The organism is Bacillus sp. KS1 (assembly GCF_020075515.1).
In the GTDB taxonomy this organism is placed as follows: Bacteria; Bacillota; Bacilli; order Bacillales; family Bacillaceae; genus Bacillus; species Bacillus velezensis.
In genome coordinates this window covers 287,309-402,651 of record NZ_JACAWW010000019.1, presented here as the reverse complement: position 1 = coordinate 402,651, position 115,343 = coordinate 287,309, and the positions used below count along the sequence as shown (strand labels likewise).

119 protein-coding genes, 1 other RNA gene, 2 pseudogenes and 2 other annotated features (2 of these 124 running past the window's edge) are annotated in these 115,343 nt (G+C 46.1%); of the genes and pseudogenes, 23 read left to right on the top strand and 99 right to left on the bottom strand.

The window, feature by feature from the left end; translation table 11 throughout:
• Nucleotides 1–287, top strand: the 3' end of a protein-coding gene (locus HWY38_RS15700) for a Na/Pi symporter (protein ID WP_021494332.1). The gene continues 640 nt to the left of window position 1, outside the view; the window shows 287 of its 927 coding nt (coding positions 641–927); its start codon lies off the left edge, out of view; its stop codon occupies nt 285–287.
• Between the two features lie 37 nt (nt 288–324).
• Here the strand turns inward: HWY38_RS15700 and mtaB are convergent, their stop codons facing one another.
• The 12 genes from mtaB to gpr form a co-directional block, all read right to left on the bottom strand.
• Nucleotides 325–1,680 carry a tRNA (N(6)-L-threonylcarbamoyladenosine(37)-C(2))-methylthiotransferase MtaB gene (gene mtaB / locus HWY38_RS15695; protein ID WP_224182170.1) on the bottom strand — a complete coding sequence of 452 codons (1,356 nt, stop codon included), beginning with the start codon at nt 1,678–1,680 and terminating at the stop codon, nt 325–327.
• Entirely contained in the window at nt 1,680–2,450 is a 771-nt protein-coding gene (locus HWY38_RS15690) for a 16S rRNA (uracil(1498)-N(3))-methyltransferase (protein WP_088461138.1), read from the bottom strand. Before HWY38_RS15690 ends, mtaB begins: the two co-directional genes overlap by 1 nt.
• Nucleotides 2,451–2,472: 22 nt before the next feature.
• Nucleotides 2,473–3,408, bottom strand: coding sequence for a 50S ribosomal protein L11 methyltransferase (prmA, locus tag HWY38_RS15685; protein ID WP_014418413.1), 936 nt, complete (start codon nt 3,406–3,408; stop codon nt 2,473–2,475).
• Between the two features lie 23 nt (nt 3,409–3,431).
• Complete coding sequence (dnaJ, locus tag HWY38_RS15680) at nt 3,432–4,559, bottom strand: molecular chaperone DnaJ (protein ID WP_003152895.1); 1,128 nt, start codon at nt 4,557–4,559, stop codon at nt 3,432–3,434.
• 185 nt (nt 4,560–4,744) lie between these two features.
• Nucleotides 4,745–6,583 carry a molecular chaperone DnaK gene (gene dnaK / locus HWY38_RS15675; RefSeq protein WP_007408273.1) on the bottom strand — a complete coding sequence of 613 codons (1,839 nt, stop codon included), beginning with the start codon at nt 6,581–6,583 and terminating at the stop codon, nt 4,745–4,747.
• 24 nt (nt 6,584–6,607) lie between these two features.
• Complete coding sequence (grpE, locus tag HWY38_RS15670) at nt 6,608–7,183, bottom strand: nucleotide exchange factor GrpE (protein ID WP_003152892.1); 576 nt, start codon at nt 7,181–7,183, stop codon at nt 6,608–6,610.
• Nucleotides 7,184–7,242: 59 nt separating this feature from the next.
• Nucleotides 7,243–8,274 carry a heat-inducible transcriptional repressor HrcA gene (gene hrcA / locus HWY38_RS15665; protein WP_003152889.1) on the bottom strand — a complete coding sequence of 344 codons (1,032 nt, stop codon included), beginning with the start codon at nt 8,272–8,274 and terminating at the stop codon, nt 7,243–7,245.
• 80 nt (nt 8,275–8,354) lie between these two features.
• The gene (gene hemW / locus HWY38_RS15660) at nt 8,355–9,494 is read right to left on the bottom strand and encodes a radical SAM family heme chaperone HemW (protein ID WP_224182169.1); all 1,140 of its coding nucleotides are present in this window, start codon (nt 9,492–9,494) and stop codon (nt 8,355–8,357) included.
• A 59-nt stretch (nt 9,495–9,553) separates the two neighbouring features.
• The gene (gene lepA / locus HWY38_RS15655) at nt 9,554–11,389 is read right to left on the bottom strand and encodes a translation elongation factor 4 (protein WP_224182168.1); all 1,836 of its coding nucleotides are present in this window, start codon (nt 11,387–11,389) and stop codon (nt 9,554–9,556) included.
• Nucleotides 11,390–11,521: 132 nt separating this feature from the next.
• Nucleotides 11,522–11,860 carry a YqxA family protein gene (locus HWY38_RS15650; protein ID WP_007408270.1) on the bottom strand — a complete coding sequence of 113 codons (339 nt, stop codon included), beginning with the start codon at nt 11,858–11,860 and terminating at the stop codon, nt 11,522–11,524.
• Nucleotides 11,861–11,876: 16 nt separating this feature from the next.
• Nucleotides 11,877–13,070, bottom strand: coding sequence for a stage II sporulation protein P (spoIIP, locus tag HWY38_RS15645; RefSeq protein ID WP_224182167.1), 1,194 nt, complete (start codon nt 13,068–13,070; stop codon nt 11,877–11,879).
• Between the two features lie 67 nt (nt 13,071–13,137).
• Nucleotides 13,138–14,244 carry a GPR endopeptidase gene (gene gpr, locus HWY38_RS15640; RefSeq protein ID WP_007408268.1) on the bottom strand — a complete coding sequence of 369 codons (1,107 nt, stop codon included), beginning with the start codon at nt 14,242–14,244 and terminating at the stop codon, nt 13,138–13,140.
• Between the two features lie 202 nt (nt 14,245–14,446).
• On the opposite strand from gpr, the gene rpsT reads away from it, so the two are divergent.
• On the top strand, nt 14,447–14,713 hold the full coding sequence (rpsT, locus tag HWY38_RS15635) for a 30S ribosomal protein S20 (RefSeq protein ID WP_003152876.1): 267 nt from the start codon (nt 14,447–14,449) through the stop codon (nt 14,711–14,713).
• Between the two features lie 16 nt (nt 14,714–14,729).
• Here the strand turns inward: rpsT and holA are convergent.
• Together holA and HWY38_RS15625 are read right to left on the bottom strand one after the other, a co-directional pair.
• Nucleotides 14,730–15,771: pseudogene (holA, locus tag HWY38_RS15630) on the bottom strand (DNA polymerase III subunit delta).
• A gap of 39 nt (nt 15,772–15,810) precedes the next feature.
• Nucleotides 15,811–15,962, bottom strand: a pseudogene (locus HWY38_RS15625) (hypothetical protein).
• 40 nt (nt 15,963–16,002) lie between these two features.
• Between HWY38_RS15625 and HWY38_RS15620 the strand changes: the two are divergent.
• Nucleotides 16,003–16,137 carry a YqzM family protein gene (locus HWY38_RS15620; protein WP_003152870.1) on the top strand — a complete coding sequence of 45 codons (135 nt, stop codon included), beginning with the start codon at nt 16,003–16,005 and terminating at the stop codon, nt 16,135–16,137.
• An 18-nt stretch (nt 16,138–16,155) separates the two neighbouring features.
• Here the strand turns inward: HWY38_RS15620 and HWY38_RS15615 are convergent, their stop codons facing one another.
• From HWY38_RS15615 to HWY38_RS15605, 3 genes are all read right to left on the bottom strand, one after another.
• Complete coding sequence (locus HWY38_RS15615) at nt 16,156–18,507, bottom strand: DNA internalization-related competence protein ComEC/Rec2 (protein WP_224182166.1); 2,352 nt, start codon at nt 18,505–18,507, stop codon at nt 16,156–16,158.
• Nucleotides 18,508–19,077, bottom strand: coding sequence for a ComE operon protein 2 (locus HWY38_RS15610; RefSeq protein ID WP_003152868.1), 570 nt, complete (start codon nt 19,075–19,077; stop codon nt 18,508–18,510).
• Nucleotides 19,078–19,143: 66 nt separating this feature from the next.
• On the bottom strand, nt 19,144–19,758 hold the full coding sequence (locus HWY38_RS15605) for a helix-hairpin-helix domain-containing protein (protein ID WP_224182165.1): 615 nt from the start codon (nt 19,756–19,758) through the stop codon (nt 19,144–19,146).
• A gap of 58 nt (nt 19,759–19,816) precedes the next feature.
• On the opposite strand from HWY38_RS15605, the gene comER reads away from it, so the two are divergent.
• On the top strand, nt 19,817–20,638 hold the full coding sequence (comER, locus tag HWY38_RS15600; RefSeq protein ID WP_012118027.1) for a late competence protein ComER: 822 nt from the start codon (nt 19,817–19,819) through the stop codon (nt 20,636–20,638).
• 68 nt (nt 20,639–20,706) lie between these two features.
• Here the strand turns inward: comER and HWY38_RS15595 are convergent, their stop codons facing one another.
• From HWY38_RS15595 to HWY38_RS15560, 8 genes are read right to left on the bottom strand one after another with little or no spacing between them, the layout of a single operon-like run.
• Nucleotides 20,707–21,444, bottom strand: a complete 738-nt coding sequence (locus HWY38_RS15595; RefSeq protein ID WP_032873951.1) for a class I SAM-dependent DNA methyltransferase — start codon at nt 21,442–21,444, stop codon at nt 20,707–20,709.
• Nucleotides 21,441–21,797: a ribosome silencing factor gene (gene rsfS / locus HWY38_RS15590; protein WP_007408260.1), complete on the bottom strand. Its 357-nt coding sequence runs from the start codon at nt 21,795–21,797 to the stop codon at nt 21,441–21,443. The genes HWY38_RS15595 and rsfS overlap by 4 nt, the downstream gene beginning before the upstream one ends.
• A gap of 23 nt (nt 21,798–21,820) precedes the next feature.
• On the bottom strand, nt 21,821–22,375 hold the full coding sequence (gene yqeK, locus HWY38_RS15585; RefSeq protein WP_061860724.1) for a bis(5'-nucleosyl)-tetraphosphatase (symmetrical) YqeK: 555 nt from the start codon (nt 22,373–22,375) through the stop codon (nt 21,821–21,823).
• Nucleotides 22,365–22,934, bottom strand: coding sequence for a nicotinate-nucleotide adenylyltransferase (locus HWY38_RS15580; protein WP_007408258.1), 570 nt, complete (start codon nt 22,932–22,934; stop codon nt 22,365–22,367). The genes yqeK and HWY38_RS15580 overlap by 11 nt, the downstream gene beginning before the upstream one ends.
• Nucleotides 22,935–22,944: 10 nt before the next feature.
• Nucleotides 22,945–23,235, bottom strand: a complete 291-nt coding sequence (yhbY, locus tag HWY38_RS15575) for a ribosome assembly RNA-binding protein YhbY (protein WP_003152858.1) — start codon at nt 23,233–23,235, stop codon at nt 22,945–22,947.
• Nucleotides 23,229–24,071, bottom strand: a complete 843-nt coding sequence (gene aroE, locus HWY38_RS15570) for a shikimate dehydrogenase (RefSeq protein WP_224182164.1) — start codon at nt 24,069–24,071, stop codon at nt 23,229–23,231. Before aroE ends, yhbY begins: the two co-directional genes overlap by 7 nt.
• 19 nt (nt 24,072–24,090) lie before the next feature.
• Nucleotides 24,091–25,191: a ribosome biogenesis GTPase YqeH gene (yqeH, locus tag HWY38_RS15565; protein ID WP_033574151.1), complete on the bottom strand. Its 1,101-nt coding sequence runs from the start codon at nt 25,189–25,191 to the stop codon at nt 24,091–24,093.
• Nucleotides 25,192–25,193: 2 nt separating this feature from the next.
• Entirely contained in the window at nt 25,194–25,712 is a 519-nt protein-coding gene (locus tag HWY38_RS15560) for a YqeG family HAD IIIA-type phosphatase (protein WP_007408254.1), read from the bottom strand.
• 357 nt (nt 25,713–26,069) lie between these two features.
• Between HWY38_RS15560 and HWY38_RS15555 the strand changes: the two genes are divergently transcribed.
• Entirely contained in the window at nt 26,070–26,210 is a 141-nt protein-coding gene (locus HWY38_RS15555) for a sporulation histidine kinase inhibitor Sda (RefSeq protein WP_003152850.1), read from the top strand.
• Nucleotides 26,211–26,354: 144 nt separating this feature from the next.
• Here the strand turns inward: HWY38_RS15555 and HWY38_RS19170 are convergent, their stop codons facing one another.
• From HWY38_RS19170 to HWY38_RS15545, 3 genes are all read right to left on the bottom strand, one after another.
• Nucleotides 26,355–26,477 (bottom strand): hypothetical protein, encoded by a 123-nt coding sequence (locus tag HWY38_RS19170; RefSeq protein WP_263433345.1) that lies wholly within the window; start codon nt 26,475–26,477, stop codon nt 26,355–26,357.
• Nucleotides 26,478–26,552: 75 nt separating this feature from the next.
• Nucleotides 26,553–27,284, bottom strand: a complete 732-nt coding sequence (locus HWY38_RS15550) for an SGNH/GDSL hydrolase family protein (RefSeq protein ID WP_025285021.1) — start codon at nt 27,282–27,284, stop codon at nt 26,553–26,555.
• Nucleotides 27,285–27,354: 70 nt separating this feature from the next.
• On the bottom strand, nt 27,355–28,089 hold the full coding sequence (locus HWY38_RS15545; protein ID WP_224182163.1) for a polysaccharide deacetylase family protein: 735 nt from the start codon (nt 28,087–28,089) through the stop codon (nt 27,355–27,357).
• A gap of 235 nt (nt 28,090–28,324) precedes the next feature.
• On the opposite strand from HWY38_RS15545, the gene HWY38_RS15540 reads away from it, so the two are divergent.
• A complete protein-coding gene (locus HWY38_RS15540) occupies nt 28,325–28,951 on the top strand; it encodes a TVP38/TMEM64 family protein (protein ID WP_012118035.1) in 627 nt (208 codons plus the stop codon).
• Nucleotides 28,952–28,989: 38 nt separating this feature from the next.
• On the opposite strand, the gene HWY38_RS15535 is transcribed toward HWY38_RS15540, so the two are convergent.
• Both HWY38_RS15535 and HWY38_RS15530 read right to left on the bottom strand, forming a co-directional pair.
• Nucleotides 28,990–29,367, bottom strand: a complete 378-nt coding sequence (locus HWY38_RS15535; protein ID WP_101669818.1) for a GNAT family N-acetyltransferase — start codon at nt 29,365–29,367, stop codon at nt 28,990–28,992.
• The gene (locus HWY38_RS15530; protein ID WP_224182162.1) at nt 29,333–30,589 is read right to left on the bottom strand and encodes an MFS transporter; all 1,257 of its coding nucleotides are present in this window, start codon (nt 30,587–30,589) and stop codon (nt 29,333–29,335) included. Before HWY38_RS15530 ends, HWY38_RS15535 begins: the two co-directional genes overlap by 35 nt.
• A 458-nt stretch (nt 30,590–31,047) precedes the next feature.
• On the opposite strand from HWY38_RS15530, the gene sigK reads away from it, so the two are divergent.
• From sigK to HWY38_RS15510, 4 genes are all read left to right on the top strand, one after another.
• Nucleotides 31,048–31,770 carry an RNA polymerase sporulation sigma factor SigK gene (sigK, locus tag HWY38_RS15525; protein ID WP_224182161.1) on the top strand — a complete coding sequence of 241 codons (723 nt, stop codon included), beginning with the start codon at nt 31,048–31,050 and terminating at the stop codon, nt 31,768–31,770.
• Nucleotides 31,771–32,242: 472 nt separating this feature from the next.
• Nucleotides 32,243–33,085 (top strand): sialate O-acetylesterase, encoded by an 843-nt coding sequence (locus HWY38_RS15520; RefSeq protein ID WP_224182160.1) that lies wholly within the window; start codon nt 32,243–32,245, stop codon nt 33,083–33,085.
• A complete protein-coding gene (locus HWY38_RS15515) occupies nt 33,082–33,609 on the top strand; it encodes a PadR family transcriptional regulator (RefSeq protein WP_224182159.1) in 528 nt (175 codons plus the stop codon). The genes HWY38_RS15520 and HWY38_RS15515 overlap by 4 nt, the downstream gene beginning before the upstream one ends.
• 655 nt (nt 33,610–34,264) lie before the next feature.
• Nucleotides 34,265–35,137, top strand: a complete 873-nt coding sequence (locus HWY38_RS15510; protein ID WP_224182158.1) for an AraC family transcriptional regulator — start codon at nt 34,265–34,267, stop codon at nt 35,135–35,137.
• A gap of 454 nt (nt 35,138–35,591) precedes the next feature.
• Here the strand turns inward: HWY38_RS15510 and HWY38_RS15505 are convergent, their stop codons facing one another.
• The 6 genes from HWY38_RS15505 to HWY38_RS15480 all read right to left on the bottom strand — a co-directional run bounded on the left by HWY38_RS15505 (nt 35,592) and on the right by HWY38_RS15480 (nt 39,781).
• Nucleotides 35,592–36,128 carry an AAA family ATPase gene (locus HWY38_RS15505; RefSeq protein ID WP_224182157.1) on the bottom strand — a complete coding sequence of 179 codons (537 nt, stop codon included), beginning with the start codon at nt 36,126–36,128 and terminating at the stop codon, nt 35,592–35,594.
• Nucleotides 36,129–36,191: 63 nt separating this feature from the next.
• Nucleotides 36,192–36,737, bottom strand: coding sequence for a hypothetical protein (locus tag HWY38_RS19205; protein WP_317986222.1), 546 nt, complete (start codon nt 36,735–36,737; stop codon nt 36,192–36,194).
• A gap of 161 nt (nt 36,738–36,898) precedes the next feature.
• Nucleotides 36,899–37,399: a DinB family protein gene (locus HWY38_RS15495; RefSeq protein ID WP_224182156.1), complete on the bottom strand. Its 501-nt coding sequence runs from the start codon at nt 37,397–37,399 to the stop codon at nt 36,899–36,901.
• A gap of 217 nt (nt 37,400–37,616) precedes the next feature.
• Nucleotides 37,617–37,868, bottom strand: a complete 252-nt coding sequence (locus tag HWY38_RS15490; protein WP_069007158.1) for a DUF2651 family protein — start codon at nt 37,866–37,868, stop codon at nt 37,617–37,619.
• 273 nt (nt 37,869–38,141) lie between these two features.
• Nucleotides 38,142–38,936 (bottom strand): HAD-IIB family hydrolase, encoded by a 795-nt coding sequence (locus HWY38_RS15485; protein WP_224182155.1) that lies wholly within the window; start codon nt 38,934–38,936, stop codon nt 38,142–38,144.
• A gap of 32 nt (nt 38,937–38,968) precedes the next feature.
• Nucleotides 38,969–39,781, bottom strand: a complete 813-nt coding sequence (locus HWY38_RS15480; protein ID WP_224182154.1) for a Cof-type HAD-IIB family hydrolase — start codon at nt 39,779–39,781, stop codon at nt 38,969–38,971.
• 236 nt (nt 39,782–40,017) lie between these two features.
• Here HWY38_RS15480 and HWY38_RS15475 point away from each other — a divergent pair, with 236 nt between their 5' ends.
• Entirely contained in the window at nt 40,018–40,743 is a 726-nt protein-coding gene (locus HWY38_RS15475; protein ID WP_224182153.1) for a MurR/RpiR family transcriptional regulator, read from the top strand.
• A 94-nt stretch (nt 40,744–40,837) separates the two neighbouring features.
• Here the strand turns inward: HWY38_RS15475 and manA are convergent, their stop codons facing one another.
• The 6 genes from manA to HWY38_RS15445 form a co-directional block, all read right to left on the bottom strand.
• On the bottom strand, nt 40,838–41,785 hold the full coding sequence (gene manA / locus HWY38_RS15470; RefSeq protein ID WP_224182152.1) for a mannose-6-phosphate isomerase, class I: 948 nt from the start codon (nt 41,783–41,785) through the stop codon (nt 40,838–40,840).
• Nucleotides 41,786–41,799: 14 nt separating this feature from the next.
• A complete protein-coding gene (locus HWY38_RS15465) occupies nt 41,800–43,758 on the bottom strand; it encodes a fructose-specific PTS transporter subunit EIIC (RefSeq protein ID WP_224182151.1) in 1,959 nt (652 codons plus the stop codon).
• Between the two features lie 151 nt (nt 43,759–43,909).
• Nucleotides 43,910–45,862 carry a BglG family transcription antiterminator gene (locus HWY38_RS15460; protein ID WP_224182150.1) on the bottom strand — a complete coding sequence of 651 codons (1,953 nt, stop codon included), beginning with the start codon at nt 45,860–45,862 and terminating at the stop codon, nt 43,910–43,912.
• A gap of 229 nt (nt 45,863–46,091) precedes the next feature.
• On the bottom strand, nt 46,092–47,009 hold the full coding sequence (locus HWY38_RS15455) for an MBL fold metallo-hydrolase (protein ID WP_224182149.1): 918 nt from the start codon (nt 47,007–47,009) through the stop codon (nt 46,092–46,094).
• A gap of 46 nt (nt 47,010–47,055) precedes the next feature.
• Complete coding sequence (gene ybaK, locus HWY38_RS15450) at nt 47,056–47,538, bottom strand: Cys-tRNA(Pro) deacylase (RefSeq protein ID WP_224182148.1); 483 nt, start codon at nt 47,536–47,538, stop codon at nt 47,056–47,058.
• Between the two features lie 49 nt (nt 47,539–47,587).
• Nucleotides 47,588–48,472 carry a LysR family transcriptional regulator gene (locus HWY38_RS15445; RefSeq protein WP_047935979.1) on the bottom strand — a complete coding sequence of 295 codons (885 nt, stop codon included), beginning with the start codon at nt 48,470–48,472 and terminating at the stop codon, nt 47,588–47,590.
• 123 nt (nt 48,473–48,595) lie between these two features.
• Between HWY38_RS15445 and HWY38_RS15440 the strand changes: the two genes are divergently transcribed.
• Nucleotides 48,596–49,804, top strand: a complete 1,209-nt coding sequence (locus HWY38_RS15440; protein ID WP_224182147.1) for an MFS transporter — start codon at nt 48,596–48,598, stop codon at nt 49,802–49,804.
• A 149-nt stretch (nt 49,805–49,953) separates the two neighbouring features.
• Here HWY38_RS15440 and HWY38_RS15435 read toward each other — a convergent pair whose 3' ends face one another.
• From HWY38_RS15435 to HWY38_RS15405, 7 genes are all read right to left on the bottom strand, one after another.
• The gene (locus HWY38_RS15435; protein ID WP_224182146.1) at nt 49,954–53,115 is read right to left on the bottom strand and encodes a bifunctional cytochrome P450/NADPH--P450 reductase; all 3,162 of its coding nucleotides are present in this window, start codon (nt 53,113–53,115) and stop codon (nt 49,954–49,956) included.
• Between the two features lie 27 nt (nt 53,116–53,142).
• Complete coding sequence (locus HWY38_RS15430) at nt 53,143–53,709, bottom strand: TetR/AcrR family transcriptional regulator (protein WP_014418456.1); 567 nt, start codon at nt 53,707–53,709, stop codon at nt 53,143–53,145.
• A 209-nt stretch (nt 53,710–53,918) separates the two neighbouring features.
• Complete coding sequence (locus HWY38_RS15425) at nt 53,919–54,458, bottom strand: class I SAM-dependent methyltransferase (RefSeq protein ID WP_044802508.1); 540 nt, start codon at nt 54,456–54,458, stop codon at nt 53,919–53,921.
• Between the two features lie 171 nt (nt 54,459–54,629).
• Complete coding sequence (locus tag HWY38_RS15420; protein WP_007408227.1) at nt 54,630–54,785, bottom strand: hypothetical protein; 156 nt, start codon at nt 54,783–54,785, stop codon at nt 54,630–54,632.
• Between the two features lie 172 nt (nt 54,786–54,957).
• Entirely contained in the window at nt 54,958–55,098 is a 141-nt protein-coding gene (locus HWY38_RS15415; RefSeq protein WP_003152787.1) for a YrzI family small protein, read from the bottom strand.
• A gap of 389 nt (nt 55,099–55,487) precedes the next feature.
• A complete protein-coding gene (locus tag HWY38_RS15410; protein ID WP_007408225.1) occupies nt 55,488–56,288 on the bottom strand; it encodes a formate/nitrite transporter family protein in 801 nt (266 codons plus the stop codon).
• Nucleotides 56,289–56,554: 266 nt separating this feature from the next.
• Nucleotides 56,555–56,923: a DUF2294 domain-containing protein gene (locus HWY38_RS15405; protein ID WP_007408224.1), complete on the bottom strand. Its 369-nt coding sequence runs from the start codon at nt 56,921–56,923 to the stop codon at nt 56,555–56,557.
• 306 nt (nt 56,924–57,229) lie between these two features.
• Between HWY38_RS15405 and fdhF the strand changes: the two genes are divergently transcribed.
• Both fdhF and HWY38_RS15395 read left to right on the top strand, forming a co-directional pair.
• Nucleotides 57,230–60,172: a formate dehydrogenase subunit alpha gene (fdhF, locus tag HWY38_RS15400; RefSeq protein WP_087920802.1), complete on the top strand. Its 2,943-nt coding sequence runs from the start codon at nt 57,230–57,232 to the stop codon at nt 60,170–60,172.
• Nucleotides 60,173–60,189: 17 nt separating this feature from the next.
• On the top strand, nt 60,190–60,681 hold the full coding sequence (locus HWY38_RS15395) for a DUF1641 domain-containing protein (protein WP_015387962.1): 492 nt from the start codon (nt 60,190–60,192) through the stop codon (nt 60,679–60,681).
• Nucleotides 60,682–60,720: 39 nt separating this feature from the next.
• Here the strand turns inward: HWY38_RS15395 and HWY38_RS15390 are convergent, their stop codons facing one another.
• From HWY38_RS15390 to HWY38_RS15370, 5 genes are all read right to left on the bottom strand, one after another.
• A complete protein-coding gene (locus HWY38_RS15390; protein ID WP_003152779.1) occupies nt 60,721–60,951 on the bottom strand; it encodes a YrhC family protein in 231 nt (76 codons plus the stop codon).
• Nucleotides 60,952–61,034: 83 nt separating this feature from the next.
• Nucleotides 61,035–62,177 carry a bifunctional cystathionine gamma-lyase/homocysteine desulfhydrase gene (locus tag HWY38_RS15385; RefSeq protein WP_003152778.1) on the bottom strand — a complete coding sequence of 381 codons (1,143 nt, stop codon included), beginning with the start codon at nt 62,175–62,177 and terminating at the stop codon, nt 61,035–61,037.
• 1 nt (nt 62,178) lies between these two features.
• A complete protein-coding gene (locus HWY38_RS15380) occupies nt 62,179–63,102 on the bottom strand; it encodes an O-acetylserine dependent cystathionine beta-synthase (protein ID WP_015387961.1) in 924 nt (307 codons plus the stop codon).
• A gap of 47 nt (nt 63,103–63,149) precedes the next feature.
• Nucleotides 63,150–63,845, bottom strand: a complete 696-nt coding sequence (mtnN, locus tag HWY38_RS15375) for a 5'-methylthioadenosine/S-adenosylhomocysteine nucleosidase (RefSeq protein ID WP_003152774.1) — start codon at nt 63,843–63,845, stop codon at nt 63,150–63,152.
• A 20-nt stretch (nt 63,846–63,865) separates the two neighbouring features.
• The gene (locus HWY38_RS15370) at nt 63,866–64,507 is read right to left on the bottom strand and encodes a class I SAM-dependent methyltransferase (RefSeq protein WP_003152772.1); all 642 of its coding nucleotides are present in this window, start codon (nt 64,505–64,507) and stop codon (nt 63,866–63,868) included.
• 183 nt (nt 64,508–64,690) lie between these two features.
• Between HWY38_RS15370 and HWY38_RS15365 the strand changes: the two genes are divergently transcribed.
• Entirely contained in the window at nt 64,691–64,894 is a 204-nt protein-coding gene (locus tag HWY38_RS15365; RefSeq protein WP_003152771.1) for a YrzA family protein, read from the top strand.
• A gap of 39 nt (nt 64,895–64,933) precedes the next feature.
• Here the strand turns inward: HWY38_RS15365 and HWY38_RS15360 are convergent, their stop codons facing one another.
• From HWY38_RS15360 to HWY38_RS15300, 13 genes are all read right to left on the bottom strand, one after another.
• Nucleotides 64,934–65,650 carry a YrrS family protein gene (locus tag HWY38_RS15360; RefSeq protein ID WP_014305483.1) on the bottom strand — a complete coding sequence of 239 codons (717 nt, stop codon included), beginning with the start codon at nt 65,648–65,650 and terminating at the stop codon, nt 64,934–64,936.
• A gap of 63 nt (nt 65,651–65,713) precedes the next feature.
• The gene (locus HWY38_RS15355) at nt 65,714–67,468 is read right to left on the bottom strand and encodes a peptidoglycan D,D-transpeptidase FtsI family protein (RefSeq protein WP_088037426.1); all 1,755 of its coding nucleotides are present in this window, start codon (nt 67,466–67,468) and stop codon (nt 65,714–65,716) included.
• Nucleotides 67,469–67,520: 52 nt separating this feature from the next.
• Nucleotides 67,521–67,994: a transcription elongation factor GreA gene (gene greA / locus HWY38_RS15350; RefSeq protein ID WP_003152766.1), complete on the bottom strand. Its 474-nt coding sequence runs from the start codon at nt 67,992–67,994 to the stop codon at nt 67,521–67,523.
• 253 nt (nt 67,995–68,247) lie between these two features.
• Complete coding sequence (udk, locus tag HWY38_RS15345; RefSeq protein WP_003152763.1) at nt 68,248–68,883, bottom strand: uridine kinase; 636 nt, start codon at nt 68,881–68,883, stop codon at nt 68,248–68,250.
• Between the two features lie 6 nt (nt 68,884–68,889).
• Entirely contained in the window at nt 68,890–70,158 is a 1,269-nt protein-coding gene (locus HWY38_RS15340; RefSeq protein ID WP_052586372.1) for a peptidase U32 family protein, read from the bottom strand.
• 17 nt (nt 70,159–70,175) lie between these two features.
• On the bottom strand, nt 70,176–71,105 hold the full coding sequence (locus HWY38_RS15335) for a peptidase U32 family protein (protein ID WP_003152757.1): 930 nt from the start codon (nt 71,103–71,105) through the stop codon (nt 70,176–70,178).
• Nucleotides 71,106–71,111: 6 nt separating this feature from the next.
• Complete coding sequence (locus HWY38_RS15330; protein WP_046559912.1) at nt 71,112–71,765, bottom strand: O-methyltransferase; 654 nt, start codon at nt 71,763–71,765, stop codon at nt 71,112–71,114.
• A 151-nt stretch (nt 71,766–71,916) separates the two neighbouring features.
• A complete protein-coding gene (gene mltG, locus HWY38_RS15325; protein ID WP_069473520.1) occupies nt 71,917–73,008 on the bottom strand; it encodes an endolytic transglycosylase MltG in 1,092 nt (363 codons plus the stop codon).
• A 110-nt stretch (nt 73,009–73,118) separates the two neighbouring features.
• Nucleotides 73,119–73,400, bottom strand: coding sequence for a DUF1292 domain-containing protein (locus tag HWY38_RS15320; protein WP_003152751.1), 282 nt, complete (start codon nt 73,398–73,400; stop codon nt 73,119–73,121).
• A 12-nt stretch (nt 73,401–73,412) separates the two neighbouring features.
• On the bottom strand, nt 73,413–73,829 hold the full coding sequence (gene ruvX / locus HWY38_RS15315) for a Holliday junction resolvase RuvX (protein ID WP_003152750.1): 417 nt from the start codon (nt 73,827–73,829) through the stop codon (nt 73,413–73,415).
• Nucleotides 73,830–73,837: 8 nt separating this feature from the next.
• Nucleotides 73,838–74,104: an IreB family regulatory phosphoprotein gene (locus HWY38_RS15310; protein WP_003152749.1), complete on the bottom strand. Its 267-nt coding sequence runs from the start codon at nt 74,102–74,104 to the stop codon at nt 73,838–73,840.
• 84 nt (nt 74,105–74,188) lie between these two features.
• Nucleotides 74,189–76,825, bottom strand: a complete 2,637-nt coding sequence (gene alaS / locus HWY38_RS15305; RefSeq protein WP_022552894.1) for an alanine--tRNA ligase — start codon at nt 76,823–76,825, stop codon at nt 74,189–74,191.
• A gap of 80 nt (nt 76,826–76,905) precedes the next feature.
• Nucleotides 76,906–77,113 (bottom strand) — a binding site (T-box leader).
• Nucleotides 77,114–77,156: 43 nt separating this feature from the next.
• Nucleotides 77,157–78,218 (bottom strand): AI-2E family transporter, encoded by a 1,062-nt coding sequence (locus tag HWY38_RS15300; protein WP_025853051.1) that lies wholly within the window; start codon nt 78,216–78,218, stop codon nt 77,157–77,159.
• A gap of 214 nt (nt 78,219–78,432) precedes the next feature.
• On the opposite strand from HWY38_RS15300, the gene HWY38_RS15295 reads away from it, so the two are divergent.
• The 4 genes from HWY38_RS15295 to HWY38_RS15280 are packed head-to-tail and all read left to right on the top strand — an operon-like array spanning nt 78,433 to nt 81,391.
• On the top strand, nt 78,433–79,161 hold the full coding sequence (locus HWY38_RS15295) for an amino acid ABC transporter ATP-binding protein (protein ID WP_003152746.1): 729 nt from the start codon (nt 78,433–78,435) through the stop codon (nt 79,159–79,161).
• A 20-nt stretch (nt 79,162–79,181) separates the two neighbouring features.
• Complete coding sequence (locus HWY38_RS15290) at nt 79,182–80,009, top strand: transporter substrate-binding domain-containing protein (protein WP_003152745.1); 828 nt, start codon at nt 79,182–79,184, stop codon at nt 80,007–80,009.
• A 56-nt stretch (nt 80,010–80,065) separates the two neighbouring features.
• Nucleotides 80,066–80,716, top strand: a complete 651-nt coding sequence (locus tag HWY38_RS15285; protein WP_003152744.1) for an amino acid ABC transporter permease — start codon at nt 80,066–80,068, stop codon at nt 80,714–80,716.
• Nucleotides 80,717–80,734: 18 nt separating this feature from the next.
• Nucleotides 80,735–81,391, top strand: coding sequence for an amino acid ABC transporter permease (locus HWY38_RS15280; protein ID WP_015417903.1), 657 nt, complete (start codon nt 80,735–80,737; stop codon nt 81,389–81,391).
• A 35-nt stretch (nt 81,392–81,426) separates the two neighbouring features.
• Here HWY38_RS15280 and HWY38_RS15275 read toward each other — a convergent pair whose 3' ends face one another.
• From HWY38_RS15275 to cymR, 8 genes are all read right to left on the bottom strand, one after another.
• A complete protein-coding gene (locus tag HWY38_RS15275; RefSeq protein ID WP_003152741.1) occupies nt 81,427–81,558 on the bottom strand; it encodes a YrzQ family protein in 132 nt (43 codons plus the stop codon).
• A gap of 21 nt (nt 81,559–81,579) precedes the next feature.
• Nucleotides 81,580–81,771: a hypothetical protein gene (locus HWY38_RS15270; protein WP_003152738.1), complete on the bottom strand. Its 192-nt coding sequence runs from the start codon at nt 81,769–81,771 to the stop codon at nt 81,580–81,582.
• Nucleotides 81,772–81,783: 12 nt separating this feature from the next.
• Nucleotides 81,784–82,239 carry a PRC-barrel domain-containing protein gene (locus HWY38_RS15265; RefSeq protein WP_032873866.1) on the bottom strand — a complete coding sequence of 152 codons (456 nt, stop codon included), beginning with the start codon at nt 82,237–82,239 and terminating at the stop codon, nt 81,784–81,786.
• Nucleotides 82,240–82,356: 117 nt separating this feature from the next.
• Nucleotides 82,357–84,735, bottom strand: a complete 2,379-nt coding sequence (locus tag HWY38_RS15260) for an ATP-dependent RecD-like DNA helicase (RefSeq protein ID WP_017418224.1) — start codon at nt 84,733–84,735, stop codon at nt 82,357–82,359.
• Nucleotides 84,736–84,753: 18 nt separating this feature from the next.
• Nucleotides 84,754–85,374, bottom strand: a complete 621-nt coding sequence (locus HWY38_RS15255; protein ID WP_224182217.1) for a tetratricopeptide repeat protein — start codon at nt 85,372–85,374, stop codon at nt 84,754–84,756.
• 87 nt (nt 85,375–85,461) lie between these two features.
• Nucleotides 85,462–86,577, bottom strand: a complete 1,116-nt coding sequence (mnmA, locus tag HWY38_RS15250) for a tRNA 2-thiouridine(34) synthase MnmA (protein WP_088461164.1) — start codon at nt 86,575–86,577, stop codon at nt 85,462–85,464.
• Between the two features lie 36 nt (nt 86,578–86,613).
• Nucleotides 86,614–87,753, bottom strand: coding sequence for a cysteine desulfurase family protein (locus tag HWY38_RS15245; RefSeq protein ID WP_007612815.1), 1,140 nt, complete (start codon nt 87,751–87,753; stop codon nt 86,614–86,616).
• Nucleotides 87,754–87,771: 18 nt separating this feature from the next.
• Nucleotides 87,772–88,188 (bottom strand): cysteine metabolism transcriptional regulator CymR, encoded by a 417-nt coding sequence (gene cymR, locus HWY38_RS15240; protein WP_003152730.1) that lies wholly within the window; start codon nt 88,186–88,188, stop codon nt 87,772–87,774.
• 194 nt (nt 88,189–88,382) lie between these two features.
• Here cymR and HWY38_RS15235 point away from each other — a divergent pair, with 194 nt between their 5' ends.
• Nucleotides 88,383–89,651, top strand: a complete 1,269-nt coding sequence (locus HWY38_RS15235; protein WP_224182145.1) for a replication-associated recombination protein A — start codon at nt 88,383–88,385, stop codon at nt 89,649–89,651.
• Nucleotides 89,652–89,765: 114 nt separating this feature from the next.
• On the opposite strand, the gene HWY38_RS15230 is transcribed toward HWY38_RS15235, so the two are convergent.
• From HWY38_RS15230 to HWY38_RS15210, 5 genes are all read right to left on the bottom strand, one after another.
• Nucleotides 89,766–90,530: a ThiF family adenylyltransferase gene (locus tag HWY38_RS15230; protein WP_012118080.1), complete on the bottom strand. Its 765-nt coding sequence runs from the start codon at nt 90,528–90,530 to the stop codon at nt 89,766–89,768.
• Between the two features lie 71 nt (nt 90,531–90,601).
• Nucleotides 90,602–90,793, bottom strand: a non-coding RNA gene (gene ssrS, locus HWY38_RS15225) — 6S RNA.
• A gap of 62 nt (nt 90,794–90,855) precedes the next feature.
• Nucleotides 90,856–92,634: an aspartate--tRNA ligase gene (gene aspS, locus HWY38_RS15220; protein ID WP_224182144.1), complete on the bottom strand. Its 1,779-nt coding sequence runs from the start codon at nt 92,632–92,634 to the stop codon at nt 90,856–90,858.
• Between the two features lie 14 nt (nt 92,635–92,648).
• Nucleotides 92,649–93,923, bottom strand: coding sequence for a histidine--tRNA ligase (gene hisS / locus HWY38_RS15215; protein WP_224182143.1), 1,275 nt, complete (start codon nt 93,921–93,923; stop codon nt 92,649–92,651).
• 63 nt (nt 93,924–93,986) lie between these two features.
• Nucleotides 93,987–94,219: a binding site (T-box leader), on the bottom strand.
• Between the two features lie 60 nt (nt 94,220–94,279).
• On the bottom strand, nt 94,280–94,450 hold the full coding sequence (locus tag HWY38_RS15210) for a YrzK family protein (protein ID WP_003152722.1): 171 nt from the start codon (nt 94,448–94,450) through the stop codon (nt 94,280–94,282).
• 130 nt (nt 94,451–94,580) lie between these two features.
• Between HWY38_RS15210 and HWY38_RS15205 the strand changes: the two genes are divergently transcribed.
• On the top strand, nt 94,581–96,143 hold the full coding sequence (locus tag HWY38_RS15205) for an SH3 domain-containing protein (RefSeq protein ID WP_224182142.1): 1,563 nt from the start codon (nt 94,581–94,583) through the stop codon (nt 96,141–96,143).
• A gap of 26 nt (nt 96,144–96,169) precedes the next feature.
• Here the strand turns inward: HWY38_RS15205 and dtd are convergent, their stop codons facing one another.
• The 8 genes from dtd to HWY38_RS15165 form a co-directional block, all read right to left on the bottom strand.
• Nucleotides 96,170–96,613 (bottom strand): D-aminoacyl-tRNA deacylase, encoded by a 444-nt coding sequence (gene dtd / locus HWY38_RS15200; protein ID WP_007408194.1) that lies wholly within the window; start codon nt 96,611–96,613, stop codon nt 96,170–96,172.
• 12 nt (nt 96,614–96,625) lie between these two features.
• Nucleotides 96,626–98,830: a GTP diphosphokinase gene (gene relA / locus HWY38_RS15195; protein WP_003152716.1), complete on the bottom strand. Its 2,205-nt coding sequence runs from the start codon at nt 98,828–98,830 to the stop codon at nt 96,626–96,628.
• 157 nt (nt 98,831–98,987) lie between these two features.
• The gene (locus HWY38_RS15190; protein ID WP_003152714.1) at nt 98,988–99,500 is read right to left on the bottom strand and encodes an adenine phosphoribosyltransferase; all 513 of its coding nucleotides are present in this window, start codon (nt 99,498–99,500) and stop codon (nt 98,988–98,990) included.
• Between the two features lie 5 nt (nt 99,501–99,505).
• Nucleotides 99,506–101,866 (bottom strand): single-stranded-DNA-specific exonuclease RecJ, encoded by a 2,361-nt coding sequence (recJ, locus tag HWY38_RS15185; protein WP_224182141.1) that lies wholly within the window; start codon nt 101,864–101,866, stop codon nt 99,506–99,508.
• Nucleotides 101,867–101,921: 55 nt separating this feature from the next.
• A complete protein-coding gene (locus HWY38_RS15180) occupies nt 101,922–102,248 on the bottom strand; it encodes a lipopolysaccharide assembly LapA domain-containing protein (protein WP_014418528.1) in 327 nt (108 codons plus the stop codon).
• A 63-nt stretch (nt 102,249–102,311) separates the two neighbouring features.
• Nucleotides 102,312–102,809, bottom strand: coding sequence for a cation:proton antiporter regulatory subunit (locus tag HWY38_RS15175; protein WP_224182140.1), 498 nt, complete (start codon nt 102,807–102,809; stop codon nt 102,312–102,314).
• A gap of 131 nt (nt 102,810–102,940) precedes the next feature.
• Nucleotides 102,941–105,160 carry a protein translocase subunit SecDF gene (gene secDF / locus HWY38_RS15170; protein ID WP_224182139.1) on the bottom strand — a complete coding sequence of 740 codons (2,220 nt, stop codon included), beginning with the start codon at nt 105,158–105,160 and terminating at the stop codon, nt 102,941–102,943.
• A gap of 36 nt (nt 105,161–105,196) precedes the next feature.
• A complete protein-coding gene (locus HWY38_RS15165; RefSeq protein ID WP_007612839.1) occupies nt 105,197–105,493 on the bottom strand; it encodes a post-transcriptional regulator in 297 nt (98 codons plus the stop codon).
• 114 nt (nt 105,494–105,607) lie between these two features.
• Here HWY38_RS15165 and spoVB point away from each other — a divergent pair, with 114 nt between their 5' ends.
• On the top strand, nt 105,608–107,164 hold the full coding sequence (gene spoVB, locus HWY38_RS15160; RefSeq protein ID WP_007408188.1) for a stage V sporulation protein B: 1,557 nt from the start codon (nt 105,608–105,610) through the stop codon (nt 107,162–107,164).
• A gap of 7 nt (nt 107,165–107,171) precedes the next feature.
• Here the strand turns inward: spoVB and HWY38_RS15155 are convergent, their stop codons facing one another.
• On the bottom strand, nt 107,172–107,828 hold the full coding sequence (locus HWY38_RS15155) for a DUF421 domain-containing protein (RefSeq protein ID WP_224182138.1): 657 nt from the start codon (nt 107,826–107,828) through the stop codon (nt 107,172–107,174).
• 166 nt (nt 107,829–107,994) lie between these two features.
• Here HWY38_RS15155 and HWY38_RS15150 point away from each other — a divergent pair, with 166 nt between their 5' ends.
• Nucleotides 107,995–108,381: a TIGR04086 family membrane protein gene (locus HWY38_RS15150; RefSeq protein WP_003152697.1), complete on the top strand. Its 387-nt coding sequence runs from the start codon at nt 107,995–107,997 to the stop codon at nt 108,379–108,381.
• Nucleotides 108,382–108,433: 52 nt separating this feature from the next.
• Here HWY38_RS15150 and yajC read toward each other — a convergent pair whose 3' ends face one another.
• The 10 genes from yajC to safA form a co-directional block, all read right to left on the bottom strand.
• Nucleotides 108,434–108,694, bottom strand: coding sequence for a preprotein translocase subunit YajC (gene yajC / locus HWY38_RS15145; RefSeq protein ID WP_007408187.1), 261 nt, complete (start codon nt 108,692–108,694; stop codon nt 108,434–108,436).
• 30 nt (nt 108,695–108,724) lie between these two features.
• The gene (gene tgt / locus HWY38_RS15140) at nt 108,725–109,870 is read right to left on the bottom strand and encodes a tRNA guanosine(34) transglycosylase Tgt (RefSeq protein WP_014305500.1); all 1,146 of its coding nucleotides are present in this window, start codon (nt 109,868–109,870) and stop codon (nt 108,725–108,727) included.
• Between the two features lie 27 nt (nt 109,871–109,897).
• Nucleotides 109,898–110,926, bottom strand: a complete 1,029-nt coding sequence (queA, locus tag HWY38_RS15135; RefSeq protein WP_003152692.1) for a tRNA preQ1(34) S-adenosylmethionine ribosyltransferase-isomerase QueA — start codon at nt 110,924–110,926, stop codon at nt 109,898–109,900.
• 25 nt (nt 110,927–110,951) lie between these two features.
• Nucleotides 110,952–111,152 carry a DUF2905 domain-containing protein gene (locus HWY38_RS15130; RefSeq protein WP_224182137.1) on the bottom strand — a complete coding sequence of 67 codons (201 nt, stop codon included), beginning with the start codon at nt 111,150–111,152 and terminating at the stop codon, nt 110,952–110,954.
• Nucleotides 111,145–112,149 carry a Holliday junction branch migration DNA helicase RuvB gene (gene ruvB / locus HWY38_RS15125; protein ID WP_003152685.1) on the bottom strand — a complete coding sequence of 335 codons (1,005 nt, stop codon included), beginning with the start codon at nt 112,147–112,149 and terminating at the stop codon, nt 111,145–111,147. The genes HWY38_RS15130 and ruvB overlap by 8 nt, the downstream gene beginning before the upstream one ends.
• Nucleotides 112,150–112,159: 10 nt before the next feature.
• Complete coding sequence (ruvA, locus tag HWY38_RS15120; RefSeq protein ID WP_007612848.1) at nt 112,160–112,765, bottom strand: Holliday junction branch migration protein RuvA; 606 nt, start codon at nt 112,763–112,765, stop codon at nt 112,160–112,162.
• Nucleotides 112,766–112,900: 135 nt separating this feature from the next.
• Nucleotides 112,901–113,410 carry an intercompartmental signaling factor BofC gene (locus HWY38_RS15115; protein ID WP_007408184.1) on the bottom strand — a complete coding sequence of 170 codons (510 nt, stop codon included), beginning with the start codon at nt 113,408–113,410 and terminating at the stop codon, nt 112,901–112,903.
• Between the two features lie 133 nt (nt 113,411–113,543).
• Entirely contained in the window at nt 113,544–113,663 is a 120-nt protein-coding gene (locus HWY38_RS19290; protein ID WP_007612850.1) for a hypothetical protein, read from the bottom strand.
• Between the two features lie 132 nt (nt 113,664–113,795).
• Nucleotides 113,796–114,389, bottom strand: a complete 594-nt coding sequence (locus HWY38_RS15110; protein WP_014721606.1) for a YhcN/YlaJ family sporulation lipoprotein — start codon at nt 114,387–114,389, stop codon at nt 113,796–113,798.
• Between the two features lie 147 nt (nt 114,390–114,536).
• Nucleotides 114,537–115,343: the 3' portion of a SafA/ExsA family spore coat assembly protein gene (gene safA, locus HWY38_RS15105; RefSeq protein WP_060387079.1), read on the bottom strand. The gene runs 399 nt beyond the window's last position; 807 of the gene's 1,206 nt are visible here — the last part of the coding sequence; the start codon falls outside the window, past its right edge — the gene reads right to left on this strand; the stop codon is at nt 114,537–114,539.

The window sequence follows — 115,343 nt, the reverse complement described above, 5'->3', positions numbered from 1 at the left end:
GATCTAATATCGGGACATGCGTCACGGCCGTCATGGCTGCTGTTTCAGGCGGTTATGCCGCCAGACAGACCGCCGGTGCTCACGTTGTGTTTAATATTCTCGGCGTGCTGCTCGTATTTCCCTTCCTGTCCGCATCAGCAGGTTTTACGGAGCGCCTGTCTGATGATCCCGCGCAGATGATTGCGCATTTCAGCCTGTTATTTAACGTAGTCACCGCCCTATTGTTTCTGCCGTTCACACATTTGTTTTATCGGCTGATTGACAGGCTGATTCCTCCGAAACCGTAAAAAAACCGATGCGGGAAGGCACCGGTTTTTTTATCAGTTATGAAGACATGCGCATGTTTCGGGTCATTTCATCCTCAACGACACGGACGAATTGTCCTCCATTGTACGGATAGCCCGCTTTTTGAATTTTGACTTTGACAAGTTTGCCGATTAGATCTTCCGTGCCTTTGAAGACGACTTTCATGTAATTGTCCGTATAGCCGACGAACATGCCCTCCTCATCAGACTCTTTAAACGCCTCTTCCGGAATGATTTCCAGAACCTCTCCTTCATAATCGGAGGCGTATTCTTTGGCAAGCTGGTCTGACAGCGCGATCAGCTTATGCACCCGTTCGTTTTTCACGTTCTCGTCAACCTGGTCTTCCATTCTGGCCGCAGGTGTTCCGGTGCGTTTGCTGTAAGGGAATACGTGAAGCTCTGAAAACTTATGTTCTTTAATGAACCGGTATGTTTCCATAAATTCTTCTTCCGTTTCACCCGGGAAACCGACGATGACATCAGATGTGACGGCCAGACCCGGCAGCGCTTCTTTCAGCTTATTTAAACGGTCCGCGAAAAATTCCATCGTATATTTGCGTCTCATCCGTTTCAGAACGGTATTTGATCCTGACTGAATCGGGATATGAAGGTGACGGACGATTTTATCAGACGCATCCAGCACTTCAATTACTTCATCAGTGATTTGGCTTGCTTCAATAGATGAAATTCTGATCCGCTTCAATCCTTCTACACGTGTATCAAGCTCGCGGAGAAGCTTGGCGAAATTATAATCTTTCATATCTTCGCCGTAGCCGCCCGTATGAATCCCCGTCAGGACGATTTCTTTATAGCCGGCATCCACCAGCTGCTGCGCCTGTTTAATGACTTCTTCCGGATCGCGGGAACGAAGCAGGCCGCGCGCCCAAGGGATAATGCAGAACGTACAGAAGTTGTTGCAGCCCTCTTGGATTTTTAACGACGCTCTTGTGCGGTCAGTAAAAGCGGGAACATCCAGCTCTTCAAACACGCGTGCTTTCATAATATTGCCGACGCCGTTGATCGGCTGACGCTCTTCCCTGTACTGCTCAATGTAACCGAGCATTTTTTCACGATCCTGTGTGCCGACGACAATGTCAACACCCGGGATGGCCATAATTTCTGCCGGAGAGGTTTGCGCATAGCACCCTGTTACGCAGATGACGCCGTCAGGGTTTTGGCGGATCGCCCGTCTGATGACTTGACGGCTTTTTTTATCTCCCGTGTTTGTTACCGTACATGTATTAATGACATATACATCTGCTGTCTGTTCGAATTCTTTTCGTTCATAACCCGCATCTTTAAACAGCTGCCAGATTGCTTCTGTTTCATAATGGTTGACCTTGCAGCCAAGGGTATGAAAAGCAACAGTTGCCATTACTGATCACCTCTTAATAACTCTGTATGATAGGAAACTGCGCTTAACGCGTAAAGAGGCGCAGTTTCAGTCCGTAAAATTCTCGGTCCGAGGCCGCATAAGACGGCGCCTTTTTCTGAAAGCTGATGAACTTCAGACTCAGTCAGACCGCCTTCAGGGCCGAATACGATTAAAAGAGACGAACCTTGCGGAAGGCTTTTGAGCTCCGCGGCGAAAGCGCCCGTTTCTCCCTGCTTTGATGACTCCTCGTATGCAACGACACATTTATCGACATTCTCCGCCATTTCAAGCAGCTGCCGGAACGTATGAACGGTTTTCACTTCGGGAATTTCATTGCGGTACGATTGCTCCGCCGCTTCCTTCGCGATTTTCGCCCATCTCTCCCGTTTTTTCTTTGCCTTTTTGTCGTCTAGCTTAACAACGGATCTGGCGCCTTGAAAAGGGATGAACATACTTGCCCCCAGCTCGGTCCCTTTTTGGATAATCCATTCAAGCTTATCGCCTTTCGGAAGGCCGCTTGCGATCCTGATCTTCAAAGGCAGTTCACGGTTTTCACCCGTCCACTCAGCAATGCTGCATGATATATGATCTTTAGAAACCTCTTTAAGCAGGCATAACGCTTCATGGCCGTCTTTCGAACAGCAGATAATCCGGTCTCCCGCACTCATTCTCATGACGTTCGCTATATGGTGGACGTCTTCCCCCTTGATTTGAAAATCAGGAGTTTCGTCCATCTCCTGCTTCGTGAGCTCGATAAAATATCGTTGCATACGCTGTGACACCTACTAACTGTTATTTTTTCGCGATGATGCTGACCCAATCTTCCATAGACAGAATTTCTATGATAGTAAAGCCGGCTTTTTCCAACGCTTCTTTTACTTCCTGTTTTTTCTGGCCGATAATGCCTGAAGTAATAAAATGGCCTCCGTCTTTGAGCAGGTCGTACGCCTGTGATGTAAAGCGGAGAATCACTTCTGCCAAAATATTTGCGACAATGACATCATGTTCGCCCGTGATGCCGTCTAACAAATTGTTCTGCTTCACTTCGGCCGTATCACTCACTTTGTTCAATTTCACATTCAGACGCGCGCTTTCAACAGCGACCGGATCAAGGTCATACGCATGAACCGATTCGGCCTCAAGCATGGCGGCCGCAATGCTTAAAATTCCTGAACCGGTGCCGACATCAATGATACGGTCGCCTTTTTGAACGATACGCTCAAGCGCCTGAATGCACAGAACTGTTGTCGGATGCGTTCCCGTACCGAATGCCATACCCGGATCCATTTCGATAATCAGTTCATCTGTATGAACAGGTGTGTACGTTTCCCATGTGGGAACGATCGTGAACTTTTCAGAAATTTTCACAGGATGATAATACTTTTTCCAAGCTGTCGCCCATTCTTCTTCATTCACTTCAGAAATGGTGATTTTGTTTCTGCCCAAATCAATGTCGTACAAAAGCAGATTATTAATCGTCTCTTTAATGCCGTCCACCGTTTCGCCGAGGAAACTGTTGATCGGCAGATACGCTTTGACAATGACACCCTCATCGGGGTAATCATTGGGGTCGAGCTGGTAGATTTCCCCGTAAACATTCTCACGCTCTTTCATTAAATCAAGCGGATCTTCGATGACAACCCCGCTCGCACCAGCTTCATGCAAAATATTTGAGATGGGTTCGACCGCTTCATGTGTTGTGTGAATGCTGATTTCGGACCATTTCAAAACTACCAACTCCTATCCAATCATTACTCGCCTTTAAATGCGCGTTTTACTTTGTCAAAGAAACTCATTTCTTGTTCATCCGGCAGGTTTCCGCTGACTTCAGCGAACTCGCGGATGATGTCTTTTTGTTTGTCTGTCAGATTCGTCGGTGTGACGACGCGGACGACAATGTGCTGGTCGCCTTGTCCGTAGCCCCGGACGTTCTGAACGCCTTTGCCTCTTAATCTGAATTTCGTGCCTGTTTGTGTGCCGGCAGGTATTTTCAATTTCACTTTTCCGTGAAGCGTCGGCACTTCCACTTCGTCTCCGAGTGCCGCTTGGGCAAACGTTAACGGCATTTCGCAATAAATATCGTCTCCGTCGCGCTCAAAGAACTCGTGGGCGCGCACATGGAATACGACAAACAGATCTCCCGCAGGCCCTCCGTTTACGCCAGGTTCACCTTGACCCGGAACGCGCAGCTGCTGTCCGTCATCCACACCGGCAGGAATCGTGACATTGATTTTTTTCCGTTTTTTCACTTTGCCCGTGCCGCCGCAGTCAGAACATTTGTTTTTGATGATTTTTCCTGTTCCTTCACAGTGGTGGCAGACTCTTCGGTTAACCACTTTGCCAAACGGCGTGTTCTGTTCGACGTTCAGCTGGCCTGAACCTCCGCAGTGCGAGCACGTATCCGGCTTTGTTCCCGGCTTTGCGCCCGATCCTTTACATGTTTCGCAATTCTCTTCGCGCGGAATTTCAATGATCGTTTCTTTTCCGAAAGCCGCGTCTTCAAATGACAGGGTCATTGTATACTGCAGATCCGCGCCTTGCCGCGGCGCATTCGGGTCACGGCGTCTCGTGCCGCCTCCGAAGATGCTTGAGAATATGTCATCGAAACCGAAGCCGCCGAAGTCTCCGCCGCCTCCGAAACCGCCGCCGAATCCCTGGTTAGGGTCTGTATGGCCGAATTGGTCATATTGAGCGCGTTTTTGGTCGTCTGAGAGCGCTTCGTACGCTTCTTTTACCTCTTTGAATTTTTCATCTGCTCCGGATTCTTTATTGATATCAGGATGATATTTTTTTGAAAGCTTCCGATAGGCTTTTTTGATTTCATCCTTTGAAGCGCTCTTACTTACCCCAAGCACTTCATAGTAATCACGCTTACTCATCTCGCTTCACTCTCCCGAATTTCTCACATAAATTAGATTGTATCATTTTGAATTATGTTTTTTCAATTCCTTTTATCCCGGGCAAGAAAAAAAGTCAAAGCCAAGAGATGCCTGACTTTGACTTTCTGTCTGTTGAATCAGAATATGCTGTGTGTTCTTCCGCCTATAGCCATGCGGGAAAGAACTTATTTTTTCGTTTCGTCGTCTTTTACTTCTTCGTATTCCGCATCGACAACGTTGTCGTCCGCTTTTTTGCCTTCAGCGTTTGCTCCGCCTTCAGCCTGCTGCGCTTTCGCCGCTTCTTCGTAAAGCTTCATAGAAAGCTCTTGAACGATTGTTTGAAGCTCATCTTTTTTCGCTTTGATGTCTTCAATTTCGTTTTTCTCGATAGCGGCTTTCAGCGCGTCTTTCGCGTCGTTTGCTTTTTTCACTTGCTCTTCGTCCACCTTGCCTTCCAGATCTTTTAAAGTTTTTTCCGTTTGGAACACAAGCTGGTCAGCTTCGTTGCGGACTTCGATTTCTTCTTTTCTCTTCGCATCAGCGTCAGCGTTTTCTTCCGCTTCTTTTACCATGCGTTCGATCTCATCATCAGAAAGACCTGAAGAAGATTTGATTGTAATATTTTGTTCTTTTCCTGTGCCTAAGTCTTTCGCTCTTACGTTTACGATACCGTTTTTGTCAATATCGAAAGAAACTTCGATTTGCGGTACGCCGCGCGGTGCAGGCGGGATATCAGTAAGCTGGAAGCGGCCGAGCGTTTTGTTGTCGGCAGACATCGGGCGCTCACCTTGAAGCACGTGAATGTCAACAGCCGTTTGGTTGTCAGCTGCAGTTGAGAATACTTGAGACTTGCTCGTCGGAATTGTCGTGTTGCGGTCGATCAGTTTTGTGAACACGCCGCCCATTGTTTCAATACCGAGAGAAAGCGGTGTAACGTCAAGAAGAACAACGTCTTTTACGTCTCCCGTGATGACACCGCCTTGAATCGCTGCACCCAGCGCTACAACTTCATCAGGGTTTACGCCTTTATGCGCTTCTTTACCCGTTTCTTTTTTGATTGCTTCCTGTACGGCAGGAATACGTGTTGATCCGCCGACAAGGATAACTTTGTCGATTTCGCTTGCAGAAAGATCCGCATCTTGAAGAGCCTGACGGACAGGAGCCATTGTGCGCTCAACAAGGTGAGCGGAAAGCTCTTCGAATTTAGCGCGGGTCAGTGTCAGCTCAAGGTGAAGAGGACCTGCTTCTCCCGCCGTGATAAATGGTAAAGAAATTTGTGTGGATGATACGCCGGAAAGATCTTTTTTCGCTTTCTCAGCCGCATCTTTCAAACGCTGAAGCGCCATTTTGTCTTTTGAAAGATCAATGCCGTTTTCTTTTTTGAATTCTGCTACGAGATGATCGATGATGACTTGGTCAAAGTCGTCCCCGCCAAGACGGTTGTCACCGGCAGTTGAACGGACTTCAAACACGCCGTCGCCAAGTTCAAGAACAGATACGTCAAACGTACCGCCGCCAAGGTCGTAAACAAGAATTGTTTGGTCTTCGTCCGTTTTATCAAGTCCGTATGCAAGCGCTGCTGCAGTCGGCTCGTTGATAATACGCTCTACTTCAAGACCGGCGATTTTACCGGCATCTTTTGTCGCTTGGCGCTCAGCATCGTTGAAGTATGCAGGAACAGTGATAACGGCTTTTGAAACTGTTTCGCCGAGGTAGCTTTCAGCATATGCTTTCAGATGCTGAAGGATAATAGCTGACACTTCTTGAGGCGTGTAGTCTTTTCCTTCGATTTCCACTTTATAGTCAGTACCCATATGGCGTTTAACAGACATGATTGTGTTAGGATTTGTGATTGATTGGCGTTTCGCCACTTCCCCTACTTGGCGCTCGCCGTTTTTAAATGCAACGACTGACGGAGTCGTACGGTTTCCTTCAGCGTTGGCGATGACTGTAGGCTCTCCGCCTTCAAGCACTGCCACACATGAGTTTGTCGTACCCAAGTCAATTCCGATTACTTTACTCACTTTGAATTACCTCCTGCTATGTAGTTATTGATTCACTTTTACCATTGAAGGACGGATGACGCGATCCTTCAGTTTGTAGCCTTTTTGCAGTTCTTCGATAACAATATTGCTGCCGAAGTTTTCATCTTCCACCTGCATGACAGCTTGGTGAAGGTTCGGATCAAATTCCTGACCGACAGCTTCGATGGCTTCTACGCCTTCTTTTTCAAGTGCGTCCATCAGCTGGCGGCGGACCATTTCCATACCTTGCAGCAAGCTTTTTGTCTGCTCGCTTTCAGCTTCTACCTGTAACGCCCGTTCAAAATTGTCGAGAGCCGGAAGGATTTCCGTTACGACGTTTTGAGAACGGTATTTCTGAGCAGCTTCCATTTCAAGGCGGCTGCGTCGTTTATAGTTTTCAAAGTCTGCTTGAACACGCAAAAGCTTGTTTTCTTTTTCATCAAGCAAACCCTGCAATTCATCAATTTGGTGCTGAAGGGCTTCTTCCTGACCTGCCGTTTCTTCATGCTGCTCTTGTGAAGCGGCTTGTTCTGCCTGTTCTGTCACTTCTTCTTGTTCTGCTGCTTCAACCTGTTCTGCGGTTTGTTTTTCTTCTGACATTGTGTTCACCTCCCTCAAATGCTGTAAAAAGATGACTGAAAATGATTGCCAAAATTCCCTTATTCATCATACAAACTTGTGAATGCTTTTGACAAGTCCGAAGTCACGTGCTGCAGCAGGCTGACGACTCTTGAATAATTCATGCGCGTCGGCCCGATAATCGCGATTGATCCGATCTGTTTCGTATCAACTGTATAGGTGGCCGTGATTAAACTGCAGTTTTCCATTTCTTCGTAGTCGTTTTCTTTCCCGATTTTGATTGAAATCCCGGCTTTTGATGACTGAAACAGCTTCAGAACATCCTGCTCTTTTTCAATTAAAGATAAGAGCGAGCGGACCCTTTCAATATCATGGAATTCCGGCTGATTCAGCATGTTGATCTTTCCGCCGAAAAACAATTTCTCAACGTGGGCCGCCGGATGGAATGTGGAGCGGAGCGATTCAAGTATGCTGTCATAGTTGGCGATATGCTGCCTTAAATAGGTGACAACCTCTTTGAAAATGCGCTCATTCAGTTCGTCCATCGGCACGCCCGCTAATCGATCGTTTAATATATTGACCAGTTTTTCAATATCGGCCAAATCCACTTTAGCCGGGAAATTGATGGTGCGGTTTTCGACATGCCCCGTGTTCGTGACGAGGATGGCGACCGCCTTATCCGGCTGGATCGGAACGATTTGAATCTGTTTAAGATAGTTCTCGCTCAGCGTCGGCCCGAGGACAATCGATGTGTAGTTTGTCAGATCGGACAGGATTTGCGCTGATTTTTGGACTGTTTTTTCCAGCTCAAAGATTTTTTCTTTAAATATCGAGTGAATTAAATCCAGATCGGTTTTTGTCAGCTTGACGGGTGACAGCAAATGATCGACATAATACCTGTACCCTTTTTCCGACGGAATCCGTCCTGAGGATGAATGGGTTTTTTCAATAAAGCCCAATTCCTCCAAGTCAGCCATCTCGTTTCTGATCGTTGCAGAGCTGAATGTAATCTCGTCTTTTTTTGAAAGAGTTCTTGATCCTACAGGCTGCGCTGATTGTATAAAATCATTAATGATCACTTGCAGGATCAACAGCTGACGATTTGTTAACATCATCATCACCCCTGTTAGCACTCAAGGTCAGCGAGTGCTAATTCTATATCAAAAGTAACAAACCAAAAGAAAAATGTCAATTATAACTCACCCAAAAAAGCGCCAAAAACCTCATTTCCTAATAATTTGCCCTCATGCGTTAATGCAACCGATTCTTCCGCGTCACAGATCAGGCCTTTTTCGGTTAAATCTTTGAGAACATCGGGAAACAGTTCGTCGACCGAGCGTCCGAATTTATCGAGAAAAGCTTGCTTTTGTACGCCGGACATTTTTCTGAGACCGAGGAACATTTCTTCTTCAATCTGCTCCTCACGTGTCACCTCGTGCGTGTCACGGTAAGGCAGCCCCTTTTCTTCAATGAGCTGCATGTAATGTTTCACAGGCCCGGCGTTGACGGTGCGCGTCCCGCTGATATATCCGTGAGCGCCTGCGCCAAAACCGAAATACTCTTCATTGCTCCAATACGTCAGATTATGCTGGGACTCGTATCCGGGCTTTGCAAAGTTACTGATCTCGTATTGACGGATGCCCGCTTCACTCATCTGCCTCATAACCGTTTCATACATCTCGGCCTCTTGTTCTTGCGCCGGGAGATGCAGGCGGCCTTTTTGCATTAAATTATAAAACACCGTTTTCGGCTCTACGATCAGCGAGTAAACGGAATAGTGCTCCGCATCAAGAGACAAAGCCGTTTTGACGGAATTGTCAAGATCGGCCAGCGTCTGACCCGGCAGGCCGAACATCAAATCGAGACTGATGTTGTCGAAGCCGAGAGCCCTCGCACGTTCAAAGGAAGTGAATACGTCCTTTTGTTTATGCACTCTGCCGATTTTTTGTAAAAGCTCATCTTCAAAGGTTTGAACACCGAAGCTCAGCCGATTGACACCGGCATTTTTCATGATTTTTAATTTTTCCGGGGACAAATCATCCGGATTCGCTTCCGCGGCAAATTCTATGAGTCCGTCAGAAGGCTTCAGCACGCGGTGAATGGAATCCATCAATTTTTCCAGCTGGACGGGTGAGAGCGATGTCGGCGTGCCTCCCCCGATAAAAATCGTGCGGAGATCAGGGCGCCCCGTCCGTTCTATTGTATTTATCATTTCCTTTTCGAGTGAGTTTAAGTACTCATCGACAGGCTGGCTCTGAATAAAATATTTATTGAAATCGCAATAGTGGCAGATATGCTCACAAAACGGAATATGAATATAAGCTGATTTCATTTTGAAACACCTTCTTCTTTACAGAAAGAAGCCGCAGCGCGGGACTGCGGCGGCTTCCGTTATTTTTTCGGGCTGTCATCCATTTTAAGAACGGCCATAAACGCTTCCTGCGGCACTTCTACTGAGCCGACCTGCTTCATCCGGCGTTTTCCTTCTTTTTGTTTTTCAAGAAGCTTCCGTTTCCGCGAGATGTCTCCGCCGTAACATTTAGCCAATACGTTTTTACGCATCGCTTTAATGGTAGAGCGGGCCACGATTTTCTGGCCGATCGCTGCTTGAATCGGTACTTCAAAGTGCTGGCGCGGAATAAGCTCTTTCAGTTTTTCCACAATTACTTTTCCGCGTTCGTACGCGTAATCGCGATGCACGATAAATGAAAGGGCGTCGATTTTTTCTCCGTTCAGCATAATATCCATCTTGACAAGTTTAGACGGTTTGTAGCCGATCAGTTCGTAATCAAAGGACGCGTAGCCTTTTGTGCTTGATTTCAGCTGATCAAAAAACTCATAGACGATTTCCGCTAATGGCATGTCATAGACAATGCTGACACGATTTGCGTCTAAATATTGCATGTCGATAAAATTGCCGCGTTTTCCTTGGCAAAGCTCCATCACCGCACCGACGTAATCGTTCGGAACCATCATCGTCGCTTTGACATAAGGCTCCTCGATTCTTTCGATCTTTTGTGGGTCAGGCATGTTGGACGGGTTGTCAACAACAACCTTTTCGCCGTCTGTCATATACACATCATAGATAACACTCGGTGCCGTTGTGATCAGGTCGATTTTAAACTCACGCTCAATCCGCTCCTGGATGATTTCCATGTGAAGCATACCTAAAAATCCGCAGCGGAAACCGAATCCGAGCGCTTGGGATGTCTCTGCCTCATATTGAAGCGATGAGTCATTCAGTTCAAGCTTCTCAAGAGCTTCCCTTAAATCATTGTATTTGGCCGTATCGATCGGATACAAACCGCAATACACCATCGGGTTCAGCTTGCGATACCCAGGCAATGCTTCGGCAGCCTGATTGGCCGCGCTTGTTATCGTGTCACCGACGCGTGTGTCACCGACATTTTTGATCGCAGCAGTTAAAAAGCCTACATCGCCGACAGTCAGTTCATCTGTCGGAATTGCTTTCGGCGTGAACACACCGACTTCTGTCACTTCAAACTCTTTTCCGGTTGCCATCATTTTAATTTTCTGGCCCGGTTTGACCGTTCCTTCTACGACTCTGATATACGCGACGACTCCGCGGTACGCGTCATAAAGCGAGTCAAAGATGAGCGCTTTCAGCGGAGCTTCCGGATCTCCCGCGGGAGCCGGCACTTTTTCTACGATCTGTTCTAAAATGTCTTCGATGCCGATGCCCGCTTTCGCTGAAGCGAGGACGGCGTCTGAAGCGTCAAGGCCGATAACGTCCTCAACCTCTTGACGCACACGTTCTGGCTCTGCGCTCGGGAGATCGATTTTATTAATGACAGGAAGAATCTCAAGATCATTATCAAGCGCCAGATAGACGTTCGCCAATGTCTGCGCTTCTATTCCCTGAGCCGCATCAACAACGAGAATCGCGCCTTCACAGGCAGCCAGGCTTCGCGAAACTTCATATGTAAAGTCGACGTGTCCGGGCGTGTCGATGAGATGGAATATATATTCTTCTCCGTCTTTTGCTTTATATTTCAGCTGAACGGAATTTAATTTGATGGTAATTCCCCGTTCGCGTTCAAGGTCCATTGAATCAAGCAATTGTTCTTTCATTTCCCGCTGGGTGATCGCCGATGTTTTTTCTAAAATCCGATCCGCCAAGGTCGATTTGCCGTGGTCTATGTGGGCGATGATGGAGAAATTCCGGATTCTTGACTGCCTCTCTAAACGCTTTTCTTTATCTGTCACAATCTATCACTCCTACTATTAAACGCAAAATACACTAGCTTAGATTATATCAATAGGATTGTAAACATTCAATTAAAACAAGAAAGAGAAAAGCTTCCTTTAAGGAATCATCCGCTTTTCTCTTCGTCAATGCTAACGGTTCAGTTTCGAAACCCACTCATACATCGCCTGCGCCGAGTCCGTCACGGTATTTGAAAGGGTTTCCCCGGCTTTTGAAAACAAGTTGAAGGTTTCCGCCTGTTCCAGCTGTTTTTGTTTTTCTTCCAGATCTTTCGCCGTAACGGTTTGCCCCAAAATGGAAGCTTCTTTTTCCTGTCCTTCTCCTCCGCCGAGCGTGAACGCTCCTTTTAAGGAGGGATCTTTGTATCCTTTCATATCAAGCATTCCGCTGTTTGCCTGCTGCATGCCGAACAAAACGCCGAAAAACATGACAATGGCGATCAGCAGGCATTTGCCGGTAAAACGGATCATTCGAATCACCTGATTTCTATTGTTTTTTCTTCTCTCCTGATTGCGAGCTGACCTTTTCTGCATCCCAGTACAGTTCGCTGAACACATCGGCCACGGCATCTGATGCGCGCCTCAGTTCTTCAAGATTGTTATCCACGCCCCCGAATTCCAACAGAAGCGACCGGTCGTTTAAATCTTGGTTGTATACTCCATTATCTCCCGGAGAGCCTTTTGATAAAACACCGACGCTTAAGCCGGGGTATTTTTTCTCCATGAGCTTATGAAGTTCACTTGCGAGTTTATAGTTTTCTTCAAAATTAGCGCTTTTTTTGCCGACGACGATGGCGACTCTGGCATAGCTTTTTCCTTTGATGTCGGCTGTCGTATTTTTCTTGCGGCGGGAATCGCGGTGAATGTCTATGGTATATTGCAGGTTTTTATTTTTGGTGAGCGCGCTTTTTACGACCGGCCTTGATTCGTCGTAGCTTCGCGCATAATTTAAGCCGTCTTTGTTCAGGCGGGCCTGAATGTCGGTTTTATCTACGGTCGCTCCTACACCTTGCGCTTCAAGCGCTTTTCCGAACATATCTCCGACAAGCGTGACATTGGCCTTCGAATGGCGGGCGTTATCCGGATTTGTTTCCCCCTTTAACAGAGGAAGATACGATTCGGTATTATGAGTGTGGTAAATAAAAACGACTTTTTTGCTGCCTGTTGAATGTTTCGGCGGCGCCGTTTCTCCTTTTTTCGTTTTGTTTTCGATTTCTGCCAGGTTCACTTCTTTTTCTTTTTCCATCACCTTTGACGGCGGCGGAGATTCAGCCGGCATATTCGTATAATCCGTCCCCTGCCCCGCCAGAAGGATCTCCGTATCGTATTGGGCAAATCCCGGCAGCTCACGTCCCAAGAAACTCCGCGGGTCTTCCATATTAATGCTTGTCGCCAGTTTTAAGGAAAGCCGGGACAGCTGAAAAGAGTCTTTTTCAGGAAGCTCTGAGGCGAAATAATGATTTTCCATGCCGAGGAGGTGTGCAAACGCGTCACCCGGAAGTTCTCCGGCAATTCCGTGAAGAGAATCCGAAGAAAGCCTCAGTTCAGGGCGAAGCGATGTGAGCACACCCGATAATACGAAAATAACGATAAGGCTTGTCATAAACAAAAACATGCCCTTGAGCGCATTTCCACCGTTTACTGCAACGACAATTTGACGGTTTCTGCGTTTTTTTCTCATGATTTGAATCCCTCCAGCGCTTGTCTAGTAATTACTCTATGAACAAGCTAGAGGAGGTAGAACCATTTTAATGATTATAAGAACCTTTGTTATCTTGTGACACTTTTTCATGAAGGGCGGTGTTTAACCCGTTTGCAAGCACGTTCGCCATATCATCAATAAAGGTGTCAATCTCCTTCGGCGTGACCATCAGATTATGGCCGAGCGGAGAAAGCACTTCGTGAATCAGCTGGCGTTTTTCGTTTTCGTCCAGCGTGCCGACAATACCGAGAAAGGATTGGCGTTCTTTTTCTCCGGGAAGGTCTTCGTCTGTCAGCACCTTCTTTTTGCCGAAGTTCATTCCTGCGGGCACCAGAGATCTTGACGGGCTGTCATCTTTCATCTCTCTGCCGAAATGTTTTAATATATAATCCACCGTATCGCTTGCGATCGTAACCGCATCAACAACAGTCGGTACCCCGATTGCGATGACGGGAATGCCGAGCGTTTCCTTGCTTAATTCTTTTCTCTTATTGCCGACGCCTGATCCCGGGTGAATGCCCGTATCAGAAAATTGGATGGTCGTGTTCACCCTTTCAACGGCTCTTGCCGCAAGAGCGTCTACCGCGATCACAAAATCCGGCTTTGATTCTTTGATGACACCTTGAATAATATCGCTCGTTTCAATTCCCGTTAATCCCATCACACCGGGAGCAAGCGCGCTGACCGGCCTGTACCCTTCCTGCACATTTTCAGGCTGAAGCCTGAACAGATGCCTTGTCACAAGAAGGTTTTCGGTCACGAGAGGGCCGAGCGCATCCGGCGTCACATTCCAGTTGCCGAGACCGACGATCAAACAGCTTGCATCCTTTGGAATCTTTAATGCCGATAGATAGGCGGAAAATTCCTCGGCAAACACTTCCGTTACTTTTTCCTGCATGTCAGAGTCGTGTTCCCGGACCCCTTGAGCCTCGATCGTGACATAGCGTCCCTGCTTTTTCCCCGATAGCTCGGCGCCTTCTTTGGTAATATCGACGGTTCTGACTTTAATGCCGCCCTTGTCGCGTTCTTTTTCAATAAACCCGTTTATTTCTTTTTTCTGACCGGCTTGTCCGTCTTTTACTGCCTGTTTCGTTTCTACCGCTAAATCCGTCCGTATCAGAAATTGATTGACATCCAGTTCGTTGTTTTTCACAGGGAAGACCTCCTTCAATCATCGTGATACATAGTGTGGCCATTTACAAAACGAATCATGCGAATTTACCCATCAACGAAAAATACTTTACATTTATATTGCAATCTAAAGTTCTGTTTGATAGAATACAATTTGTTCTATTGTGAAGAAGATTTAACCTTAAGACACTGTGCTACAGGTTGTATCTTAGGAGGTGAAACACATGCCAAACATTAAATCAGCGATTAAACGTACAAAAACAAACAACGAACGCCGCGCTCATAACGCGACAATCAAATCTGCTATGCGTACTGCAATCAAACAAGTTGAAGCTTCTGTTGCTAACAACGAAGCGGATAAAGCGAAAACTGCTCTTTCTGAAGCAGCGAAACGCATTGATAAAGCAGTGAAAACAGGTCTTGTACACAAAAATGCCGCAGCTCGATACAAATCTAGACTTGCGAAACAAGTGAACGGACTTTCTGCATAATACAAAAACGATCCCTTTAACGGGGATCGTTTTTTTCATTCAGTCCGGAGAAGCTCAAGGAGAAAGAGCTCCAGCAAGAGCTGCTTGTCCTTTTTCCCCGTTTTCATTTCATAATCCATCACTGCGAGTCTTTCTATAATTCGCCGCAGCTCTTCTTCAGAAAAAAGCCTCGCCTGATCCATCGCCAGCTTTACCCGGAAGGGGTGCACCTTTAAATTGGAAGCGATTTGCTTTTGGCCGTATCCTTGTCCCGCAAAATACTTTGTCTGCATAATCAGACGGAATTGGTTGGCGATCAGCGCCATAATTTTGATCGGTTCTTCGTTTTGTTTTAAAAGATCATAAAATATTTGAAGACTTTCCGTCCGTTTTCGGTTCACGATTTTGTTGATCAGCTCAAAAATATTCTGCTCCAAACTTCTTGCGACGAGCTCCCGGACATCTTCAAGCGTGATCTCATGTCTGTCACCGGTGTAGGCGGAGAGTTTTTGTATTTCCTGATATATGGAAGACAGATGGCCGTTTGCAAGCAGAACCAAATGCTCGGCAGCTTCTGTATCGATCGTTTTATTTTCGGATTTCGCCAGATTAATCGTAAAATCAGTCGTCTCCTTTGCATTCAGCTCCTTAGCTTCAATCATAAGGGCTTTTTGCTTCAGCGCTTTCGTCAGCTTTTTCCGTTCGTCCAGCTTCTCATACGGAGCCACAATCACAAAGACCGTGTAAGGTGCAGGCTCCTTCAGATAAGTCTCCAGAGCGGCTGTATTATGCTCTATTTTTTCTTTCTTTTTTTCCCCTGTTAAAAAAGACGGGTTTTTTACGATGACCAGCCGCTTCTCTCCCATAAACGGAAACGTTTCCGCATCGGTTACGGCCTGGTCAAGCGGATCTTCTTCAAGATCAAAAACAGACAGGTTAAAATCCTTTGTCTCCTCATCAACGACAGCTTGTCTGATCCGGCTGACAGTCTCTTGGAGCAGATACGTTTCTTTTCCGTATAAGCAATAAACGGAGCGGACATCCCCTTTTTTCAGGGCTTTCCAAACATCAAATACCATGATCGTATGACTTCCTCTCTTTCTTGATCCCCTTCTATCCTAAATTGAGTTCGGCAAATAGTAAAGAGGAAGCTTTAAGGACAGCTTCCTCATTTATAATAAACGCCTGATTCACAAGCTCCCGGGTCTGCTTGTAAAAAGGCGATAATCACAAGAACAGAAAACGTTACCATCACTTCTAGATTTTTCAAAACAATTCCAGTATACTTAGGGAAGTCAGGAGGGATGAAATTGAATGATTTTGAAAAAAACGTTCAAAGCAAACGAAATGATGCTGTTGACTCAGCTGTCGGTTTTGTCGTGTCCTTCGGATTTTTCGCCTTTTTGTTCGTGATGGCAACAGCCATCCATCTTATCGGCTCTTAGCCGCATTCCGGGCTGCTGTCAATCAGCAGTCTTTTTTACTTCTTGCGCCCTGGTTTCTTCTATATCATATGGAGGGAAGACGGAAAACGTTCCGGCACCTTTTTTAAATCTGTATTGAATCGTTCCGCTGACATCGGTGCGAAGCACATTGACAGAGTACGCCTTCAAACGATCCAGCACTTCTTCATGCGGATGATGGTATCGATTCTCTTTTCCTGCTGAAATCAGCGCTGCTTCCGGCTGAAGCTGCTTCAAAAAGGCTTCACTCGTAGAGCTTTTGCTGCCGTGATGACCCGCCTTCAATATATCAACCTTCAGATTCGGATACGTTTTCAGCACTTCCATTTCGCCGTCCGATTCTAAATCTCCCGTCAAAAGCCAGCTCACTCCGCCTAAAACCGTCCAAAGCACCAGTGACGAATCATTTTTACTCCTTCCGTCAGACGACTCCGGAGACAGCACCTGAAACTGAAGATCACCGGCTGTAATGGTGTCGCCCCGCTTTGCTTCGGCAACGGGAATGTTGTTTTCTTTCGCCATATTTAATATGTTCTGATCTTTCAATTCTTTTACGAATCCCACGGGGACAATTAACCGTTTGACTCTATGATTTTTGATTAACACTCCGGCTTCTCCGATGTGATCTTGATCCGCATGGGTTAAAATCAGCGCATCCAGCTTTTTCACCCCTTTTCCGTTTAAAAACGGAATCAAAACCTTCTCGCCGATAGAATACGGGTGGCGTTTTTCTTTCCATGATTCTCCGGGATAAGCAATCACTCCCCCTGTATCAACCATTACGGTCCCTTTGCGGTGCGGCGCGCTTATAAACAGTGAGTCTCCCTGCCCGATATCAAGCATATCCGCTTCTCCCCATGGACTGAAATACGGACGGCATATTAAATAAGCCAAAACCGCGCAGAAAAAAAGAGCCGATTTCCTGAGTTTTAAAAAACCTCCCTTTTCCAAAGCCGCAAAAAGCGTAAAAACGGAAACCGCAAGCAGAAGAAGGGAAACAAAGTCAGGCTTTGACACAATCATAGTAAATAAATCAATGGATGCCGCATATGTAATGAAATCATGCACAGGCTTAATCACAAGGTCGAACATATCAAACAAACATTCTCCCATCTGCCTTGAAAGTAAAAGAAGAAGGAAACCGATGACAGAAACCGGAATGACAAATAACGTATAAAATGGCACCATCACCATATTCATCGGAAAACTGACAAGTGAAATCTGCTGAAAATGATAGAGAAGAAACGGAAGTGAGCTGAGCTCCGCAATGAATGAAGCCATCGCAAGCCCGGCAAGTCTGCTTTTCCCTGCTTTCTTTAAAATGGAGGATGACAGAATTAAAGAAGCGCTTACCGCAAAGGAAAGCTGGAAGCCCGCCTGCCAAAGGAAGTAAGGATTAAACAGCAGGAGCAGCAGATAAGACAGGGACAATGCAGCAGAGGAATGAATGCCGCGTTTAACAAGAGTTCCGGCGATATAAAATCCCAGCATGAGGGATGCGCGCAATACGGATGGGGCGGCACCGCTCAGCAGCGTATACACCGGCAAAAACAGCAACAGCAAAATCCCCGCTTTTTCTCTTGTCAGCCCGATTCTGATCAGAGCATAAAATAATCCCGCCGTAATAAGACCGACATGCATTCCGGAAATCGCCATTAAATGAACGACTCCCAAATTTTGATATGCACTCAGTATATCGTCCTCTATAGAAAATCTTTCACCTAAGGTCAGCGCTTCAACAATTCCGGCGGAAGATTCAGGCACGTGATTCCGAATGATCGAAATCAAATTTTTTCTGATGTTCAGCAGTTTAAACAGCGGCTGTTTGGATTTTTCACACTGCTGAATGGAAGTCACGGAAAATAACCAGTGAATCTGCTGAGAGTGAAGATATTCCTTATAATCAAAACCTCCGGGAACCGTCGCATGTGCAGGCTGTTCCAGAGAGCCTGTAAACGTGCAGCGCATCCCCGGTTCGAGCTGTTCAATGAGTCTCTTTTCCTCAAGTGACCGGATTTTGTACGAAGCCGCCCATTTTTCCTTGTCATGTGTACGGATAACGGCTGACATTTTCGCTCCGTCAACTTTCGGAATATTAGTGATGACGGCCTGTTCAGTATAACTGCCGGCCTGATACCGCGTTACATTCGCAGCGTCACAAACCGTATAAAGAAAGAAATAAACACAAAAAGAAACGAGGCAGACGATAACCGGAGCATGGTGCTTTGTTTTTACAATAATAAAGAGAAGATACAGAAGAAAAAGGAGCAGAACCCAGAAGACATGAGCGGCGGCAATTCCCGCAGTTGCAGAAACCGCCGCCAGAGGCAGAAGAAGGTATTTATATTTCATTTATACGTAACTGGTAAACAGCTCATTGGCCTGTTCATGAATTTTTTTCAGTTCATCTGCCTTAACCCCCGCATCAGATAATTGCTGAATCAGACCTGCTACAAAAGACAATTTTTCGCGGTTTTTCAGATCGATGATCATTTCATCAAGTTCGACCTGCTCCACCTTGACTCCGGCTTGGCTGAACAGCTCTTTTGCATAAGGCTGTGTTTTGTAATCTTCGGCATAATAAACCGTTTTGATGCCTGCCTGGATAATTGATTTGCAGCATTGAATACAAGGATAATGCGTCACATAAATTTCGGCGCCCTCCGTCGGAACACCGAACTTAGAACATTGCAAAATCGCATTCATCTCTGCATGTATGGTCCGCTGGCAATGATTATCTATTAAAAGGCATCCTTCATCAGCGCAATGGACGCCGCCGGCGATTGAACCGTTGTATCCGCCGGCAATCATCCGCTTATCTCTGACTACGGTTGCCCCGACTGACAGTCTCGGGCATGTGCTTCTCAGCGCCAGCAAATGGCTTTGCGCCATAAAATATTGATTCCATGAGATTCGTTCCACAAGTGTTCCCTCCAAAAAGTCTTGTTGCTTTTCTAAGTTTACATAGATTTAAGCAGAACCGTCAATTCACTTTACCGTAATGGAAGTTTTTATCCGCTCAAATGACTTTTCTCCAAAGCCTGATACATTCATCAAATCTTCAGCATTCTGAAACCGTCCTTTTTCTTCTCGGTAGGCGATAATCGCTTCCGCTTTTTTCTGCCCCACCCCGGAAATCGCCTGAAGTTCGTCCAGAGATGCCGTATTGATATTGACAGCTGCATTCTCCTTTTCACGCGCTGCTGTTTTCGGGCGATTCTCCTCTTCGCCTTCACTCGGAATATAAACAATCGTCCCGTCCTGCAGCTGCTCTGCTAAATTAACGTTCAATTCATCCGCCTTTTTCTTCAGGCCGCCGGCTTTTTCAATGGCTTGAGTCACTCTGTCTCCCGCTTTCATTTCATACACGCCGGGATTTCGGACCGCGCCTTTCACATCAATCATAATCTTGTCGTCTGCGGTGTCTTTTTTGTCCGCGACGGATGCTGAGGCTGTTTGGCCGAGCACGGACTGCTGTTTGACCGGCTCTTCCTTTTCAGAACGAAACAGCCAAATGCAGATAAAAACCGCCCCTGCTACAAGACAAGCGCCCAGAATTTTCAGGTTCCGCCGCAGCCGCTCCGTCATCATTGCTTTCGTCATATTGCATTGCCTCCCCGCATAAGGTTTAGAGGATTAAGGGAAAAAGGAGGGGAATTCATTGAAAATAGGCTTTATCGGCACCGGAAACATGGGAACGATCCTGATTGAATCGTTTATCGAATCAAACGCTGCCGATCCCTCACATATCACCATCACAAACAGAACAATCGAAAAAGCATTAAAACTAAAAGAACGTTTCAGCGGCATCCATGTCACCGAGGATCAGGAAAAGCTCGTACAGGAAAATGAAATAATATTCATTTGTGTAAAACCGCTGGATATATATCCTTTGCTGAAGAAACTCACACCGCATTTACGGAAAGATCACATCTTAATCTCCATTACCAGTCCCGTTCAGACGGATCAGATTGAACATACGGTTCCGTGTCAGACGGCCCGCGTCATTCCGAGCATTACGAACCGCGCCTTGGCCGGCGTCTCGCTTGTTACGTTCGGCAAAAGCTGCAGCGAGTCTGCAAAAGCGGATATTCAAACGCTGTTCACTCATATTTCAAAACCTGTGGAAATCAGCAGCGGCATTACAAGAGCGGCGTCAGACATTGTCAGCTGCGGGCCCGCTTTTATGAGTTATCTCGTTCAGCGCTTTATTGACGCGGCAGTGGAAGAAACGGACATCACCAAAGAAGAAGCCGTGATAATGTCGACGGAAATGCTTGTCGGTCTCGGAAAGCTTCTGGAAACAGGGCATTACACGCTTCCCGCCTTGCAGGAAAAAGTATGCGTAAAAGGCGGCGTCACCGGGGAAGGACTGAAGGCTCTCGAAAGCGGTGTTCAGGATATGTTCAACCGTGTCTTTCAGCGTACACATGACAAATACGATGAAGATATATCGTTAGTGAAGAAGCAATTTCACGTGTAACTGAGTATGCCATAAAGTGCTTTATCTCGCCAATCGCAAAAAATGCATTTTAAAAACCATCGTTCCGTTTAAACGATGGTTTTTGGTTTGCCTGCCGTGAAGAAAAGACGTTCAGACTCTGTTGAAGGAGGCCGGTCTGTAAAATCAGCCGTCACCTTCTTCAGTTCAAATCCGGTCTCTGCAAGCATTTGTTCATATTCTTCAATGTAAAATGTTTTTTGCTCATGCGTCTCGTCATAACGGTCATAAGATTGTCCGTTCCATACGAAAAAGGACATATCATGGATGACAGAAAGCTCTTCATCGCCGGCAAAGCTTTGCCAAATATAGCTGATCTGCTCATCCTGATCCGCATGGGTGCTGTCCGGAAAAAGCTCCGTCATTTTATATGGGGAATGGACGTCAAACAGAAGCAGGCCGTCCTCCTTCAAAACTTGAAAAACACTTTTGAAGGTGCTTAAGACATCATTTTTCGTTTTTAAGTAATTAAGGGAATCACAGCAGATGACTACAGCATCAAACTGTTCTTCAAAACCGGAAAGCTCTCTCATATCCTGCTGGAGAAAAAGAATCGGCTTTCCCGTTTTTTTCTGCTGGGCACAGCTCAGCATATCTTCACTCAAATCAATCCCCGTGACTTCGCAGCCTTTTTCAGCAAGCCTGATGGATATTTCTCCGGTTCCGCAGGCAAGATCAAGCACCCTTCCCTTTTCCGGAAGAGACGCTTCGATCCAGCCCGCCCATTCATCATACGGCGCATGTGACATTAACTCGTCATATACGCCGGCGAAGCCTTGGTAAATCATGAGTTCAAGCCGAGCTCAAGCTCTGCGAGCGGCGCGTCGCCCCATAGCTTTTCAAGATTGTAGTAGCTTCTTTCATCTTTATGGAAAACGTGGACAATGACGTCGCCGAGATCAACTAAAATCCAGCGGGCCTCATCAAACCCTTCCATCTTTTTGACATCAATGCCGTTTTCTTCTGCCTGATCTTTAATTTCACGCGCAATTGCCTGAACCTGCTTATCAGAATTCCCGTGGCAGATTAAAAAGTAATCCGCTATAAGTGAGATTCCTTCCATGTCCAGCGCTAAAATATCTTCTGCACGTTTATCGTCGCATGCTTTTGCCGCGATTTTTAATACGGAAGCTTGATTCATTCTTCAAATTCCTCCTGTCAATTTTAAGACACCAGCCAATTATAGGTTGCAAACGTCTCCGGAAAGACCGGCTGGTTTTTTTTCATCAGAAATATCATTGTATTTTTCATTGCTTGTATGAGCGCTTCGTTCAGATCCGTTTCCGCCAGACGGCGCACCTCTTCCACTCCGGGAAAATGGCGGCCGGGTTCAATGTAATCCGCAACGTAAATGACTTTGTCTAAAAGGGTCATTCCGGGACGTCCTGACGTGTGATAGCGGATTGCATCCAAGATCTCAGGATCAGTGATCCCCGCTTCTTTCTCAGCCAGATACGCTCCCACAGGGGCATGCCACAGCTCGGCATTGTAATCCAAGAGCTCAGCCGGCATTTTTTCCCGCACGATGATCTGCTTCATTTCTTCTTTCGGCCGGAATTTCGCATAATCATGAAAAATGGCCGCCATTTCCGCTTTTTTCGGGTCTGCTCCGAACCGGCCTGCGAGAATAACCGCCGTATCTGTCACGCCGATTGTGTGGATGTAGCGATGCTCGGTCAGCTGTTCTTTGACGCAGGCAAGTGCTTCCTCACGATTCATATAAATCATTCTCCTCTATATACTGCCTCACTTTATCCGGCATTAAGTATTGCGTCGGCTTTTTTGCTTTGAGACGTTCTCTCAGCATCGTTGACGAAACGTCAAATTCCGGAACGTCTGCAAAAAGCAGCGGGTACGGGGTCTCAATATGATACCCCGGGCGCCGCACTCCGATAAATTGAATGAGCGTGAGCAGTTCGTCCAGTTTGTACCATTTCGGCAGATATTCAATCATATCCGCCCCGATAATAAAGAAAAGCTTGTCGTTCGGGTGCCGCTCCTTCAGTAAACGGACAGTATCATAGGTATAAGAAGGGCCTTTCCGGTCCATTTCCGCAAGCTCAAGCTTAAAGCCGGAATTCGAGCTGATGGCAAGCTTCAGCATCTCCACCCGGTGCCGGCTGTCTGTAAAGTCTTCATTCTGCTTATGCGGAGGGATTTTATTGGGCATAAACCAAATCTCATCGAGCTCCGCCTGATGAAGGACTTCATTAGCCATCAGAAGATGTCCGTTATGCGGAGGGTCAAATGTGCCCCCGAATATTCCGATTTTCTTCATGTCAACCACCTTACGGAAGCTCGATTTGTTTATTTTCCTTTGATTCCTTATACAATACGATCGTATTTCCGATCGTCTGCACCAATTGTGAGCGGCTGCCTTTCACAAGGGCTTCTGCGACATCATTTTTATCGTCTTCGCAGTTTTGAAGCACGCTGACTTTAATCAGCTCTCTTGCTTCTAAAGCCTCGGCAATCTGTTTCACCATGTTTTCGTTGACTCCGCCTTTTCCCACTTGAAAAATAGGCGTTAAATGATGCGCTTTTGAACGCAAAAACCGTTTTTGTTTTCCTGTTAACATTGTGTTCCTCCTAGTTTTCCTTCAACAATTGCTCTCATTAAGCCGCTGTCAGGCTCTTGTTCCGTCCACAGCTTGAAAGACAGTGCGGCCTGTTCCACAAACATGCCGACACCGTCAAGGGTTGTTAAACCTCTTTTTTCAGCTTCTTTTAAGAACGCCGTTTGAATCGGGTTGTATACGATATCACAAACGATGGCGCCCGTTTTGGCCCGTTCCAATGAGAGCGGCACGGCATCCGTTTTCGGATACATGCCGATAGATGTTGTATGAATAATGACGTCATATTGTTCAAGCTGATTTTCAGCTTCTTTTAAAGTAAGGGCGCGTTTCTGCTGAAAAGAGGGAGCAGCCGCAATCAGACTTTCTGCTTTTTCCGGCGTGCGGTTGCAAACGTCAAATTGTTTCGGCTCTCTGCGGACGATCGTCGTAAAAATCGCTCTTGCCGCTCCTCCCGCCCCAATCATAAGGATGGAGAGCTCTGATATCGGTTTGTCCAATACTTTGACTAAGGATTTATAAAACCCATCTCCGTCAGTATTATACCCGATGAGCCTGTCTCCCTCTCTTTTGACGGTATTTACGGCCCCGAGTACTTTCGCGCTTTCATGTATTTCATCCAGATGCTCCATGATCGCGACTTTATGCGGGACTGTGACGTTCACTCCGCAGATGCCAAGCGCCTTGATTCCGTTAACGGCGTCCTTGAGATGATGAGGTTCCACCTGAAACGCAAAATACTGCCCGTTGATGTTCTTATCTTGCAAAGCCGCGTTATGAATATCGGGTGACATTGAATGCCCGATCGGATTTCCGATTACTCCGTACAATTGTTTCATGCTCCCTCTCCCCTTCTCTCTATATTAATGAACGGCGGACAAATACGTGTACGCCTTTCGGAGCGTATGCCGTTATTTTTTTATCTGCTTGCTGCACCGTGACCCAGCCGAGACCGGAAAAAACGATATCCGTCTTTCCTTCTTTAATCGAAAACGTATGGGGTGTAAGCTCCGGAAATTCATCCAAATGATCTTTTCCGGGCGGGGTAAGCAGTTCTCCCGCATGCTTTTCGTATAAGGCATCAGCATTTTCAAGCTTTGTTCTGTGAATCATCAATTCATTCGGCATATAGCAGACAAACGCTGTTTTATCGCCTGATACATAGTCAAACCGGGCAAGCCCGCCGAAATAAAGCGTTTGTTTTTCATTCAGCTGAAAAGTGCGCGGCTTCAGTTCTTTTTTCGGTGTCAGCACCTTTAAGTCACGCTTGTCCACGTAATGCGCCATCTGGTGATGGTTAATGATTCCCGGCGTATCATAAAGCGCAGATCCGTCATCGAGCGGGATTTCAATCGCATCAAGCGTCGTGCCCGGAAATTGAGAGGTAGTAATAATATTCTCTTCCCCTGAGACCTCTTTAATAATCCGGTTGATAAATGTGGATTTGCCGACATTGGTACAGCCCACCACATACACATCGCGGCCTTCGCGGTAATGTTCAATGGCGTCAATGACTTCTTTCATCCCTTGTCCGCGGGAAGCGCTGATTAAAAAGACATCAAGGGGTTTTAAGCCGTATTCTTTCGCTTCGCGTTTCATCCATTGAACGAGCCGTTCCCGTTTTACGGATTTCGGCAGGATATCGGCCTTATTACCGACAAGAATGATCGGATTACCGCCGACAAAGCGGTTCAGCCCGTTTATCCAGCTTCCGTTAAAATCAAAAATATCAACGACTTTGACAATAAGAGAGTCAGTATCGCCGATTGTATGCAAGATATTTAAAAAGTCATCATCCGTTAATGAAACATCTTGAATTTCATTGTAATTTTTCAGTCTGAAGCAGCGCTGGCAGATGACATTCTCCTTTGTGAGAGATGCCTTTGGCGCGTATCCGAGACCTTGTTTATCCTCGGTTTGGATCGTTACTCCGCAGCCGATGCAAACAACCTTTTCCATTTCTAATCCTCCCACTGAATATGGCCTTTACGTTTCAAAGAACTCAATATTCTCCGTTCAATCCGGCGGTTAAAGCGCGTCATGACTCCGTCAGAGGAAGCGACAGGCACGACGAGGATCGTATGATACCCGTTTCTGTTTCCGCCGAGAACATCAGTTAGCAGCTGATCGCCGATGACCACACAGTCTTCTTTTTTCAGATCCATGCTGCTGACGGCTCTTTTAAAGGCGCGCCCCATCGGTTTTCTTGCCTTATAAATAAACGGTATGCCAAGCGGCTCCGAGAATAATTTCACTCTTCGTTCATTATTATTGGAGACGATCGTGACTTTAATGCCGTGCTCCTTCATTTCTTCAAACCACTCGATTAATCGAGGTGTCGCACTCGGTCTGTCCCACTCCACAAGCGTGTTGTCAAGGTCTGTAATAATCCCTTTCACATTGCGTTCTTTGAGCTTTTCCGGTGTGATATGAAATATATTTTTCACAAATTCGTCAGGTAAAAAAAACTTTTTTAACAAAACCCGCACCCTTCCTTTTCTTTCTATCATCTATATGTCGAAACCTGTCAGATTTAAAAACAAAGTCGGACACAGTAAAAAAATTTCGACAAAAATTGGGTTTCTTCACCAGTTGTGGATAAAATTACACACATTATCCACTCTTATTACATCCGGATTTATCCAGATTATAAACAAGATACTAACAAGTTATCCACTTACGAGTGTGGATAACAGAACGATTGTTCTTATTTGTATTTCATGGTAGATTAAAGATAACCTCACCATGATTGAAACGCAACCTTCCATCATATGCTTGCGTCTGATGATTGATTACAATTGTAAGGAGGTGCCACTCCCATTAATTGGGTCCCCGACATGAGAAAGCTTTCTGATGAATTACTAATAGAATCTTATTTCAAAGCCAATGAAATGAATTTGAGCCGTGAATTTATCGAGTTAATTGAAAACGAAATCAAAAGAAGATCGCTCGGACACATTATTTCCGTTTCTTCTTAAACAGAAAAAAGTTCCCGGGCGAATTTCCTTTTTTTACTCAGATGACTGATATTATATCACTTCGGTTATGCGCATTACTACCACTTTCAACAAAAAACACCCCTAAAATAGAGGTGTTTAAGAGGACGGCTGCTATATATTGAACTAATACAGACCGCCCAGGACGAGAATGACGACGAGCAGCACAACAAAAAATGCGTACCAGTACCCCGCATTCACCCGAGGAGGCGGGCATACAGGATATTGCGGAGGGAAACCGCGGTTCATAGCAATCGCCTCCAAAAAGATGTTTTTTCTACAGCCTATGAAGCAGAATCAAAACGGTTTAGGCAGCTGACGGCGTCAGCGTTCCAAAACCCGCCCATTTTTTATGCCTTCAATTAAGATTCTGGCGCCTTTTGGCGTCATATGATTTCCGGAAGGATCTATCAGTCCGGATTGGATCAGCGCCCGGTCTGTATCTTTGCCGCCGTCCGCGCGTATAAAGTGTTTCCAGTTATCCACCAGCGGCACTTTCAACTCAGCTGCAACCTGCCTCGTAACGCCGTTATAGGAATTATGCCATTTTCTCGCGCCGCCTTTTTCTTTAAAGGCTGAGGCTTTATATCTCGAATAGTAATAGAGATGATGCGTTCCGTTTCCTTCTATAACCGGGATGCACGTCATTAAAATCGGCTTTATGCCGTGATTTCTGCTTTCGTTTATGAAATAAGTCAGGTTTTCTTTAAACCGTTTCTTTGATACCCGCGGCTGATCGCCCGTCAAAATGCCCGCATCATTTGTTCCGAACATGATAAATAAATATTGGGGCTTACGCTCCAGCACGTCGCTTTGAAAGCGCAGGCGCGCATCCTCAGTCGTCTGGCCGCCTATTCCCGCATTTATAACCGTAAGACGGCCGCGTTCCGCTGTTTTTAAAATGTTTACCCACTGCTGCGCCTTCGGATAATCACGATAATCCCAGTTGGAACCGCGCGTATTGCTGTCGCCGAACGCGACAACACTTTTTTCTTTGCCCGCGGCGCATCCTGATAACAGACAGATTATCGTAATAAAAAGAACAGCAAACTTCATTTTCTCTCCCCCCCAAACCTTACCTCCTATGGTACACATCTCTTTGTCGGCTTTCAACGCGGCGCTCTCTTTACTGGATATGAAAAGGACCGGAATCCTGTCCGATCAAATCCGAAACCTTAACAAACGTGTAGCCCTGCTTTTTCAGCTTGGGAATGATTTCTTTCAAAGCCTCAACCGTCTGGCGCCGGTTTCCTCCGCCATCATGCAGAAGAACGATATCTCCATCTCTGGCATGTGAAACAACGTGCCTGACGATTTTTCCTTTCCCGGGCCTTTTCCAGTCTCTCGGGTCTTGGTTCCATGACCACATGATGATATGATAGCCCTCTTTTAAGATGCTTTTGAAAGCCGTATGATTCAGCGACCCTCCCGGCGGGCGGAATAACTTGTCTCCTTCCGGCTGAAGCGATGTGATATGATGCGCGGAGCTGTGAAGCTCTTGTAAAATGTCTTTGCGTTTCAGACGGTGAAAATAAACATGGTTCATCGTATGGTTGCCGATTTCATGCCCTTCTTCAACGATGCGTTTTGCCGTTATGGGGTATTTGTCTATACGGCTCCCGACACAAAAAAAGGTTGCTTTAACATTGTGCTGTTTCAGCACGTCTAACACAGCCTCCGTATAGACAGGATGGGGGCCGTCATCGAAGGTTAAAGATAGTTTCTTTTTTTCAGACCTTATATCCCAGTACACGTTTCCCGTCTTCTCCATGTCACTTCTTTTTAAAGTTTTCGCATCGGCGGACACGGCAGTGAGACTCGTGAGGACGCATATCATGATGATCAGATGAAAGCATCTCAACGTTTACACCTCCAGTAAACACTACTGTTAACGTGTCCCCTTTTATAAAAAATCATTCTCAGCATCAAATGATGCACATCACCCGCTTCCCGCTTGTTTTTGTCCAAACCCGGGTGCCAGCCGTTTCTCATCAAACGGCAAATGCTGATAAACAAATACGCTTATCGGACAGCTTATTTTAATAGAAGGAGATAGATTTGTGCTGTATACTAAATGAAAAGAGGTGAACGTGCAGATGATAAAAAAGGGATTCAGTCTTGCCGTCATCATTGCTGTCGTGATGATCGGCTTTATGCAAAAAGACGTCTGGCTCAGCATGATTCGCGCGGGCGGCATGTACGCCGTGCTGATGAGTATCCTTCTGGTCGCAGCTGACGTATTTTTTCCGATTGTTCCATTCGCCATTATCGCGGCCTTAAACGGAGCGGTTTTCGGGATTGTAAACGGGGTGTGGATTACATTGTCAGGCGCGATGCTCGGAACAATGGCATTGTTTTTTCTCGTCCGGTACGGATTCAGAGACTGGGCCAGAAAAAAGCTGCTGGCTTACCCGGCAGCGGCCCAATATGAAGATTCATTTCATCAGCACGCGTTTACGGCGGTGCTTTTCGGGCGGCTGATTCCGATTATACCGTCGCTTGCCATGAATACCGTCTGCGGGCTGAGTAATATCCGATGGCCGATCTTTTTTTCTGCGTCGGTGCTCGGCAAAATTCCGAACATTGTGATCGTGACCGTCGCAGGCGCTTCATTTACAAGCAACAAACTGCTGTCTTTCGGGATTTACGGAATGTATATGCTCGTCTTAATGGCGGTCATTTATAAGAAGTTTCCCGGCCTTTTAAAAACAACGAAAAAATGAAGCGCGTACCGCCCCCTATTCCGGCGGTACGGCTCCTCTCATTCTGAACCGACCACTACCATATTTTTCTTTCTGTAAAATGACAAAGCCGCTCTGAAAAACTGCCTCACGTATTGATGCAGTTTCGTTCCGCAACCCCTTCCCCTCTGCTGCTCAGTCATATAGTAAAGGTGCACATAACCGATTTTTTGGCTGCGGTAAAATTTGATGGAAGCTTCAAGCTGTCCGATCGGCTGCCCGTTATGAAAAAGCAGCATAAAACCGTCGGGAAAGCATTTGATTTGGGATGACAGCCACCTGAGATATTCATCCTTATTAAAATGATCCGCCGTGCCAAAGCTGACGAAAAACGAATCCTCACGAAACGAAACGGCCGTCTCTTTATGTTTGTTTAAATTGATCCGCTTGAAATACATCAGGAGTCCTCCTTTTTGCGGCCGCAAATAAGAACGAGCATAAAACGGCTGCCAACGCCAGCATAACAGCGGCGCCTGCGATGACGATGCCGCGGACGGAAGAACTGACAGAAGCCGCTCCGAAAACCGCCGTTACTACTATAATGAAGACGGCTTCGACTAATGAATAAAAGCTCCCCACTCTCCCCATGATGTCCACCGGAACATTCTTTTGATAAAACGTCAGAAAGCCTGTATTGGCAAACGCCAGAAAAAAAGCGAGAAGGAAAAATCCGAAAGCAGCCGTCCAAAAAACGTCAGAAAACGCATAAATCATATATCCGGCCGCTGTGAATAAAGAGCCCATTCCCATCAATAAAGAAGCCAGCATTTTTTTATTAAAGAACACATTGACAAGCGCCCCCGCAATAATGCCTGCCCCTGAGACACTGACGAGAAAACCGTAATCGGCATCAGTCAGCTGAAGAACCTCTTTTGCAAAAGCGGCTTCAAGCGAATCAAGCGCTGAGGGCATAACGGTCATGACCAGACTGAATAAAAAATAAATGATCATAACGTTTCGCGCTGTTCGGCTGAAGCGATAGATGAGCTTCCAATCTTCTTTGTAAACTGCCAAAGAAAGCTTCTGTGCGGGAGAATGTACGTGAGGCTCATTTTCAAGGTTCGGCAGCATCATCGTAATGAAACCGGACAGCACTAAAGCCGCCGCATTCACCCAAATCGCAAAAATCGGCGTGCCGGCGATAAAAAGCAGCCCGGCCGCAGCCGGCCCGAGGAGAAAAGCCCCTGATTCCGACAAAGCCCTTAGTGAATTGAATCTTTTTCTCCTTTCAGCCGGGATAAGCATCGTCACATACGCCATGGAACACGGACGAAACATCGCATTGGCCATTTGAATCAAAAATACGATACAATAAACGCAAAATAAAGACCGTGCAGTAAACATCAGCGGCAGAACGGCAATGAGTGCAGCCCGGATGAAATCAAGCGACATCATCATATTCCGTTTGTTGCACCGGTCGATGATGCTGCCCGCCCACCCATTTGTCATCAAAACAGCCGCAGGCCTGATTAAATAAAGGATGGAAACCGCAAAAGCAGACCCCGTTTCTTTTAAGACAATAAGATTAAGAGACAAAAAATAAATCCATTCACCAATATTTGCTATCCCGATTCCGGTTAACAGAAGCATCGGGTACCGCCAAGACTTCAGGTTTTTCATCTTATCCCTCCCTTAGAAATAAAAAACGCCCTCAAGACAATAAAGTCTTGAGGACGGGAAACAGCCCGCTATGCCACCTCAATTCGGTTTGGTGCCGGCCTTGCCGGGTACAAAGCTTGCTCGGTAACAGGAGTATCCGCCGCATCATCCTCGTGTTGCATGATTCCGATGCGAAGCTAAGAGGTTTGTTTCAACACATCCATTCATACTCCTTCACAGCTCCCGGAGCTCTCTGTCATGAATGATATCTGTCTACTCGTCTCTTCAGCGCTTTTCGGTTATATTGTTTTCACCCTTACTTTTTTCAACAATATACAGGCTCAATCAGCAAAAATCAAGAGGCTCCAATAAATAAAACCCGATTTTGATTAATTTCCCTGTACAGACACAAACAGCCCTACCAACACATACAGTTACATATAGGCGATTGCCTACATAACTTTGTGGAGGTGAGGACGGTGACAGGTGTTTTTGTAGCGCTCGGGTTTATTGTGAAAGAACTTGTGTTTTTAGTATCATACGTGAAAAATAATGCCTTTCCACAACCGCTCTCAAATAATGAGGAGAAAAAATACTTAGACCTTATGGCTGAAGGAGATGAACACGCCCGCAACATGCTGATCGAACATAATCTCCGTTTAGTCGCCCATATTGTGAAAAAATTCGAAAACACGGGAGAGGACGCAGAAGATCTGATCTCCATCGGTACAATCGGGCTGATCAAGGGAATTGAAAGCTACTCAGCCGGAAAAGGCACGAAGCTTGCCACATATGCCGCACGATGTATTGAAAATGAGATTTTAATGCACCTGCGCGCATTGAAAAAAACGAAAAAAGACGTCTCCCTTCATGATCCGATCGGCCAGGATAAAGAAGGGAATGAAATAAGCCTGATCGATGTCCTCAAGTCGGAAAGCGAAGATGTGATTGACACTATTCAGCTCAACATGGAACTTGAAAAGGTCAAAAAATATATCGATATTTTAGACGACCGCGAAAAAGAAGTCATCGTCGGCCGCTTCGGGCTTGATTTAAAAAAAGAAAAAACGCAGCGCGAGATCGCAAAGGAGCTCGGCATTTCAAGGAGTTACGTGTCGCGGATTGAAAAACGCGCATTGATGAAGATGTTTCATGAGTTTTACCGGGCGGAGAAGGAGAAACGGAAGAAGAAGGGAAAGTGAGCGAAAAGCCGGATCTGACATCCCGGCTTTTTCTGCATTTTAGGACATTGCTCCTCAAGTATAACTTCAGGATTTAAAAATAAAACATAACAAATGAATAGAATTAGTACAATCGTTAACCTTTTTAATAATTTTTTATTGATATTTAACCCCTTCAACATAGCCCTCCCTTTTTAACAATCCATTTCATTTGGGCTACACCCCCATCATTGAATGTATTTCCTACGAAAAATGATTTTTAACCTCATAGGAACTCTTACATGACAGGGTTTTTGTTGTTTTTTCATTGTTTATCAAGACCTAAAGCAAAAGAACTTGCTAATTCTCAAATACATCCACCAAATTTTCAATGTTAGTTTGTTTTTCATACATACTATATAAAAATAAAACCTAGTTGAAACTTTACAAGACAAGCTGAATTGACTATAGTCTAATTAGACTAAAATATTAATGTAAAGAAGTGAAAAATTAGATGATAAAGTCTTTTTTAATGTTGGGGCAGTCGAATATGGCGGGCCGTGGATTTTTGAATGAAGTAGACCCTATCTATAATGAAAAAATTAAAATGCTGCGCAATGGACAGTGGCAGATGATGACAGAGCCGATTCATTACGACCGTCCGGTTTCCGGCGTTGGCCTGGCGGCATCTTTTGCAGATGCATGGTCAAAAGCTCATCCCGATGAAGAAATTGGCTTGATCCCGTGTGCGGAAGGCGGCAGTTCATTGAATGACTGGCATCCGGAAGGCATCCTTTTTCAACATGCTTTGTCCGAAGCCCGCTTCGCCCTCCAGTCCAGCCAAATTTGCGGAATCCTTTGGCACCAAGGTGAGAGTGACAGTTATCGTTCGCTGCATGAAACTTATTACGAGAAATTAACTCTTATCATCGAGACGCTAAGAAACGAGTTGAAACTTGATGAGGTACCGTTGATTATTGGAGGGCTTGGTGACTTTCTTGGGAAGACTGGTTTTGGACAGCACGCGACTGAATTTCGACAGGTTAATGAACAATTGCTGCGTTTTGCTAATGAACAACAGAATTGTTATTTTGTTACTGCGGCAGGTCTGACTGCGAATCCTGATGGCATTCATTTAGACGCAGTTTCACAACGCAAATTCGGTTACCGCTATTTCGAGGCTTTTTCGGAAAAGCACCATATCCTGAAACCCATTTCGGGAGAGGAGCAATCACTGAAAGTGAATGGTGACTATTCTAAAACAGAACAGATTTACCTTCATAGTATGGATTTGGCTTCGGGTGAAATCACGTACGCGGAATTTGAGGCGCGGATGGCGAAGGTGATGAAACCATGATTCCCTTACTTATCCTTGGCTTGCTCATCCAAAACCCCGGAGCTCACGGCTATGAACTTCTGGCTTTAATGGAAAAACGTCATTACAAATACATTGTTAACTTCACGAAAGGTTCATTTTATTACAATCTGCAGCAACTTGAAGAAAAGTGTTTGATTGAACAGATTCAGCAGAAACCCTCAACCAGCGGGCGTGAAATCCGTAACTTTAACGTCACAGAATCGGGAAGGGCAGAATTCGAAAAATTAATGATCAAATACGGCACCAAATCGGAATATGTGAACCTGCAATTTTATGGAGCGTTACTCTTTGCCGATGAATTCGACAAAAATAAATTACTGGATCTGATCCAATCACAAATCGATCAGACTAAAACTCGAATCGAGCTCCTTGATGAATACCTGTCCACCACTCAAGAAATTCCCGGCACAATCAATTACTTTCGCCGTATGAATGAAAATTCCCGTTCACATCACTTGGTTAATTTAGAATGGTTCGAGAAATTGAAAGCAGAAATAGAGTGAACTATTGCATAATAAAAAATGCAATGTTACATATATCAGAATATTAGTTACCTACATATAAAACCTGTGTCGCAGATATCTAGTAACACCATTGATACAGGTTTTATACTCCTTCTTTAATTAAACCAGTAATAGGGTTGTCAACACTTGCCCCAAACAAGAGCAAGTGAATCTGCTGCGTGTTCTTCTTTTTCAATCCGTATGAATAACCACTTTTCACCACCTATTCAGTATCAAGTAAGTCAACTGATTTTTCTCCTTCTTCCGCTAAACTGCTGCTTTAGTCGAATAAAAAAAAGTGATCTCCCTTAAGGTAGAATCACTTTCTCTAATTGAACAAGCAGTGAAGATGAACATCGTTCTCGACATAAACTAAAATTTTTTATCTACCTCTGCGTAAGCATTTCAATTGATTGATAGTAAACCCCCTCCCGCAAGAAAACTCCGTCTTTTTCTATTTTCTTTTCAATATAAAACAATGATAACTTTCTTTCATCTTATGAAACCCAAGCAGTTATTAGATGTTTTTTTATCTGTACAAATACAGGTGAATCACTTAATTTATTACATATAAGTTACCCTGCAAAACTGTGCACGAAATGTCGGGTAGATACATTTTGCTCCTGTTATTCTTTTGTTAAAGGAGGTCAAATAAATGGATTCGCTTAAAAGGATGAACAGCGCATTAACGTATATTGAAGAAAACCTCACGAACGGTATTGATTTCAAAGAAGCAGCAAGGCTTGCTTTCTGCTCTGAATATCATTTTAAAAGGATGTTTTCCTTCCTAACAGGTATTTCATTATCGGAATATATTCGTCGACGACGTCTTACTCTTGCAGCTTTTGAACTTAAAGACAGCCGCGTAAAGGTGATTGATCTTGCAATAAAATACGGTTATCACTCACCAGATTCTTTTGCACGAGCATTTCAAAATCTGCATGGCATAAGCCCATCAGAAGCTAAACATAATGGCCATTCACTTAAAGCTTATCCGCGAATGACCTTCCAGTTATCAATCAAAGGAGGAAATGAAATGAACTATCGCATTGAAGAAAAAAAGGCATTTCGCATCGTCGGCATTAAAAAAAGAGTTCCTATTTTGTTCAAAGGCGTGAATCCTGACATTGCATCGATGTGGGAAAGTTTAGATGAAACAGCAATCAATCAACTAAAAGAGCTTTCTAATGTAGCGCCTGTAGGACTTATTAGTGCATCCACAAACTTTTCTGAAGGCCGGACAGAGGAAAACGGAGAGCTTGATCACTATATTGGCGCAGCCACAACGAAACATTGCCCAAATCATCTATCACAGCTTGAAGTCCCTGCCTCAACGTGGGCTGTATTCGAAGCAGCCGGATCATTTCCGGATGCACTGCAGGAAGTATGGGGGCGGATTTATTCCGAATGGTTTCCATCGTCACATTATGAACAAATTGAAGGCCCGGAAATCCTGTGGAATGAGCATAAAGATGTAACATCGCCATCTTTTAAAAGTGAAATTTGGATACCCATTTCAAAAAAGTAATATATCTTACAATGAAATTAGAGGAATTAAAGGTTTTAAGGAAGGGGTCTTATCCCTTCCTCTTTATGTCACTAACCCGATCTGCGGCAATATTGATGCCACCAATCTTCGAATTGAGTTTTTTAATGAGCAGAGCCGATCTTACTGAAAATATAAATTGAGGTGTATTGCGTTTTGATGATCTGCTTCTCACTTCTTATTTTCCGCCTTAACGTCCGATCATTTCTGCAATTCTTCCCCAAAGTCTGACATTGATGATTGACCGCCAAGTCTCCCGTTTTGATTCCTGCCTTCACGGTTTCCCGAAGTGAGTTTTCTATTAATTCCGCTGCTTCTTTCCGGAAATAAATCACTTCACAACAGAGAAACTGAAAGCGGTATAAAAAACAGCTCCGTTAAAATGGCCGGAACTGTCTTTGAATTTTGGATTTTGCAGTTATCTCCATCCGTTAGTTTAATTAGAATTCAGATAATCCAAGATACGATCAACTCTTTCATTGACTGAGTAATCTCCTTCAATTTTTAGCAATGGACAAGATAAATCTGCCATCCAATGTTCGTGTAAAGCTTTGCTTCTAACTTCCATTCCGGCATGATCATATAAAGAAGCCCACTCTAAAAATGTTTTTGATTGTTCATATTTACTGCCGCCGGCTAACACTTCGTTTCCATAACGCTGAAATTCCCTCTGCCTTAATCTCTCAAGCCGTATATCTTGCGGAATCCATAAGAAGATGACAAGGTCAAAATAACTTTTTAGATCATCGCCCCAGCCGCACACTGCGCCAGAAAGAATCCATTTCTCATTTATTGTCAAGTCTTTTTCAAGCAACTTTCTTCTTTCAGGAATTTCTCTTTTCTTAGTGAATTTATCTGTCCAATAGTAATCATCAGTATCAAGATGCGTATGAGGCAAATGCTTTGATAATGCAACACCCAATGTTGAAGTTCCGACTCCGGAGGCTCCCAGTATGTGAATATTTTTTTTCATAGTTCCCTCTCCTTATAAAGCAACGAAACTCCCTGTCCGCTGCACAAGGTTCTTACTATTATTTTAATATAAATCCCCAAAAACCTTTACTTTGCCAAGGGAATCCAGATGCGTGTTAAAACCATACTGCTTACGAACTTCATGGTCATTTTCAAACAGAATGATTAACTTTCTCTCCGGCCTGATTGGCAGTGAAAACTTGGTTGTTTTCTCGTTACGCTCATTGATCACGATCTCAACTTGATTATTTTTTTGTTCAAACTCAATAAGTGCATTCTCCCATTTATCTCTGATTGAAATGATACAATTTCTATTTTTCTTTTCCTTTTTCTTATAAATGTAATTCACTTTAACTCCCCTTTCATGCTTACTCCGGCCGACACAGTCGTTCTCTGCGTAATAAAAAAAGACAGCTTTATCCTCTTCTTCAATATAACTGACATCAATGTCTTCATCGTCATATTTTTTGACATAAGGTTCAGCAAATTTCTCCTCTGCATATGTCCAAACATTGTCCTCAAATGAAGGGATGATTCTCCCTGAAACAACGAAAGGTTCGTTTGGTTTATTGAAGTCTTTCATATTGAATCGGGTCATTTTAGTTATCATCATAATCACCTTTCTGCATTTATTGACCTTAATTTACATCTTTTGAACTGTTGATTCGTCTGCATGTCATGGATACCGGTTTAATCACTCTAAGACTAAAACAAAAAAGATACCAACATCGATTGGTATCATCTATTCATTCGAGCCCTTACAACAATATCCTATTTCGGAGCTTCCAAACCGAATGTTGTCCATTCCTCTTTTGCCGGACCATAAATACCCGGAACAGGTAAACCTGCTTGTCTCATAAGGACAGTCATTTGTCCTCGATGATGGTTTTGATGTTGAATTAAAAATAGCAAAAGTGAACCATTCGGCAATTGCTGACCAATAAAGTTGACACATTCTTGAAGTGTATCGTCAGTCCATTGCGTTTTTAACGCCTGTACAAATGCATTACTGGCTTGATGATAACTCTCAGCAATAAACCGCGCCGATGCAGGAACAGGATAATCTTCGGCCGGAGCGTGAAACGTTAAATCTGTGTTTGAGGTAATGGTGTGAATGGCAGCGACAGTATGCCATGCAATACGGCCTAAAGTCCAATGTTGTGAAGTGATTTCTTGTTTAAGTGATTCATCAGTCAGATGATTCAGCAGTTTCTGTGTCGCATCGGCTTCGAACTCCCAAGATTTCAAAAAATGGTCTAAGGTTTGAAACATAAAAATCCTCCTTATCCTTTTTTGTTTTTCTATGTATCTACAGTTCAATTATAGTGCTCCGCTTAGTTAAAAAAGAACAAAACGATAGACAGACATTTTTAACAGAAAGCCCGATCTGACAACAACAGACAAAATATAAGAACATAACGGATAACTCTATACTTCTTTTTCTTCAATCGACAAAAAAAGGATAGCTGTTCAAACAGAATTCTTCTGCCTAATATTTTCTCTTTGCAAAAGTCCATATCGTCTTAGTGATTGAACCGGAGACAAAACAGCTCCCCGTCATCATAGCCACCCAAATGAAAAATGTCGGTTCGGCACCTATTACAATAAACATGAATATCAAGGACAAAATGAAGACAATAACAACCATCATCCATACTTTTTTAAAGATGAAATATCCTAAAATCCCTAACAGAAAAGAAGCTGTCGGAAGAAAAATGAGAATGATATACGCGGGACTCAACAGCGGGCTAATACAAACACCTCCCAATTTCAAAACGAGGAAGTTCCTACTTTTTGTCTGATATCAAATGATATGAAGTGATTTTTTTCATCTTGATATTATGCCGTTTCATTCATTTTATACATATTATACCAATGTCATCGAGTCAAATATAGATATTTATTCATTTTTAACATATTTTAGGTAAATCAGGAGTGAATTAAAGTCTGAGGATAGCCCGCTTTTTCTTTCCCTAGTAAGTCCTGCCGCATTGGCTTTAGCCCATCATTGTTTTTACAGCGCTAATATTCTCATAATCGTATGCATGACGCTGCTTTCCTCATTTGATTTGATGACAAAGTGCGCCGCATCTTTTATTTCGTCAATGGCATTCTTAACCGCAAAGCTGTAGGATGCCGCTTCCATCAATTCTTTGTCATTGCGGCCGTCTCCGAACGCCATTGTTTCATCAGCCGAAACCCCTAATAATCGCTGCAGTTCTTGTACTGTTGTTCCTTTATGTATTCCGATATTTGATATGTCCATCCAGGTATCCTCTGATGCTACGATATATAATTGGTGAAAAAATTCATGCAGCTTTTCTCTCGTTTCCGGACAGTTGGCGTCGGGATCATGAACCGTAATCTTGATAAAATCATCTTTTATCTCAGTAAAATCAGTTATTCTCGTTACATGTGCATAAGAGGCATTTACATATTTCATCTCACTTTCAGACAGATTTTCTTTTACGATCGCGCCTTTTTTTGTGCATGCGATAATGCTATGCCCGCAGCTGATTTTTTCTAAAGCGCCTATAATTGACAGTCCCGCTTCATTGCTGATCAAAGATTCATATACGAATTTGCCGTTCTTTTTTATACGTGTGGCACTGTCTCCTAAAATCCAAAAATCTTTCGCGTCTTCTCCGAATAAAGCTTCCACCCTTTCACACTGCTTCCCGGTGCAGATGGCGAAAGCGACATGCTGTTCCTCCATTACTCGTTTTGTCTTTTCAAATAACGTTCTGTCAAAATCGCCTTGATTATTTAAAAATGTGCCGTCTAAATCCGTAATCACTAATTTAATCATCGTTCAGCACCTCCGCAGTTAAAATGTCTTTTTCAGACAAAGGGTTTTTCACATTTGAGAATGGAATCAATCGCATTTAAGACCCCTTCTTCATTGTTTGATTGTGTGATATGCGCGGCAGCCTGTTTAATGCTTTCCTGCGCATTATCCATAGCGACTCCGTATTTCACGGCAGACACCATCTCCAAATCATTGCCGCTGTCTCCGAAGGCCGCGCATTCTTCATCATTTATCCCCCATTGTTTCTGGAGAAGCTTAATCCCGCTTGCTTTATGAAGCCCCGGTATGATCAGATCTATGTCACCGTGCCCGCTTGATACAGGCGTGACGAAAGACCCGATGGCGACTTTTAAATGTCTCAGAAGTGCGGAACAATGTTCGGCGGGAAAGCTGATGGAAAATTTCAAAATATCATCATCGATGTTTTCAAAATGCGGCACCCTTTTTAACACATAATAATACTTACTGGCATGCAGATATTCATCTTCACTGGCATTTTCATGAATATACGCGCTTTTTTTTCCGCAGACAATGACGTTTTTCACCTCATACTGCTCTAAAGCACGGATTACTGCTTTTATAGTGTCTTCAGACATGTTACCCGCGAATAATTCTTCTCCGGCATTCACGACGAAAGCGCCATTCTCGGCAACGAAAGCGATTTCACTTTTGATCTCCGAAAAAAAGGATGTAAGCTGCGCATATTGGTTTCCGCTTGCTACGGCAAATTTAATTCCCCGCGCTTTTAATTCACGATACTGATTCATAAAACGCTCTTTGTTATATGCCATTTCATCATTCAAAAACGTTCCGTCCATATCAACCGCTATCAGTTTGATACTCATATTGTCCTCCTTTTTTCGGCCTCTTTTGTCAGAGACCCTTGAAGAGATCATGCATAAAGCGTATGAACGAATTATATCCGCAGTTGTTTTGCGCCGTAAATCATTGGCTGACGTCTTGTTTTGAATGACACAAAAAGTGATTTGTCACATCAATATAACACTATGTTTCTTTTAAAAATGATATGTTACGATTAGATGTACATTCACCATTCTCATAAAAAGGAGAATCCCCCTGCATGTTCACACACGAAATGATTGCTTCATTTAACGAGCTTGAAACTTCTTTATACAACTACATCTCCCAAAACAGCGAGAAAGTCGTCTATATGCGAATCCGTGAATTGGCAAATGAAACCCACGTATCTACGGCTTCTATTTTACGTTTCTGCAAAAAAATAAACTGTGAAGGGTTTTCGGAGTTTAAGGTGAAGCTGAAGATGTATACGGAGGCAAATAAAAAAACGATTTTAAAGAGTCCCCATCATTCCGTTGCCGAGTTTTTTGAAAGAACAGTAAGAGGAGGGATGGAAGAAAAGCTGAAGGAAGCAGCAGCCCTTGCGGCCGATGCAGAAAGCGTCATTTTTATCGGAGTGGGAAGTTCAGGAATTCTCGCCGAATACGGAGCCAGATATTTTTCGTGCTTAGGGAAACTTTCAATGTATATTAAAGATCCTTACTTTCCGGCCCATTCCCATTTCCGTCATAACAGCATCACGATCGCATTATCGGTTTCAGGTGAAGGAGATTCTACGGTGACTCATCTGAATCAGCTGAAACAAGAAGGCAGCCGGGTCATCAGTATTACAAATCATAAACATTCAACCATTGCCAAAATGTCCGATGTGAATATTTCATATTACGTGACGGAAGAATGGGTTGAAAATGCGAATGTCACCACCCAAATCCCCGCTATGTACATACTTGAATCAATGGCTCGGGAGATATACAAATTGAGAGAATAAATTCAGGAACGCACCACTGATACGCTGAAAATTTCGGTATTTTTGTAAAAGTGATGAGAAACCCTTCTCTGATGCAAGAGAAGGGTTTTGAGAATCACAGATGAGACACAATACAATTTGCATGGCCTGCCAGTTTATATTCTCCCAAATCGGAAGGCAGGAGAATATGATCTCCTTTTCTAAATGGATATTCATGCCCGCCTGCAATCATTATTCCATCTCCTTCGATCACGCTGACAAGAAGAAAAGGATGATGCTGGAATAGATTTGCTTCACCTTTTACAACCCACTTTTCGACTGAAAAATAAGGACATTCTATTAAAACAGCTGCCAGCAGATCATCTGTTTGTTTATAGTAAACGGTCGGCCGTTCACGGACAGATGGAACGTCTATCACGTCTATACTTTTTTCCAAATGGAGCTCGCGCATCCTGCCGTCCGCATCTTTTCTTCCGTAATCATACAATCTGTAAGTCGTATCTGAATTTTGCTGCGTCTCTAAAATAAGTGTGCTCTTTCCAATCGCGTGAACAGTGCCGCTTGGGACAAAGAAGAAATCTCCCGGCTTTACCTTAACTCTGTTCAGGAGCCCGTCCCATTCTCCGTGCTCAATCATGGATATCAGTTCTTCTTTTGTTGTTGCGTTGTGGCCGAAAATGATCTCCGCCTCTTTTGCACAATCAATGATATACCAGCATTCGGTTTTTCCAAGTTCTCCGTTTTCATGCATTTTGGCATAGACATCATTCGGATGCACCTGAACGGACAGGTCTTGGTCCGCGTCCAAAATTTTTGTAAGAAGAGGAAAACGGTTTCCTTCAAGGTTTCCGAATAAATCTCTGTGATGCTCCCACAATTCACCGAGCGTACATCCTTTATACATGCCGTTTCGAACTGTGCTCTGTCCATTTTGATGAGCAGCGAAGGCCCAGCACTCCCCTGTCCGCTCGGACGGAATATTATAGTGAAAATCACGCAGGGCGGCGCCTCCCCAAATTCTTTCTTTGAAAACCGGATTGAAAAATATCGGTTCAGTAGACATGATCATCCCCCGCTTTATTCGATTTCTTCCAGAAGCTCATACGCCTCTTCTTTTGTCTGAACGGCGAGCAGCCTTTCCCGATAGCTGTCATCCATCAGTTTTCGGGATAACATCTGCAATATTTTCAGATGCTGATTTCCGCCGCTTTCCTTCGGTACGGCAATCATAAAAATCAGTTTTGCATCAGAACCATCAAGGCTGTTCCAGTCAACACCCGAACGTCTTATTCCGAATGCGACACCCGGTGTTTTGACGGCTTCAGACTTTCCGTGCGGAATGGCGATATTCATACCTATCGCCGTGGTTCCCTGCTGTTCCCGGCTCAAAATGGCCTGCTTAAATCCGCTGTCAGACAGCAGCATACCTTTACGGGACATTTTCTCGATCATTTCATCGATAATGTCATCCCTCGTTTCGCCGGATAAATGCGGTTCAATCAAGTCCGTACTGATAATGTCAGTCAGTTTTTTGATTTCGGTCATCCCGGCTTTTCGGCTGTCAGCCTGAGATGGTTCCTTTGTTTCTTTTGCCGCTGCAGCTTCATTTGGTGCGGCAGACGGCAGCACCTCGCCGGGCGCGAGGGATTTCGCCATATCTTTCTTCAGTACATTAACCAACAGAGCGGTGACAAGAGAGCCTGCTGTTACAGCGATAAAAAACATCAGTACATGATCTACTGCTCCAAGTACAGCAACGATGGGGCCGCCGTGTGCCACTCTGTCCCCCACATGGCCGATCATCGCTATCACCGAGCCGGTCATAGAACCCGCCATAATACTCGGGATCACTCGAAGGGGATCTTGGGCCGCAAATGGAATGGCCCCTTCCGTGATACCGAAAAGGCCCATCGTAAATGATGCTTTTCCCATTTCTCTTTCTGCGGCGGCGAATTTTCTTTTTCCTAAAAACGTCGCAATCCCAAGCCCTATCGGCGGTATACAAATGGAAACGGCAATCGGACCCATAATTTCATAATTTCCTTCTCCGATCATTGCCGATCCGAAAAGAAAGGCCACCTTGTTTACGGGTCCTCCCATATCAAAGGAGATCATCGCTCCTAAAATCAATGCCAGGAGAATTGAGCTCGAACCTTTCATTCCCGCAAGCCACACCGTTAATGATGCGAAAATATGAGCGACGGGGGCGCCGATCAGAAATACAAACGCCAAACCGACGATCAGTGAGGCAAACACCGGAATAATAATGATCGGCATAATCGGCTGTATTGCTTTAGGAACTTTACATTTTTTGATTCCAAGCGCCGCATATCCCGCCAAAAATCCCGCAATGATTCCTCCGAGGAATCCTGCGCCGCTTGCACTGTCGTAAAAGCTGCCGGATGCCGCAATATATCCGCCGATCATTCCGGGGACAAGACCCGGCTTATCAGCGATGCTGAACGCGATGTACCCGGCTAAAATCGGGATCATGAATGAAAAAGAAGCACTGCCGATCTGTTCAATCGTTTTCCAAAAAGACTCATCCGGAATGACTAAGCCCTTTGGTGTTTTTTCTCCTCCAAGCGTCAATGCAACCGCTATCAATAATCCGCCGACGACAATGAAAGGAACCATAAAAGAAACGCCGTTCATTAAATGACGGTAAATCGGGTTTTGTTTTTTGCCCTGCTGACTTGCGGATTCAGCTTTTGAAGCAGATTGATAGACCGGCACTTCACCGCTAAGCGCTTTTTGAATTAATTCTTCCGGTTTGCGGATGCCTTCCTGAACCCCGACAGCCAGCAGCTTTTTTCCCGCGAATCGGTCTTTGTTCACCGAACGGTCCGCCGCGATAATGATTGCGTCTGCTTCCCGGATTTCCTCTTCGGTCAGCCTATTTTCCACCCCGATTCCGCCCTGGGTTTCCACTTTGATTTCAACGCCTAATCTGCCGGCTGCTTTTTGTAAATTTTCAGCAGCCATATACGTATGGGCAATGCCGTTCGGACATGATGTAATCGCTAACAGTTTCATATAAATCCTCCTTGCAGTCTGAATTTCAAGATCTTGTCTCAACTTTATACTGAAATCAGCCTGTGATAAGCGCGTTTTTTTACCATAAGTTCCGGAAATAACGGCATTTTTCCCTATAAACAGAAAAAAAGCAGGGAGCCATTCCCTGCTTTTAATAGTTTAAATACGATAAAAACGTCATCACATTTTTTTCTTCCGTCAGTTTTTGAATAAATGCCGGCTGCTCGCTAAGATAGGAAAGCTCACTGAATAATTGCTTTACCTTGTTCTGATCTTCGTGTTTGACGGCAAGCATAAAAACGAGCGACACCATTTCCGTCCCCCACTCAATCGGCTCTTTTAAGGTGGCGATTGCAATGGCTGATTGTTTGATATATTTAGAGTTCGCGTGAGGGATGGCAATACCCGCCCCGATATTTGTCGCCGACATTTTTTCTCTCATTACTGCATGAATGCCATACTCTTTTTCTACATAGCCTTTTTCATACAAAGCCTGCGCCAGCTTTTCAATGACCTGATAACGGTGCTCTGTCTCTTGCTGTAAAAAAACGAGAAACGGCGTCGTGTCGTTCAGCATTTTAAACGTTTTTTGCTCCCGGCGATGTGATGTATCAAGCTGTTGCATAAATGCGCTGAGCTTCTTTTCATCAGCAGACTCCAAAAGCGGTGATACGACAATATGAGGGATCGTTACATTTCCAAGCCCTATCGTAGAAATGACAAAATCTATATCTTTATGCTTTTTGATATACTCTGTCAGCTCCGCTTTTGCGATACAGTCTTTTACCGTAATGTGATGAAATTTGCGTTCAATTTTAGTCCGCAGCAATTGCGACATGCCAATGCCCATATGGCAGACGATGATCGTCCTCTTAGGATTATGACTGCTTCGGCGCAGCCGTTCGATCGCTGCCTGAAAATGCAGCGTCAAATATGCCGCCTCTTCTTCAGGAATATAAAGATCAAATGTTTGATTGATGTCTTCTAAAACGTCAATGATAAGATGAAACAAATAAGGGTACATTTTTTTGATGTCGTGAAGCATGGGATTTGAAACAGAGAGATCATAGCTCAGCCGCTTCAACACCGGATCGAGATGAATGTTCAATCCATTGATCAGTTCCTGGTCTTTATGAAAATCCAGCTTTTGCAGTTCTGAAACACGATTGATCAAATGCCTGACGACTTTTGAAAGCTCAGAATCTTCAAGATCAAGCTTCTTTTCTTGCTGTGATGGATAGCGGACTTTCCCGCCTATTATATGTAAAGTTAAATAGACGGCTTCTTCCTCAGGAAACCGGATGGCAAATACCGGCTCAAGCCGTTTTAAACAAGCCAGTGTCCATTCATATTCTTTCTTCTTTTTTACCGCGTCCAGCTGTCTTGCAGAAATGGCGACCGGCTGTTTCATTTTGATACGGCGGATCGTCAGCAATGTATGCAGCAGCAAACTTTCAAATGTTTCATCCGTAAAATAGATAGAATGGTTTTTTTGTAATAACTTGATTTCTTTTCTCACAAAGTCCGCTTCATGACTTAAAAACTTACTTTTTATAAATTGGCTTGTAAATTCCGCATTATCAATCAAATCTGAAATTCGCGCCAATGCTTTTCTTTTGTTTTTTTCGTCTCCTTCAATCTTTAAGCCGAGCCGCTGTTTAGAAACCAGCGTGAGATCAAATCGCTTCAGCCACTCTTCAACCGCACTTACATCCTTTTTAATGGAAGCTCTGTTTACAAAATGCTGTGCGGCAATTTCTTTTGCGGAAACGGGCTTTGAATTCATTAATAAATCATAAGCGATGTGAAGTATTCTTTCTTCATCGGTCTTGTGCCTGCATGTAAAGTGCTCATTATAAATTTGCCGGCTTAACCGTGACCTTTCCTGTTCAGATATATGTAAATAGACGCCTAATCCCGGTTTGCGGATCAGCTGAGCTTGAGCATGTTCACTCAGGAAATCTTCAATCGTTTTCAAATCATTCCTGATCGTTTTTTCAGAACAGCGGACCCTGTCTGCGAAATCTTGCACAACTAAGTAGTCATCAGGTTCAGATAACAACAGATACAAAATCTTTTTCTGCCTTGAATTCATGTATTTCATCTGTTTTTCTATCCTTCCTGTCCGTTTCTGCTGGAGCAATTGTGATAGGTTAAATATACTGCGCGTACGAAACCGTTTTCATTTTATATTGAAACAAAAGAGTAAAAAGTTTTGTTTTTTACCGCAGATTCCGGAAAAATCATGTTTTATACAAAGGCTGTTCACCTTTGATTGACAGCAAAACACCAACCGTTTTTAAACGATTGGTGTCGGCAGCGAAAACCTGCTGTTACAGCCAAAATGTTTCGCCAAGCGCTAATGCTTTCAGGTTTTCAGGAGGTAATGCAAGCCGGTCCCACTCGCCGTGCAGTCTGCTTAATGCTTCCGGGCCTGTATCATCAGCAAGCCGGAATGCCCCGTAATGCATGGGAATGAAGCTGTCAGCCTTCAGCTCCAAAAACGCTTTCACGGCGTCTTCCGGATTGATATGTGACACTTGCATAAACCACTCCGGTTCGTATGCTCCGATCGGCATCAGGGCCGCCTTAATACGAAACCTCTCTCCGATTTCTTTAAAGCCTTCAAAATAGCCTGTATCTCCTGCAAAATAGATGGACTCGCCGTTTTCGCTTTCTATGACCCAGCCTCCCCAATGAGAGGTATCGGTATCCCAAAGCGTTCTCCGTGTCCAGTGCTGGGCCGGAACAAATGATATATTCACTCCCCGCATCTCAAAACGATCCCACCAATTCATTTCATGAACGTTTTTGCGGCCTTTTTTGTTGAACAGCTTTTTCAATCCCGCAGGCACGTAAAAATCCGGGTTTCCTCTCAGTTTTTTTATACTCGGAAAATCAAGATGATCATAATGCCCGTGTGAAATGAGCACGGCATCAATGTCAGGCAGTTCGCTCAATTCATATCCCGGCTCTGTCAGCCGTTTTTGAAAACCCATCCGCCGCGCCCAAACAGGGTCGGTCATTATGTTAAGCCCCTGTATTTGGATCAGAAATGAAGAATGGCCGATCCATGTTATGGCGGTTTCCGTCCGATTGACGGCAACATCACGGACATCCCTAGTGACCGCTTTCGGAATGTTCTCGCTTAAGTCTTTACTTTTCTCTCTTCGTTCTTTCATCCATTTCCACATGTCCCTGAATCCATGTTCATTCTTCACGCCATTCAAGTTTTCATATCTTTTTTTCATTATCATTCTCCCTTGACACGTGTATTCCATTAGATTCATCGGACATTTATACAATGTCTGTAAATACCGCCCCGCTTGCTTCGGCTAAATCTTGAGGCGCTGCTTTCAGCTGCATTCCGATTTTCCCCGCACTGACAATCATAAACTCCAGTGTTTCAGCGGATCTATCAATGAAAGTCGGAAACCTTTTTTTCATGCCGATCGGAGAGCATCCGCCGCGCATATAGCCGGTTACTCCCAAAAGGTCCTTCATGGCAATCATTTCTATTTTCTTCTCACCTGCCGCCTTCGCAGCCTTTTTCAGATTCAGTTCTTTTGCAACGGGAACGACAAAGACGTAATAACGATCAGTTCCTGCAGATGCCACTAAGGTTTTATAAACATATTCGGCAGCGTATCCGATTTTTTGTGAAACGGAAAGACCGTCTGCGGGCTGTTCCCCTTCTGTTTTGTAACCTAATAGCTCATAGGGAATGTTTTGCTGCTCAATGATACGGACAGCATTTGTTTTCACTATTTTTTTCGCCATGGTTTTCCTCCGTTTTCTGTATTTCTTTCTGATTATTTTCAACTACCGCTCAGTTGCGTGCTTTGTAATACTCAAGTGCAAACTGTTTAAAACGCTCAGCAGCGGGAGAGAGAGCATGGTTTTTCAGCTGGGCTAACGCTATGGTGCGTTCGCATTGGTAATCTGCAACCGGAAGAAAAACGACCGGTAAGTATGAATGCTCCGCGGTTTTCGGCAGCACTGCAGCCCCCAGACCCGCGGCGGTCAGCCCTAATATGGTTGACACTTCCTCTCCTTCAAATGCGAGATGCGGGTGTATATTCAAATCCCGGCACATCAGATCAAACATATACCTCAGTCCGTATCCCGGTTTAAAACCCACAAAATCCTCGTCCTGCATCTCTTTCATTTGAATGCTTTTATTTCCTGCAAGCGGGTGGTTCTCAGGAAGCACCGCATAAAGAGGCTCTTTCTCCAGCACTGTCCATTGTAAAAGCTCGCTGGGAAGCGGCGGGGAGCTGAGACAGATATCCGCATCTCCCGTTTCCACCATTTTGCGAAGCGTTTCATTTGCGCCTTGATAAAGCCGGAAGGTCACGTTTGGGTATAGCTTTTTAAATTCGGCAATCAGCTGAGGCATTAAGCGCAGCCCGAGCGTATGAAGAAATGATACAGATATTTCGCCGTGCTCCAGGCTCATATTCTTTTTCACTTGTTCAACGCCTTCATTTAAAGCTCGTCTCGCTTGTTTTGCTTTTATTAAGAACTGCTCTCCGTGCCTTGTCAGCCGGACGGCTTTTGTCTCTCTGTAAAATAACGGCGCGCCTAATTCTTCTTCAAGCCTGATAATCGATCGGCTTAATGCCGGCTGAGAAATCATTCTTTCTTTTGCCGCATTTGTGAAATGCTGATGAGCTGCCGCCGCAATGAAGTTGTCAATTTGATGAAGCTCCATGTTCTCCTTCTCCCCTTTCTCATAACCTACACGCATTAATTCTATAGTTATTATAAATTAGACACATTGAAATGAAAAGCGTACGATACATATATAACCAACAGTGAGAAAAGAGGGACATTCATGACGTTTATTCAGCCTCATACAAAGGCTTACAGAAAGGCCAGCTTGGCTCTGTTTATCAGCGGCTTTGTGACATTCGCCACGCTTTACACGACACAGCCGCTTATGCCTTTGTTTTCGGAAGAGTTTCATATTTCCGCTGCGGCTGCCAGCTTAACTTTATCCATCTCAACAGCCGTTTTGGCATTTTCATTATTGGCCGCCGCTTCGTTGTCTGACGGATTCGGCAGAAAAAAATTAATGGTGCTGTCGTTAACAGCCACTTCTGTTTTAGGTCTATTAACAGCGTTCAGTCCGGCTTTTCCGGCGCTTTTGGCGATGAGGGGGCTGCTCGGTATTTTCCTGGCAGGCGTTCCGGCTGTCGCTATGACATATGTAGGCGAGGAGTTTGATCCGCAGGGCCTCGGGAAAATGATGGGCCTGTATATCAGCGGCACAAGCATCGGGGGAATGAGCGGCAGGCTGTTAACGGGGCTTCTGACCGATGTATTCGGCTGGCGGCCGGCGCTTGCCATCATCGGCATTCTTTCTATTGTATTAAGCTATTTGTTTTGGCGTTTTCTTCCGGCTCCGCGCCATTCATCTGAGCGGCATGCGGGCATAAAAGCGGCATGTAAGGAATACGGAGCGGTTCTGCACCGCAAACGGCTGCTTTTGTTAATATCTCTGGGATTTATATTAATGGGGAGTTTTGTGACATTATATAATTATATCGGCTTTCATTTAATGGCGGCTCCTTATCATTTGTCGCAGACTGTGATCGGTTTTATTTTTATTGTCTATCTCGCGGGAACGTTCAGCTCGGTCTATATGGGGAAAAAAGCAGATCTTTTCGGAAGCGCGAAAATGATTAAGATTGCGATTTTTGTTATGCTTGCCGGCGCAGCGGTGACACTTTTGCCCCAGCTTGCGCTTAAAATCGCGGGGATTGCCGTCTTTACCTTCGGCTTTTTCGGCGCGCATTCGATCGCAAGCGCCTGGGTCGGCCGGGCAGCCGGTGATCATCGCGCGCAAGCCTCTTCATTATACTTGCTTGCATACTATATCGGTTCAAGCGTGGCCGGGTCTTGCGGCGGTTTCTTTTGGACGCATTTTCATTGGATCGGTATCATTTCATTTATTTCGGTTTTGCTATTGCTGTCTTATCCGGTTTTATTTCTGGCGGAATTCAGAAAAAAGGGACATAGCCGTCTGCATGTAAATCAATAAAAACATTAAAGATTTGTGTCTTTTGTCCGATACTAAAGATAAGGCCGGCACGATACTCCCTATAACTATTCCTTTTGATTCAGTAGATTTCAAATATCGTGCCGGCTTTCTTCAATTAAAAAACATTCTTCAGTTGTCTCACTCTTCTGTTACATACCTGCCCAAACATCTTTCGCATATCTTCCTTCCGCCTGCAGGTGTTCAAGCCACTCCAAGGAAACTTTTGAATCAGTGTTATGCACCTTTTCATACGCCTGAAGCAGTACATTTTCCACGGCCGGAGCCATTTTGCTTCCGTCACCGCATATATAGAGATGGCCGCCTTGGTCAAGAAGAGCAATAATTTGTTCAGCCTCGCGAAGCAGAACATCCTGTACATATACTTTACAGTCCTGATCTAATCTGGAATACGCTCGGTGCACGGTGACAAGGCCGTTTTTCTCCGCATGGTCGAATTCATCTTTGTACAGATCGTCTTCTTCAGGATGCCGGCAGCCGAAGTATAAATGAGCTTCGCCCAGGATGTTACCGGACATTTTTTCGGCAGCGCGCGCCTGGATAAATCCCCTGAACGGCGCAATTCCTGTGCCTGCTCCGACCATAAGGAGAGGCGTTTTCGGATTTTCAGGCAATGCGAAACCCGACTGCGGCGAGCAGATGAAACAGACGGCAGAATCGCCTTTTTGTAATCCGGCTAAATAGTTCGAAGCCACGCCCCGGTATTCCCCACGGCCGCTCCATGCCGGAGCCGTCACAACGCCGACCGTGATACTGAGCTCCCCGCTGGCTGCCTTCGGTGAGCTTGAGATTGAATAATAGCGCGCCTTTAAGGACGGCAGAAGTTCTAAAAAGCGCTCAAACGGCAGTTCACATGCAGGATAATCTTCCAGCAGGTCCAGCATGGTCATTCGTTTTTTCAGCACGTTTTCTTTATATGCCGCATCATCAGAATAAAGATGCTCCAATTCTTTTTGGTGCGGCGGGCACACGGTATGTGCGGCAAGTTCGCGAAGCTGGGCTCTCGTTGCCGGCTCCTGCAGCTCTACATAGGACGCCAAAAGCTTCGGCGCATTAACCGGCCGGTCCATCGGCAGATGAGGCAGCTGCCGGCCCTTGATCTTAAAGTGCTGGTTCGGATCAAGACCGAATCGGCGAATGACACGGCTGATCAGTTCCCCGCTGTTTTGCGGAAGCACCCCGAGATGATCTCCTTCCTGATACGTTTCTGTTTCGGGGAGACGCAGCTCAATATGCCGGACTGAGCGCTTGCTGCTTTCGGTATGAAGCTCTTTGTTTGTGATGACCTCCGCCTCAAATGCTTTGTACGTTTTGGCAATCGGCGTCTCGGCTGCTTCACTTACGTATTCGATTGATAACTGTGATTTGTTTGTCTGTTTTGGAGCGGCCTCTATATAAAAAGCCTTCATGATGTCCTTCCAGAATGAGTCTTCCCAGGCTTCCTGACTGTACTCAAAATCATCGGCATTGTCGCCCTCCCCGATAGAGGTCAGCCGTTTTGCCCCTTTTTCTTCAAGCACTTTGTCTATCAGGCGGGGGATTCTCTGGTAAGTTGCGGCCCAGTTGCGGTCTCCGCAGCCGAAAACGGCGTAAGAAACACCCTTTAGTTCCTGATCTTCAAGGGTTTCCATCCATTTCACAAAACCCGCCGCATTATCAGGCGGCGCCCCGTTATAAGAAGCCGTCACAATAACGACCGCGCCTTTTACAGGCAGTTTTCCGGCATAATCATCGAGCGGGCCGGTTTCAGTTGAAAATCCTTTGCTTCTTCCGATATCAGCCAGCTCTTCCGCGATTCCTTCAGCAGTTCCTAAATTTGATCCGTAAAGAATGAGAAGCGGCGTTCCGTGGGACGGGATTTCTTTCGTTTCTTCTTTGTGACCGCTTCCTTCAGCTTTATGGTTTTGTACGGGCTGATGATTGGACACGTCCTTGTTTTTCACACGGATTTTAAAATCACCGGGCTTAATGGTTAAAGCTTCTTTAATCGTAAGCTCATAATCAGTATGATCAATCAGTTCAAAGTGTTTCAGGACAAGGCCTAGTACCATTGTCGCTTCCTGAAGGGCAAACTGCATCCCGATGCATGCTCGCTGTCCGTTTCCGAACGGCTTATACGCATCAGCCGGAATGGCCGCGGGATCACTGAACCTTTCCGGGCGGAATGACTCGGCATCTTCTCCCCACGCGCTTTTATCCCGGTGCAGCTGCGGAGTCAGAATCGTCACCGGCTGTCCCTTCGCAATCGGATATTTCCCGCCGAGAACCGTATCTTCCTTCGCGTACAGAGAAAATGCCGGGGCAGTCGGATATAACCGCAAAGTCTCGTTTAGCACCATGCGGATATATGTCAGCTGCTGAATCTGCTTATATTCAGGGGTCTCTCCCGTCAGCACCCGCTCGGCTTCCTGAACGGCTTTTTTCAATTTATCTTTATTTTTCAGCAGGCAGTATATCGCAAAAGAAAGCAGCCCGCTTGTGGTTTCATGCCCAGCGATCAAAAAGGTAATGATTTGATAACGGATATTTTCATCATCCAGCCTTTCTCCCGTTACAGGGTCTTTCGCTTCAAGCATCAATGCTAAAAGGTCAGACAGATTCTCATCCGGATTTTCCCTCCGCTCAGCGATGATCCGGTCTACAAGCGAATTCATCTCTTCAATATCCTGCTGGAACTGATGTCGCGTTTTGATCATCAGCTTGTCCTGCAGGCTGTGTCTCTGCGATTGGCGCATTGCCTCCTGCAGGGCACGAAGCATACTTGTGATAAAAGGATGCTGTGTGTCGCGGTAAAAGCTGTTAAAGCGGTAATGAAATCCGCACAGGCCGATTGTATCCAGCGTCAGGCGCGTCATATCTTCGGCAACGTCAATTTCTTCATTCGGATTTAATCTGCTCCACTTCTGCACGAGCTGCATGGCAATATCCAGCATCATTGAATGATAGCCTTTCATCGCCTTCTGGCTGAAGCTCGGCAATAAAATCCGATGCGCTTTCTGCCAGTTCTTTTCGTGAGTCCAGCTCGTAAATAGTCCGTCACCGCCAAACTCACGGACTTTCAGCAGGGCTTTGCTGAGATTTTTGTCAAATCGCTTTTCATCACAGACTTCTGCCGCAAGCTCGCGGCCTGATACGAAGACCCCGACAGAGCTCGGAAATTCAAAACGAAAGATCGGGCCGTATTCTTCAGCAATTTTCCAAAGCGATTGTGACAGTTTTTCTTTTTCCAAGTGAGGGAGATTTTTCAGAGGCCCGTATGTTTTCGGCTGCGGTATAGCGCTTAGCTGTTTCATATCGATCTTCCTTCCTTCGGCGTATAATTAATGAGTTCTGATAGCATCCCAAGAACATTGTTCCAATTCTTTCAGAAATGGTTTTGTTATTTCGACGCTTCCCGTCCGGACAAGCTGATAGAGTTTGAGATATGCCCCGAGCAGCAGCGCCATCAGCACATTGGACGGCAGATTGCGGAGCACGCCTTCAGACTTGCCGCGCTGAAAAAAGACGTCAAGCATCTGTGTTATTTCATCAAGAAGCTTACGGCTCGTTTCATTCAGAAAGTAGGCGTCCTTATTCGTTTCAAGAAAAAACAATGCATACTCACTTTCCTTCGTAAAATCAATCAGACAATAAAACAGGTGATGAAACCCTTCTCTTACAGATATCCCCTGAAAGTCCGTTTTGACTTTTTTCATAAAACGCTGCGCACTTTCCTGATACAGTACGTTCACAAGTGTCTCTTTACTGTCAAAGTAACGGTAAATTGTGCCGGTTCCGACATCGGCCTGAGCGGCAATCATCGGAATCGTCGTGGCGTCAAATCCTCTATCTGTAAACAAAGTAAGCGACGCTTTCATAATGAGTTCAACCTTGTTTGAAGCTGTCATTTCATCCCCCTTTCTAAATGCGGAATGAATATTCATTCCGTTTGTTCAAAATATTTAAAATGTACGGTCATCTGATTACCATTGTATAAGAAAAAAACTTTTTTTAATATAAAATATATGTGAAATAACCAAAAATAAGGAAATATGCCCAATTTCACAAAAAGAGCTGCAATGACTTAAGCAGCTCTTTTTATTTCCCAAGAAATATTCTATTTAATGGCAGTAATAAAATGGAATGAATCTCTGCTGACAACTGAAATGTCTCTGAAATGCTGATCATAGAGCACCTCAATCACATCCTTCTCACTCATCCGCGAAGGTTTCAAAACCATATAGAAACACCCGTCAATTTGAAGAACGCGGTACACTTCTTTACATGCCGTCCGGTAATCGCTGACTGTTTCAGCAGTATGTAATGAGAAGACTTTATGAAAGCTGCGGTCGCGGAACGGTATGCTTTCCGGCCTCCCCTGCTGAATGTTTCCGAGCCCGGTTTTTATAACCGAACGGTTTGCGCGCTGTGTTTTCCGTATTTTACGTTTCGATGTTTCTATGCTTTTAAGACTGCCCTTTTCAAGCTGTCCGATGATTTGTTTAAACATTGAGCCGTTTCCGGTCCCGATTTCCAAAATGCGGTCGTATTCCTGTATGTCCATCAAGATTTGCTGAATGACTGACTCTGCCGGTTCTGATGCAGCAAAGTATTTCGCGCGCATTCGTTTTAATGCTGAAGATGTATGTTGCAACATTGTATAACACCCGCTTTTCCATTCCTGTGATTTATTATTCAGAAATAATATTACCTCGTATTAGTATGAGGTGCTAACTAGACGCACTTCTCTTCATGAACGTTTCGATTTATTTGAAATTTATATTTGTTTTCATAAAAAAAGACGGAAAACGTAGGTTTTCCGCCTGCTCTAGTACCAATAATACGGTGCTATATATCTTGTCTGCCGGGAAAGCGCCGCCATTCTCTGCCGGCGGTACGGGTTGCCGTAGCCGTGTTTAAATGAATGGGGCATTGACGCATACCCGTGCCCGATGGATGGAATTCTGTTCTGACCGCCTTGCATGTTATCACCCGCTTACCAATTTTTCTTTCTTTACCATGGTATGCAGGCCGTCTGCGACGTGACAGCAACATCCTCGCTAAACCTGGTCCTTCTCCATTGTGTAATGATTCAGCAGTTCAATTCTGAACATGATGATCTCCTCCTTCTCCTCCGTTTTGGCCCTTCGTGTCCGTTAGTTCATATAAAAATGTTTCAGCTGGCGTTCTTTCGCTTCATTATAAAACTCTTCGACCTGCTGTTCTCGTTCATACTCTTCCGCACTTTTAAAACGCTTTGAAATGGTCAGTGTTAAAAAGAAAAGATTGATGGTCATTATCGCTCACCCCCTTTCAATATCCGCACAAGCGAAAATAACCCGCAGCAAAGTTCATATGCGCTGCGGGCAGACTAAATCCGCAGACAAAAGAAGACGGTGCTTCTTTCCCTGCGGGGAGCTGCGAATGTCCTGATACTCCGAAATTAACGTGCTTGACGGGCAGAGGTTAAGGAAGGACACGAACTCTTCCACAGGCTGAATCGGTTCAATTGTAGATTTTGATTGCCGTTTAACGTCGTCATGTGATTCAACCTCCCTTTGCTTTTTTCTTACTTTGTAAGTATATCCATCAGCTTCCATTTTGTAAACATTTTTTTCAAGATTTGGACGGAAAATGTGCTGGCATTCCGCTTCAATTGTCCGTGTTTTCCGGCATCTTTCTTACCTCAGGAAACTCTTTTCATCCCTTGCTTTTTCTGATCTTTTTTTGAATATGCAATAAAATAAATAAGGCCGACAAACACTGCCCCGCCGATGACATTCCCGATAAAGGCCGGAATGAGATTGCCAATCAGATCACCCCACGAAAAAGAACCTGCAAAAATCGCGGCCGGGATGATAAACATATTGGCTACAACGTGCTGAAAACCAATTGCGACAAATGCCATAATCGGAAACCATATACCCGCGATTTTTCCGGCTCCGTCTTCTGCGCCGAAAGAAAGCCAGACGGCCAAACAGACAAGCCAGTTACAGCCGATCGCCGAAACAATGACTTTTCCAAACGGCATATCCAATTTGCCTTGTGCGACCGCAATCGTTTTTTCCAAGTAAGGTCCTGTTTCGGTTAATCCGACAACATGTCCGAAAAAGTAAGCGACAAACAGTGCGCCGACAAGATTCATCAACGTCACGATCACCCAATTTTTCACTAATGCACCGGCGGATATTCTTCTGGAAAACAGCGCCATGGATACCGACATCATATTTCCCGTAATCAGCTCCGCGCCGGCAAGAACGACGAGCACCAATCCGATGGGAAACACGGACGCCCCGATTAAACTCGACAGGCTTCCCCATTCTTTCGGAAGGTCGCCGATGACACGGATATCAAGCAAATAACCGAGTGCGATAAACGCTCCTCCCAAAAATCCTAATACAATCAGTGCTGAAAGCGGTGAATGCACCTTTTTTACCCCTGATTCGACCGCAAGCTCCGCTATTTCGTCCGGTTTACGAAAAGCCATAATAACCCCTCCATTTATCATTTCAGCCCGCAGTTTCCAAAGACGCCTAACAAAAAAGGCAGCATTCAACTAACCCGTCTGAAAAAACGGGGTATGAATGCTGCCTAACTTGTATGCATACCCATACAACAATATCAAGCAGAATGAAAATATGCGGTATAGAATATGTACAGATCATGCACACATTCCATAAAAAATCGTCCTTATGCCACTGCTGGCAGTTCATATCATATCAAATGTGACAATTTCGTGTCAATTGAATATTGTCAGCTTTTGATTTCTTCTTTATGCTCTTCAATTGAGCGGTCAAAGACAAACACCGATACGGCAATATTTTCCTCTATTTTAATATCTGAAAACAGATGCACAAGCTTTGCTCCGATGAGCTCTTCCATTCCGTCAGGCGTTTGTTTTGAATACAGCTCCTGAATTAAGCTGGTTCGCGCCGCATGAACCATTTCTCTTCCTTCAGGCGTGCGTGCGATAAACTGCTCACTTGCGCTTAGATTGCCGTAAAGTGTAGATACCGCCATGTTATCCACAAAAACGGTGTGAATTCGTTCAGGCCCCTTTCCAAATAATTCTTTGCGCAATTTCCGGATAATATCGTTAAATTCATGAATTTTTTTAGACATATTGTCCCCTCCGATTTTAGCCTATGAAAGACATTCCCGGTTCCCCTTTGTGACATTTCACCTGGTTAAAGTTTTCCTTTCGTATTGTATTATAATAAATATCACCTTATAATAAAAGCAGTGAAGATGGATTTGTAATAGGAAACGTGTTATGAGTCTATCGTTTTATACAAATAGGATTGGTCTGTTAGTAAGACTTGCTAGTGAACTATTCCGCCATGCGTATTTATACCGTTCTCCGGACAGGAGGCCGGTATCTATGTGCATGGCTTTTTTTCGAGTTTACAAGATGGAGGGGAATTGGAAGTGACAGACGTTCAGTCTATCCGTGTCAAAATTGACGGCACGGAGTATGAAGCACCAGAGGGGTCTAAGATTTTAGATATTTTAAACCAAAACGGAATTGAGATTCCGCAAATATGCCATGTACCGGAAGTGGATCCGATTCAAACATGTGACACCTGTATTGTTGAAGTAAACGGGAAATTGCAGCGCTCTTGTTCCACGGCTGCAGAAAACGGGATGTCCATCTCGCTTACGTCGGGAAGGGTAAAAGAGGCTCAGACAGAGGCCATGGACCGCCTGCTCGAGAATCACCTGCTTTACTGTACGGTATGCGATAACAACAACGGCAACTGCACACTGCATAATACAGCGGAAATGATGGGAATTGAGCATCAGAAATATCCGTATACGCCGAAAGATGATTCAAAGTGCGCGGTTGATATGTCTCACCCGTTTTACCGCTATGATCCGAACCAATGCATCGCCTGCGGCCAATGTGTGGAAGTGTGTCAAAACCTTCAGGTGAATGAGACCCTTTCAATTGATTGGGAGCGCGACCGCCCGCGGGTCATTTGGGATGAAGGCGTCGCCATTAATGAATCTTCCTGCGTCAGCTGCGGCCAGTGTGTCACTGTCTGCCCTTGTAACGCACTGATGGAAAAATCAATGCTCGGCCAAGCCGGATTTATGACAGGAATAAAAGAAGATGTCATGGAACCGATGATTGATTTAGTAAAAAATGTTGAACCCGACTATACAAGCATCTTCGCCGTGTCTGAAGTGGAAGCGGCTATGCGCGATAAACGGACGAAAAAAACAAAAACAGTCTGCACGTTCTGCGGCGTCGGATGCTCTTTTGAAGTATGGACAAAAGGCCGTGACATCCTTAAAATTCAGCCTGTTTCCGATGCTCCGGTTAACGCGATTTCCACTTGTGTGAAAGGGAAATTCGGCTGGGACTTCGTGAATTCGGAAGAACGGATTACAAAACCGCTTATCCGGAAAAACGGTGCATTTGTTGAATCGTCATGGGAAGAAGCTCTTGATCTTGTCGCTTCAAGACTCGGTTCGATCAAGGCCGAACACGGAAATGGTTCTGTCGGCTTTATTTCTTCTTCTAAAATTACGAATGAAGACAACTATGTCATTCAAAAATTGGCACGCCAAGTATTTGAAACCAACAACGTGGATAACTGCTCACGCTACTGCCAGTCACCGGCAACGGACGGCTTATTCCGCACCGTCGGTATGGGCGGAGACGCCGGCACAATTAAAGATATCGCAAAAGCGGGCCTCGTGCTCATCGTCGGCGCCAATCCGGCGGAAGGACATCCGGTTCTGGCCACACGCGTGAAACGCGCCCATAAACTGCACGGCCAAAAACTGATTGTTGCCGATCTGCGCAGAAATGAAATGGCTGAACGGTCCGACCTCTTTATCAGCCCGAAACAAGGGACTGACCAGGTCTGGCTCATGGCAGTAACGAAATATATGATTGACCAAGGCTGGCACGATCAAGCGTTTATTGATGAAAATGTCAACTACTTTGATGATTATAAAGAAACGCTGGAAAAATACACATTGGAATATGCGGAGCGCATCACCGGACTTTCTCAGGATACGATCATCCGTATTGCCGAAATGATTCGTGATGCTGACGGCACTTGTGTTCTTTGGGGCATGGGCGTAACCCAGAATACAGGCGGCTCTGATACATCAGCGGCGATTTCCAACCTGCTGCTTGCCACAGGAAACTACCGCCGTCCGGGCGCCGGAGCCTATCCGCTGCGGGGACATAACAACGTTCAAGGCGCTTGCGATATGGGAACTCTTCCAGGCTGGCTTCCGGGGTATCAGCATATTACCGATGATGCGGCACGCGCTAAATTCGAAAAAGCTTACGGTGTTGAAATTGACGGCAAGCCGGGTCTTGATAATATCGAAATGCTCCATGCGATTGAAGAAGGAAACATGAAAGCCATGTATCTTGTCGGTGAAGATATGGCGCTCGTCGATTCAAACGCCAACCATGTTCATGACATTTTATCCAGCCTTGATTTCTTTGTTGTGCAGGATATTTTCCTTTCAAGAACGGCGCAATACGCGGATGTCATCCTGCCTGCAGTTCCATCTCTTGAAAAAGACGGAACATTTACAAACACAGAGCGGCGTGTGCAAAGGTTGTATCAAGCGCTTCCGACACTCGGCGATGCAAAACCCGACTGGTGGATTATTCAGGAAGTCGCCAATCGTTTAGGCGCTGATTGGAATTACACGCATCCTAGCGACATTTTCTCAGAAATGGCGAGCCTTTCTCCGCTGTTCGGAAAAGCAAGCTACGACGTTCTTAGCGGCTGGAACAGCTTCCTGTGGGGAAGCTTTACGGGAGAAAGCACTCCGCTTCTTTATGAAGACGGCTTTAACTTCCCGGACAAAAAAGCCCGTTTTGCGCTGAGCGATTGGGTGGAGCCTGCTGTTTTCCCTGAAGAATATGACCTGCATATTAACAACGGACGGATGCTAGAACATTTCCACGAAGGAAATATGACAAACAAGTCAAAAGGCATTCAGTCTAAAGTTCCGGATGTATTTGTTGAAGTATCGCCGGAGCTCGCGGCTGAACGCGGAATTTGCGACGGAACAATGATCCGGCTCGTCTCTCCTTTTGGAGCGGTTAAATTGAACGCGCTTGTGACAGACCGCGTCCGCGCAAATGAGCTTTATCTGCCGATGAACTCTACAGATAAAGATTCTGCGATTAATTTCCTGACCGGGCCTGCGTATGATTCACGGACACATACACCTGCCTATAAGCAGACAAAAGTCCGCATGGAAGTGCTCGGTTCCTGTGATACTCCGCCGCTTCCGAAAACGAATCCGCGGAACAAAAAACGTCATCCGCAAAACGGTGTGGAAGCTCAGCGAAAATGGAACCGTCCGGGCTATGTGCACCTAACTGATTAAGGAAAGGAGGAAACATAATGGCAAGCCCAATTACTGAAATTCAAAAAGAAACGAAAACAGAGGAACAGCTGAAAGCTGAAAAACTGGAAGAACTGAAGACGCTTCTCGCAGAAAATGAAGAAGCCGTCGCGAAAACGATGTCCATTATGGCAGAGCTGAATGGCTTGGGCATTTTTGATGCCGCCAGCTATATGCTCCAGGCAAAAGAGGAGATTGCCAAAATCGCACTCGGACAGATTTCCCGGGAACCTGTCACCAATCTTCTGAATACGATGATGGCCGCGGGAGGCGCGCTGTCAAAAGCTGATCCCGAATTTATGGGCAGACTTTTAGAAAGCGCCATGGCCGGGACGGACCAGGCGCAAAGATTTTTAAAAGAGGACAGGAAAGTCAGTATGTTTGAACTGATGAAAGCCGTCGGTGATCCTGATATTAACCGCGCGCTCGGCTTCGGGCTGCAGTTTTTAAAAGGAATGGGAAAAGAATTACGCGAAACCCCTTCTGAATAAGAAATGAAAAAGCCATTGTCAAAAGACAATGGCTTTTTTTTATTCTTCGGCCTCTTCCAGCCTCTTTTTATAAATAAGTGAACGGTCAACGCAGAAATAAGCGCCCGCTAAAAATGCACAATCCGTTACAAACATCAGCATTTTCTGGCCCGCAGTCAGCCCTTGTCCGGGAAGAACCGCGCCGATATAAATGAAGGTGCTGACTGCAAGCAGAATAAATGCGTAATGCTTAAAATCTTCTATTAATGATTTCAGTCTTTTCTTCTCCATATAAGGTCACCTGCCAGTTTTATAGTCTACCAACATTATAATACAAGCTGACAGCCGACAGAGAATGTAAATCTATCCATTCTTTATAAAAGTGAATCAAGCGCCTGTTTCACATCCGCCGTTAAATCCTCAGTATCCTCAATACCGACTGAGATCCGTACGAGCCCGTCGGTAATGCCAAGCGCAAGACGGCGGTCGCGCGGGATCGAAGCGTGCGTCATTCTGGACGGCACGGAGATTAAGCTTTCAACCGCTCCTAAACTTTCCGCGATTGTAAACAGGTTCAATTTTTCTAAAAACGCGTCGACGCGTTCACTGCTGCCGATATCAAAGGAAATCATTCCGCCGAAACCGGAGCTTTGCGCTTTTGTCAGCTCATGGCCCGGATGTTTCGCTGATCCCGGATAGTAGAGCGTCTGAACGGCATCATGCGCTTCAAGCAGCTCGGCGATTTTCCCGGCGCTGTGATTGATGGCATCCATTCTGAGTCCCAGTGTTTTAATGCCTCTCATTAAAAGCCATGAATCCTGCGGTCCTAAAACGCCGCCTGTTGAGTTTTGCACATAATGAAGCTTTTCACCGAGCTCTTTATCAGCCGTGACGACTAAGCCGCCGACGACATCGCTGTGGCCGCCGAGATATTTTGTCGCGCTGTGCAGCACGATGTCCGCGCCGAAGCTGAGCGGCTGCTGGAAATACGGCGTGTAAAACGTATTATCGACGATAAGCAATACGCCCGCTTCTTTTGCGATGTCAGACATCAGTTTGAGGTCAGTCACTTTCAATAGCGGGTTTGTCGGTGTTTCGATATAAATGGCTTTCGTATTCGGGCGAATGGCCTTTTTGACTTTTTCTTCACTGCTCGTATCAACAAAGTCCGCTTCAATACCGAAGCGGTTCAGCACACCTGTCATCACCCGGTAAGTGCCGCCGTATACATCATCCGTCAAAATAACATGATCGCCGCTGTCAAACAGCATCATGACGGCAGTAATCGCAGCCATGCCTGAGCCGAACGCATATCCCGCCGCGCCGCCTTCAAGCTCCGCAATTAAGCTTTCAAGCGCCGTCCGCGTCGGATTGGCCGTTCTTGAATATTCATAACCCGTATGCTCGCCCGCTTTCGGCTGCCGGTACGTGCTTACTTGATAAATCGGTACGGAAACCGCTCCTGTTTTTTCATCTCCCGTAATTCCTCCGTGCACCATCAGCGTTTTTTTCTTCATCTTACTGACCTCCTTGAAAAATGTTTTTGCTTATATATCGATCGCTGCCGTCAGGGAAAATAGTGACGATATTTGATCCGGCGGGCGCTTTTTTCGCTTCTTCAAGCGCTGCATAAAGAGCCGCCCCTGAAGAGCTTCCGATTAAGAGGCCTTCTTTCTCGGCCGCTTCTCTGACAAGCGAAAACGCCGTATCGTCTTCCACTGTGTAAATGGCGTCAAAATGGTTCTCGTCCATATAATCCGGGATAAACTCCATGCCGATGCCTTCCGTTTTATGGGCATGCGGCTCTCCTCCGTTCAGGATCGAGCCTTCCGGTTCAACGATCACCGTTTTGACGGCAGGATTTTTCTCCTTTAAATAAGCTGCCGTACCGGCAAAGGTGCCGCCGGAACCCGCTCCTGCGACAAAAGCGTGGATATCCCCGCCGAGCGCGTTCCATATTTCAGGTCCGATCGTTTTATAGTAAGTCAATGGATTTACTCGGTTTTTAAATTGCAGAACGGCATAAGAATTATTAATCTCTCTCTCCAGTTCAAGCGCTTTTCGAATGGCTCCCTGCATACCTTCTTCTCTCGGCGTATGCACGATGTCCGCTCCGAGAGCTTTCATAATTTGCTGCTTTTCTCTGCTGAAATGCTCCGGGACGCAAAAAACGGCGCGAAGCTGATGCTTTCTGGCGCACAGAGCGAGTCCGATCCCGGTGTTTCCGGCAGTCGCTTCGATGATAACACCGCCCGGTTTCACCTTTCCCGTGCGTAGCGCATCTTCAATGAGCATTCCGCCCAGCCTGTCTTTAATGCTTCCGCCCGGATTCATCATCTCAAGTTTAGCATAAACCGCTGTTCCCTCCGGTATATCAAAATGCTTGAGACGGAGCAGCGGTGTATTTCCGATCAGTTCTGTAATATCTGTTATCACGTTCAATATATGTCCTCCTCCTGGAAAAGCGGAGGAGAACGAGAATCCCCCGCTTAGTGAATTCGTTTGATGACATTCAGGACAAGCTCAGTTGAATGAACGGCAGCCTGTTCTAAAAATTTATCAAATGAAACGTCAGATTCTTTTCCGGCAATATCAGATAAAGCTCTGATGACAACAAAAGGCGTTTTGAACTGGTGGCACACCTGTGCGACAGCCGCAGCTTCCATTTCAACCGCGTACAAATCCGCAAATTTGGCGCGTACGTCTTCAACCCGCTTCGGATCATTCATAAAAGAATCTCCCGTAGCGATTGTGCCTTTGGCGACTTGAATGCCGTTCAGTTCAGAAACCGCTTCCTCAGTAATACTGATCAGCTTTTCATCAGCTTTGTATGCTGCCGGAAGACCCGGCACCTGTCCGTATTCATAGTCAAACGCCGTCACATCCACGTCATGATGGCGGACATCTGTTGAGATGACGACGTCGCCTACATTCAATGTATGATGAAAACCGCCCGCTGAGCCTGTGTTAATCACATAATCAGGTTTGAAACGGTCAAGCAGAAGCGTCGTGCTGATCGCGGCGTTGACTTTTCCGATCCCCGATTTCAGCAAGATAACTTCGACGCCTTCATAGCTGCCCGTCGTAAACTCACAGTGAGCGATCATCTCTTGTTTTGCGTCTTTCAGTTTGCTTCTTAAAATCGTAACTTCCTCTTCCATTGCTCCGATGACTGCCAGTTTCATTTATACACAATCCCTTCGATTTACCGTTTAATCGCCTCCATTATCCAGACAAAGTCATTTTGCTGCGTAAACCGCGCGGCAAATCCCTCTTCTGAAAAGATGTTTTTCATTGTCCCGAGTGTCGGATAATGTTCCGTCTTTAAATCGTCCGCTAATTGATGATAGCCGTTTCGGATTGCTTTTTTAATTGTTTCATCATAAGCTTCATGATCTTTAAAGACGGTATCGGCAAACACTATTTTATCATGCTTCTGAAGGATTGTGCCATATTGCTTTACAGCCGCTTGCTTTTCTTCATCGGTTAAATGATGAAAGGCGTACGAGCTGACGATGGTATCTATTTGAAAAGGCGGAGCGGGAAACTCCAGAAAATCTCCGTCACTGAACACGGCTTTGTCAGAAAGCTTGTCAGCCGCCAGTTTTCTCATTGACGGAGACGGTTCTACACCAAACACCTTTTTGTTCGCGGCGGCTAATTTCGCCGTTAAATTCCCTGTGCCCGGTCCGAACTCTAAAACGTTAGAACCCGAAAGTGCGACGATGCTGTCAAGAATATTGTCATACCCTTTAAAAACATCAGCGTATTGTTTGTCTGCCCCGTGCACTGTGGCATCATAAGTCGCTGCCCAATCTTCAAATAATGGAATAAATTCACGGCCCATATTTTTCACTCTCCATAATTTATAATTCCTATGAGTATAGTATGGATTAATCGTGGAACAGTTCCTATCCTATCACAAAAAAGAATGGAAGGGTACTAAAATACTTTGGGATTATTGCGCAATTACGGCAGAAAGGCTTATACTTTCATTGACTCAGAAGAAAAATCAGGAGGATCTGTACTGATGAATTTTCAATTGGATTTAATCAAAGATAAAGTAGAATTTTTCGAAGCGGCATCTTTGCAGGAGCTTGAAAAGAAAATAAACGTTCAGATTGAAAACAACCAGGCGATTATGCTTCGCGTCCGTTCTGTATCCCATCAGGTGACGGCCGTTGACGGCAGAATCCTTTACAGCGCGTCGGTGCATTTTTCAGCTGACGTATGACAGAAAAAAGCAGCTGAATAATCAGCTGCTTTTTTGCGGTTATTTTAACGTTTCTACTTTTGTCGGCTTCCAGCCTTTTTTGTCTTTCCAAGTGATGGTGACCTGATACTTTTTGCCGTTCGTTTTGTCTAAAACTTTACCCTTCGCATCTTGCGGGCTTCCATTGTTTCCGAGCCACAGCACTGTCATGTGATCTTTTGACACGCCTGTTGCGTAAGAGATGGCGTCAAGCATTTCGGACCAGTCTTCAGAGCTTGAGTCATACGTCGCCGCATGTTCTCCCGTCTGCTTTGTTCCGACCGCTTTCCATTTTGGGTTAACAATTGTTTTCTCAACATCGCTTGATGAGCCGCCCTCTGTTATTTTTGCGCCTTTAAAAGGATCGCTTGAATCAGAGTCTTTTTTGCTGCTGTCATCACTTTTCGATGAATCATCGTCTTTTTTGCTGTCAGAGTCTGAAGATGAATCAGATGTGTCCTTATCCTGTTTATCTTTTTTGTCATCGTCTGATGCCGTATCTTTTTTGCTGTCTTTTATGTCTTCATCGGATGTCTGCTTCGTCTTGCCTGATGCAGGTGTTTCCTGCTTCTGGCTCGTGTCCGCTTTTTCGCTCACGTCGCTCGACGGACTGTTGATGAAGAGGCTGACTGCAACGACGACAATAAGAATAGATACGATAGCAATTAAAATGTTAAGCACCATATTTGCTTTTCTGCGCTTATCACGGTTTTCAAAACGAGATTGTTTATTGCTCAATCATTCTGCACTCCTTTATCCCTCTTGCTCAGCATATATTTTAACATGGGCTGAGCGGTTGTTCTATGTCTGATTTGTTTCATTTTCATGTACCTTTTTAACAATATCATAAAACACTGTATTTGTCAGAGCCTTATCCCCCGGCGTGTCCATGTGCAGCACCACGAGAGCGTATTTCGGCTTGTCCGCGGGAAAGTATCCCGCAAACCATTTGTGGTAAAGCGTCTGTTTTTCTTTTGTGAACATTCCCGTCTGGGCCGTTCCCGATTTGCCTGCTATCTCATACGGCAGATCCTGAAACCTTCGGCCGGTTCCTTTCGGTGAGGTGACGACTTCTCTGAGAATTTTTTGAAGCTGCTGCGCCGTATATTTGTCGATGTTTTCCCCTTTTAACGGCTGTTCTTTGAATGACGCCATCGTCGTTTTGTTTTTGTATTCAATTTTGTCCGCGATTTTGACTTGTTTTTTCTCACCGCCGCGCGCGATCGCCGCCATCATATTGGCGACTTCAAGAGGCGTGACTTTCACGTTTTTTTGCCCGATCGCCGTCTGTGCGACGGCTTTTTTTACGGTTTTGTCTTTGTCATCTCCCCAAATGACCCCGCTTTTTTCATTATACAGCTGTCTGAATCCGTCTTCCCGGTACAGCTTGCCTTCCCAGCCCGCCCGCTGTGTGAGACCTAGTTTCTCCGCCATGTTTTCAATAACGGAATCATCTTTTTTGATTAATTTTTCCGCAAGACTTGTAAACGTATAATTGCAGCTTTGGGCAAAGCTTTCTCCAAAACTGAGCGTGCCTTTATCATCCCCCGGCTCTCCGTACAGGTTGAGATTGCAGTTAAAGGATGTGCCCGGCTTCACTTCGTTTTGTTCTATTGCGGCTGCGGCGATCACCGTTTTAAACACTGATCCCGGATAAATCGGCGTCAGCATGTAATTTTGCAGTGTCTGCTGCTTTGACATGTCGGCGTCAGGCTTTGATACCATTCCGAGCACACTGCTTTTTTCAATGTCTAAAAGGACGGCTCCCCCCTTTTTTAACCCGCGGTCTTTCAATACATCTTCCATTGCTTTTTGAATATTGCGGTCGATGGAGGTTTTGACTTGCAGCGGATAAAACGCGTTTGCTTCAGCCGTATATTTGACGTCCATTCCGAATAAAGGGTTTCCCCTTCCGTCGACATGATACAAAAGTTTTGTATCCTGATCCGCCAGTAAAAACTCATCAAACGTCCGCTCCATCCCGCTTGTCCCGATTTTTGCCGTGATCGGCAGTTCGTTCCTGCCGGGGTATTTCTTTTTCAAAAGCTCAGGGTCCTGGTTTGTCGCGCCCAACAGATGAGCGGCTATGTTTGTTTCTTTGCTGTCTTTCATATATACGCCGTAAATGCCGGGATATTTCAAAGAATTGATATTTGCCACGGATTGTTTCGTCAAATGTTTTATTTTTCTGCTGTTCAGGATCACCGGTTTTTTTGCTTCCGTCAGCAGCTGCCTGAGCTCCCCCTGTTTCATTCCGAGAATGTCTGATACCCGGTCAACCGGCCAATCCTGCGTCACGAGAAAGGGAAACAGTATGACGGCAGGCTGCTTTTTTCCGGTCAGTTCTTTGCCGTTCCGATCAAGAAAAGAGCCGCGGCCGTCTGAAATAAGGACTTCTTCCGTCCGCTGCTTGACGCTTTCCTGAATCAGATTAATATTGGATTTTGAAAAAGATTCTGTAAAAAACAGCTGAATTTCAGCCAGCCTTGCAAGCAGAAAGAAAAACACGAGCAGAAAACAAATCACGGCCGTTTTCAGCCTTTTTGATACGATCATAAAAAACACCTCATCCACATTTTGGACGAGGTGTTTCATTGTTAAACGGATCTTATGAAATTTTCACAATTTTCACGAGCATTTCTCCGCCCGGCGTCTGAACTGTCACTTCTTCGTCCACTTTTCTGCCGAGCAGGCTTTTTGCGATTGGCGAGTCGTTTGAGATTTTTCCTTCAAACGGATCAGCTTCAGCGCTTCCGACAATCGTGTAAGATTCTTCTTCACCGTCGGGCAATTCGATGAATGATACGGTTTTTCCCAAACCGACTACATTTGAACCGCCGTCGTCCTCGATGATTTTCGCATTGCGGATCATGTTTTCAAGCGTCGTGATGCGCCCTTCCACAAATGCCTGTTCTTCTTTTGCGGAATCATACTCAGAGTTCTCTGACAGATCTCCGAAGCTTCTTGCGATTTTAATGCGTTCTACTACTTCTTTACGTTTAACCGTTTTCAATTGCTCTAATTCTTGTTCAAGTTTTTGTTTTCCTTCGTGAGTCATCGGAAAAACTTTTTCTTGTGCCATGTTCCTTCACTCCTTGGTGGTTGTCCCTCAACAATAACGTGTGATTATGTATGAGAGCATAAACGAAAAAATCAAGAATGAGAACACAGGGCAGTCCTCGTTCTTCTCTCCCATATAGGTACTGTTTATCTTAAACTGAATGTGTGTTTTCTGCAAATGTTTCGGTTTATAAACAGGGAAAGAAGGGAACTGTCTCATTCCCTTCCAGCCTATACATAATATGGTCTGAGTTATTTATGTCTATGCTATGGTATTACAAAATTGCATTTTGTTCAAGGATCGTTTGAATCTTCGTGACCATCAGATCGATTGCGACGTGGTTTTGTCCGCCTTCCGGAATAATGATGTCCGCGTAGCGTTTCGTCGGTTCAACAAACTGATTGTGCATCGGTCTGACGACGGACACATACTGCTCAATGACAGAATCGATTGAACGGCCTCTTTCGTTAATATCTCTCATAATCCGTCTGATGATACGGAGATCCGCGTCCGTGTCGACATAAAGTTTCATATCCATGAGGTCGCGAAGTCTTTTATCTTCGAGAACGAGAATGCCTTCCAGAATAATGACATCCTTCGGCTCAACCGGAATGGTTTCCTCAGAACGCGTATGCAGTTTATAATCATAAATCGGCTTTTCTATCGGCCGGTAATTCAAAAGCTCTTGAATATGCTCGATTAAATAGTCATTATCAAATGCGAGCGGGTGATCATAGTTTGTGTTCAGCCTTTCTTCAAACGGAAGATGGCTTTGGTCTTTATAATAAAGGTCTTGCTGGATCATTAAAATCGAGTGTCCTTTAAACTGTTCATAGATGGAACGGGTGACGCTTGTTTTTCCTGATCCGGAACCTCCTGCGATGCCTATAACTACAGGACTCTTACCCATTGGTGATTACTTCCCCTTTCTCATCATGTTGCTCGGATAAATCTTTTTGTCTACTTTAAATGTAACGATTTGCAGGGGATGGCGGGCAGCATCAAGCTCGTTTCCGTCTTCGTCCCAAATAGTGCCGATTGTGAATGTGAAATTGTCGATTTCAGGACCGAAAAATTCCACTTCGTCACCTTGTTTAAAGAAATTGCGCTGCTGGAGCGTCACCATTTGAGTTTCCTCGTCATACGCGAGCACGAGACCGGCAAAATCAAATGTTGTTTTCTTTCCGTGTTCGCCGAACATCTGCTCTTCATACCCGGGCGTGCCTTCAAAGAAAGCAGGCGCGGTATCCCGGTTTGCACATTTGTCCAGCTCATCCAGCCATTCTTTTTGAATGACAAAGTTTTCAGGATCAGCGCAGTATGCGTCGATGACTTTGCGATACACGCTGACAACCGTCGCAACGTAATGAATCGATTTCATCCGGCCTTCAATTTTCAGGCTGTCGATACCCATCTCAATCATTTGCGGAATGGATTCAATCAATTTTAAATCTTTCGGGCTCATCGCAAACGGAGCGTCTTCTTCGTCATAAAGCGCGACCGCGTTTGCACCGTCTGTCTGATACAGGTCATAATCCCAGCGGCAGGACTGACAGCAGCCGCCGCGGTTGGAATCCCGGGCTGTCATGTGATTGCTCAGCACGCATCGTCCTGAATAAGCGATACACATGGCGCCGTGGATAAAGGTTTCGATTTCAATATCCACCTTTTCCTTCATTTCTTTAATTTCCAGTCCGCTCGTTTCACGGGCAAGCACCACGCGGTCAAGCCCTTCTTCTTTCCAGAACTGCACCGCTTTCCAGTTGGAAAGGGACTGCTGTGTGCTGAGGTGAATTTCTACGTCCGGGGCCACTCTCCGGCATGTTTCAATAATCAGCGGATCAGCGACGATAATTCCGGCAACTTTTGCGTCTCCCAACGCTTTTAAGTATTCTTCCAGACCGTCCATATTTTCATTATGGGCGAAAATGTTTGTTGTCACATATATTTTTGCCCCGTATTTTTTGGCAAATTCTACGCCCTCTGCGATTTCTTCTATTGAGAAGTTATCCGCATTTGAGCGGAGTCCGTATTCCTGTCCTCCGATAAAAACCGCGTCCGCTCCGTAATGAACGGCAATTTTTAATTTTTCAAGGTTTCCTGCCGGAGCAAGGAGTTCAGGTTTTTTCGTAATGACGCGTTTTCCGTTTATGACTTTGGAAATGGTTTGATTTACGGCTGTCATCCGTTGCACCCTCCTTTTTAATAGACCGTTTCTTTAAAGAAGAATCCTGTGTCGATGCTTCTGTTCACAGGCTGAATGCTTTCAATCCGCTCTATCCAGCTCTCTTTTTTCTCTTCGTATGTCTCTCGGCTTTCGAAGCACAGATCGATTGCTTCTCTGTACATGCGGGTCACTTCAGTTAAGTATTCAGGAGACTTCAAAACTCCGTCGATTTTGAAAGAATCGATGCCGGCGTCCATCAGGTCCTCTAATTCATCAATCATGCACACATCGTTCGGGCTCATGATGTGCGTGCCGTTTTCATCTTCAAAAATCGGGTATTTATTGCCCCGTTCCTTGTCATGCAGAAACATTCCCGCTTCTTTTTTCTTCTGTTCGATATCCATGACTTTTCCCTGGTATTCGAAGTAATGGCCCACTAAAGAACGCTTCGATTGGAACATGCACGTCATGCCGTGGATTTGAATTTCAATTTCAACTTCGGCGTTTTCTTTTATGTCAATGATGCTGTCCATATTTAATTCCTTAGCCAGCACTGCCCGCCGTGCACCTTTGCGTCCCCAGTAATTGCAGGAATAGTAGTTGGTACCCGTTGTTTCCGTGCTCCAGTGCAGTTTAAGATCGGGAGCCGCTTCACGCGCCGCCATTAAAACGGCCGGATCACCGAAAACAGCCGCATCAACGCCGGCCTCCTGCAAAAAGGCAAGATAGCCGTTCAGCTCGTCCACTTTTTCGTTGTGAAAAATAGCATTGACGGCGGCGTACACTTTCGCGCCTTCCTGATGAGCTGTCTTTACGGCTTCTTTTATATCTTCTCTTGAAAATTCACCGGCCAGTCTCAGGCCGTATCTCTGTTCTCCGACTAACAGGGCCGTTGCGCCCGCTTGAATGAGCGGAAGAATATCCTGTACAGAAGTCGGAGTCACCAAAAGTTCAGGTTTTTTCATGATCATTCACCTCTTCTTTTTACTGATGGCGATGCCGTCTCCGACCGGCAGTATGACCGTTTGATAGTCAGGCCGGTTCATCAGCCATTGGTTATATTGATCAATTTTTTCAACAAGCTTCCGTCTTCTTTTCGGCTCAATGTCCGAGTGATTTTGTGCCACCAGTCCTTTAAACAGAACATTGTCTGTAAAAATGACTCCATCCGGCGCAAGCATCGGTTCATAGAGCTCAAAAAAGTTCGTGTACTGGCCTTTGGCCGCGTCGATAAAAATGGCATCATAAGGAGCCGTGACACGGACAGACTCAGAAAGTTCCAGCGCATCCCCGTGCATTACGCGAATCCGGTTTTCCATTTCAAAGTCTTTTATATTGTTCACAGCTTCTTCATAGCGTTTGTCGTCCCGTTCAATCGTGTAAATATTCGCATCCGGAAGCTCAAGCGCCATCCGTATGGCGGAATATCCGATTGCCGCGCCGATTTCCAAAATGTTTTTCGCCTGTTGAATCGACAGCATTTGAAGCAGCACTTCAATACCCGCTTCTTCCATAATCGGAACATGGTGCTCTTTTGCATAGGCTTCAAGCTTTTTCACTTTATCAGGCCGAGGCTTCAGCATCGCGTTTATATACTCGTTTATTTGTTCATACCGATCATTCACGGCAAACAGCCTCCGTTCTAAAAAGGAGTGCCCCTGACGAATCCGCGGGGACACTCTCTTAAGACACTTCTTTATCCATAAGTAAACAACCCGATATATTTTATCATAAAACCTTTCAGAATGGAATAAAAGGAGAGCTTTTGCCCTCCTTTTATTCGCTGTCTTTTTTGGAAATATACTTTTCCTTCGCTTTATTATGGTCTTTTAATGTTTTCGTGAAAACAACCTCGCCGTTTGATTTTGCAAGGAAATAGAGATAATCCGTTTTGTCAGGGCGGAGAGCCGCTTCCCATGATGAATCACCGGCATTTGCAATCGGTCCCGGCGGCAGCCCCTTATGTTTATACGTATTAAACGGAGAATCAATTTTCAGGTCTTTGTAGTAGACCCGGCTTTTATGCTTACCGGCCGCATATAATACCGTCGGGTCAGTCTGCAGCGGCATTTTTTCTGCAAGCCTGTTGTAAAAAACGCTGGCGATTTTGTGACGGTCGGCTTTGGCGGTGGCTTCTTCTTCAATAAGCGATGCCATCGTCAGCGCGTTATGGACGGAAAGTTTCTTTTTTTCCAGTTCAGATTTATACGTTTCAACACGGGTGTTTGTTTCCTGAACCATTGCCGTCAAAATCGTGTCAAGCGATGCATCCGGATCATTAAACGGATATGTGGCCGGATACAGATAGCCTTCGAGCGGATGCTTGAGCTTCTTGTTTGAAAGTGCGTCCGTTATTGTATCAGGAAACTGTTTTTTCAGTTTGCCGATGAATGTTTTGTCATCCAGTTTTGCCATGATCTCTTCTTTTGAATATGATGTTTCTTTTGCGATCGCATCCGCAATCTGTGTAAGCTGTTTTCCTTCAGGAACGGAGATCTGAAAGGCATATCCCGTTGATCCCGCGGTCAGTTTTTTGATAATCGCATCCGCATCCATTCCTTTATTCAGGTGGTAAAATCCCGCCTGAAACCCGGAAGCGCCTTTATACTTCACATACAGCTGAAATGCTTTTTTGCTTTTGATGACATGCTGATCCTCAAGAATTTCAGCGATTGCCGAAACGGAAGAACCGCTCGGAATATTAATATTGACTGCCGTTTTGCTGCCTTTGTCAACCGGGGACAGCAGAGATTTTCCATAGAAAAAAGCACCGCAAATGATGATAAGCAGAGCGATCACGGAGGACAGTATTATCGTTGTTTTTTTGTTTTTACGCGGAAATGAATTTTTAGTCTGATTGATATTCATACAAGTATTTTCCTCCCAACAGCTCTTATACTACATGATTCATGTGCATTCGGCAATTTATTACAAAAAAAAGCCGAAGCGCATATGCGCTCCGGCTTTTTCCGTTCATTTTATTCTTCGTCTTCTTCCGCTAAAAACGTGTTCAGCGTTTCTTCGATCATTTCCCACTCTTCATCGGTTTCAATCGGCATCAGTTCGCCGTCTTCACCGTTTTCGTTCGGTTCGAAGCTTGAAGCGTGAATTTCGATTTCATCATCGTCTTGAGCATCAATCGGATAATAAAGTACGTAAGATTTGTTGAATGTGTCGTTTTCAAATGTGAACAGCACTTCGCAAAGCTGTTCGTTGCCTTGATCATCGACAATTGTAATATGTTTTTCGCCGTGTTCCATTTCTTTCACCTCTTAGTTTAAACTGTCCAGATATCCTTGAAGGATCATGACAGCCGCCATTTTATCAATGACTTTTTTTCGTTTTTGCCTGCTGACGTCAGCCGCGATCAGCATTTTTTCAGCCGCCATCGTCGTCAGACGCTCGTCCCACAGCACAACAGGGACATTGTACGCTGTTTCAAGCAGTTTCGCAAATGTTTGGCTGGCTTCGCCTCTCGGACCGATCGTCCCGTTCATGTTTTTCGGAAAACCGAGCACGATCTTCTCTACATTATAGTCTTTCATCAGCTCGGATAAACGGTCCAGACCGTAATCTCCTTCAGCCTCGTTTATTTTTATCGTCTCAATGCCCTGAGCGGTCCAGCCCATTTCATCGCTTAAAGCTACGCCGAGTGTTTTCGTTCCAAGATCAAGTCCCAATATTCTCATGAATGTATTTACGCCTCTTTATGCTGTTCTAGATAGGATTTTACCAATTCCTCGATTAATTCGTCACGTTCCAGTTTGCGAATTAAGTTCCGGGCGTCGCGATGCCTAGGAATGTATGCAGGATCTCCAGACAGCAAGTATCCGACAATCTGGTTGATAGGATTGTACCCCTTTTCCTGAAGCGCATCATATACCGTAATCAGCACTTCTTCGACGTTTGTTTCAGCAGAATCATCGGAGAAATTAAATTTCATCGTTTTATCAAACGAGCTCACCGTTTTGCACCTCTTTCCCAAATTCGCAGGCAAAGTTCAGCCTGAGGTCCTCATCTTATCATCATTCTACACTAGTTGAAAGGATTATAAAACGGATTTTATCCAATCTTCCGCAGATGCGAGCGCCTCTTCCAATTTTTCAGGCTGCTTTCCGCCGGCCTGCGCCATGTCCGGACGGCCTCCGCCTCCGCCTCCGCAGACTTCAGCCGCTTGTTTGACCATTTTGCCGGCGTGAAGGCCTTTTTCAATCAGGTCTTTTGTTACGCCTGCTGAAAGGTTGACTTTCTCGTTTTGCACGGCGCCGAGAATGATGACCGCAGAACCGAGCTTCGCTTTCAGATCATCCACCATAGTGCGAAGGTGGTTCATGTCTTTCGCATTTACTTTTTCAGCCAGCACTTTTACGCCGCCGATGTCTTTTACTTTAGACAGAATGGCTCCGGCTTCCACATTGCCAAGTTTGCTGAGCAATGATTCATTTTCTCTTTGCGCTTCCTTCAGCTCCGCTTGAAGAGACTGAATTCGCTTCGGTACGTCTTTTACGTTTGATTTCAGCTCATCCGCAGCGTGCTGCAGAAGGCTGAGCTGGCTGTTCATTTCCTGATAAGCGCCTTTTCCTGTTACGGCTTCGATTCTTCGCGTACCTGCGCCGATCCCTGATTCGGATACGATTTTAAACAGGCCGATTTCAGCCGTATTCGTGACATGGCATCCGCCGCAAAGCTCCAGGCTGTAATCTCCGACTTGTACGACGCGGACGATATCGCCGTATTTCTCGCCGAACAGGGCCATCGCGCCCATTTCTTTCGCTTCATTGATCGGTTTCAAATCAATCGCTACCGGAATGCTCTCCCAGATTTTTTCGTTGACGATTCCTTCAATGCGTTCAAGTTCTTCTTTCGTCACTTGACCGAAATGAGAGAAGTCAAAACGCAGACGATTTTCGGTAACGAGTGAACCCGCTTGGTTGACATGTGTGCCGAGAACGTCTTTCAGCGCCTGGTGCAGAAGGTGGGTTGCTGTATGGTTTTTCACCACACCGCTTCTCATTTGATCTTCAACTTCAGCCGTCACGCTTGCGCCTTTTTGAATCGTGCCGCTATCCACCGTGCCTTCGTGTACATGCTGACCGTTCGGAGCTTTTTTCACGTCTTTAATGGTTACGACAGCCTGCTCGCTTCTCAGCACTCCTCTGTCACCGATCTGTCCGCCGCTTTCAGCATAGAAAGGCGTTTTGTCAAGAAGAATTTGGACGGTATCCCCTTCATGCGCCTCGCTGATTAATTGCCCGTCATGAAGAAGCTCGATCACCTTCGCTTCAGCTTTTACGGCACTGTAGCCGACAAATGTGCTTTCTGCGGTAATGTCGCGCAATGCGCCGCCCTGCACCTGCATGCTTCCTACATCTTGGCGCGCATTTCTCGCCCGTTCACGCTGTTTTTCCATTTCGGCTTCAAAGCCTTTATGGTCAACCTTCATTTGTTCATCTTCCGCGTATTCCTCCGTCAATTCAACCGGGAATCCGTACGTATCGTACAGTTTGAATACGTCTTTTCCGGAGATGATGCCGCTGCCTTTTTCCTTCTCTTTCTTTATCACGTCAGATAAAATAGCCAGACCTTCGTTTAATGTTTCGTGGAAGCGCTCTTCCTCCGTTTTGATGACTTTGGCGATAAACTCTTGCTTTTCTTTCACCTCCGGATAGAAAGCGTCCATAATTCCTGCAACAGTCGGTACCAGCTCGTACATAAACGGACGGCTGATACCGATGGTTTTCGCGTATCGCACCGCCCGGCGCAAGAGGCGTCTCAGTACATACCCGCGCCCTTCATTTGACGGCAGAGCTCCGTCGCTTACCGCAAATGCGACCGTTCTGATATGATCGGCGATCACTTTAAAGGCCGTATCCTTCACTGCGTCCTTTCCGTAAGCATCTCCGGAAATGCGCTCTGTTGCTTCAATAATCGGCATAAACAAATCAGTGTCAAAGTTTGTCGGGACGTCCTGAATCACGGAGACCATCCGTTCAAGCCCCATGCCCGTATCAATGTTTTTCTTCGGAAGCGGTGTGTACGTGCCGTCCGGGTTGTGGTTGAACTCTGAGAATACCAGGTTCCATACTTCAAGATAGCGGTCATTTTCGCCGCCCGGATACAATTCAGAATCTGACGGGTCATTGCCGTATTTCTCGCCGCGGTCATAGAAAATTTCCGTATTCGGTCCGCTCGGGCCTTCGCCGATATCCCAGAAGTTCCCTTCCAGACGGATGATTCTTTCTTCCGGAACGCCGATTTTTTCCGCCCATAGCGTATAAGCTTCTTCATCCTCAGGGTGAACCGTTACAGACAGCAGCTCCGGATCAAAGCCGATCCACTTTTCGCTCGTTAAAAACTCCCATGCCCACGTGATGGCTTCTTCTTTAAAATAATCACCGATGGAAAAGTTTCCGAGCATCTCAAAGAACGTGTGGTGGCGCGCCGTTTTCCCCACATTTTCAATATCATTTGTGCGGATTGATTTTTGCGCGTTTACAATTCTCGGATTCTCCGGCACAACGCGGCCGTCAAAGTACTTTTTCAGCGTCGCAACGCCGCTGTTGATCCACAGTAAAGACGGATCTTCATGCGGAACCAATGAGGCGCTCGGTTCAACGGCATGACCTTTTTCTTTAAAGAAATCTAAAAACATTTGACGTACTTCAGCAGAAGTTAAGTGTTTCATCTATATTCCTCCTTATCACTACCCGAAATTCTCTTTTGCGACAGCAAAAAAGCTCTCTCCCTATGCAAACCATGCGTTCACACAGGGACGAGAGCTGTCTCGCGGTACCACCCTGATTACAGGCCGAAAAAGGCCTGTCACCTTTCATCCCGTAACGCAGGATTGCGGCAGCCTTTAACTGCACTCAGGATTAGCTTCGGCCGATCTTCTGCTGAAGCTCCTCTCAGCGTATCGGAGCTTCTCTCTTAAACAGGGCTTCGGCGTACTCTTATCCGTCACTCGAGATTCGTATGTATTCTACTCGAAATTATAGACAAGCAGAACCCGAATGTCAATGTTCCGTCCTGATCCGCAAAAAGTGAATGGCCGTCACTTTTAAAACGGCTGCCGCCGGAACAGCGAGAATCATGCCGGGAATGCCCGCGAGCTCTCCTCCGGCAAGAAGCGCAAGCATGATCACGACGGGGTGCATTTTGAGACTTCGCCCGACAATGAGCGGGCTCAAAATGTTTCCTTCTATAAATTGAAGAATAAAAATCGTGACGATTACGATGATCACAGCCTTGGAGGAAATCGCCAGCGAAAGGAGCAGCGCCGGCACAGCGCCGATAAACGGGCCGAAATACGGGATGACATTTGTAATCCCGATGGCAAGGCCCAAAATCAGCGGGTAAGGAAGCCCGAACAGCCAAAATGAAACGCCGGCTATTAACCCGAGCAAAAAACAAACGAGAAGCTGACCGCGGATGTAATCACCGAGAGAGTCGTCCACATCCCGCAGAAATTCACTCCCCCTTTTTCTCCAGGACTTCGGCGTCAAATACCAGACCGTCTTTTTCATGACGCCTATATCCTTCACCATATAGAACACGAGAAAAGGAATCGTCGCCGCGATCAGGATATAATCAAGCACGAAACGGATGCTTCTGATCGTGCTTTCAATCGTGCCGGCAAGAAACGTTTCTGTCTGCTGAATCATTTTGTCCATCCGATGGTGCATGCCGTCAGGCCAATGATCCGTGTGATTATGCAGATGCCTCAGCATGCTGTTGTAGTTTTCGGCAAGACCGGGAATGCTCTCAGACAGATCCTGCAGCTGTTCAATTAAAACAGGAACCCCTTTATAAACCCCCCAGCCGATTCCGCCGAAAAACAGGCAATAAATCAGAAGCAGGCTTAAAGTTCTAGGCATCCCTTTTCTATGAAGCCATTCAGTAATCGGAAGTAAAAGATAAGCAATAAATACTGCGATGAATATAGGAATAAAGAGAGATTTTATAACAAGCCAAATGGGAGACCATAACATATCGAGCATGCAAAAGACATACACTGTTAACAAAACGAGCAGACATACAGCCGTCCACATTAAGAGCTGCAGCGGTTTTTGAAGCATGACGTTTCACCTCTTGCTTTATCTTTTGACAGAAAGCCGGAATTATTCTCGTTTCATAAACTCCGCCTTATGACGCAGACCTCTTGACGGAAATAATTATCAGAAATTACAAAATAATCTAAATAATATTCATAAAAGTCTGTATAACCATCGTAATGTGTTAAAGGATTTCAAAACTGTCCAATATGACTCATGTTTTTTAAGGAGGATGGCCATGATTTCATTTCAGGATGTAAATAAGCACTACGGACATTTCCACGTGCTGAAAAACATTAATCTGCACATTAAAAAAGGGGAAGTCGTCGTTATCATCGGACCTTCAGGATCGGGAAAAAGCACGCTTCTCCGCTGCATTAATCAGCTGGAAACAGTTGATGGAGGCGCCTTAACGGTAAACGGCGTCTCCATCCGTGACAAGAAAACGGATATAAATCAGGTCCGCCGGAATATCGGCATGGTGTTTCAGCATTTTCATCTGTACCCGCACAAAACCGTTCTGCAAAATATCATGCTCGCACCGATCAAAGTGCTCAAGCAATCAAAAGAAGAAGCAAAGGAAACGGCCTTATACTATTTGAAAAAAGTCGGTATACCGGACAAAGCGGACGCTTATCCTTCACAGCTTTCCGGCGGCCAGCAGCAGCGTGTCGCCATCGCCAGGGGGCTTGCGATGAAGCCCGAAATTATGCTGTTTGATGAACCCACATCCGCGCTTGATCCGGAAATGATCGGGGAAGTGCTGGATGTCATGAAAACACTCGCAAAGGAAGGCATGACCATGGCAGTCGTCACACATGAAATGGGATTCGCAAAAGAAGTGGCGGACCGCATCGTGTTTATCGACGGCGGATCCATCTTAGAAGAAGCTGCACCGGCTGAATTTTACGAAAGCCCCCGTGAAGAGAGGGCGCGTTTATTCTTAAGCCGTATTTTAAATCACTGAAAAGAAACGGAGGAGCGCTTATGTCACGCGCAACAAAATGGTTGTCATTCGGATTGATATCACTGCTGGCCGTCTTTATGCTGGCAGCCTGCGGAGGGAAAGAAACGTCCGGGGATTCAAAAGGAACGGGAAAAGACACGTTAGCCTCTATTAAAGACAGAGACAAAATCATCTTCGGCGTCAAAACCGATACGAGGTTATTCGGGCTGAAAAACCCAAGCTCCGGTGATATTGAAGGCTTCGATATTGATATCTCAAAACAGCTCGCAAAAGATATTCTGGGGGATGAGAAGAAAGCGGAATTTAAAGAAGTGACGTCAAAAACGAGGATTCCGATGCTGCAAAACGGCGATATCGACGCCATCACCGCCACGATGACGATAACGGATGAGCGGAAAAAAGAAGTTGATTTCTCAGATGTTTATTTTGAAGCCGGGCAATCCCTGCTCGTCAAAAAAGGAAGCAGCATCAAAAGCACCGAAGACCTGGGAAAAGGCTCAAAAGTATTGGCGGTAAAAGGCTCCACTTCCTCACAGAACATCAGAGAAAAAGCGCCTGACGCCTCAGTGCTGGAATTTGAAAATTACGCCGAAGCGTTCACTGCGCTTAAAGCGGGACAGGGAGATGCGCTCACAACCGATAATGCGATTTTATACGGCATGGCCGATGAAAATAAACAATATCAGCTGACGGGCGAAACCTTTACCGATGAACCTTACGGAATCGCCGTCAAAAAAGGCCAATCCGGCCTTGTCAAAGAAATCAACGCCTCTTTGAAAAAAATGAAAGCCGACGGCAGGTACGAAAAAATCTATAAAAAATGGATAAAAGAAGAACCGGCAAAATAGGACGGACCGCGGGATGAGCATGCATGCTCATCCCCGTTTTATAAGGAGTGACATAGATGAACTTTTCAATTTTAACGGAAAACTTCGATATGTATATGGACGGTTTCCTGCACACATTGCTTGCGAGCTTCATCGCGCTGGCAGGCAGCTTTGCGCTGGGCGTTCTGATCGCAGTCATGAGAATCACGGCTTTCAAACCCCTTCAATGGATCGGCACTGCGTATGTGGAATTTATCCGGAACATCCCGCTTCTCCTCATCACATTCGTTTTTTATTTCGGACTTCCGAACGCCGGGCTGAGACTGGACGGCTTTCAGGCGGGAACGATTGCGCTTACGATTTACACGTCCGCCTTTATCGCAGAAGCCATCAGAGCCGGAATTCAGACTGTCCCCAAAGGGCAGATGGAAGCGGCCAGATCGTCAGGCTTCACCTACAGTCAGGCGATGAGATATATCATTCTTCCTCAGGCCGTAAAAATCGTCATTCCCCCGCTCGGAAACCAATTTCTCAACCTTGTCAAAAACTCATCAATACTCGGAGTGGTGGCGGGACTCGATTTGATGTATCAGGCGGATCTCGTTTCCTCAAGCACTCTTGTCGTGTTTGATGTCTATATTTTCGTCGCGCTTTTTTATTTGATATTAACGATCCCGCTCAGCATCGGGGTTCACTATTTGGAAAGACGTCTCGGAAAGAGTTATTAGAAAAGGAGAGTGAAAAACATGGATTTTAGCGGCGCCTATACACCTGACCATCTGCTGTTTTTATGGGACGGCTTTTTGGTCACACTTTATGTTGCCCTGATCTCCATTGTCCTGAGTTTTATTTTCGGGCTTGCCGCCGGCACTTTGCGCTATGCGAAAATTCCTATCGTCTCGGGCATTATAGCGGCCATTGTGGAAACCATCCGCAACCTGCCGCTGTTATTAATCATTTTCTTTACGTTTTTTGCCCTTCCGGAAATCGGGATCAAACTGGAAATTACCGCGGCCGCCATTACGGCGCTGACGATTTTTGAATCGGCCATGCTGTCAGAAATCATCAGAAGCGGTTTGCAATCCGTTGACAAAGGACAGATTGAAGCGGCGCGTTCTTCAGGACTGACGTACACGCAGACTCTTTTTCTCGTCGTCATGCCGCAGGCGCTCAGGCGTATGGTTCCTCCGATTGTGAGCCAGTTTATCTCCTTATTAAAAGATACGTCACTTGCGGTCGTCATCGCTCTGCCCGAACTGATTCATAACGCGCAGATTTTAAACGGACAAAGCGCTGACGGGGGATATTTTTTCCCGATCTTTCTGCTGGCGGCCCTGATGTATTTCGCGGTCAATTACAGCCTGTCTCTCGCGGCCAGACGGCTGGAAGCGAGACAAACGTAAAAAGGATACTTCCGGAGAAGTATCCTTTTTTCTGCTTAAAACATTTTCATGACTCGTCTTCTCATCCGTTTCATACCTTTTTTATTCAGCATATCGGACTGAGAAGCCATACGATACATAACGGCTCCAGCTCCTAAAGCCAACAGAGAGGTCATTGTTCTGCCCATCGCGCGTATCTCCTTTCAACTTTAAAAATTGATACTGCGTTCGTCTTCAGAAAACAAATCATCAAGACTGCTTAATGTGCCGTCTTCCTCTACTTGATGTGTCGCAATTTTGCCTTTGGCCACCGTCAGCTCAATGAAGCAGCCCCAGCAATAGTATTGGTTTACGCCGATTTTGCCGATATCTTTACTTTTGCAGTTCGGACATACAAGCACAGACTACACCTCTTATCCGTTCAGGACGATGCCTTCTTTCCCCGCTTCAATAAGCGTATCGGCGGCGCGGCGCACTTGGCGTCTGCCAGCCAAATCTGAAAAGAAGCCGTCCGAGAGTTCATATGCTACGATTATGCCCTTGTCCAAACAAAAGTATACATCTTCCAGTAAACCGAACATTTCACCATCAGGCGATTTCACCGGCTGCATCTTAATCTGTTCAAAGGTGAAACAGCTCTTCGGCAAAGGCTGCAAATGAGCATGACCGGAAGCTACGGCTTCTTGTTCCATCTCTTTTATATCACTTGCCTCTAAAAAAAGATGGCGGTTGTGAAACAGGCGTTTCTGCTCCAGAACGAAACCGAGAAACCGGCCGTCCAGAGAGAAACATACATCCGATATCATCCCGAGACTGCGCCCGTTTTCGTCATATACTGTTCGTCCTTCAGCTGCATGGCATGTTCTCAAAGTGTGATCAACCACCTTTTGTTGAACACGTATAGGTTTTGCCAAGAAGCCGGGCAGCATACTTTGAAATGACTTCCACAGGCGAAAACCCGGCGCATGTTTATGCTCCGGGTTTTTTTACGCTTTTTCTTCCATAAAGTCAAACGGCGTGATGCCTTCCATTCCGATGTTTGCATCATATACACTGAACGGCAGCTCTTTTTGCAGGGCGGCCAGTTCTGCATCCATCTCTTCAGTCTGCTCTGTGAGCCTGTTTTTAAGCGACGTCTGTCTGACGGTGGCATCATTGTTTTTGACGCCCCATTCAAGCGCTTCTTCTTCTCCGCAAAGAATCAGAAATTTTTTCGCTCTTGTTATGGCGGTATAAAGCAGATTTCTCCTGAGCATTCGATAGTAGCCTTTGACGACAGGCAGGACGACAATAGGGAATTCGCTTCCCTGCGACTTATGAATGGAACAGCAGTAAGCGTGGGTAAACTGGCTGAAATCCTTTTTCGTAAAGGTGATTTCGTTGCCGTCAAACGAGACGACGACCATGTCTTCTTTTTCCGTATTTTCTTTGGCATAAAAAATGGACACGATTTCGCCGATATCGCCGTTAAACACATTGTTTTCCGGCTGGTTGACAAGCTGTAATATTTTATCGCCCGTCCTGTAGACGACATCACCGAATTTCAGCTCCCGCCTTTTTTCTTTCGGCGGATTCATGATGTCTTGAAGAAGCATATTCAGCTCGTTAATTCCCGCTTTTCCCCTGTACATCGGGGCAAGCACTTGAATATCCCTGGAGGTATACCCCTTTTTTAACGCGTTCGAGACGACCTGATCCACGACTTCTTTAATCTGTGAAGAATTACAGCGGATAAATGAGCGGTCCTTTGTCGGCGCGGTCAGCCCCTTTGGAAGCAGTCCTTTTTTCATATCATGCGCAAGTTCCACAATGGATGATCCTTCAGCCTGACGGTAAATATCTGTCAGGCGCACGGTCGGCAGCACCTCAGAAGCCAAAAGGTCTCTCAGCACCTGCCCCGGTCCTACTGAAGGAAGCTGGTCTTCATCACCGACGACAATGAGCTGAATGTGCTTAGGAAGCGCCTTAAACAAATGGCTGGCGAGCCAGATATCGAGCATACTCGCTTCGTCTATAATGATCAGTTTCCCTTCAATCGGCTGATCTTCATTGTAGGTAAAGCCTTCAGCGCCATTCCAGCCGAGCAGCCTGTGAATCGTAACAGCCGGCAGACCCGTAGATTCGCTCATCCGTTTTGCGGCTCTTCCCGTCGGCGCGGCAAGCAGCACCGGGAACGTCTCGTCTTTTTTATAATCACCGGGGTCAAGCGATACTCCGTGCAGTTCACTGTATAATTCCACGATTCCTTTAATAACGGTCGTTTTCCCCGTCCCGGGTCCTCCGGTCAATAAAAGCATCGGTGAAGACAGCGCTTTTTGAATGGCATCCTTTTGGCTTGGTGCGTATTGAACATTCATCCGTTCTTCCAGTTCACCGAGTGCAAGCAGAAATTCCGATTCAGGAAATTGATCGGCATACTCCGTCTGAGCCGCAATGTCGAGCACGCGTTTTGCGACATTTTGTTCGGCGTAAAACAAGGACGGAAAATAGCAGCGCTCTCCTTCAATGACGATATCCTTACTCTCCCCGAGGGCGATGATGCCGTCAGCCGCATCCATTTCCGTGACGCGGCCGCCTTCAGCTGACTGATTCAGGAGCGTTTGCGTATTGATAATCAGCTGCTTTGTCTCTATGTACGTATGGCCTTCTGAAAGACAGGTCGATTCAATCGTATATAAGATTGCCGCTTTGATCCGCTCCGGGTGGTTTCCTGACAGACCCATTTTTCCGCCCAGCTCGTCAGCTTTCACAAAGCCGATGCCTTCAACGTCTTTTACAAGCTGATAAGGATTTTCCTGAATTTTCTCCAGGGTTTCCGTTTCGTAGGCCTGATATATTTTCATTGATAGCTGGGGCCCGAAACCGTATTGGTTCAGAGAGATCATAATCTGCTCAAGCCCCTGATGCCGCTGCAGCTCTCCGGCAAGCTTATCCGCTTTCTTTTTCGACATTTTCGGCACATCGTAAAGCACCGACGCATCCGTCAGAATTTTATTGAGCGCGCCGTCTCCGAGCTTTTTGACGATTTCTTCCGCCGTTTTTTTTCCGATTCCTTCAAACAGATCACTTGATAAGTAGTGAATGATCCCTTCTTTTGTGGTCGGAATTTCTTTTTTAAAGTGTTCAGCCTGAAATTGCAGGCCGAACTTAGGATGCGTGGCGGTTTTTCCGTAAAATGTGTAGGTCTCATCTTCTTGCAGCAGAGGGAAGTAGCCCGTTACGGATACGACCTTGTCTTCGATCGCCTCAGACGTTTCTGCAACTTTGACTTTCAGCACTGTATACAGGTTGGTGTCATTATGATAAATGACCGTATGAATGACGCCTTTTACATACGGCTGTTCTTCGATGTTCAGCTGATCCACGAGCCTTCCCTCCTTTTGTTATGACTGGGTGATAAGCTGTTTCGCATGAAGCGCAAGCATATGATCAGGCTGTATGCCGATTGCGCCTTCCAGCATCTCAAGCGCCTTTTCACGATTTTCTTTGTACGCGTAAGCGACTCCGGCATTATAAAATGCGTCCGCGTGGCTTGGGTCCTGCTCGATCACCGTCTCAAACTGCGCCAGAGCTTCATCCAGCATTTCTTCATTTGCGAGGCACATTCCGAACTGGAAGCGTGCTTCCGTGTCATTTTCGTTTAATTCAACGGCACGCTGCAAATACGGCAGTGCAAGCTTCGGCCGCTCTAATTTAACGAGAACGGTCCCCAGCATATAAAACAAATCTCCGTTTTCCATTCCGGAGCGAAGCGCTTTTTCAAACATATCCTTCGCTTCGGAAAACAATTCTTTCATCACATATACGTTTCCCGCACCGTAATAAGCGGCTGCCGCCGAATTGTCCAATTCGAGCGCTCTGTTATAGAATGCAAGCGCCCGTTCGAGTTCGTTCACAGAAGAAAGCAGATTTGCGAAGTTGATATACGGCACCGGATCTTGCCCGTTTTCCTCAATCGCTTTCGTAAAAGCCTCTGCCGCTTTTTCAAAATCGCCCTCCTGCATGGCGTCAATTCCGATTTTATTATAATCCATTTTTAACTTCCTTTCGCTAAAAAACCCCAACATGCGAGTTGAGGTTTTTTACATGTATTATACGTACCACAATTTTGTTCCGTCTTTATAGACGTCATCTATCGTTCCGCCGCCGAGGCACTCTTCTCCGTCATAAAAAACGACGGCTTGTCCCGGCGTAACGGCGCGTACCTGCCCGTCAAAAATGACTACCGCTTCATCATCACCCGTCATTTTCACCGTTACTTTGTGATCTTCCTGACGGTAGCGGAATTTCGCCGTGCATGTCATTTCGCCGCCGTCCATCAGACCGGGACGCGTCCAGCTGACATTTGTCGCCGTGATCTTATCGGAATACAGAAGCGGATTATGGAATCCTTGATCAACATACAGAATGTTTTTTTCAAGATCTTTACCGACGGCGAACCACGGCTCGCCGCTTCCGCCGATTCCAAGACCGTGGCGCTGTCCGATTGTATAATACATCAGACCGTCATGACGCCCTTTTACTTCTCCGTCCATTGTCATCATATCGCCCGGCTGAGCGGGGAGATATTGGCTGAGAAACGTTTTGAAGTTGCGTTCGCCGATAAAGCAGATTCCCGTGCTGTCTTTTTTCGCAGCTGTCGCAAGTTCCGCTTCTTTGGCGATTTCCCGCACGCGGCTTTTTTGCAGATCACCGATCGGGAACATGACTTTGCTGAGCTGTTCCTGATTGAGCTGATTCAGAAAATAAGTCTGGTCCTTGTTTTCATCCAGACCGCGGAGCATGCGCACTGTACCTGCGCTTCTGTCCACGCGGGCGTAATGGCCCGTCGCAAGATAATCCGCGCCGAGTGACAGAGCATGATCCAAGAAAGCCTTAAACTTAATTTCTTTATTGCACATGACATCCGGATTGGGGGTTCTTCCGGCTTTATATTCATCAAGGAAATATTGAAATACCTTTTCCCAATATTGCTTTTCAAAATTGACGGCATAATACGGAATTCCGATCTGGTTGCAGACCCGGATGACGTCTTCATAATCTTCCGTCGCCGTGCAAAAACCGTTTTCGTCCGTATCATCCCAGTTTTTCATAAAGATTCCGATTACATCGTAGCCCTGCTCCTTCAGCAGAAGGGCCGCCACGGAAGAGTCCACGCCGCCGGACATGCCGACTACGACTCTTGTATCCTCCGGCCGTTTTTCCATTTGCATTCACTCCATTAAAAACGTAAGTCCGCCGTTTTAAGCAAGCCGTTTAACGACGGCGGCAAGCTTTTCGGCGGCTGTTTCGATTTGTTCCGCCGTATTGCCGAGGCCGAAGCTGAGGCGGATTGACGAAGTCAGCCTGCCGCTCTCACTTCCGAACATGGCCGTAAGCACATGGGACGGAAGAACGGATCCCGCTGTACAAGCAGATCCGCTGGAGACGGCAATGCCTTCCATGTCAAGATTGACCAGCAGCGCTTCCACCGGCACACCGGGAAAGTAAAGGTTTAAAATATGAGGCAGGCATTTCTCGGCATCTCCGTTCACCTCCGCTGTGACGCCGGATTTTTCCAGCGTACTCATGATGATGTTCTTAAACTCCTTATACTTCGCTGTTTTCTCTTCCCTCTCACGGTTTGAAAGGACGACCGCTTCTTTTAAGCCGGCGATGCCCGGTACATTTTCCGTTCCCGCGCGGCGCTTTCGTTCCTGCTCTCCCCCGAGAAGAATCGGTGACAGCTTCACCTCTTGATTTACATATAAAAAGCCTGTCCCTTTAGGCCCGTTAAGCTTGTGACCGGAAACAGACAGCATGTCAATTCTGCTTTTTTTCACGTCAATCGGCATATAACCGAATGCCTGGACGGCATCTGTGTGAAAATAGGCCTGATGCCCGCTTAACAGCTCTCCGATTTCGTCAATCGGCTGAATGGTTCCGACTTCGTTATTGCCATACATGACGGTAACAAGGATTGTATCATCACGGAGCGCTTCTTTCACCTGATTTGCACTGATCCGTCCTGAAGGGCCGGGGATGAGGTATGTCACCTCAAAGCCGTCTTCTTCCAGCTTTTCGCAGGCGTGCAACACAGCATGGTGCTCAACAGCGGTCGTAATGATATGCTTTCCTTCATTCTTCCGGGCGGCAGCCGTTCCGAAAATCGCTAAATTATCAGCCTCCGTGCCGCCGCTTGTGAAAATAATTTCCTGTTCTTTCGCACTGATTTCGCGCGCGATGTCCGCTCTCGCTTCATCGACCCATTTCCGGGATTCTCTCCCGAATGAATGAATGCTTGACGGGTTGCCGAAACTGCCGAAGAAATGGGGCTTCATCTCTTCGAGCACACGCTCATCCATCGGGGAAGTCGCGGCATGATCTAAATAAATCCGTTCCATTGTCTGTACACCTCTGGTTTAAATATAGAACATATAAGCTTCCTGCTCGCCGTCCGTGTAGCTCGCAAGGTCTTCTAACGTCGTGCTGTCCAGCACGTCTTTTACAGCGTCGCGGATGCGGATCCATAACTCCCGCTTGGCAGGCTCTTCATCCTCAAGCACTTCTACCGGGCTGATCGGCCCTTCCAGCACTCTGATAATATCTCCGGCCGTTATCTCTTCAGGCTGGCCCCCGAGCACGTAACCCCCGTAAGCGCCTCTGATGCTTTTTACGAGTCCGGCGTTTCTAAGCGGTGATACAAGCTGTTCCAAGTAATGCTCAGAAAGGCTGTTTGTTTGGGCGATGCTTTTGAGCGACGTCGGACCGTCTCCGTGCTTTTTCGCCAATTCAATCATAATGGTGAGCCCGTATCTTCCCTTTGTCGATATTTTCAATATGAACACCCCAGTCAATTCTAATTGTTAATTTATACAAGTAAATGGATATGAATAATCTGTTTAGTATCTTATAGACCAACTGTTATTATAACATAACTTATCCTAATTTTCATTGAAACACGGGGCCCGCCGCAATTCTCTTTTCTAATCGTCCGTTTTCCGTTACCCTGTATATGTAAGGAGAGATGTTCATGAAACCACTGGCGTATCGGATGCGGCCTGCCAATATTGAAGACATTATCGGCCAGGAACATTTGGTCAAAGAAGATAAAATCATCGGCAGAATGGTGCGTGCAAAGCACTTATCATCCATGATCCTGTACGGACCGCCGGGCATCGGAAAAACATCCATCGCCACAGCGATCGCAGGATCGACAAGCATCGCATTCAGGAAATTGAATGCCGTCATTCATAATAAAAAAGACATGGAGATTGTCGTACAGGAAGCGAAAATGTCAGGCCAGGTCATTTTAATCCTTGACGAAGTGCACAGGCTTGATAAGGGAAAGCAGGATTTTCTGCTGCCCTATTTAGAAAACGGCATGATTATTTTAATCGGCGCAACGACCGCCAACCCTTATCATGCCATTAACCCGGCCATCAGAAGCCGAACCCAGATATTTGAGCTCGAACCGTTAACACCCGATCTGATCAAGCAGGCATTGAAAAGAGCGCTCACAGATGAACACCGGGGACTCGGTTCTTACAGCGTTTCGGTGGACGACGACGCGATGGATCATTTCGCACAAGGGTGCGGGGGAGACGTCCGCTCCGCTTTGAACGCACTGGAGCTTGCCGTGCTCTCCACAAAGGAATCAAGCGACGGCACGATCCGGATTACACGGGAAACCGCGGAAGAATGTCTGCAGAAAAAAAGCTATACTCATGATAAAAACGGCGATGCGCATTATGACGTCTTATCCGCCTTCCAAAAATCGATCCGAGGCTCGGACGCAAACGCCGCCCTTCATTATCTGGCCCGTCTGATCGAAGCCGGCGATCTTGAAAGCATATCAAGAAGGCTTCTCGTGATCGCCTATGAAGATATCGGCCTCGCAAGCCCGCAGGCAGGCCCCCGGGTGCTGAGCGCGATTCAGACCGCAGAACGGATCGGCTTTCCGGAAGCGAGAATTCCGCTGGCCAATGCGGTAATCGAATTATGCCTCTCGCCAAAATCAAACTCCGCCATCTCAGCCATTGATGAGGCTCTCAAAGACATCAGGACGGGTAAAATCGGCGATGTGCCGAAACATTTAAAAGACGCCCACTATAAAGGGGCCCAAGAGTTCGGACGCGGGATCGGCTATCAATATCCTCACGATTTCGAAAACGGATGGGTCGAACAGCAATATTTGCCCGATCCGTTAAAAAACAAGCAATACTATAAACCGAAACAAACGGGGAAATTTGAAGCCGCCATAAAGCAAGTGTATGAAAAACTGATGAAGCAGAAAAAATAACCGGACAAGGACACCCTATGTGTCCTTGTCTTTTTTGATACCGGCCAAAATCTTTCGTGTAAACGGCGGATTCAAATAAAAAACAGCCTTTCCTGAAGAAGGCTGTTTTTCTTTTTATTTATCTTTAACCCGTTTAATGTCGATGTCCTTTAAGAGCTCCATGACAACATGTCCGCCCATAATCAGACCGGCCACTGACGGAACCCAGGCGTTGGAAGACGGCGGCATTTGCGCTTTGCGGATTTTCGCTTCATCATTCCCGACTTCTTTTCTGACGTCTTCACGGATGACAATCGGGCTTTCATCAGAAAAAATGACCTGTACGCCTTTTTTAATGCCCTCTTTACGAAGCCTTGTGCGGACGACTTTGGCAATCGGATCGGTATGGGTTTTTGAAATATCAGCAATCTGAAAGCGTGTCGGGTCTGTTTTATTCGCCGCTCCCATGCTTGAAATCAGCGGAACATTCCGTTTCAGACATTCTTTCATCAGATGAATTTTATAATGAATCGTATCCGACGCGTCAATGACGTAATCAAGCGGATACTCAAAGAACTGCTCATATGTCTCTTCTGTATAAAACATTTTTAAGGCGACGACATCGCAATCCGGATTAATATCCGCGATCCGCGCTTTCATCAAGTCTGTTTTCGGCTGTCCCACCGTCGACAAGAGCGCATGCAGCTGGCGGTTTACGTTTGTAATGTCAACATCATCTTTATCGACAAGCACGATCCGCCCCACTCCGGACCTCGCCAATGCTTCGGCTGCGAATGAACCGACTCCGCCGACGCCGAGAACGGCCACCGTGCTGTTTTTTAACGTGTCCAGCCCTTCTTTTCCAATCGCTAGCTCATTTCTGGAAAACTGATGTAACAAGAACCTCACTCCACATTCTGGTTTTATAAACTCGGCTTGTCAAAAAGCCGCTGGTTTTAGCGCACAAAAAATAAAGTCCCAATTGTGCCGTTGCAGCTTTCCTTCGTTTTGAACCCGCTCTCAGCAGGTGGGTGCCCTTTTTTAAATCTTGTAAGTCCTCTTAACGAATGAAAAGAGGCATGTACGCCATTTAAAAATGCGGGCTCCCAAATCAAAAAAATGTTCGGTCAAAACTAGGTGTACAACTAACACATCAGGACTTTATTTAACTTGTCAAAATCATATCACAGCAGATTTTGATTTTCAAGAAACAAACTGCTGATCTTTACTGTTTCACTTTTCTTTTGACAGAAAGGTGAAGTTCTTCAAGCTGGGCGTCGCTCACTTCGCCGGGCGCTTCCGTAAGAAGGCAGCTTGCGCTTGCCGTTTTCGGGAAAGCGATCGTATCTCTTAAGTTTGTCCGGCCTGCAAGAAGCATAACCAAACGGTCTAAGCCGAGCGCGATTCCGCCGTGCGGAGGTGCGCCGTATTCAAAGGCTTCGAGAAGGTATCCGAACTCCTCCTCCGCTTCTTCTTTCGTAAAGCCGAGAAGCCCGAACATTTTTTCCTGAACGTCTTTTTCAAAAATACGGATTGAGCCTCCGCCGAGTTCATAGCCGTTTAAGACAAGGTCGTAAGCCTGCGCTTTCATATCTTCAGGCGCCGTTTCAATCAGGTCAAGATCTTCACGGACAGGCATTGTAAACGGGTGGTGAGCCGCATAGAAACGGCCTTCTTCCTCGTCATGCTCCAGTAACGGCCAGTCCACAACCCACAGGAAGTTGAAGAGGCTTTCGTCAATCAGGCCGCGTTCTTTGCCGAGCTTTAAGCGAAGCGCGCCGAGGGATTGAGCCACAACCTCAAACTTATCAGCCCCGAACAGGAGCAGATCGCCTTCAGAAGCATCAAGCGCTTCAGCCAGTTTTGCCTGCTTCTCTTCATCAAAGAATTTCGCAATCGGGCCTTTTACGCCGTCAGCTTCAACTTTCACCCAAGCGAGACCTTTCGCGCCGTAATTTCCGGCAAAAACGCCGAGCGCGTCGATATCTTTTCTGGAATAGTCGCCGGCAGCGCCTTTGACATTGATCGCTTTTACAACGCCGCCGTTTGCCACGGCTGATGAGAACACCTTAAATTCAGTATCTTTCACTATGTCTGACACGTCCGTCAGCAGCATGCCGAAGCGGGTGTCGGGCTTGTCGGAACCGTAGCTGTTCATCGCTTCTTCATATGTCATTCGCGGAAGCGGAAGCGGTACTTCAACACCTTTTGTTTCAAGCATGACTTTCGCCATCATCTCTTCCGCCAGAGACATGATGTCTTCTTGACTCATAAAGGACATTTCAATATCAATCTGCGTAAATTCCGGCTGGCGGTCGGCACGCAAGTCTTCATCGCGGAAGCAGCGGGCCACTTGATAATACCGTTCAAAGCCCGACACCATCAGAAGCTGTTTAAAAATCTGCGGCGATTGCGGAAGGGCGTAAAATTCTCCTTCATGCACCCGGCTCGGCACTAAGTAATCACGGGCGCCTTCGGGAGAGCTTTTTGTTAAAATCGGTGTTTCAATATCAAGAAATCCGTTTTCATCCAAGAAATGGCGGATGGATTTTGTGACTTGATGGCGCATTTGCAATGTTTGAAACATCGCCGGGCGGCGCAAATCCAAATAGCGGTGTTTTAACCGGACGTCTTCAGAAACGTCAGCCGCCTGGTCACTGATCGGAAACGGAGGCGTTTTCGCCGTACTGAGCACCGTCACCGCTTCAGCTTTGATTTCAATTTTACCGGTTTTCAGGTTGGGATTCACCGTGCCTTCTTCACGGGCAGAAACCGTGCCTTCGATATCAAGCACATATTCGTTTCTGATTGCTTCCGCTGCGGCAAGGGCTTCCTTCGATACGTCAGGGTTGAACACGACTTGCACAATACCCGAGCGGTCACGCAAATCAATGAAAATCAAGCCGCCGAGATCGCGCCGCTTCTGCACCCACCCTTTCAGTTTGACGGTTTCGCCAATCGCTTTTTCAGTTATCTCGCCACAATAATATGTTCTTCCAAACATAGCGTTCCTCTCCTTCACTGCTTTTGATCTGCCTTTAACACTTGTATCAGCTCGTCTAACACCACTTCACGCTGCTCTCCTGTTTCCGCATCTTTTACATTGATTTTATTCTGGGCAAGCTCATCTTCCCCTAAAATCGCAATAAAACGTGCGCCGAGACGGTCAGCCGTTTTGAATTGGCCCTTCATCTTTTTATTTTCATAATCGATTTCACTTGAGATGCCCGCTTCTCTCAGTTTGTACACGAGGGAAACGGAATAATCCTTCGCTTTTTCTCCGAGCGTCACGATGTAGCAGTCAATCCCCTGATTGACGGGAAGCTCTGTTTTCTCAGCGTCAATGGCTGCGAGCAGACGTTCGATGCTCATCGCAAATCCGATACCAGGCGCTTCAGGTCCGCCGATCTGTTCAACAAGCCCGTCATAGCGGCCCCCGCCGGCAAGTGTTGTAATCGCGCCGAATCCTTCGGCATTGCTCATAATTTCAAAAGCGGTATGGTTATAATAATCAAGCCCTCTGACAAGGTTCGGATCTATTTCGAATGGGATGCCGAGATCGTTTAAGTATTGTTTTACTTTCTCAAAATAAGCGGCTGATTCTTCATTTAAGTAATCAAGAATGGACGGAGCCGTTTTCATCAGTTCATGCTCTCTGTCTTTCTTGCAGTCAAGAATTCTGAGCGGGTTTGTGTGCAGGCGCGACTGGCAGTCTGAGCAAAATTCTCCGATGCGCGGTTCAAAATGTTTGACGAGCGCTTCCCGGTAGAATTTGCGGCTCTCCTGGTCACCAAGGCTGTTCAGCACAAGCTTGACATGTTTCAAACCGGCTTTACGGTAAATACTCATCGCAAGCGCAATGACTTCTGCATCCACGGCCGGATCTTTGGAGCCGATCGCTTCAATTCCGAATTGATAGAATTGGCGGAAACGCCCCGTCTGCGGACGTTCGTAACGGAACATCGGTCCGACATAATAAAGCTTCGTCGGCTGCACCGGGTTCGCAAATAATTTATTTTCATTGAAGGCGCGGACTGCGGCGGCTGTTCCTTCCGGCCGAAGCGTCAGGCTTCTCCCTTTACGGTCTTCAAACGTGTACATTTCTTTCTGCACGATATCTGTAGACTCACCGACGCCTCTTGCGAACAATTCCGTATGTTCGAAGATCGGCGTGCGGATTTCTTTATATTGATAAGTGCGGCACGTCTCCCTCATAATTTGTTCGACGAACTGCCATCTGTCTGATTCACCCGGCAGTATGTCCTGTGTGCCTCTTGGAATGTGATATGCCATGTTACAGGCCTCCTTAATGTCTTTCTTCAAATAAAAAAACTCCCGCTCCTACTATACATGTATAGTAGGGACGAGAGTTATACCCGTGGTGCCACCCTAGTTGGAATGCCGAAGCATCCCCGCTCTGACCTTTAACGCAGGTTCACGTCCGCTGCCTAATGACTTGCAAAAGCGTTCAGCAGGGAACCTCCGGAGTGTTGTTTCGAGAAAGATGCAGTGCGGATCCGCTTTCAGCCCGGGGCGGTTCCTCTCTTCTCCATGCATTCTGACCTACTCTTCTCCATTATCGGTTCAAAATCGTTATCATGACTTATGTACATCAATTTCTATTATAATAATGGGATTGCACTCCCCTGTCAAGTTTTATTCCGTCTGTTTTTCCTTGCGACCGCTTCTTTCGATAAGAGACCGAACTCCGTCGCCGTCTCTTCAAGAAAACCCGCCTTTTCTCTGTCGCTCTGATCACTGAAGTGCAGATTTCCTTCCGCATCGTGCAGCGCGCGTCCCATTTTTGGTTGATATTTCATGATTTGCACACCTTTTCGCTGTATTTATGACTAGTATAAACAAACCATTTTATTTTTATTTAACATTCAGCAAGGAAAATACGATATTATACAAGAATGTATTTTAGTTAGTTCAGAAAGGAGGACAGCCATGAAGAAGAGAACTCTTGCTCTTATTTTATGCGGCGTCATCATCACAGCGCTTCTTCCGTCATTCCACACCGCAATCGCCGCAGAGGGAGAAGCGGTCATCGCGACAGACAAGATCAATGTCAGAGGCGGTCCCGGCCTGAGCTATGGAATTAAGGCTGAAGTAAAAAAAGGGGAAAGATACCCGATCGCTAAAGAAGAGGGAGACTGGGTGCAGCTTCAGCTGAGCCCCGGTAAAACCGGATGGGTCGTTTCCTGGCTGATATCAAAAACAGCCGGGGGGGCAGACAATTCATCCGCAACAAGCGGAACGGTCACTTCTACCGATCCTGACCTCCGCATCAGAAAAGGCCCGGGGACATCATATAAAGTCATCGGAAAACTTCCGCAAGGCGCACATGCATCCGTGCTGGACAAGAACAGCGGATGGGTGAACATTTCTTATCAAGGCACAACCGGATGGGTTTCTTCCGAATACGTCACCGCGGACAGCGGCGGATCGGATACGAAAGCAACTTCGGCCCGGAGCGGGTCAAAAAACGGGACGGTCGGCGTTTCTTCATTGAATGTCAGAAGTGCAGCATCACATGATTCAGCGATTATGACTAAATTATCACGCGGAACAAAGGTTTCCATCTTAAGTGAAGACCACGGCTGGCTGAAAATTGAAGCAAACGGGCAAAAAGGCTGGGCAGCAAGCCACTACATCATAAAGGATTCTGACTCATCGGACAGCGCATCCGGCTCGGGAGACGGTTCTGCGGGCTCAGGCTCCTCGAAAAAAGCGTATATTGTTTACGGCGGCACCAACTTAAGGAGCTCGGCCTCGACTTCCGCTTCTATCGTAAAAAGAGCAGATAAAGGCGCAGCCTACCCGATTGTCGGCTCAAGCGGCAAATGGTATGAAGTCCGGCTTGAAAACGGACAAACCGCATATGTGGCAAACTGGGTCGTACAAACGTCAAAAAGCGGTGAGGAAACAGGTGAAGCACCTTCTCCCAACACGTCAGGCGGCAGCGGCTCACTTAAAAACAAAACGATCGTCGTTGATCCCGGACACGGAGGAAAAGACAGCGGAACGATCGGCTACTCCGGAAAATTTGAAAAAAACGTAACGATTAAAACCGCTAAGCTGCTGGCCCAAAAATTGCGGGCATCCGGTGCAAACGTGTATATCACCAGACAGGATGATACTTTTATCAGCCTGCAGGCCAGGGTTTCAACCTCTCATTACCGGAATGCGGATGCCTTTATCAGCATTCACTATGACAGCTATGCCGATACGTCAACACGGGGAAGCACGGCTTATTATTACAGTCCGTCTAAGGATCGCCAGCTTGCCTCAGACGTCCATTCTGAAGTAGTGAAGCGTTCCCCTATCCCGGATCGCGGCGTTCTGTTTGGCGATTATTATGTCCTGAGGGAAAATAAACGGCCTGCCATGCTGTATGAGCTCGGCTATCTCAGCCAACCGCAAGAAGAAACAATCATACATAGCGGCTCTTATCAGGAAAAAGTGACAGACGGAATTGAAAGCGGATTGGAACATTATTTTCAATCATAAAAAAAAGCTGCCGAACGGCAGCTTTTTTATTGTTTAGAATCCATAATCAATGTAATCGGCCCGGAATTCGTCAGCTGAACATCCATCATGGCTCCGAATATTCCGGTTTCCACTTTGACTCCTTTTTCCCGAAGGAGTTCGTTCCACTTTTCATAAAGGAGCACTGCCTGATCCGGTTTAGCCGCATTCATAAAATTCGGGCGTCTCCCTTTCTTCGTTTCGCCGTAAAGCGTAAACTGGGAAACGGATAAAATCTCCCCGCCCGTATCCAAAAGCGATAAATTCATCTTGCCGCTTTCATCATCAAAAATCCGGAGATTCACGATTTTATCCGCCAAGTAAGCGGCATCTTCTTCTGTATCTTCATGAGTGATGCCGACAAGCGCCATAATGCCGGGTCCGATCCGGCCGGCGACAGCGCCGTCAACAGTCACACTTGCTTCTGTTACACGCTGAACAACTAATTTCATAGCAAGCTCCTTTTAGTTCATTACCCGCCGGACTGAATAGATGTCTCTGATCTGCTTAATCCGCTCGACCACTTTATGCAGATGATTGATGTTTTGAATAAAAATCGCCATATGAATCGTAGCGACTTTATTGCGGTCGGATTTGCCGGAGACAGAGGAGATGTTGGTTTTCGTCTCATTTACGGCTTGGAGCACCTCATTTAAAAGCCCGAGACGGTCATACCCCAAAATCTCAATCTCAACGTTATATTCCTTGCGTCTTTGAACCTGTGATTCATGCTCCCATTCAACGGGGATCAGACGTTCCTGCGCTTCATTCGTTTTGACGTTCGGACAGTCATCCCGGTGAACGGATACACCGCGCCCTTTTGTAATAAAACCGACAATATGGTCGCCAGGCACCGGGTTGCAGCATTTCGACAAGCGGACGAGAAGGTTGTCAATGCCTTTTACGCGCACACCCGCTTCCCGTTTTCTCCCTTGCGGATAATGTTTCGGCTCGGAAGTGACTTCCTGAACGATTTTTTCCTGCTCTTCCTGGTCACGCAGCTTCCGTTCTTTTTCAGTGAGCCTGTTGGCCACCTGAAGAGCAGTAATGCCGTTATACCCGACCGCTGCGTACATATCCTCTTCATTTGAGAAATTGAACTTGTCGGCAACTTTTTGAAGATTTTCGAGTGTTAAAACATCTTTCACTTCAAAATCAAGATTTTTAATTTCTTTCTCGACAAGCTCACGGCCTTTTTCGACGTTTTCTTCACGGCGCTGTTTCTTAAAGAATTGGCGGATTTTGTGTTTCGCCTGGGACGTCTGCGCCAGTTTGACCCAGTCTTGGCTCGGACCGTATGAATGCTTGGACGTCAGAATCTCGACGATGTCGCCCGTCCGGAGCTTATGGTCAAGCGTCACCATTTTTCCGTTCACTTTCGCCCCGATTGTTTTGTTTCCGATCTCCGAGTGGATCCTGTAGGAAAAATCAATCGGCACAGAGCCTGACGGCAGTTCAATGACATCGCCTTTTGGCGTAAATACGTATACCATGTCAGAAAACAGATCGATTTTCAGCGATTCCATAAATTCTTCCGCATCGGTAGACTCGTTTTGGAATTCCAGAATTTCACGGAACCAGGACAGTTTTTTCTCAAATGTCGCTTCTTCGTTTGCAGCCTTGCCTTCTTTATATGCCCAGTGTGCGGCCACCCCGTATTCAGCGATCTCATGCATCTCAAACGTTCTGATCTGCACTTCCAGCGGATCGCCTTTAGGCCCGATTACGGTCGTATGCAGCGACTGATACATATTCGGCTTAGGCATCGCAATATAATCTTTGAATCTGCCCGGCATCGGCTTCCAGCACGTATGAATAATGCCGAGTACGGCGTAGCAGTCTTTAATGCTTCCGACAAGAATACGGACGGCGAGCAGATCATATATTTCATTGAACTGTTTATTTTGCAGCGCCATCTTGCGGTAAATGCTGTAGATGTGCTTCGGACGTCCTGAAAAGTCCGCTTTGATATTCACTTCTTCGACGCGTTTTTTCACTTCATTGACAACCTCTTCGACATAAAGTTCGCGTTCCGCGCGCTTTTTCTTCATGAGGTTGACGATTCTGTAATATTGCTGAGGATTCAAATAACGGAGAGCGGTGTCTTCCAGCTCCCATTTGATTTTAGAAATCCCGAGCCGATGGGCCAGCGGAGCGAAAATTTCCAGCGTTTCGTTTGAAATTCTCCGCTGCTTTTCCTGCGGAAGATGCTTTAACGTCCGCATATTGTGAAGGCGATCCGCCAGCTTGATCAATATGACTCTGATATCCTGAGCCATAGCGACAAACATTTTTCGATGGTTTTCCGCCTGCTGCTCCTCTTGAGATTTATACTTAATTTTACCGAGCTTCGTCACGCCGTCGACAAGCATCGCCACTTCTTCAGAAAATGCTTCCTTCAGGTCGTCGAGGGTGACATCCGTGTCCTCTACCACGTCATGCAGAAATCCGCCCGCAATTGTGGAAGGGTCCATTTCCAGATCGACGAGGATCCCCGCCACCTGAATCGGATGAATGATGTACGGCTCACCTGATTTGCGGTACTGTTCGCGATGCGCGTTTTGCGCATACAGGTAAGCTTTCTCAACAAACGCAATCTGCTCCTCCGGCAGATAAGTGCGCGCTTTATCTATTACTTGCTCGGCAGTCAATACTTGTTCGTTCGCCATGGAATCACCTTTTTTAAATGTAAACTGTATTAGTTTATTATCAAGAAAAAAACGAGAGATGTAAAGGGCAGAAGTTCAAAACACCTAAAGAATCTGTCAGGATGATGAAATAATAGGAAAAAAGCACCCTGACACGAGTGCTTTTTTCCATATGCGGTTAATATTTCATTAATGTTAAAATATCGTAATCGTCAAGCTTGTCTCTGCCGTCAAGGTAAGAAAGCTCGATTAAGAACGCAATACCGGCTACGACGCCGCCCAGTTCTTCGACTAGCTTAATCGTTGCTTCGATCGTGCCGCCTGTTGCAAGCAAGTCATCAGTAATCAGCACGCGCTGTCCCGGCAGAATCGCATCTTTATGAATTGTCAGTACGTCTTTTCCGTACTCCAAACCGTAATCGACTTTAATGACCTCACGCGGAAGTTTTCCTTCTTTCCGAACCGGCGCAAAGCCGACTCCGAGAGCGTATGCAACCGGACAGCCGATAATAAAGCCGCGCGCTTCAGGCCCGACAACTAAATCAATTTCTTTTTCTTTTGCATATTCAACAATTTGGTCAGTGGCGTAACGGTATACGTCGCCTTTGTCCATCAATGTCGTAATATCTTTAAATTGTACGCCTTCTTTCGGGTAATCGGGCACAATTGTTACGTATTTTTTAAGATCCATCTGTTCTATGTCCTCCTCGTACTTTCATAAGCTTCTGAACCTTGGTTCATCAGCTTATTCAGCCATTCCTTCAGCTCATGGGCTGCGGAATAATTGAGCTTCTGGTCTAATTCCATCAGCTGCTGTTTTACCTGATAGGTTTGCGAATCTGCCAGGTCGCGTTTTTTCGCGCCGCTCACGACAGACAGCACACCATCTTCTATTTTAACAAAACCGAGATCAAAAAACACCTTTGTCATGAAATTGATTGTGTCAATTGACCATCCTCTGTGTCTCGCAAGCTCTGAACCATGCTCGCCGAAGTCAAAAGCGCCCCTTTTCAAGAGAAATGCGTAAAACCACTTGAAATCATTCCGCGATGGAAATGAGGACAGGAAATGTTCTTCATGATTGATAAAAACAAAATAAATCCGTTCCGGCTTCTTTCCGTCAAGCAAATGCTGCAGGCGATCCGCTGACGGCGGCACATCCAGAAAAACGGCATATTTTCCGTCAAGCTGGAGAGCTTCCGCCTCGGATTCCGAAGTGATCCCGGCAAGCTCGCCCGACAGCTCTTTTTCACGGAGCTTCTGTGCGGTTTTTTCGTTAAAGCTGATGAGCACCCGTTTTTCCTTCGGCAGCGCGGTGACCGTGTCTTCCCACGTCCGCTTGCCCCTGATATCAAAAAGCTGCCATTCCGGCACCGCAGCATCTTTAATCATCAGCTGGGGCTTCTTTCTGTTGTTCCATTCATTAATGGACATCTCGCCGACAATGGAAATCGTTGATCCGGGGACAACTCCGGCTTCAAGCTCTCCTTTGTTAAAGCCGACGCAGTCAAGGACGGCGGAATCACTTTTCACCGTCATTTTCACGTGATTTTTATTCGCTCCGATCAGGCGCACATCATCAAGCACGGCATTTTTCACCATCACATGCGGTTTAGGGTTAAGCATGCCGAACGGCGACAGCATATTCAATTCTGTAATGCTTTCAACGGTTATGTCTTCAACGCCGCAGACAAGATCAACCTCCTGAACGGGAATAAAATCCTCTTCCGTAAGGGTTTCTTCAGCCATTTGATTCAGCCTGTCCCTTAATTCCGCCACATCTTCAGCCTTCAACGTCATTCCTGCCGCCATCGGATGCCCGCCGAAATGAGGAAGAATGTCTCTGCACTGTGAAAGGCTCGTAAAAAGGTTGAAGCCTCTGATGCTTCGCGCCGACCCTTTAGCGATTCCCTGCTCCTCATCTATCCCAAGCACAACAGCGGGCCGGTAAAAACGTTCAGCCAGCTTCGATGCGACAATACCGACGACTCCCGGATTCCAGCCGGCTTTTGCCACTACAATGGCAGACGGGTTTCCGCCTTGCTGCTGAACCATTTCAACAGCCTCTTCGGTCATGGTTTTCACCATTTTCTGCCGCTCTTTATTCAGCCGGTCAATATCCGAAGCCAGTTCCTCCGCTTCAAACTGATCTTCAGTCATCAGCAGGTGCACGGCGGGATCGGCCTGTTCTATTCTTCCGACGGCATTGAGCCTCGGCGCGACCTGAAATCCGATCGTTTCCTCATCAGCTTGTCCGATATCTCCGCCGGAAAGCTTAATCAGAGCTTTGAGGCCCGGCCGATTTGTCGTCCGAAGCCTTTCGATCCCGAGTGACGCAATTAATCTGTTTTCATCATGAAGAGGCACCAGATCTGCAACCGTACCGATTGCCGCCAAGTCCAGCATAGCTTCCGGCAAAGAACCCGTAAGCGCGTGGGCAAGCTTAAACGCCACACCGACGCCGGCCAATTCTTTAAACGGATAGCCGCATCCCGGCTGCTTCGGGTGGATAATCGCAAATACGTCAGGAAGCTCGGGTCCCGGCTCATGGTGGTCGGTAATAATGACGTCTAAGCCCAGCTCTTTTGCGACTTCAGCTTCATGGACGGCGGCGATTCCCGTATCCACTGTAATGATCAGCGAAAATCCCCGCTCTTTTATGGAGCGGAAAGCTTGTTCATTCGGGCCGTAGCCTTCTGTGAAACGGTCGGGAATATAAAAGTCAACGTCCGCCGACAGCTGTCTGAGTGCCGTCAGCATCACCGACGTGCTTGTAACGCCGTCTGCATCGTAATCTCCGTAAATCATAATCGGTTCCCCTTGAGAAACCGCCAGTTTTATCCGATCAACTGCTTCCCGCATTCCCTTTAATTCATACGGGTCATAAAAGTCTACATCCTTTGTATGTAAAAACAGCCTTGCGCTTTCGGCAGTATCAAAACCTCTTTTTACAAGCAGTGATGCCACAAGAGGTGTTATGTCCAATTGTTCTGTGAGTGATTTGACTTTTTCCTGATCCGGCTGCTGGATTTCCCAGCGCATTTTTGACGCTAACATAAATTCACCCCTCAACCACCCTATTATACTAGAGCGGACTGAGGGGTTTCAAATGTTATTCTGATCCTTTTTTCTCTTCAAGCATTTCTTCCGGCGGCGCGGCTGTTTTTTGGCCGTCCGAATCAGCCGTCAATTCACCTGCGGATCTGTTTTCTTTCCGCAGCATTTTAATTTCGCGCTTCAGTTTCATCACTTGAAAGATACCGGCTGAAAACACGATCAGCGCTCCCATTAACACAGAGCCTAAAATGACTAAAATCAGCGGCCATTCAGCGGTTCCGAACAGATAATCAACCTCAACCGCCCGCACGTTAATGACAGCAAAGATGGCGACAATCAAAGTAAATAGTAAAGCGAATATAATAGTCCATTGTTTATTCATGCGTCTGCCCCCAATTGTTCATTCTTATCTTTTCCCCCATTTTCCCGGGAGTAAACCCCGGTCTCAGGAAATCCGGGCCGTTAACTGCTCACGGACCAGCTTTTTCAGTCCGCTTCTTTCTCCCGATATGACGAGGGTGTCCCCCGCTTCAATTACGGTATCAATGCCGGGGCTCAGCTGTTTTTGCCGGTTTTTCTTTACGATCGCAATAATCTGGACGTTGTAATGTTTCTTGGTCTCCAAATCTCCGATTGTACGGCTGACAGCCGGTGCATGAGATTCGGCCTTAAACCACTCAATGACGAGGTCATCAAGCACAACTTCCACAGATTCCAGCGCTTTCGGCTTATACGTCATCCCGCCTAAAATAGCGGAAATCTGCCTCGCCTCTTCGTCGTTAAATTCAACGGATGCCAAGCATTCATCATGATCATTCTCATCGAAGTAATAGAGCTCTTTTCTGCCGTCATCATGAAGAATAATACTGATTTTATCGTGATTTTTCGTAATGACTTCTACTTTCTGGCCGATGCCCGGAAGCTCCGACTCACGAACGTTCATAAGAACCCTCCTACATGTTTTTACAATGATGATTGATTATGTAAGCGTATGTCATTATAGCAAATGCAGGTTTTAAGTTCAATGCGGCCTGAAAAAACAGGCTGCCTTCTGCAAGACAGCCTGTTCCCATTTTACTCTTCGATTGATTTTTTCCCTTTAAATTCTTTACCTTTCCATACAAGCCACAGCTGCGCGGCGATGTAAAGAGAGGAATAAACGCCCGTCAATAAACCGACCAATAAGGCGACGGAGAAGTTTGTAATTGACGATGAGCCCAAAATGAGCAGCACGACGACAACAATCACAACGGTCAAGACCGTATTGATCGAACGTGTAAAGGTTTGCTGCAAGCTCAGATTCACGATATGTTCCAGATCGGCAAATGACTTCGGCTTACGTTTTTTCATCTGCTCACGTATCCGGTCAAATGTAACGATCGTATCATTTATCGAGTAACCGATTATGGTGAGAATAGCGGCGATAAAGGTGACATCGACCTCCAGCCTGGTAATGCTGAAAAACGCGATGATAAAGAAAGCGTCATACAGCAGGGATACAATTGCGGCGACAGCCATTCTGTACTCGAAACGGATTGACACGTAAATAATGATGCCGATTGATGCAATGGCGACAGCATATAAAGCATTACGGGCCAGTTCTTTTCCGACTGTCGGCGATACCGTGCTGACGTTCGGTTCAGCTCCGTATTTGTCCTTAAAGTACGTTTTGATTTCAGCGATTTTTTCTTTAGATGGCTCTCCGACAAACCGGGCCGCGGCAACATGGTTCTCTTTACCAGAAAGCACGATGTTTTCCGGCTCCATGCCGAGAGAGTCAAAGTCTTTTTCAACCTGCTGCGCCGTCAATGCATGATTGCTCTGCACGTCAATCCGCGCACCGCTTGCAAAATCGATTCCCAGGTTGAGCTTAAAGACCAGTAAGATGATAATTCCCGCAATGGTTACAGCGCTTGAGAAAATAAAGAAATATTTTCGCTTGCTCGTGAAATTCCATTTCTGGAATGACGTATGCGGTTCAGTATTTTCGTCGGTCTTTTGAATGTCCATAATATGTTTTTTCTTGACGCCGAACCAGCCTTTTTTCCGGTCAAGCCATCTGCTTTCCACGAGAAGGGAGAGCAGGAATCTTGAAAGGAAGACAGCTGTAATAAAGCTTGTCAGAATTGACAGAATCAGCATCGTCGCAAACCCTTTTACAGAGCTTGTCCCGAAAATAAAGAGCACGACCGCTGCGATGATCGTTGTGATGTTCGCATCGAAAATCGTCGCGAATGACCGTCTGTTCCCTGAACGGAAAGCTGAGCGGACGGATTTCCCGAGTTTGAGTTCTTCTTTTATCCGTTCATAGGTGATGATGTTTGCGTCTACCGCCATCCCGACACCCAAAATGAGCGCCGCAATACCCGGAAGCGTCAGCACCGCCTGCATCCAGTCGAACACTTGAAGCGTAATATATACGTATACAGAAAGCGTAATTACCGCAATGAGTCCAGGCAGTCTGTAATAAAGCAGCATAAATAAGAAAACAATTGCAATACCGATGATGCCGGCCTCTACCGTATCATGCAAAGCCTGCTGTCCGAATTGCGCCCCTACTGAAGTAGAGTATTTTTCGGTCAGTTTCACAGGCAGCGCGCCCGCGTTTAAAATATTGGCCAAGTCCTTCGCTTTTTGAACGGTAAACTGGCCTTCAATCGTGACATCCTTCGTATTTAGTTCCTGGCTCACATTCGGAGCGGATACATATTTCGGATGTTTTTTGCCGACTTCTTTTTTAAATGAATCGCCTTTTTCGTAATCAAGCCAGATCACAAGCTGATTATTAGGCGCCATTTTCTTGACTTTTTTCGTCACTTCTCCGAACTTATCCGCATCCTTCAGCTTAACGCTGACAATCGGTTCGTTCGTCGTCGGATCAAAGGTTTGCTTCGCGCCGTTTTCCACGAGATCAGAGCCGTTTAACAGCTCTTTATCATTCGTATCCCTGAACGAGAGCTGCGCTTCCGTTGACAGAATTTCGCGCGCCCTGTTCTGATTCGTGACGCCCGCCAGCTGTACGCGGATGCGGTTATTTCCTTCAATCTGAATGTTCGGCTCGCTTACGCCGAGAACGTTAGCCCGGCGGTTCAGCGCCTGCACCGTGCTGACGAGCACGTCTTTTGTGATTTTATCGCCTTTTTTGACGGGCTGCACATCGTACAGAACTTCAAACCCGCCGCGTAAATCCAATCCTAACGTAATATTATTGGCAGCCGGTTTTGTAAAATACCCCAGCCCTGTGCCGATCAATAATACGATCAGGAAAAACGCAATCAAGCGTCCTTTTTTCATTATGTATTTCCTCCTTAAACCTATGCCGTCAAATCATTATCTCAGCAGTTCATCTAAAGCTTCCTGACCCTCATCGCTTTCCAGCCAATTAGACGACTTAAAAGCTTCGACGGTTGCATAGTTCATAAAATCGCCAATTTTAACTGATAAAATATTGCCGGCCAATTCATACAGCGGCAGTTCCTTTTTCTGTTTCCACTTTTTATGTATTAAGTATGACCATAAACTCTCGTGCTCAACATCATCGTATCCGAGGATTTTGAACTCTTCAAGTTTACTGTACAAGAAAGGCCGCAAATGATCTTTGTACATTTCGGCGGGATGTTTCTCCACTGGGCGCTCGCTCCTTTTTCATTTTTCTCGAAGACTTGTCATGCTCGGACGACATCGGCGCATATCTTTATTGTATATGATTCCAGGTAGTTTGAGAAGGCAGGGGTTTATAAAATGGCAAAACAGACTTTTTTAAGGGGCACTCTTATTCTCATCGCAGCCGGGATGATTACGAGAATGCTCGGCTTTGTCAACCGGGTGGTTATCGCCCGGTTTATCGGTGAAGAAGGGGTCGGTTTATACATGATGGCTGCCCCGACATTTTTCTTGGCCACCACTTTGACTCAATTCGGCCTCCCCGTTGCCATCAGCAAACTTGTCGCTGAAGCAAGCGCGCGGGGGGACCGGCAGAAAATGAAACACATTTTAGTGATGTCGCTTACCGTCACCGGGATATTAAGTCTCATCTTCACGCCGCTGTTTTTATGCTTTGCGCCGATTATGTCCGAAACGATGCTGACGGATCAGCGCACGGTTTACCCGCTTCTGGCGATTACGCCCGTCGTGCCGATTATCGCGATCTCCAGCGTGCTGCGCGGTTACTTTCAGGGAAGGCAGAATATGAACCCGCTGGCGTTTTCCCAAGTGCTTGAGCAGATCGTGCGGATTTCCCTTGTCGCAGTCTGCACGACGGTGTTTCTGCCGTACGGGATTGAATATGCCGCAGCCGGAGCCATGATTTCGTCTGTCATCGGGGAGCTTGCCTCTCTTATTTATTTATTCATTTGTTTTAAAGCAAATAAAACAATCAGAATCAGAAAACAATTTTTCAAGTCGATTGCAAATGGAAAAGAAACCTTCCGCCAGCTGATGAGCGTGTCGCTCCCGACAACCGGAAGCCGCTTCATCGGAAATTTATCTTGGTTTTTTGAACCTATTGTCGTCGCGCAGAGCCTTGCGATTGCAGGAGTGGCCACCGCTGCCGCCACCAGCCAGTACGGGGAGCTGACCGGATTTGCCATGACGGTTTTGACGCTGCCCAGCTTTATAACCTATTCTCTGTCAACGGCGCTTGTTCCTGCGATCAGTGAAGGGATGGAGCAAAAAAAGCTGCAAGTTGTCGAATATCGTCTGGAACAGGCGATGAGGCTATGTCTTTTAAGCGGAGGCATTTCGGTGGTTATTTTATTCTCTTTCGCTGATGAACTGATGTCCGTCATGTACGGATCAACTAATGCGGCGGTATTTGTTAAAGTGATGGCGCCGTTTTTTCTGCTTTACTATTTTCAGGGGCCCCTTCAGGCGGTGCTGCAGGCTCTCAATTTAGCCGGGGCCGCCATGATGAACAGTTTTATCGGCGCCGCTGTCAAAACTGGCCTAATTTTTGTTTTGGCGACCAGGCCTTCCTTGGGCATCATGGGCGCCGCACTTGCGATTGTAACAGGGATGGTCCTTGTCACCCTGCTGCATGCGGCCACCGTAAGCAAGGTGCTTCCGATCAGCATTAAAATAAAAGAATACGCGCTCTGTTTTGCCGTCATATTCATTTGCGGTTATGTCAGCCGCATCATCAAACACGCCGTTCATTTTTCAGGGTCAGAGGCTGTTAATCTCACAGGCTGGATTGCAATGACCGCGATTTTGTACATAGCGCTTCTTCTGTTATTCAGGCTGATTAAAAGGGAGGAGCTGATCCGGATTCCGGTCATCGGCAAGTTCGTGACGCGGTAAAACCGATTTATGGCTCCCCTTTTTCATCTTTAAGATCAATAAAAAAAGCGCCGTCCGTAAACGTGCAGAATGATATAACCGAAAGATCGCGATATCCTCTTTTTGCTAAATTTTTTTCTAGCCAGTGTTTATCTTTCCCGATTCTGTCCAGATGCTCGTTCTGAATGACCCCGTCAACGATAAGCGATGTTTCCATCTGCTTATCCTTATTGTTTTTCTTTTTGACGATCGACAGTTTGCCTGAAGATTCCAAAATGGCGTATGACACGTCAGAGATTCTATCGATGTTATTTTCCCTCAGCTGCATAAGAAGATCGTCAAAATTGTAGCGCTGCGATCTCATCGCCCGTTCATCAATTTTTCCCTGTTTTATAATAATGGTGGGTTTTCCGTCAAGCAGCTGCCGTATTTTTTGGCTTTTGAGCGAAATAAAAGCAAGGCTTACTTGAATAATCATTAAAACGACAATCGGCACAATTGTATGCAAAAGCTTATCTTTTACATTTTCAATTGCCAATACGGCAATCTCGGCAATCATAATGGAGACGACAAGGTCTAAAATGCTCAGTTCTCCGATTTCCCGTTTTCCCATCAGTCTGAAAATCACAAGAATGATAAAATAAAGCACAATCGTACGAAACGTAATAACGAAAATATCTTCCATATCGCACCTCCAACGGTCATAGCATTCGCCATCGGCTCTGAATTATGTAAGAAACGGGCTGAACATCATGCATTTACGTCTAATTCGAACATTCAGAGAATACATTTAGAAAAAGACGGGCTCCGGCTTGTCATATATCAGGCCGCAGAGCGGAGAGGAGATAAAAATGGAAGAAACGAAACAAGTGGGAAGAGGCGTCTTGTATGGCTTAGTGGCTATCTTTGCGGTGATGCTTCTTACGAGTTTGGCGATTTCGCTTTTACTGACGGTTACCTCAATGGAAGAATCATCTTTCAGCTGGCTGATCACCGCGCTTTCCTTTCTTTCTTTATTTGCGGGCGGTTTTATATCGGGCGGCAAAGCGAAGGAAAAAGGCTGGATGATCGGGGCTTTAACCGCCGTCTGTTTTTCATTAATCATCTTGCTGTTTCAATATTTAGGGTTCGGAAAAACGTTTACATCCGGTCAGCTTTTGTTTCATCTCGGCTTTTTGGGAGTCAGCATGCTGGGCGGCATTTTCGGAGTGAATTTGAAAGGAAGCAGATCAGCGTAATAAAAAAAGAGCGGAGAATCCGCTCTTTTTTTTGTATGTATGAGCTTCGCTGTTATTCAGCGGAAGCTTCTCTGATTGCGCGGCGGTCAAATGTTAAACGGGTGTTATCACCTGTTTTAATGACGACCTTGCTTTCATCAATTGAATCAACAGTGCCGTGCAATCCTCCGATTGTCACCACTGTATCCCCTTTTTTCAGCTCTTCCTGCATCTGGCGTACGGCCTTCTGCTGCTTTTGCTGCGGACGGATGAGCAGGAAATAAAGCACTGCAAACATTAAAATAATAGGAACGATTGTACCTAAAGTACCCATCTGTTTCCCTCCTCTCATGAATGGTTTTATTTAGAAGCTTTTCGCATTTGGCTTATTATAGCCGTAACGCTCAAAGAACTCTTCTCGGAAATCACCAAGACGATCCTCCCGGATAGCTTGTCTGACCTGCTCCATTAAGTGTAACAGAAAATGAAGGTTATGGTAAGTTGTTAATCGAATTCCAAACGTTTCATTACAGCGGATCAAATGTCTGATGTAAGCGCGGGAGTAATTTTGGCATGTATGGCAGCTGCACTCTTCGTCAATCGGACGGAAATCACGCTCATATTTGGCGTTTTTCATATTCAGACGCCCTTCATTCGTAAACACCGTGCCGTTTCGGGCAATCCGGGTCGGCAGTACGCAGTCAAACATATCTACGCCGCGGATGGCGCCGTCAATTAAGGCATCCGGTGAACCCACACCCATTAAATATCTCGGCTTGTCCTTCGGTAAAAGCGGAGTTGTAAACTCAAGCACTCGGTTCATGACGTGCTTCGGTTCGCCGACAGATAATCCGCCTATGGCATAACCCGGAAAATCAAGCGAAACCAAGTCTTTTGCACTTTGTGTCCGCAGGTCTTCGTATTCTCCGCCCTGTACGATTCCGAACAGCCCCTGCTCATCTGAGCGCCCGTGCGCCTCCAGGCAGCGTTCCGCCCAGCGGCTGGTCCGTTCAACAGAGCGTTTCATGTAATCATACTCTGCCGGATACGGCGGACACTCATCAAACGCCATCATGATATCAGAGCCGAGGGCGTTTTGAATTTCCATCGCTTTTTCCGGAGATAAAAACAGCTTGTCTCCGTTTAAGTGATTGCGGAAATGAACGCCTTCTTCTTCTATATTACGAAACTTGCTCAATGAAAAGACCTGAAAACCGCCGGAATCCGTTAAAATCGCGCGGTCCCAGTTCATAAACTTATGAAGCCCGCCCGCTTCTTTTACAATGTCGTGTCCCGGGCGGAGCCATAAATGGTACGTATTGCTTAAAATAATGCCCGCATCCATAGATTTCAGCTCGTCCGGAGACATCGTCTTTACCGTAGCAAGCGTGCCGACCGGCATAAATACAGGCGTCTCAAAGGAGCCGTGGGGCGTATGGACTCTGCCCAGGCGCGCTCCCGTTTGTTTGCATTCCTTTATAAATTCATAACGTATCGGTTGTTCAGCCACTTTGTATGAGGCCTCCTGTCATTCAAATTAGATAATCAGCATGGCGTCGCCAAAGCTGAAGAAACGATATTCCTCTTCTACCGCATGACGGTAGGCGGAAAGAACATGCTCTCTGCCGGCAAGCGCAGAAACGAGCATAATAAGGGAAGATTTCGGCAGATGAAAATTGGTGATCATGCCGTCAATCGCCTTAAATTCATATCCCGGATAAATGAAGATGGACGTCCAGCCGCTTGAAGCGGTAAATACGCCGTCATGCTCGCCGGCAATGGTTTCCAGGGTGCGCGTTGATGTCGTCCCGACCGACACAATGCGCCCTCCCGCCTTTCTGACCTCGTTTAAAGAGGCGGCGGTTTCTTCCGTCATTTCATAAAATTCCGCGTGCATGTTATGCTCTTCCACATCATCCGCACTGACCGGGCGGAATGTGCCGAGTCCCACATGAAGTGTGATAAATTCAATCCGCACACCTTTTTGCTTCAGCTCGTCCAGAATCTCTTCCGTAAAATGCAGCCCGGCCGTCGGAGCTGCGGCAGATCCGATTTCTTTTGAAAAGACGGTCTGATACCGTTCTTTATCATCAAGCTGCTCTTTAATATAAGGAGGCAGCGGCATTTCACCGAGTGATTCAAGCACTTCGTAAAAAATCCCGTCATACCGGAATTCTATTTTTCTGCCTCCGTGATCAAGCTCCTCCGTGCAGACCGCTGTCAGCCGGCCGTCGCCAAATGTCAGGACCGTTCCTTTTTTTACGCGTTTCGCCGGCTTTACGAGCGTTTCCCATGTATCATTTTCTTCCTGTTTTAATAACAGAAGCTCCACTTTCGCTCCCGTATCTTCTTTTGTGCCGAATAATCTTGCAGGCAGCACACGGGTATTGTTCAAGACGAGGCAATCCCCTTCATTAAAAAAGCTTACAATCTCTTTAAATGAACTGTCCGTCAGCCCGCCCGTCTGTTTGTCGAGCACCATCAGCCGCGATGCGTCACGCTCTTTCAGCGGCACTTGGGCAATGAGGCGTTCAGGCAGTTCAAAATCAAATAAATCGACTTTCATCATTTCACCTTAATTCTGTCTATTGTTATTTCATTCTGCCGAAAAAATTAAGCAGAATGGATAGTATCACACTGATCACAATACAAGTGACAACGGGAAAGAAAAACGTAACATTTCCCTTCTTAACGAAAATATCTCCGGGCAGCCTTCCGACAAAGTGCCAGACTACGCCGGCAATAAGCAAAACGGCACCGAGAACCATGAGAACCTTCGGAAAGTCAGTCACGGGCGGGCGCCTCCAATCGAAAATGTTCATACACAGCGGGAGTCACTACCCGTCCCCTCGGCGTCCTCTGGAGAAATCCGATCTGCAGCAGATACGGTTCGTACACATCTTCTATTGTATGCGGTTCTTCGCCGATTGTCGCGGAAATCGTATCAAGGCCGACGGGACCGCCGCTGAATTTTTCGATCATGCCCATCAGCAGCTTATGGTCGATATGATCGAGGCCGAGCGCATCGACTTGAAGACGTTCGAGCGCATCGTGAGCGATTTCTTCCGTGATGCGGCTGTCGCCGAGCACCTGGGCAAAATCTCTCACCCTTCTGAGAAGCCGGTTTGCAACCCGCGGCGTACCCCTTGACCGTCTGGCGATTTCCAGAGCCGGAGCTTCTTCGATATCCACTTCAAAAACGTCAGCCGTTCTTGACACGATATCTGTCAGCTCTTCCTGCGTATAGTATTCAAGGCGCGACAGCACCCCGAACCGGTCTCTGAGCGGTGCGGTCAATAATCCGACCCTTGTCGTCGCTCCTACAAGCGTAAAAGGGGGAAGGTCGAGACGGACGGAGCGGGCGGACGGGCCTTTTCCAATGACGATATCAAGGCAGAAATCCTCCATCGCCGGGTACAGCACTTCCTCAATTGAGCGGTTCAGCCTGTGAATTTCGTCAATAAACAGCACATCCCCTGGTTCGAGCGCCGTCAAAATGGCTGCCAAATCTCCGGGTCTTTCGATGGCAGGACCTGACGTCGTCCGCATCTCCACACCCATCTCATTGGCCACGATAGACGCAAGCGTTGTTTTCCCGAGACCCGGAGGCCCGTATAAAAGAACGTGGTCCAGCGTTTCCTGCCTCATTTTCGCCGCATCGATAAACACGCGCAGATTTTCTTTCACCTTCTTTTGGCCGATATACTGGGCGAGATTCTGCGGCCTGAGGCTTTGCTCGATTATTGATTCATGGCTGTCTGCTTCACTTGAAACGAGCCGTTCATCCATGAACATCACCTTACTTTAATAATTTTTGCAATGCTTTTTTCACATATTGATCTGTTGAAAGCGACGTTTCCTCTTTTAAGTGAGGAAGCACTTTTTTAATTTCTTTTTCGGCGTAGCCGAGAACCCGGAGCGCTTCAAGCGCCTCGTCAAGCGCCGTTTCAGCCTCTTGTTTTTCAATGCGCGCTTCATGATTGAACAGGTTGTCAATCATTTCAGGCACGACGTCGGCCAGTTTGCCTTTCAAATCAAGAATAATCTGCCGCGCCGTTTTTTTGCCCACACCCGGAAATTTCACCAAAAAGGCTTCATCTTCCTGTTCGATCGCTTCGATGACGGCTCCGGGATCACCGGAACCGAGGATGGCGAGGGCCCCTTTAGGCCCGATGCCGGTGACGTTCAGCAGCTTTGTGAAAAGCGCTTTTTCTTCCCGGGTTGAAAAACCGTACAAAGAAAAGGCGTCTTCTTTTATATGATGATACGTAAAAATGGTCTCTTGATTGCTTACCTTATAAATAAACGGATTCGGAGTGAAGACCTGATAGCCGATTCCGCCGTTTTCAATCACGATGTATTGGGGAGATACATAATCAATCGTCCCCTTCACGAATTCAATCACACCTATTCACCTCTTTGACTGCTTATCATTGTAACACAAAAACAGCCAAAGTCTTATAGAAAAGTTAACGTATGTTCGCTTTGACACCTTCCATTCAGAAAAAAAAAGACATGTGTCACATGTCTTGCGTCAAAGTCAGCCGCTGTAAGTCTTAATATGATCGATCACGCTCTCAAACTCCGCTTTTGTCCTGTACGGTATGCCGTGTTCCAAGTGCTTTTGCAATCGGCTTTCCAGCCTTTCTATATCAATCTGGAAGAAAGACTGAATCGGCTCGGCCAGCGATCCGGGACGGCCGTGAAAAGTGGAGATGACGCCTCCGTCCGTGACACCGATATAACCGTTAACCTTACTGAGCGGGGAAATGTCATCAACATGCTTACGGAAAAGGACGAAGCCTTTTTTCTGCTCAACGAGCGTCCAGCCGGCGTATGCGGCCCAAAAATCCTCCATCGCTAAAACGGTTTCATCCGTATGTTCAATGCCGACATCACCGTCAAGATAGACCTTTTCCAGCTGGACATGCACCCGAAGCGGCCCGTAATGCTCGACCTCAGCCCCGTATGCGCCTTTTCCTCCGCAAATCAGGGCCGCAGCCGATAAGATAAGCATAAACAATAGACGAGCACCGCAAATTCGTTTCACCAATAACACCTCTTTATTCAATCAAACTCTTGATGCTAGTTTGACCAAAGATGCCGGTGCTTAATCGTTTTCTTTCATTTGTCTGTTTCAGGCCGAAAAAAAGCAGCCTCTATATGAGGGCTGCCCCGATTGATTATGCCCGGCCGGCTGAAATCAGTTTCATTTGTCCGGGCGTCAGTTTGAGCCGGTATCCCCTTACGGTCAGATACACAGTTTTTGCTCCGCGGCTTTTGTCATGCTCCGTTTTTTTCATCCCGGCCCCTCCGTTACGTTTTATTACTTTTATGTTAACACCGCAATATAAAGAGCGTTTTAAGAATATGTAAAGAAATGATGAAGCTTTATCCATAAAAATACTGCCGGATGAAATCATCCGGCAGTCCGTTTAACGGCTGTTTCTGTTCATGTCTTGCAGCTTTGTAAAAGTAGCGTTGTCGGTAAACACTTGAATTGTACGGCCGTCCGCGAATTTTTTGGCCGCATGTTTGACATGTTTATCATCATTTTTCGTAAAAGGATGATTTGTTCTGACGGCAATGACGACTCTCGTGTCAGTCACGATGACCTGACTATCCTGTACGCCTTTTACTTTTTTCACGCGGTTTGCAACTTTTGCCGCCAACCTGATGTTTTCGGCGTTGTCATACCCATTATAAGACATTGCTGCCGGCGGCGTATTGACATTTCGGCCGTTATATGTGCCGTCCGTCGTTAACGGAACCCCGTCATTAGGCGCGTACTGGTCGGACACGTTTGTCGTATTATGACGGCCGTTTCGGTTTTCCATCATTTCAGAAACGGGTCCTTGATGGTCCATTCCGTACTGGCCTCTGCCGTTACCATTATCATTCGAATAATATCCGACCGGACGTGTTGACTGATTGTAGCGTCCGTCATTCATGGCATTATTTGCTCCGCATGCCGTTAAGCTTGCCGTCACGGCTAAAACGCCCGCGATCGTCATCAGTTTTTTACCCAATGGAAAAACCCCCCGTGGATTCATCGCTGTTTGAGCGTTTTCCGCTCATGTTTAGGATGTGCGGCGGGCGGCGGGTTTAAGCTTGTCAGTTATGTCCATTCCTCAGTTGGACATAAAAAAAGGAACGACATACATCGTCCCGAAACATTAATCTTCTTCTTCCTCCGGCCGTCCGAATACTTGATTTGGACTCGGCTGATTCGGTGCGGCATTAGGATTTGCTCCGCCGTAAGGCATAAAATATCCGGCGTTTGCACCCACATTCGGATACGGCTGCACAGGCATATTTGCGTGATGGTGATGTGAACCGTGGTGATGATGGTGGTGGTGATGTGAATCATGGCAGCCGCAATCATCATCCTTAAATTTTCCATCATGATGAGGCGCGTTTGCGTAATGTGACGAATATCCGCCGTAATACGGCATTTGACCGTACGGAGCACCGCCGAAACCGGATGCAGAACCATCATAATGCTCTGCATTTTCATGGGCCTGGTTTTCATATTCACCGTAACCCGCTTGCGGCCCAAATCCCGGATGATGGAATCCGTGATGATGGAATCCGTACGGTAACGGCATCGGCATTACCGGAAAGCCTCCATAACCTCCTCCAAAACCGCCGAAACCTCCGCCTACCGGGAAGCACGGATGGCATAGTCCCGAACCCGGCAGCATCGGTGTCACCGGAACCGGACAAGGACAAGGCATGCACGGCATCGGGTAATGCATAAAAGGCGGTTCAACGGCCGGCATATTCGGAAACGGGACATTCGGAATGTTTGGCATGTTCGGCAGATGATAAGCGGCGTTTTCTTCTTCCATCTTTCCGGCTTCAGGCGCCTTCGGCATATTCGGGTAATTCGCGTTTTCCATGTTGATCATTTCCTCCTGTTGTGGAATGTTATTGTCATGCTCTTTTTCTTTCGGCTCGACAAAATGTGTCACCGGTTCCTC

Bases quoted from the DNA above. Each gene is read 5' to 3' on its own strand.
- HWY38_RS15480 (WP_224182154.1), bottom strand. From the start codon at position 39,781: ATGAGTATCAAACTGATAGCGGTTGATATGGACGGAACGTTTTTGAAT.
- mltG (WP_069473520.1), bottom strand. From the start codon at position 73,008: ATGAATATCAATCAGACTAAAAATTCATTTCCGCGTAAAAACAAAAAA.
- HWY38_RS15615 (WP_224182166.1), bottom strand. From the start codon at position 18,507: ATGAAATATAAATACCTTCTTCTGCCTCTGGCGGCGGTTTCTGCAACT.
- HWY38_RS15435 (WP_224182146.1), bottom strand. From the start codon at position 53,115: ATGAAACAGCTAAGCGCTATACCGCAGCCGAAAACATACGGGCCTCTG.
- grpE (WP_003152892.1), bottom strand. From the start codon at position 7,183: ATGTCAGAAGAAAAACAAACCGCAGAACAGGTTGAAGCAGCAGAACAA.
- HWY38_RS15355 (WP_088037426.1), bottom strand. From the start codon at position 67,468: ATGATCGTATCAAAAAGGCTGAAAACGGCCGTGATTTGTTTTCTGCTC.
- HWY38_RS15235 (WP_224182145.1), top strand. From the start codon at position 88,383: ATGAAACCACTGGCGTATCGGATGCGGCCTGCCAATATTGAAGACATT.
- HWY38_RS15290 (WP_003152745.1), top strand. From the start codon at position 79,182: ATGTCACGCGCAACAAAATGGTTGTCATTCGGATTGATATCACTGCTG.
- HWY38_RS15505 (WP_224182157.1), bottom strand. From the start codon at position 36,128: ATGAAAAAAAATATTCACATACTGGGAGCCTCCGGAGTCGGAACTTCA.
- rpsT (WP_003152876.1), top strand. From the start codon at position 14,447: ATGCCAAACATTAAATCAGCGATTAAACGTACAAAAACAAACAACGAA.
- HWY38_RS15275 (WP_003152741.1), bottom strand. From the start codon at position 81,558: ATGGGCAGAACAATGACCTCTCTGTTGGCTTTAGGAGCTGGAGCCGTT.
- ybaK (WP_224182148.1), bottom strand. From the start codon at position 47,538: ATGGCGAAAAAAATAGTGAAAACAAATGCTGTCCGTATCATTGAGCAG.
- HWY38_RS15650 (WP_007408270.1), bottom strand. From the start codon at position 11,860: ATGATCCGTTTTACCGGCAAATGCCTGCTGATCGCCATTGTCATGTTT.
- queA (WP_003152692.1), bottom strand. From the start codon at position 110,926: ATGAAAGTCGATTTATTTGATTTTGAACTGCCTGAACGCCTCATTGCC.
- HWY38_RS15440 (WP_224182147.1), top strand. From the start codon at position 48,596: ATGACGTTTATTCAGCCTCATACAAAGGCTTACAGAAAGGCCAGCTTG.
- HWY38_RS15415 (WP_003152787.1), bottom strand. From the start codon at position 55,098: ATGACCATCAATCTTTTCTTTTTAACACTGACCATTTCAAAGCGTTTT.
- HWY38_RS15175 (WP_224182140.1), bottom strand. From the start codon at position 102,809: ATGAACGTTCGTGAGTCGGAGCTTCCGGGCATCGGCCAGAAAGTAGAA.
- HWY38_RS15690 (WP_088461138.1), bottom strand. From the start codon at position 2,450: ATGCAACGATATTTTATCGAGCTCACGAAGCAGGAGATGGACGAAACT.
- HWY38_RS15495 (WP_224182156.1), bottom strand. From the start codon at position 37,399: ATGTTTCAAACCTTAGACCATTTTTTGAAATCTTGGGAGTTCGAAGCC.
- alaS (WP_022552894.1), bottom strand. From the start codon at position 76,825: ATGAAACACTTAACTTCTGCTGAAGTACGTCAAATGTTTTTAGATTTC.
- yqeH (WP_033574151.1), bottom strand. From the start codon at position 25,191: ATGGAAAAGGTTGTTTGCATCGGCTGCGGAGTAACGATCCAAACCGAG.
- HWY38_RS15385 (WP_003152778.1), bottom strand. From the start codon at position 62,177: ATGAAGAAAAAAACGCTGATGGTGCACGGAGGAATTACGGGAGATGAA.
- HWY38_RS15540 (WP_012118035.1), top strand. From the start codon at position 28,325: ATGATAAAAAAGGGATTCAGTCTTGCCGTCATCATTGCTGTCGTGATG.
- hrcA (WP_003152889.1), bottom strand. From the start codon at position 8,274: ATGTTAACAAATCGTCAGCTGTTGATCCTGCAAGTGATCATTAATGAT.
- yqeK (WP_061860724.1), bottom strand. From the start codon at position 22,375: ATGAATCGTGAGGAAGCACTTGCCTGCGTCAAAGAACAGCTGACCGAG.
- aspS (WP_224182144.1), bottom strand. From the start codon at position 92,634: ATGTTTGGAAGAACATATTATTGTGGCGAGATAACTGAAAAAGCGATT.
- HWY38_RS15465 (WP_224182151.1), bottom strand. From the start codon at position 43,758: ATGAAACTGTTAGCGATTACATCATGTCCGAACGGCATTGCCCATACG.
- HWY38_RS15190 (WP_003152714.1), bottom strand. From the start codon at position 99,500: ATGGATCTTAAAAAATACGTAACAATTGTGCCCGATTACCCGAAAGAA.
- mtnN (WP_003152774.1), bottom strand. From the start codon at position 63,845: ATGAAACTGGCAGTCATCGGAGCAATGGAAGAGGAAGTTACGATTTTA.
- HWY38_RS15530 (WP_224182162.1), bottom strand. From the start codon at position 30,589: ATGAAAAACCTGAAGTCTTGGCGGTACCCGATGCTTCTGTTAACCGGA.
- greA (WP_003152766.1), bottom strand. From the start codon at position 67,994: ATGGCACAAGAAAAAGTTTTTCCGATGACTCACGAAGGAAAACAAAAA.
- manA (WP_224182152.1), bottom strand. From the start codon at position 41,785: ATGTCTACTGAACCGATATTTTTCAATCCGGTTTTCAAAGAAAGAATT.
- HWY38_RS15340 (WP_052586372.1), bottom strand. From the start codon at position 70,158: ATGACAGCCGTAAATCAAACCATTTCCAAAGTCATAAACGGAAAACGC.
- HWY38_RS15535 (WP_101669818.1), bottom strand. From the start codon at position 29,367: ATGTATTTCAAGCGGATCAATTTAAACAAACATAAAGAGACGGCCGTT.
- HWY38_RS15205 (WP_224182142.1), top strand. From the start codon at position 94,581: ATGAAGAAGAGAACTCTTGCTCTTATTTTATGCGGCGTCATCATCACA.
- HWY38_RS19290 (WP_007612850.1), bottom strand. From the start codon at position 113,663: ATGAAAAAAACGGAGCATGACAAAAGCCGCGGAGCAAAAACTGTGTAT.
- HWY38_RS15150 (WP_003152697.1), top strand. From the start codon at position 107,995: ATGGAAGAAACGAAACAAGTGGGAAGAGGCGTCTTGTATGGCTTAGTG.
- HWY38_RS15390 (WP_003152779.1), bottom strand. From the start codon at position 60,951: ATGGAGAAGAAAAGACTGAAATCATTAATAGAAGATTTTAAGCATTAC.
- HWY38_RS15365 (WP_003152771.1), top strand. From the start codon at position 64,691: ATGAATTTTCAATTGGATTTAATCAAAGATAAAGTAGAATTTTTCGAA.
- HWY38_RS15410 (WP_007408225.1), bottom strand. From the start codon at position 56,288: ATGGCTTTTCGTAAACCGGACGAAATAGCGGAGCTTGCGGTCGAATCA.
- HWY38_RS15320 (WP_003152751.1), bottom strand. From the start codon at position 73,400: ATGGAACACGGCGAAAAACATATTACAATTGTCGATGATCAAGGCAAC.
- yhbY (WP_003152858.1), bottom strand. From the start codon at position 23,235: ATGTTAACAGGAAAACAAAAACGGTTTTTGCGTTCAAAAGCGCATCAT.
- ruvB (WP_003152685.1), bottom strand. From the start codon at position 112,149: ATGGATGAACGGCTCGTTTCAAGTGAAGCAGACAGCCATGAATCAATA.
- HWY38_RS15405 (WP_007408224.1), bottom strand. From the start codon at position 56,923: ATGTCTAAAAAAATTCATGAATTTAACGATATTATCCGGAAATTGCGC.
- HWY38_RS15210 (WP_003152722.1), bottom strand. From the start codon at position 94,450: ATGAAATATCAACCAAAAATGGGACGCGCGCTGCACGATGCGGAAGGA.
- HWY38_RS15300 (WP_025853051.1), bottom strand. From the start codon at position 78,218: ATGCTTCAAAAACCGCTGCAGCTCTTAATGTGGACGGCTGTATGTCTG.
- relA (WP_003152716.1), bottom strand. From the start codon at position 98,830: ATGGCGAACGAACAAGTATTGACTGCCGAGCAAGTAATAGATAAAGCG.
- HWY38_RS15595 (WP_032873951.1), bottom strand. From the start codon at position 21,444: ATGATTTACCAAGGCTTCGCCGGCGTATATGACGAGTTAATGTCACAT.
- dtd (WP_007408194.1), bottom strand. From the start codon at position 96,613: ATGAAATTAGTTGTTCAGCGTGTAACAGAAGCAAGTGTGACTGTTGAC.
- hisS (WP_224182143.1), bottom strand. From the start codon at position 93,923: ATGGCATATCACATTCCAAGAGGCACACAGGACATACTGCCGGGTGAA.
- HWY38_RS15445 (WP_047935979.1), bottom strand. From the start codon at position 48,472: ATGGAGCTTCATCAAATTGACAACTTCATTGCGGCGGCAGCTCATCAG.
- HWY38_RS15580 (WP_007408258.1), bottom strand. From the start codon at position 22,934: ATGAAGAAAATCGGAATATTCGGGGGCACATTTGACCCTCCGCATAAC.
- HWY38_RS15370 (WP_003152772.1), bottom strand. From the start codon at position 64,507: ATGGGCCGTGAATTTATTCCATTATTTGAAGATTGGGCAGCGACTTAT.
- HWY38_RS15295 (WP_003152746.1), top strand. From the start codon at position 78,433: ATGATTTCATTTCAGGATGTAAATAAGCACTACGGACATTTCCACGTG.
- yajC (WP_007408187.1), bottom strand. From the start codon at position 108,694: ATGGGTACTTTAGGTACAATCGTTCCTATTATTTTAATGTTTGCAGTG.
- mnmA (WP_088461164.1), bottom strand. From the start codon at position 86,577: ATGGAAAAACGGCCGGAGGATACAAGAGTCGTAGTCGGCATGTCCGGC.
- rsfS (WP_007408260.1), bottom strand. From the start codon at position 21,797: ATGAATCAAGCTTCCGTATTAAAAATCGCGGCAAAAGCATGCGACGAT.
- HWY38_RS15475 (WP_224182153.1), top strand. From the start codon at position 40,018: ATGTTCACACACGAAATGATTGCTTCATTTAACGAGCTTGAAACTTCT.
- recJ (WP_224182141.1), bottom strand. From the start codon at position 101,866: ATGTTAGCGTCAAAAATGCGCTGGGAAATCCAGCAGCCGGATCAGGAA.
- spoIIP (WP_224182167.1), bottom strand. From the start codon at position 13,070: ATGAGAAAAAAACGCAGAAACCGTCAAATTGTCGTTGCAGTAAACGGT.
- HWY38_RS15430 (WP_014418456.1), bottom strand. From the start codon at position 53,709: ATGACAGCTTCAAACAAGGTTGAACTCATTATGAAAGCGTCGCTTACT.
- HWY38_RS15420 (WP_007408227.1), bottom strand. From the start codon at position 54,785: ATGCAAGGCGGTCAGAACAGAATTCCATCCATCGGGCACGGGTATGCG.
- HWY38_RS15255 (WP_224182217.1), bottom strand. From the start codon at position 85,374: ATGCAGGAGGGCGATTTTGAAAAAGCGGCAGAGGCTTTTACGAAAGCG.
- HWY38_RS15550 (WP_025285021.1), bottom strand. From the start codon at position 27,284: ATGAAGTTTGCTGTTCTTTTTATTACGATAATCTGTCTGTTATCAGGA.
- HWY38_RS15455 (WP_224182149.1), bottom strand. From the start codon at position 47,009: ATGAAAAAAAGATATGAAAACTTGAATGGCGTGAAGAATGAACATGGA.
- HWY38_RS15515 (WP_224182159.1), top strand. From the start codon at position 33,082: ATGATTCCCTTACTTATCCTTGGCTTGCTCATCCAAAACCCCGGAGCT.
- HWY38_RS15245 (WP_007612815.1), bottom strand. From the start codon at position 87,753: ATGGAACGGATTTATTTAGATCATGCCGCGACTTCCCCGATGGATGAG.
- HWY38_RS15335 (WP_003152757.1), bottom strand. From the start codon at position 71,105: ATGAAAAAACCTGAACTTTTGGTGACTCCGACTTCTGTACAGGATATT.
- HWY38_RS15155 (WP_224182138.1), bottom strand. From the start codon at position 107,828: ATGGAAGATATTTTCGTTATTACGTTTCGTACGATTGTGCTTTATTTT.
- HWY38_RS19205 (WP_317986222.1), bottom strand. From the start codon at position 36,737: ATGATAACTAAAATGACCCGATTCAATATGAAAGACTTCAATAAACCA.
- HWY38_RS15485 (WP_224182155.1), bottom strand. From the start codon at position 38,936: ATGATTAAATTAGTGATTACGGATTTAGACGGCACATTTTTAAATAAT.
- spoVB (WP_007408188.1), top strand. From the start codon at position 105,608: ATGGCAAAACAGACTTTTTTAAGGGGCACTCTTATTCTCATCGCAGCC.
- HWY38_RS15605 (WP_224182165.1), bottom strand. From the start codon at position 19,758: ATGACGAAAGCAATGATGACGGAGCGGCTGCGGCGGAACCTGAAAATT.
- secDF (WP_224182139.1), bottom strand. From the start codon at position 105,160: ATGAAAAAAGGACGCTTGATTGCGTTTTTCCTGATCGTATTATTGATC.
- mtaB (WP_224182170.1), bottom strand. From the start codon at position 1,680: ATGGCAACTGTTGCTTTTCATACCCTTGGCTGCAAGGTCAACCATTAT.
- HWY38_RS19170 (WP_263433345.1), bottom strand. From the start codon at position 26,477: ATGAACCGCGGTTTCCCTCCGCAATATCCTGTATGCCCGCCTCCTCGG.
- HWY38_RS15180 (WP_014418528.1), bottom strand. From the start codon at position 102,248: ATGAATAAACAATGGACTATTATATTCGCTTTACTATTTACTTTGATT.
- HWY38_RS15520 (WP_224182160.1), top strand. From the start codon at position 32,243: ATGATAAAGTCTTTTTTAATGTTGGGGCAGTCGAATATGGCGGGCCGT.
- dnaJ (WP_003152895.1), bottom strand. From the start codon at position 4,559: ATGAGTAAGCGTGATTACTATGAAGTGCTTGGGGTAAGTAAGAGCGCT.
- HWY38_RS15285 (WP_003152744.1), top strand. From the start codon at position 80,066: ATGAACTTTTCAATTTTAACGGAAAACTTCGATATGTATATGGACGGT.
- HWY38_RS15510 (WP_224182158.1), top strand. From the start codon at position 34,265: ATGGATTCGCTTAAAAGGATGAACAGCGCATTAACGTATATTGAAGAA.
- aroE (WP_224182164.1), bottom strand. From the start codon at position 24,071: ATGAAACAATTGTACGGAGTAATCGGAAATCCGATCGGGCATTCAATG.
- ruvX (WP_003152750.1), bottom strand. From the start codon at position 73,829: ATGAGAATATTGGGACTTGATCTTGGAACGAAAACACTCGGCGTAGCT.
- HWY38_RS15460 (WP_224182150.1), bottom strand. From the start codon at position 45,862: ATGAAATACATGAATTCAAGGCAGAAAAAGATTTTGTATCTGTTGTTA.
- HWY38_RS15425 (WP_044802508.1), bottom strand. From the start codon at position 54,458: ATGTTGCAACATACATCTTCAGCATTAAAACGAATGCGCGCGAAATAC.
- HWY38_RS15555 (WP_003152850.1), top strand. From the start codon at position 26,070: ATGAGAAAGCTTTCTGATGAATTACTAATAGAATCTTATTTCAAAGCC.
- hemW (WP_224182169.1), bottom strand. From the start codon at position 9,494: ATGAAATCAGCTTATATTCATATTCCGTTTTGTGAGCATATCTGCCAC.
- udk (WP_003152763.1), bottom strand. From the start codon at position 68,883: ATGGGTAAGAGTCCTGTAGTTATAGGCATCGCAGGAGGTTCCGGATCA.
- HWY38_RS15395 (WP_015387962.1), top strand. From the start codon at position 60,190: ATGGCAAGCCCAATTACTGAAATTCAAAAAGAAACGAAAACAGAGGAA.
- HWY38_RS15280 (WP_015417903.1), top strand. From the start codon at position 80,735: ATGGATTTTAGCGGCGCCTATACACCTGACCATCTGCTGTTTTTATGG.